We start from the raw sequence: 115,343 nt of genomic DNA, 5'->3' as shown, positions 1-115,343 counted from the left end.
TTTGCCTTTTTTTCTGCTTAGTAAATTTCTTAAACATTTGAACTAAGGTGAGCTGCACTTAAAAGCAGCTAAATTGCAGTGTTTAAGACTTAAAAAAACGCCAATACAGAAAATAGACAATGACCAGGGCCTCTTTTGCCTTTTTTTTCGTTTGGTAAATTTCTTAAATATTTATGGCTAAACGACAACCGTCATCCCGCTACGTGTTAGCGGCTAAGAGATACCGCGGCGGTATGACGGTCTGCGGCGGTATGGCGGTTCGCGGTGGCATGACGGTTCGTGGCGGTATATTCGTCATCCCGCTACGTGTTAGCGGCTAAGAGATACCGCGGCGGTATGACGTATTACTTATTATAGTTATAGTTCTACATGAATTACAAAAGTAATATTTACTAGATCTTAATATTTTAGATCTATATTTTAATAAATAATGAGCTGTAATTAGTATGAATGATCCATTTAAAAGTGAGAACTATAAAAAAAATCTTGACTCCTTGATAGAAGCTATAAAGCTGAAAAATATTGGTGAACAATATAATAAAACAGTGAGAGATTTATCCCAGACATTAGAGAGTTTTACAGATAAGGCAGAAGATGTAGCTAAGTTTGTTATATGTAGTGACTTGAATAATTATATAGAACCGGTGAACAAAAAGCCATCAGGTTTTTTTGGAATATTCAAGGAAACATTTAATAAAATCTTGGGAAAAGATGCTTCAATTCAGGATAACGATATAAGAAATTTTGCTAATGATAAATTGCCCAGTCTTGCTGAAAAAATAACATTCGAATACCTAAATGTTTTAAAGAAAATTTCAGATTTAGAGCAAAGTAAAAAAAATCAGGAGGAACATAGATTGTATAGAGTGAACTTAGAGGATAGAACAGCGTCAAAGCAAGAAGAAAATCCTTTATATGATCTACAAGCAGGAGATTCAGGCTATGGAAGTTCATTAAATGAAGAGCATGAATATGAAGACATATCACATTATCAAGAGAAAAAGCAAAAGGAAAATCCTTTATATGAGCAGAGAGAAGATTTAGGCTATGGAAGTTTATTAAATGAAGAGCATGAATATGAAGACATATCAAATTATCAAGAGAAGAAGAGTAAAATTTTAATAGAAAATTCGCAGAGTTCAAAATCGCCCAAAGAAGAGCCAATTTATGCAACAGTTTCTAAAGAACATATAGAGGCAAAAAGAAAACGTAAGCAGAAACAACAACCTCAATCCCTCGTACTACCAAAACCACCAAGAGCATCGCAAGTGCCAAAAAAAATGTTTACTACTGGTCAAGAAGTTAGACAAGAATCGAAAGTGGTAGTCAAAGATAAACCTGCAGTACCGCCAAAGCCTAAAAATCTAAGCCGTGCTGATCAAAAAGTAAGCACAGAGCCAAAAGTAGTAGAAGTAATTCTTAAAAAATCAGCTGAAAGTAAACCTACAGTACCACTAAAATCTGAAAATCAAGACAATAGGAAATCAGCACAAAAAGCTGCTGGTAAGGCGATACCAAAAGTAGCAGCAGCTACTATGAAAGGAGGAGCTAATCGCGAGATGGGCAGTAAAGTAAAGGCATTAAAAGAAAAATTTGAGCAAAATCAAGCAAAACTACCCCAGCAGCACAAGCGGATATCGGTGTGAAGAAAAAACAATCTCATTCATTTCTAACAGAGAATAAAAGATCTGCAACGAAACACATAACAGCAAAATCTGATCCAAAATCTCATGTCAGCAAAAATCCTCCTTCCACACAAGTAAGTGTTAAGGAAATGGTTGCACAAATTGAGAAAGGAAAAGGAGGAAGATAGTAACATTTGGGAAAAAAACATATGGTCAAGTCAAGAGATTGTGAGCAAACTTAGGAAGTTATAGCTAAACTGACTGTATCTGTTCAGAGGAGTGGCTAATGTGCAAATATTGAAGCAAAGTGCGTGACTCACAGCTGTACGAACATTGCAATATGGCACATAGTAAACGATGTCATCCCAGTGCCCAGACACTGGGATCCAGTTTTCCATATAATCTCATCGAAAATGTTGTAATCACTTTCTGTGCTAGTTTGCTTGTTCACAAGCAAACTTTTCTGGTTCCCAGTGTCAAGCACTGGGATGACATCATAGGGACACTGGGATCTAGGGAATGTTCAAAAAACTGTGTCAAATCAACTCATACACTTCATTACCAACTTCATGATGAAGTTCTGCAGTTGGATGGAAATAATCAAAAAAGAAATAATCCTTTAGTGTTTCTTCGCTACACCCAGGGTTATAGTGAACGTCAAGTTCCCCTTTAAATATCAACTTTAAGAGTATTTTTATATTTTCTTTAAATCTCCCAATTTGGTCTGCAATGTTCGATGTGCATGCATCTTGACAATTTAAACCTTTGCTCTTGTATTCGCTAAGCATACTTTTCATTTTAGAGTTAAGATCAAATGCTTTTATTTCAAGATTTGTACTTTTCTTCATATAATCTAAGCCATTAGCCAATTTTGCATTGAAACTCTCTGTGAGCTTCGTAGCTAGTTCCCTTGCTTCTTCATCTCTATTAAAAGCTGGTATTGAGCCAACTTCAGGTGCGTTTGCAACAACTACATGCTTAACACCATGTTCATTTAGAACCTTAAGTGCATTACATATTTCACTCACTGCTTGTTCCAACACTTCTTCCGCTTTAGTATCGTCATAAGCAGTGGCAACCATAACATCATTTCCGCCGATTATGATGCAAAATAAATCTTCTTTACCTATATCTGGATGATGTTTAATTACCGCATCTAGCTGGTTAGCTAAACGAAATTTATTGAAGAAATAATAAAAAATAGGGTCAAAAATTTCAGATGCTGTTGCACATGAAACTGCATAGTTTTGACCTTGCTGTTCGTGGCATTTCCCAAAAAATGAATAACTCCACCCAGGTTTAAATTCGTCTAAATCTAAATATTTTGCTACATATTCAACAGCAGTGGGGCCATTGCTAAAAGATCCTCCTTGATAAAAGGGTCATCAAACTTTACGCTTTTTGCAAAGGATAAGTTATTTAAAATTCCAATGATTGCGCCATTATCGGATAAACTATCACCCAGAACATAAAAATTTCTATACTTTGAATTAGAATTGTCATTTTTGTTTGTCATAATATTTACCGTAGATTAGCATGTTGTTTCATTAGATTCATAAAAAAAAATAGCGGTGCAACTTTTTTACAACCCCCATTTTAAACTTTATTGTGCATTTCCTTCATATCATACCTTTTTGAAAAAACGTTTTATTTTAAAAACGCTCTGACTTTTTCTCCACTTTTTCCGGGCAAAATCAGCTTCTTCTTAACTTGACACGTATACTTAAAAGAACCCTCTAAGTTTTCTAGCGCGGCTTGGATGTTTCAACTTGCGCAGTGCTTTTGCCTCTATTTGCCTAATTCTCTCACGTGTTACATTAAAAATTTTTCCTACTTCTTCTAAGGTATGCTCCTTCCCATCTTTACCAAGGCCAAAACGCATTCTTAGAATTCTTTCTTCCTTTGGTGTTAAAGTTGCAAGAACATTGGTTGTAATGCCACGCAAGTCAGCAAGTATTGCAGCATCCTCTGGTCTGGAGACTCGCTTATCTTCTATACAATCACCGAAGGTACTACTATCATCCTTTCCTGTTGGAGCTTCAAGACTTACTGGGTCCCTTGCTATTTTCATAACTTTGCGTATTCTTTCCAGTGGCATTGTCAGTTCTACACTTAATTCCTCTAACGTCGGCTCTCTTCCCATCTCATGAGTCATTTTTCTTAATGCTCTGTTGATTTTACTGATAACTTCTACCATATGAACTGGTATTCTAACTACTTTAGACTGCTCAGGTATTGCCCTAGTGATTGATTGTCTTACCCACCAAGTGCCATAAGTTGAAAATTTATATCCACGTTTGTAATCAAACTTATCCACGGCCTTCATAAGACCAATATTGCCTTCTTGTATCAAATCAAGCAGATCAAGGCCTCTTTTTGAATACTTCTTAGCAATGGAAACTACTAGCCTTAAGTTAGCCTTAATCATCTCTTGCTTTGCTTCAGAGACTTCTCGTTCGTGTTTTTGTATTCTCCTGATTAGCTCCTTAAATTCTTGCACGTTATCTTCCTGTATATGCTGCTTAATACCGTTCAAAGTACTAGCTATATGTTCAGAGTTATCGTCTATAAACCTTAAAAATTTGTTTTTTAATTCACCTGTAAAAGAGGACTGATTTTCATTGATCTTTAAAAGAATTATCTTTTTCAATTCGTGCTTTAAAAGCACGTCATCATAAACTTTATAGAAACTTTCTCTATCGATATCGTATTTTCTAGCCTCAGCAATAAGATTAGCCTCTTCAAGCGTGATGGATCTATTTATCTTATAAAGTTCTTGTGTAATTCTGGCAACAGCAGCATCACTTAACTTAATTTGTAATGCTATAGACCATATTTGACTATATAAATTCTCTAGTTCATCAGAGGAATCTTTAGAATTTTTTCTTAATACCAATGCTTCATTTGTTAAAGTAATTATCTCATCCAATGCAACTATGACCTTTGGCAATAAGTCACTTTCCATTTCAAGAATAGAAACATTTAAATTCGCTGAATTTATATCTTCATTATCACCGTCTTTCTCATCATCACTTTTTTTACTATCTTTCTCATCATCACTACAGTACTCAGCATCTTCAGAAACATCCTCAGAATCCTCAACATCTTCAGCACTTTCTTCACTCTCTTCTTTGGGTACCACATTAAAGTCAGAGTTATAAATTGCATCCAGATCTATAATTTCTCTCAGTAAGAGAGCTCCACTACTTAAATCATCACGCCATACTTTTATCACCTTTAATGTTACTGATGTTTCAATTATTGTACGTAACATGTTATGCTTTTCAGATTCAATTTTTTTTGCTATCTCGATTTCATCTGCCCTTGACAAAAGCTTTACAGAGCTCATGTCTTGTAAATAAATCCTCACTGGATCATCATTTTGTACTAAAGTTGCAGTAATATTTGGCGATATGTCATCATCATCAAGTTTACTATCATCACTGTTGGAAGGAATATCTTCTTCATCTTCGCTACTTTCAAGCACATTAATTCCGGAATCCTGCAATAAAGATATAGCATCATCTATAAAATCAGACGAAAAATTTTCATCTGATAATTTATCATTTATATCATCAAAGGTGACAAAACCACCTTTTTTTATACTTTTAGTTACAAGATCTCTGATAACTTTTTTCTTATCTTCTGCATCATTAATAGTTGACATCATTACCTTTATAGTTTATAATTTTATTTCTTATTAACAAATAAACTTACAACGAGCAAGTCTATAATTTTACTTTTAACTTGTGGCTATTCGTTACTTCATATAGTTTAAGATACTGTTAATTTATGTACACTTGTCTTGATCAATTGTTCCATACTTTTCTTCCATTTTTACTGCTATGGACAATCCAACTGAAAATGTTGCAATTCCAACCACTATAGCAGTAAGCATTAAAACATGAGGTATAGGATTGCTATATGAATAAAAATTTGAAACCAATATAGGAGGCAAAGAACTTTTTATATATCCTAGAGATATGTAAAACAACAAAACAGATGCTTGGAAGACGCTTACCCCTATCATTTTCTTGATTAAATTTTTATCGTTTATAATAATATATAAACCTAGCACCATTAATACAATAATAATCGTATAATTATATAAAGTCATTGTTTTTTCCTACGAGCAAAATTCATATATATAATTAACATAGAGGAGCAGACAGTAAATGCTACACCTAATTCCACCAAAAAAATACCCAATTTTTGACCGGTTCTATTATTGGCTGACAAGATATCATAAGATAAAAAATTTTGGCCAAGTAAAGTTGTTGCAACGCCCGTTCCTCCATAAATTAAAATACCTAACACGTTAGTCAATCTAATCACAGAATAAGGTATTGCTTTTAGAGTTGTAGATACACCAAATAGCATTGAATATAATATTATCCCGGAGGCAATAATTATTCCTGCTTGAAAACCTCCACCCGGAGTGTAATCACCGTGAAATTGTATGTATAAACCAAATAAAATGATAAAAGGTATCATCAAAAATGTTACTGCATTTAATATCGGATCTTTAATCATTGTCTTTTTCTTCTTTTAATATCAACGTTATACAAAGCGCAGCAGTAAAAACTACTATAGTTTCTCCAAACGTGTCATAACCACGAAAGCTTGCCAAAACAGCTGTCACTATATTAGGAATACCGGTAGCTTTTTCGGTATTTTCCACATAATAAGGAGCAACATGCAAGTGGATCGGAGCATTGTGGCTGCCAAAATCTGGCAATTGAATCATAAAATATGACAAACATACAGCCAGAAATAACATAAAAAAAAGCGTTATAGGGTTATGAGATAGATTTACTTTATGATTCTTTATCAAGGAGAGTGCTGCAAACGTAAAAATCGTACTGAGCCCTGCACCAACAGAAGCTTCAGTAATTGCAACATCAGGTGCATTCATAATTAAGTATATAAGCGCAATAAGTGAACTAAATACACACATTAGAACAGCACTTACGACTAAATGTCGCGAGAAGACTATAAAAACCGTAACTGTTAGTAACAACAAAAGTAGCACTACATTTAATATTTCTAACACCTTAACCTTCTTTAACAGTTTTTTTCTTAACTTTATAATAAGTGCGCGCTAAAATATAGCCATTAGTTGAGATAGCTACCCATATTATAAGAATTAATAATATTATTTTAACAGTATTGATTGAAAATCCATTCTGCAAAGCAAAACCAATTAACAATAGCGTTGCACCGCTAGAATCTGTAATACCTGCTGCATGTAACCTAGTATAGAAATCAGGAAATCTAATTACTCCCACACTTGAAATGATTACTGAACAAATGCCTAAAAATATAAGAACGGATCCTATCATAAATTATTAAAACAACATTAATCTCATTAGTGCTATAGTTGATATAAAGCTAACGCTAGCATACAACAATGCTATATCAATTAAAAAAAAATTATTCAGAATGATTGATATTGCTGTTATGAGTACAACTACTTGCGTTGAGAAATTATTGAACGCTAAAACCTTATTGTACACATCACTTGACTTAGACACTATGCGGCACAACATTATACTCATACAGAACAACAGTGTATAGATAGCAATGTGAAGCATTTAAAGACTATGTAACTTCAGTAGATTTCTAAACGGATACTTCTTCATCGCCATCTTGATCATTTATTTCACCATCCACTTCATAATCTTGGCTTTCTTGACTTGCATCAAGATCTGTGTTAAATTGACCATCAGAAAAATTTAATAAATTCGCTAGCTTACTTGTATTACTGCTGTAAACATTATTCATATTTCCTTTCATGTACTCCTTGCATCTACCTACCAAAAGGTTAAATAGCTCATGAGTATCCACCTGTTTTTCTGCTATTTCATATAAGGAAACTATGGTGTTTTTATGGTCTTTAAACTGAACTGTTTGAACTGGATTACTTGCTCCTGTATTTAAATCATGTGTTCTTTGACTTGCCAATAGAACCAATTTGAAACGGTTACTTACCTGTTCTGTACACTTTTCTACAATAGACTCAGCCATAAGATACTACCTTAATAAGTTTTATACTATATCACAAAAAACAAGTTGTCAACTTTGTATCTATTGCGATTCAACTTCATGTTTTACTTTTTCTGCCTCAGATTTTATTTCTTGGCTTTCTGTCATCGTGATTGTTATTTCATGATCAAGTTTTTTTAGAAATCCTAACAATCGCTCTAAAGAAAAACCATCTATTTTACCATTTTTAATTTGTGATACCTTTGGCTGATCAATACCAAATTTCTCAGCTGCAAAAGCCTGAGTCCAAGCATTTTTTTCTATAATTTTATTTATTATATAAAGCAACTTTGTTTTTATTGCTGCACTGTCTAAGTTATTTAACGATATTATTTCCATAATTCTTACACTCACATATCAATTAACTTTATTAAATATTACAGCATAATATTTAATATACCAAGATATTAATATCATATAACTTGTCAATAATTATATGATATCAAATTTAAAACTTTAAGTTGATTGTATATTAATATTTCAATCAAATTTCTAGTAATTTTAAATTACCATTTTACCATCAGCCTCTCTGAAAAAATCATTTACAGAAAGAACAAGCTAAAATTACAAAGCTTGAAATACAAAAATAATTATTTTATAAATTTATCTTACATAAGAAGTTTATATCTCTATATCTTAACATAGATATTTATTTAAATTTTTAAAATTTCTATTTTAACGAGAATTCTATATACTATATTTATAATATAACTTAAATATTTGTTGCTTTTTAGCTGGAACACTATTTAGTTAGTAAGTAAAATTGTGTTGAATATGACAAAAATAAAAAAAGATGTTGCTGTTATTATGGGAAGTGAGTCAGATTACACCACTATGGTCCATACCGTCGATATGCTAAAAGCATTAGAAGTTTCACATGACATATTCATAATATCTGCACATAGAACACCAGAAAGGCTCTTCAATTTTGCTAAATCTGCACAAGAAGAAGGTTTCAAGGTTATTATAGCTGGTGCAGGAGGTGCAGCTCATTTACCTGGTATGGTTGCGTCATTAACTTGTTTACCAGTTATCGGCGTTCCTGTGCATAGTAAACAATTAAATGGGCTGGACAGTCTACTCTCTATAGTTCAAATGCCAAAGGGTGTTCCAGTTGCAACCATGTCTATAGGAGAAAATGGAGCATATAATGCTGCCATTACCGCCGTATCTATATTGTCAATTTCCAACAGTGAAATTGCAGGTAGGTTAAAAAAGTGGAGAGAGAGACAGACCAAAGAAGTAAAAGAAAAACCAGTTTCATAATAAATCTATGGCAATAATCCTTCTAGACACAAAAACCATAAACCGTATAGCAGCGGGGGAGGTGATAGAAAGGCCAGCAAGTGTAGTAAAGGAATTAGTGGAAAATGCAATAGATGCTGGAAGTTTAGAAATAGAGATCAAAATAGAAAGTGGTGGGCGTAACCTTATTATTGTGACAGATGATGGTAACGGAGTAGAAAAAAACGATTTAGAACTTGCGTTTATGCGCCATGCTACTTCAAAATTGAGCGATAGTGAGTTGATAGAAATCAAGCATCTTGGCTTTAGAGGAGAAGCTCTGCCTTCAATAGCAGCAGTAAGTAGGATAAAATTATCGTCTAAAGCAAGCGGAGCAAGTGAAGCATGGTCTATAAGTTATGAGGGTGGAGAAAAGATGGGGGAGCTAACTCCTTACTCTTTATCACAAGGGACACATATTGAAGTACGAGATTTGTTTTTCGCTACCCCAAATAGACTAAAATTTCTAAAAACCGAAAGAGCAGAAACTCAAAGCATTGTTGATATTGTAAACAACCTAGCAATGGTTAACTACCATATAGGGTTTACTCTCACTTCAGGTAATAAAAAGCTCTTAAAATACGCTAAGCAGACTTCGTTATTTCATAGATTGTGTGAAGTAGAAGAAGAATTTCAGGGCAATTCTTTGGAGGTCAATGAAGAAGAAGACGGCATCAAACTTACGGGACACATCTGTAAGCCAACCGTCAATCGTGGTAAGTCAACTCAGATCTATACATTTGTTAATGGAAGGCCAATTAAAGATAATTTACTTATTGGTGCGGTTAGGTATGCATATCATGATTTTATTCCAAGCGATAGGTATCCTTTTGCAGCGTTACATTTAGAGATACCTTATGATCAAGTAGATGTAAATGTGCATCCAAATAAGTCAGAAGTAAGGTTTCAGAATAAGAAGCTCATATATGAGATAGTGACAAGAGGATTAATCAAAGCATTGTCAAGAAGGATAGGCACCTTTGATGTCATTCCAGCTAGTGACCAGAAAACTACTAATACAATAGAGGGTTTTTTGAAAGGTTCATTATCAGATCCTTTTGATAAATCTGATGTTCAAAATGAATTTTATGAAAGAAGGCCAAGTCCTTTTGAAAATCAACTAATAAAAGAATTTGCTTCTCCAAATGAAAAAGCAAAAGGCTTATCAGAACAGTCAAAATCGTTTGATTATACCGGCATACAGAAATCCCCATCACAAGCGGAAATTATGGTTCTAGAAAAAAAGGTGTTAGAGCAAGTTGATTTGATAGAGAGCCACCCGCTCGGGTTTGCACGCTGTCAGGTCTATAATACTTACATTATTGCCGAGGTAAGAGACAAATTGATTATAGTTGATCAGCATGCAGCCCACGAGAGATTAGTATATGAATGCCTAAAACAAAAATCAAGTATAAAAAGACAAAAACTACTTCTTCCTGAAACGGTTGAAATCAAAAATCAAGCTGGAATGGAGATGATTGAAATCTATAAAGATAAGTTATTTGAAATGGGTTTTGATATTGAAATCAAATCAGAGAATAAAGTGATAGTAAAAGAAATCCCTGCAATTTTGGGAGCAATAGATGTGAAAGAGATGCTAATTAATATAGTGGGTAGATTAACGGAAATAGAAGATACATTGCCAGTAGAAGACAAAGTGAACAAGATATTGGCTACTATCGCTTGTCATGGATCAATTAGAGCAGGCAGGAAAATGAGGTTAGAGGAGATGAATGAGCTGCTGAGACAAATGGAAAAAACTCCATATTCCGGGCAATGCAACCACGGAAGACCAACTTATATAGAAATGAAACTCAGTGATATTGAAAAACTGTTTGAGCGCAGGTAATGAGGTTGCCATAAATATGTAAGTGCTCTTTCCTCGTCATCCAAGTAGCTCATAGAAACGGATTAAACGAAAAACGACTTGACAAACTCCGCCAGCTCCCTTATCATGACAATAAGGGTATTTATGACTCAAAACTTGTTTTTGACCTGCAGGCTCAATGACAAAATTCAGTAAAAAACTTAGGGTATTTATTGGCGGATTACATAAAATTATAGCGGCTGCATGTCTTTTTTATTTTTTCTACATTCAGCCAAATCGCGCTTATTTTAAGCGTTAGCACATTATTACAGCGCCACTTACAGTAATATAGAGTCAAAACTCGCTACTCGGGGCTTCTTTTGCCTTTTTTTTTCATTTGGTAAATTTCTTAATGTTTATAGCTCAAAGAGAGGTGTCATTCCAGCACTTGATGCTGGAATCCAGGAATTTTATCAAGTATAAAAGTTATGTTAAAATGCACCATTTATGGAAAACTAGATCCCAGTGTCTGGGCACTGGGATGACATCATAGGGGCACTGGGATGACACCCTTTCCTAGATGGAGATAAATTACAATGTTTGTACAGTTATGGGATTGCGCAGTGGATGCAGTTTAACATAAAAAGCTTTGCTTTTTGAAATTTTGGGTTATACTAAACTTCAACACTATTAGCAGGGGTAATGATCATGAATAAAGAAGAAGCTTTAAAAATTTTGGAACTAACAGATAGCCATGACGTTATCTCTAAAGCCAGAAAGAAATTATTTGATAGTGAAAAAAACTCAGATGTATTAAAAACGCAGATCGAGGCATATAAATCGCTTACCGATAGTCAAGCAGAAGCTTTTTCGGATCTTGTAATATCAGCTATTAACAGTAATGAGCTAGATTTTCTGAAGTTGTTGCTGAAGACAGTAAAAAATGATGATAAATTTAACTATTTGAATACAGAAGGTACTGGTGGCAGTATACCATTGAACTTTGCATTAAGATATACAGGTTATAAGAATGAGTCAAGAGTTAAGATCATAGCTTTGCTTTTAGAGCATGGTGCTAATCCTAATACAAGAGATCGAGAAGGTAAATCATCATTACACTATGTTATTAATAATAGTGATGGCGTTTCTTGCCACAAAGTTACTGAATCACTTTTAAATAAAGGTGCTGACCCTAATGCAAAAGATAGTCAAGGTAAAACACTGTTGCATTACTCATTTGAAGATAAAAGTCACGATCGTGTTGAAATTGCAAAATTGCTGTTGAGGAAAGGCGCTAACCCAGACTTAAAAGATCATTACAATAAAAGACCAGTAGATTATGCTGAACACAACAGTAAAGTTGGGCAGCTATTTGGTGCCGTTGATCGTGATACGGTGTTACTATACTCTGGTGGTATAGTGATTTTTCGCTTTTTAGTATCTGCTGCGCACTTGAGGCTGCAGTTGGAGATTTCAGAAAAGCAGATAAAATCGGGTTTGCCATTTTTACAGTAAGTACTGCTGCTGTTGCATTATATTGCGCATACTGTGCAATAAAAACTGCGTTTTTTTCAAAACCCTCACCAGATTTTACCGAAGCTAGAGCAGAATTTCTTAATAGTCAATCACCAAATCCAGCAGGTGCAGCTTAATAATTATAGCTAAAGTAATCTAGGTTTACCGTCATTCCGCTACTTGTTAGCGGATGAGATACCGTGAATAAATCACGGTATGACGGTTCGCGGTGGTATAGTATAGCTCTTCTCATAATAGTCAGAATAAAAAAGCAGAATCAACAGCTTGACGGAAAGACTTAAAAATAGGGATATTTTTTCTAGCTCTATTCTTTATAGCAAACCAATTATGCTCAATTTCGTTAAAGTCTGGAGAATATGGAGGAAGATAAAGAATTTCAGCACCAACTCCTCTAGCAAGATTATCTATTTTTTTAGATTTATGGAATGTAGCGTTATCAAGAATTACAGTTTGGCCAGACCTTAAAATTGGAGTTAAAAACTGCTCAAACCAAGCCTCGAAAACATCCTTATTGCAGTATCCTTCAAAGGTCAATGGAGCAATGATCTTCCTTTTATTTAGAGCTGCAATCATACTGACACGCTGAGTTTTTTTACCTGATTTTAATGAATGAAACCTCTCTCCTTTTCTGCAATATCCGTATGGGTAGTCTTCTGTATTATCTATTCCAGATTCATCAATATATACAAGATTTTCATGACGTTTTGTTGCTATAACCTTTAAAAATTGAGCTCGCTTTCCTTCATTTCTTTCTTTATATCCGTAGGTCTTTTTTTCTTGTAAATCCAATATTTTTAAGTGCGCGGTGAATCGTTTGTCGACTGATATTACCCCAGAGTTTAGCCATCTCTGACTGAGTTTTGCCACCATGGTTTTTTGCAAATTTGGTAAAAACATTCCAGTCAGTAATTTTATGGTTATATCCTACGCTTCCAGGCTTTTTTGACTGAAAATCTCCCGTTTCCTTACGCCTTTTCTGCCACTCATATAGAGTCGTTTTTCCAATTTTAAATCTCTCTGCAACAGTTGCTCTACTTTCTCCTTCATCCAATGCCTCCATTGCTTTTTTCCTTAAATCGTAACTATACGCTGCTGGCATACAAACCCCACTACCATAAATCCATATCTTAACTTGTTTGGATTATTATGAGAAGAGCTATAATTCGTCATCCCGCTACTTGTTAGCGGGATCTATGCTAAGAGATACCACGGCGGTATGACGGTTCGCGGTGGTATAGTAATTCGTCATTCCGCTACTTGTTAGCGGGATCTATGCTAAGAGATACCGCGAATGAATCACGGTATGACTTAGATTGCTGATAAATCGTCATTCCGCTACTTGTTAGCGGATGAGATACCGTGAATAAATCACGGTATGACGTATAGAAACTAAAAAAGTTCTTTTTTAAAAAACTTAAGTTATACTTATAAGTATTTGATACTTTTTATAGTGATTATGTCGAATTTAAGCTGCCTTTATGGTGATAATGCAGAATTTGTGGAAGAAATGTATAGCCGTTATCTGCAGGGCGATAAATCAATCGGGGAAGATTGGTATAGAATTTTTTCAAGCAATTTAGAAGTTAATAAAGCAGAGCCCTGCAATGCAACTAAGGTAGATGATTCAGTTTCTAGTTTAGCAAATTTCTTCAGGTCCTATGGTCACTTTTTTGCAGACTTAAACCCATTGTCACCAAGTGAGAATCAATTAATAGATTACCAAAAATATTCAAATCTATCTCCGGCAAGTGACGCTGAAATCTATAGAGATATTTACTGCAAGAATATCGGTTTTGAATTTATGCATATCTCCTCTTATGAGGAGAGAATATGGCTGCAGGAAAAGATCGAAAATCAAACCTATACGCTGAGTTCACAAGATAAAAAGGAAATCCTGAGGCACTTGATCGAATCTGAGATGTTCGAGCAATTTCTCCATATGAAATTTCCTGGATATAAACGTTTTTCTATCGAAGGTGGGGAATCAGCTATCGTTGCTATTGAAAAAATTATTAGTGATTCTGCAGCTTTTAGTATTGAAGAAATAGTCCTTGGCATGGCTCACCGCGGACGGCTCAATGTTCTAACCAAAGTTATGGGCAAAGAATATGCGGCAATGCTATCTGAATTTCAAGGCAACCTTGCATACCCAAGTGGTCTTGAGGTGTCTGGTGATGTTAAATATCACCTTGGCTATTCTTCTGATCGAGCACTTACAGGTGGCAAAAAAATACATTTAAGTTTATGCCCTAACCCATCTCACCTTGAAGCGGTGAATCCGGTTTTGGCTGGAAGAATAAGAGCAAAACAGAATATAAGGTCTGTGCTTGGCATATCAATTCATGGTGATGCGGCTTTCATCGGTCAAGGTGTCGTTGCCGAGACCTTGAGCCTAAGCAACATTGAAGGTTATAAAGTGGGTGGTATTGTGCACATTGTTATAAACAATCAAGTTGGTTTTACTGCTAACCCATGCTGCGCACGATCCTCTTTTTATTGCACTGACATAGCAAAATCAATAGAAGCTCCGGTTTTCCATGTGAATGGAGATAACCCGGAAGCTGTGAGTTTTGCTGCAAGTCTGGCGATGGAATATAGGCAGAAATTTAAAAAGGACGTAGTGATTGATATAATATGCTACCGCAAATACGGCCATAATGAAGGCGATGAACCGAATTTCACTCAGCCACTTATGTATAAGCTGATATCAAAACATAAAACTCCTGGAACATTGTATGAAGAAAAATTGACTGCAGAGAAAGTATTAGATGGCGATGAAGTAAATAAATTGCGCAGTGAGTTCAGGGCAAAATTAGATAAAAGTCTTGCTGAATCAGTGACTTACACTCCAAAAAAAGCTGACTGGTTCGGTGGAGTGTGGTCAAAATTAAGAAGAGCAAAGCTGAACGATTTGAGCGAATACTACACGGATTCTGGTGTTCCGCCAGATGAGTTGAAAAAATTGGGTGTGCATATAAATAGCAATATTCCAAGTAGCTTTAACATTAACAATAAGGTTAGAAAAATACTCGATGGAAGAATAGACAGCATAAATTCTGGTAGCAATATAGACTGGGCAACTGCCGAAAGTCTTGCATTTGCGTCACTGCTTACAGAAGGAATAGGAGTGCGTTTATCAGGACAAGATTCTGGTCGTGGGACTTTCTCGCACCGTCATTCAAGGCTTGTTGATCAGGCAACAGAAGAAGCGTTTATTCCGCTAAACAATATAAATGAAAAGCAAGCTCACTTTGAGGTCATAGATAGCGCTTTATCAGAGTATGCTGTAATGGGCTTTGAATATGGATATAGTCTTGATTCTCCGTATTCACTGGTGCTCTGGGAAGGACAATTTGGTGATTTTGCAAATGGTGCACAAATTATGATCGACCAGTTTATCGCATCTGCAGAAACAAAGTGGTTGCGATCAAGCGGTCTAGTTCTATTGTTGCCCCACGGTTATGAAGGGCAAGGACCTGAGCATAGCTCCGCACGTATAGAGAGATTTTTGCAACTCTGCGCAGAGGATAATATGCAGGTAGTTAATTGTTCCACTCCGGCGAATTACTTCCATGTCTTACGCAGACAAATGCATAGAGACTTTCGTAAGCCTTTAGTAGTGTTTACACCTAAATCACTATTGCGTCATAAAAGAGCAGTTTCTAACCTATCTGACTTTGAAGGAAAATTCCTCACGGTAATTCCAGAATGTAGAACAGGTTTAGTTTCAAATAATGAAATACTTAAAGTTGTAATATGCAGTGGTAAAGTTTATTACGATATAATTGAAATGCTTGAAACACAAAAAATAAACGATATAGCAGTGATACGTTTAGAACAATTCTATCCGTTTCCAGCCGATAAATTAAGCAGCGAACTTGAAAAGTACAAGAACGCTGAAATTATATGGTGTCAAGAAGAACCAAAAAATATGGGGGGATGGTTTTTTGTCAACCCATTGATAGACGAGGTGTTATCTGACCTCAATATTCAAGCAAAAAGACCTAAGTGTATCGCAAGACCTGCTGCTGCATCTCCTGCATGTGGTTATGCTAGTGTTCACACTCAGCAACAGGAGGAAATTTTAAAGCAGCTTAATTAAACTTCACCTCTACTAGTGGAATGTTATTCCAGCTATTGCTTCCATAGTCATCAATAGAAGCGTTTAAGTAATCTGTATCAAAGCGCACGGGCACATCAAATTCGAAGCTCGCAGTGATTATCGCATCTTTTACTGGTGGCTTCATAAATGTTATTTCTCCCGTTGAATAATTTACTGAATATTCACTCTCTTCTTTACCATTTAAATAAATCTTTACTGTCCCATGTACTGGCTTTTTGATCATGCGTATATGCTTATCTTCCCCACTTACATAAGTTTTGATTAGCTGAAAAGTCGTTTTTTTGTTATCTCCTATACCAATCTTTTGATTAATGGCTATAAAATCTGACCAATCCTTAAAACGAAACCCTATTGCTTTACCTTTTCGTGCATGAAAAAATGTTATGAGTTCTGTTAGCTGCTCGTTTGATCTGACCCCGTAAGCTATGTTGTATCTAGTGCGTACATGAGACCAATTGATATTGCGCTGTTCACAACCGTTATGAGTTGTTACAACGTCAGTGGAAAATTCCGGTCCTCCAGTGGAACCATAAGATATATTTTCTGGAAATCTAATTTCTGTGAATGACATATGTCCTCCTATGAAAGTAAAATTGAGGTGGTGTAGTAAAACAGGAAAGATCTTAAATTTTTAAAGTTGCTTTATTAATAAGACCGTGCATTTTTAATCCTATTTCTTCTAGAAAAGTAAGGGTACTATTTTCTTCTAACTCACTTTTCAGTTCGTTAATGTTCTTATGACTCTGCGTTAATTGATATACACAAACACATCCAACGACTAAAGCAATTCCAGTAAGACATGCAAAAGGAATTGCTTGAGTAATGATAGCAGCTATAGCAGATGCTGTGAATACTATAGCAGCTATCACAGCAACTGTGCCATAAACAGCTTCTTTCTTGGGAGTATTAAATAAACTGTGTCAAACCGAAAAAAAAGTAATAAATTGATATAAAAAAATGGAGGTTTGACAATGAGTCAGAAAGTAGTAAACAGAACTACCGGTTTGGTAGATTATAAAGAATTAGAAACAAATATCCTGTCGTCTATACGAGAAGGAAGACCGTTGACAGGAAGAGATGGAGCATTAACACCGTTTATAAAAAAGTTGCTGGAGGTAAGCCTGGAAGGTGAAATAGAAAACCACTTGTCGGCTGAAAGCGAAGAGAATAATCGAAGAAATGGGAGGAATGCAAAGACTTTACGTACAAGCGCAGGGTCATTTGAGCTTTTGACGCCAAGAGATAGGGAAGGAAGTTTCGAACCACAAATAGTCAAAAAAAGGCAAACAAACTTACATCCAGAGCTTGAAACGAAGATTTTGAGCACATTTGCCAGTGGTATGGGCTATAGAGATATAGTGTCACATGTTGAGGAAATTTATGATCACAAAATATCGGCGGCAGAGATATCAAGTATTACTGACAAATTGCTACCAGTAATCAACGAATGGCGTAGTCGCCCGCTGCAGTCTGTATATCCGATAGTTTTCATGGTTTTTTAAAGTCAAAGAGGACGGGCATTGCGTAAGTAAATGCATGTATAACATATTAGGCATAGATCAAAATGGCAAAAAAGAAGTATTAGGTTTTTATTTGGCTGAAAGTGAAGGAGCTAACTTCTGGTTGGGAGTGCTAAATGACCTCAAAGAAAGAGGAGTAGAAGATATCCTTATTGCCTGCGTTGATGGGCTGAAAAGCTTTCCTGCAGCTATAAACAGTGTCTTTCCTAATGCGGAAGTGCAGATGTGTATAGTGCATCAGATACGCAACTCACTGAAGTATGTGGCCAGTAAAGATGCGAAGAGTTTTTTGAGCGATTTAAAGAAGGTATATCAAGCTTCAAGCAAGGAAATTGCCGAGAATTATCTGTTGGAATTGGATGAAAAATGGGGCACAAAGTACCCTATGGTTATAAAATCTTGGCAGAATAATTGGGAAAACTTGTCTGGTTATTTTAAGTATTCTGGTCCAGTTAGGAGGATAATCTACACCACCAATCCCATAGAGGGGCTACATAGGCAAATTAGGAAATTCACTAAGACCAAAGGCTCATTTACCAGCATAAATGCCTTGTATAAGCAGGTATATTGTGCTATAAAGAAGGCAGAGGAAAAGTGGACGATGCCTGTACATGATTGGGCATTAACTATCTCTCAACTTGATGTTTTCTTTCCTGGCAAATTGAAAATTGAGTTGAACTAAAAATGCGGTTTGACACAGTTTATTTAACACTCCCTCTTTCTTGTAATTATTAATTAATTTTTTTTGTATTTCTTTTTGTTGTGTTTTTTGTTCTTGCTGATGAGAGGAAGGGATTTCTTTATCTATGTGAATTTGTAAAACCGGCGCACTAGTACTGGTATTAATTATTTCTTGTTGTACTTTTTGCTCTGATTGATTAGAAGTAGGAATTTCTCTATCCGTATAAACAGTCGCACTAGCGCTGGCATTAATTCCTTCTTGTCGTGTTTTTTGCTCTAGTTGATGAGAAAAAGGGATTTCTTTATCCGTATAAACAGTCGCATTAGTGCTGGTATTAATTCTTTCTTGTTGTACTTCTTGCTCTGGTTGATTAGAAGGAGGAACTCTTTTATCTGTACTAAAAATTTCTTCACTAGAAACTTGTTGATCTTCTTTTATATCTTCAGAAATTCCACTAAGGAGTGGTACAAAATGTTGCATGTAATTCACTACTCCTACAGTTTTTTTACTATTATCTATCTTTAATTGATCAAGATTCACATCTTGTATAAAAACTTCTAGATCATCATCATGTGCTGTAATTTTAGTTACTGTAACTTTTTGACTATCTTCCTCTATTGAATAAATATAAAGCTCCACTTCATAATTATCACATATCATTCTCCCTTCAACCCCTGGGCGACCCCATATAGGTGGGCTAGCTTCTGTAGCCATACTTCTAATATCTTTTAAATATCTATCAAAAGATGCAATATTGTCTGGTATAATATTGTTCTGGTTATCTTTCATTACATTTCCGTTTGAACCTATCATAGGTACAGCATATCCTTCAGCAATATTTTTTGTTATTTCATTAAAAACCCATCGTGAGTCCTTTTTGTTTTCAGCATAATCTGCACAATCTTTTCTTAATGATTTTGCGGTAAAACGATAACCAGGTTTTATATTTAACTCATTCAACCCTTGAGCCACGGAGTCAAAAAAGCAATCTCCTGTCTTTATAGCAATTCCTATGTTTAGATTTTTGGGACAAGCATTTTTTAAATTATGCAGTAAATCACTTGATTTTTTCTTTTCTTTGATTTGTCGAAAAAGAGCAATTGGTTCTCTTGTATAATTAGGCTCTTTCATATTGTAACCTCAGAATGGTAGCTATATGTTAAGTTTAACACTTTTTAATGGATTAGTCAACCTTTGCAGGCTAAGGTTATGCTCGACTGTAGGCATCACCTGCTTTTCTTGAGCTACTGCGTATCTTATACGTACTGCTATTTATCACATTCATAATTAGATTCGTTTACGTTGTCAAGTAAAAAAATAAAATTTTATAGCAAATTAATCGCTGAAGCTAGTTTTTGCTTGCGACTTAATTCATCTACTTTTTTGCGTAATACATTCAAATCAGTTGCTCCTACAAACAGACTATCCCCAATTATTAAAAAGGTGTGCCCCCTACTCCCAAATCTCTTACTAGGAGCTTACTGCCATTTATCATTTGCTCAATTTTGTCCGCGTTATTTTTCATGGAATTATTAAAATCGTCCTCATCAATCCCTATGCTTTTCACTATATCCAATATGCTTTCGTCTGAAAATCCTCCTTTGTGACTTAAAGCAGAATAGTGAAAGTCGAAATATTTTTCTTTATCAATAAAATAAACAGCTAAAGCGCTTTTTGCTGCCCTTAAAGAGTCATTACCAAGTATTGGAGCATCCCTAAAGATATACTTAATTTTACCGTCGTTAATTAACTGTTTTATATCGTCTTTTATAGTCTTGCAATATCCACAAGAATAGTCAAAGAAACCTACAGCTATAACACTACTATTTTCATTTCCGGAGTAAGGATAAGTAAGGTCAAATATTTGATCCTTGTATTGTGAAATTTTACTTTTGGTCACATTATCTCGAGCAGCGTAACTACTTTTAATCGATTCCTCTTTGAGAGTTTTTACGATCTTATCAAAATTTCTACTTATATAATTATCTAATTTCTCACCTATATAATCATCGCTTAGCATTTGGCTGCGATTTGAAAGCCAATTGTTTATTACTGGTAAACTTGCTACTGCCAGTATAAGGATCAATAAAAACGATATTCTAGACATACAATTTATTTAAAAACCTACAACATAAAACTTTAGTACACATTTATCTGTATATTAAAAGAAGCATCTAATATTAATATATGAAAACATTTATATCAAGTGTATTTTATAACCAGTTTTGCCTCAAATGCAAACTTTACGTACAATGGAACTCAAGCACATTACTGAAAAGCTCATCAGAAGACTTGGTGATGCAAATGACCAAACCATCGCCAGAATAGCCAATTATGAGATGCTCTATCTTTTACCGCCGCGTATAACAACTGTAAACATGGTGGTGAAAAAAGTTGATCATCTTATAACCGCCGTGTATAATGCTAACAAATGCGGCGGTAAATTATATGAGCGAACCAATAATTGGTAGAGAAAAGGAAATAGCCATTCTAGAAAGTAAGCTTCTCTTTTCCCCATTTGCTGAGTTTATTGCAGTGTATGGTCGGCGTCGTGTGGGTAAGACGTACCTAATAAAACAATTTTTCAGTAAACATGCCGATGTTTTATTTGAACAAACAGGTCTTAATAATGGTACTATGCAGGAACAACTTGCAATTTTTACACAGTCGTTATCAAATACTTTTTATAAAGGTGCAAAAATTGCTTTGCCTGAAGTGTGGCTGGATGCATTACAACAATTAACACTTGCTATTGATAACACACATGAGAATGAACACATTGTCTTATTTTTTGATGAACTTCCATGGTTAGCTACAAGAAAGTCTCGTTTTCTAGAAACGTTAGAATATTTTTGGAATATACATTGGACAAACCGAAAGAAGCTTATCTTGGTTGTATGTGGTTCAGCAGCTTCTTGGATGTTGGAAAATATAATTTATACCAAAAGGGGGGTTGCATAACCGCATTACCGCAAGGATACCTTTGCAGCCTTTTAACTTACGTGAAACTAAAGAGTATCTAAGATATTTAGGAATCAACCTTAATCACCAGCAGATATTACAGATCTATATGGCTATTGGAGGAATACCACATTACCTTAAGGAAGTAAGTAAAGGATTATCAGCAGCACAAAACATTAATATGATCTGTTTTCAGAAGGGTGGTTTGTTATTTGATGAATTTGATATGTTGTTTCACTCCTTGTATGAAGAGCCAGAGACATATCTAAATATCATTCGTGCGATTGCAAAAAAGCCAAAAGGGATAAGCAGAAAAGAACTTATAAAAGCGACTAAAATCACTGAGGGTGGTCGCTTAACTGCTAAATTAAGGAGTTTAGAAGAAGCAGGATTTATTGGTGGTTTTTTACCATTGAACAAGGGAAAGAGAGGAGTATATTACAGGGTAATGGACGAATATGTATTATTTTATCTAACGTGGATTGAGCCGTTTAAGGAAGTAACAAAAAGGGCAATAATAAGTGATGCTCACTATTGGGAGTTAGCAATAAAGAAACCAGCTTGGCAAACATGGACAGGGCAAACATTTGAAGCAGTGTGTTTTAAACATGCCAATGTAATTAGAAAAAAATTAGATATAGAGCATATAGCAGTTATATGTGGAGATTGGCAATATCAACCAGAAAAATACAGTAAAGAGTCTGGTGCTCAAATAGATCTAGTTTTCGATCGAGAAGATGGATGTGTAATGCTCTGTGAGATAAAATATAGTGATAAACCTTATACAGTAACAAAGGAATTTGTCGAACAATTAAAAAGAAAAGAAGCAATTTATAGAGAAAAAACGAAATCAAAGAAGCAAATATTCTGGGTGTTAATTGCTGCAAATGGAGTTTCTGAGAACCAATATCTAAAAGATACGATACATCATGTGATTACACTAGAAGACTTGTTTTAAGTTATTTTAAATTTTAATATGTACACCAACTTACGCGACTTCATTAAAGCCTTAGAAGAAAAAAAAGATCTGATTAGGATTAAGGAGGAAGTTTCAACAGTTCTTGAAATGACAGAAATTCACCGTAGGGTTTTGTCAAATAAAGGACCAGCTATCATCTTTGAAAATGTTGTCACGGAAAACGGTAAAAATTCGATTCCAGTTTTGGTGAATTTATTTGGTACTATTAAGAGGATTGCATTGGGGTTGAACATAAACCCTGGTGAACTAAGAGATCTTGGTAAACTTTTAGCATTTTTGCGATCACCTGAGCCACCAAAAAACTTCAAAGATGCCGTGAAAATGTTTCCTTTACTAAAAGTTGTATTGTCGATGCGAAGTAAAGTTGTGAGCAAGGCTCCATGTCAAGAAGTGGTGCTAACTGGGGATGAGGTGGATCTTAGTTTGCTACCTATTCAAACATGCTGGCCAAATGAACCTGCACCACTTATCACCTGGCCAATTGTGGTGACAAAAGGCCCAACGGAAGACAAGCAAGATAATTTCAATCTTGGAATATATCGTATGCAGGTTATAGATAAAAAAACGACTCTAATGCGCTGGCTTGCACATCGTGGTGGTGCAGGTCACCACAAACGATGGAAAGAGAAGGAACAAAATATGAAATTTCCTGCTGCTGCTGTGATCGGTAGTGATCCTGCAACAATTATTGCTGCGGTAACTCCAGTGCCAGAAACATTGTCAGAATACCAATTTGCTGGGTTGCTGCGCAAAAAACCGCTTGAGCTTGTAAATTGTAAGACTATTCCGCTTCAAGTGCCAGCTCATGCAGAGATTGTTCTGGAAGGCTATGTAAGTTTGGATAGATATCAAGATGAAGGGCCATACGGAGATCACACCGGCTACTATAATTCTGTTGAGCAATTTCCAGAATTTAATATTACTGCAATTACTATGCGCAAAAATCCAATTTATCTCAGCACTTTCACTGGCAAGCCACCTGATGAACCATCAATTCTTGGTGAAGCGCTCAACGAAATCTTTGTGCCCATTCTTATCAATCAATTTCCAGAGATAGTGGATTTTTATCTACCACCAGAAGGTTGTTCATATAGAATAGCGGTGATATCGATAAAAAAGTCTTATCCAGGGCAGGCAAAAAGAATTGTTATGGGCATACTTTCCTTTCTAAAGCAATTTTTATACACGAAGTTTATTATCGTTGTTGATGATGATATAAATGTACGTGATTGGAAGGAAGTGATGTGGGCAATATCAACGAGAATGGACCCTGTGCGTGACACAATCACAATAGAGAACGCACCTATTGATTATTTAGATTTTGCTTCCCCTGAAAGTGGACTTGGAGGTAAAATGGGATTTGATGCAACAAATAAAATCCCGCCTGAAACCAAACGAGAATGGGGAGAGAAAATTAAAATGAGTGAGGAAATAGTAAGAAAAGTCATGGAGAAGTGGGAAGAATATGGATTGACAGGTGATTAAATTATGATGTAGCCTATCGCCGTATATCCGGGGGTGGGTTGTTGTGAGGCTTTTTCACTTTTTATTCTTGTTAATGTGTTTTTCTCTGTATTACTATGCGGGTTTTATATTTTCGCCCTGCCCAAAAGCTACGGTTTGCTTTTCACCTGGAGAAGATTGTGCTGTACCGATAATCAGCGTAATAGATCAGTCTAAAAAATCTATCTTAGTTCAAGAATATACATTTACTCTTGGAACAGTTGCAAAATCTTTGATTAATGCTAAAGAACGCGGTGTTGATGTTAAAGTCATCTTAGATAAATCGCAACTCTACTCAAAATATAGTGTTATAAATGAATTATTTTCAGGTGGAGTACCAATTTGGATCGATGATAAGCCAAAGATTGCTCATAATAAGATAATGATTGTTGACAATCAAAAAGTCATCACAGGGTCATTTAACCTTAGTAAGACAGCTAAAAAAGGAAATGCTGAAAATTTATTAATTATTACAGATTATCCTGAATTGATTCAGCAGTATGTGAAAAACTGGGAGGCACGAATGTCACAATCTTATAAATACGCTCCCAACTAATCGAGAGCGCTTGCTTAAAATCAGTTCTAAAAACAGCAAGAGAGAGCTTTTTTGATTGATTGACATAATGATTATGATATAATGAACTAAAAGTTTAAGGAATAAAGTAATGGATTATATAAATGATGCTGACGGTAGCTACACTGCCATTCATGATTTTTTTCAAAACAACGGTGTTGGAGATTACAAAGTTCAATGCAGTTATGGTGGGGTGCCGTATGCTACTGATGAGTACGTGCATTCTGGCGATAAATTTTGGAGTAATAATTTCATAGACTCACATTTTGGCAGGGAAATAAAAATGTATCCTCAAAGTGAACTTTTAGCTAAAGAATATGCTGGAAATACGTTGCCAGTTTCAATATCACTAGATAAGGATTTAATAAAAATGAAGGAATGTCAGAAAAAAACGAAATTTGTGGAACTAGAAAGGGAGTCAGGTGATTTAGTGTATGATAAGCAAAAGCATGTAAAGTGTTACACAACAAAGCTATCATATGATGATGTACATATTTACAATAACGATAAAGTTTCAACATTTAGCATAAAATACGACGTGCCAAATGATCCGAAATACAGTTTAAATATAACATTTACAAAGGTTAATGATAATAAACCAGGATTTTGGCAAAAATTTAAAAACATGTTTTAACCTGACCGTTCACTGGTTTTTACTCAATCAATCAATTACATTCTGTAATATTTGGGACGTCAAAAATTGACTTTATTTTTCTTGAGCTTTTTTTAATTTAAAATAAATACAGAAGCTTGTATCTTGAAATTTGCTGCAAGTGCAATTGCTTTCTAGCTATCTTTTATGGTATCTGTTCAGCTAAGCGGTGTGAGAGATAATATAGCTAAACTGACTTAGATTTACCGATAATTTGAAAAACAAAAATTCGTCATTCCGCTACTTGTTAGCGGAATCTATGCTGAGATACCGCGGCGGTATGACGTAGGAAAACCTTTCTTGGGTTAGCTATATCAGTTAATATTAAATTTTTATAATTAAAAAATATGCTATTTTTTAAAACTTTCATTCTCCTTGACTCTGTCAACTTCACAAAACAACTCTTGGACCAAATGTATCTGGCATAACACCTTTTGGTAACTTGCTACTTCTTTTTTTTCCGCATCTCCAACAATGGCCATTGATATTCCACTACATAAGGCTTAATTTTTGGTAGATCAACTTTTTTATGAATAATACTATGCTTCTCCTTAAATTGACCATTTCCCCTAAACGCTATTAGCTTCCTTAAAACTTACATTAATGCCTATTTTGCCTAAACTGAAGCGTCTTTTCCAATTTTTTCTAGCATCAACTCAGCAGCTTTTTGTTCAGCAATCTTTTTACTAGAAGCACATGCAGAAACTTTACCATAATCTTCTATGCAAACTGATATAGTAAATTCAGGATTGTGTGCTGGTCCAGTTTGTTTTACAAGCTCATACTCTGGTAAAGGCAATTTGTTTTTCTGAGTCCACTCTTGCAGTGAGGTTTTAGGATCTTGAGGGGGGTCAAGCATGCTTTTAGCTAGCTTTTCCCAATATTGGGTAATAAATTTTTCAACATTTTCAAGTCCGCCATCAATATAAATTGCACCTATTAGTGCTTCAAGCGAGTTTTCTAAATTTTTTAGGTTACATCTTCCTCCATTGCAGCGTTCACTATTATTCATGATGATAAAGCTGCCTAATTTTATTTCTTTAGCAACATTAGCAATGGTGTTGCCACAAACTAAATCCGTCTTTCTTTTTGCCAATGCTCCTTCTTTTTCTTCAGGAAATAGTTTAAACAGTATGGCAGATACGACCATATTCAAAACACTATCGCCCAAAAACTCTAGTCTTTCGTAGCTTACAATCTGGTTTTTGCTATTCCTTTTATTTACGCTTGGGTGAGTTAGTGCCTCTTCTAATATTGCATAATTTGTAAATTTATAATCAATGATCTTAGATATTGCATCATTCAAACTCTTCATACCCATTATTTAAAAGAAAAGCACTTTCTACCACCTTTATACCAGAGAATTAGTCTTATTTTATTAAAATAATACCACCAACTTCCAAAATTAATGTATACAACCCACCACCTCACTAATGTTACTAAATCCATCTCTCCTTATTAGTTCTGCAAGTTCTAGATTAATTTTGTTTACAACTTGAGGTCCGTGGTATATGAGAGCAGTGTACAACTGCACCAAAGAGGCTCCTGCCTTTATTTTTTTATATGCATCAGCACCACTTGAGATTCCTCCGCACCCTATCAATAATATTTTGCCCTTAGTAAATTTGTACATATCGCCCAATAACTCGGTTGAAAGTTTGAACAGTGGTTTGCCACTCAATCCGCCACTTTCGTTGTGGTGGGAATGCAGATTATCTCTACTTACCGTAGTGTTGCTTACTGTTAATCCGTCAATCTTATATTCCAACGCAAGCTCAGCGATATTTTCTTTCGTTTGCTGATCTATATCTGGTGAGATTTTTAATATTATTGGTATGGATTTAGAATTATCAATTGATTTCCGGATGGATTTCAACAATTTCGATAATTCTTGCTTATTGTGCAGATTGCGTAAATTAGGCATGTTTGGAGACGAGATGTTCAGCACTATATAATTGCTTTTTCCATATACCATCTTTATTAAATCAACATAATCACTAATTTGGTCTTTCGATGCACTATTTTTTCCTATATTTATGCCAAAAATGCAGTCATCAAGCTTGGTTTCATCTATTTGTTTAAGAAAATAGTCTATTCCTTTATTGTTAAATCCCAATCTGTTAATTACCCCTTGATCTTTAATTAACCGAAAAATTCTTGGTTTTTTGTTTCCATATTGTGGATTACGAGTTACAGTACCAGTTTCAATAAACCCAAAACCAAATGAAAGCATAGGCCTTATAACTTCTGCATTCTTGTCAAAACCTGCAGCCAGGCCCACGGGGCTTCTGAGCTTATTACCAAAAAAATTCACACTCAAAGATTCTGGTAGCTCTATAGGATTCTTATAAGGTATTTTCTTTAATGCCATGATTGCCAAAGAGTGAGCAACTTCAGGCGGCAGTAAAAACAATAAATTACGTAATATCATTTTGTAAAACACTTTGCTTATTTTTAGTTTATTTTTTACCATGAAACGCTATAAGAGTATAACCATAACTTGAAAAGAAATTGATTTTACTTATGAATAATGGACAAGCTTTCTCTATAGGTTACACACTTAAAGCTACTGTTGAATTGAGCAACTTTTACAAGATATAGAAAATGAAAGAGGCCAGGACCGGAATTGAACCGGTATAAAAGGATTTGCAGTCCTCCGCATAAGCCATTCTGCCACCCAGCCGTTTTTTATGTGTAGATATCCATTATATCTTTTAGCATAGATAAAGCTTCCTCCCTTTTGCGTTGAAAAGTGTTACGTCCAATGATTGAACCATTACCACCTCCCTGCTTAATTTCTTTCGCTTCATTGCATATGTCATCTACTTCCTTCGATTCGCCACCAGAAAAAACTACTATTCTTTTCCCTGCAAAGCAAGATTTTTTAATATATTCAATTCTTTTAGATAATGATTCAATATTTTCTGTTTCTATCTTTTCTTTTTCTAAATATCTAGTTGGAAGCTTTACTTTGATTATATTAGCGCCAAGTAAAGCTGCTATGTGCGCAGCATAGGCAATAACATCAACTGCTGTTTCACCTTCTTTGGAAATTCCTTCACCACGTGGATAAGACCATAGCACTACTGCAAGCCCATAAGATTTGGCTTCAGCTACGATTTCACGGGCTTCTTCCATCATATCAAAACACTTAGCAGAACCAGGATATATAGTAAATCCAACAGCCAAGCAGCCCAAACGCAGTGCATCTTTCACAGAAGAGGTTATTGCTTGATCAGAAGTCAGATTTTTTGAATGTAAGGAGTTGGAACTATTAAGTTTCAAAATAAGTGGGAGCATTCCAGCATAAGTTGAAGCACCAGCTTCAATCATACCAAGTGGAGCAGCATATGCACTTACTCCCGAATCAACTGCAAGCTGAAAATGATAATGTGGGTCATAAGCATCAGGGTTAACTTCAAAGCTTTTTATTGGCCCGTGCTCAAATCCTTGATCTACTGGCAGAATCACTAACTTGCCAGTACCGCCAAGCTTTCCATGCATGAGAATACGAGTAAGATTTGCTTTTACCCCGGGGTTTTCACTTTCGTAGTAGCTTAGGACTTGTTTTACTTTATCACTTATCACTATAATTCAAATTAAATTTAAGTTATAAATTGTAACAAAGATGAAGTTCAATACAAGGATTTTAAACTATATTAAAAGCAATTTTATTTTCTACTTTATTCATATAGATTCTTAATTTCTTTCCTTTTATTAATTTACGATTCAGTATTTCTTCCGCTAAGTAACTTTTTATCTCTTTTTCAATAAGTCTCTCTATCGGACGTGCTCCCATTTCCTTACTATAACCCATTTGTACAAGATAAGATTTCACTTCATCCTCTACCAAGCAGTTTATGCCTTTTTGCGTCAGTTGCTTTTTCAGTTCTAGAACAAATTTATCCACAATATGCAAAATCACATCCGTACTTAAGTCAGAAAAAGAAATAATCGCATCAAGACGATTACGAAATTCAGGGCTAAAAACCTGTTCTATTGCTTTTTCGCTATCACCAATGTTAAAATTTTTATGTCCAAAGCCAACAAAACTTTTGCTGCGTTCAACTGCTCCTGCATTAGTTGTCATAATTAAAATTATATTGGAAAAGTTAACTTTACGTCCGTAAGTGTCTGTAACACAACCATAATCCATAATTTGTAGCAATATATTATAGATATCGCTATGGGCCTTTTCAATTTCATCAAGCAGCACAACACTATATTGATTGTTAGATACAGACTCTGTGAGTAATCCACCCTGATCATAACCTACATATCCAGGAGGAGAACCAATCATCCTTGATATCGTATGAGATTCAATATATTCGGACATATCAAAGCGTATAAGATTCATGCCCATGCTTTCTGCTAATTGTTTTGCTAGCTCGGTTTTACCAACACCGGTTGGCCCTGCAAAAAGATAATTTGCTAAAGGCTTATTGTAATTTCTCAACCCAGATTTAGCAATTTTAATAGAATTAACAAGAGATTCTATTGCCTGCTCTTGGCCAAAAATCACCTTTTCTAGATTAGCTTTTAAAGACTTTACTTTCTGCAAATCATCAGATTCAGATCCGCAAGGCACATTTGTAATTCTAGTAATGGTATTCTTAATATCTCTACTATTTACAATTTTACCCCTGTTTCTTAGCAATTTACAATATGCCCCTGCCTCATCAATAACATCAACCGCTTTATCAGGTAATATTCGCCCAGTAATATACTTATGCGAAAGTTCAGCCGCAGACCTAATGGCATTCTTTGTATAATATACTCCATGATACCCTTCATAGTAGTGCTTTATACCATCTAGTATCTTTATCGTTTCATTAACAGAAGATTCTTTAACATTAATTTTTTGAAACCTTCTCGCTAGTGCTTTATCTTTTTCAAAACTAGTGCTGTATTCTCTATATGTAGTTGCACCTATACAACGCAGTGTACCTCTTGCAAGCGCAGGTTTGAGTAGGTTACCTGCATCAAGAAAGCTACCACTTGTAGAACCTGCTCCAATGATAGTGTGTATTTCGTCAATAAAAAGGATAGCACCTGGTTTTGCCTCAATCGCTTTTATTATAGATTTTATTCTCTCTTCAAAATCACCTCTGTAGCGTGTCCCTGCAAGGAGTGATCCTAAATCCAAAGCATAAATTATACTGGACCTGAGCGCACTCGGAACACTGCCTTCAATGATCTTGAGTACCAAACCCTCAACTATTGTTGTTTTGCCAACACCTGGGTCTCCAACATATAAAGGGTTGTTTTTTCTACGCTTCAATAATATTTCTATAGTGCGATTTAATTCATAATCACGACCAATAACATAATCTATTTTTTTGCTTCTTGCATAGTCATTTAAATTTTTACAATAACTTTGTAGAACTTCCTCATCTTTTAGTAGCTCACCTTTATTTACTGTAGTAGGAGCGTCATTATTTTTATCAAGTTTTACTTTATGATTGGTGGTGTATTCATCTATATCGCTCAAGTATTTCATATTAGATATATGGTAAATCAAATTGGAATCTTTCACACTTTGTTTCTGCAATAGATCTTCAACGTATAAATCTTGCCCAGACAAAATTTCTACTAGAACACTTGCTCCATTTATTTCTTTTTTTCCCAAGCTATGAGCCCGTATTATTGCTCTGTGTATTATGCATTGAAACATTGAGCTAGGTTTAACTCCACTGATAATCAATTCAGAACTGCTTTGTAAAAACCCTTTTATATTATTATTATAATCATTAGCCTTAATATTGCATCTTGATAGAATGTTATCCATATTGATGATTTCATCGGCTCTGATATTACATCTTGATAAAACGTAATTTACATCCACGTCTTTAGTTAACGCCAGCAATAAATGTTCTACTTTCGCATATTTTAGATTAAAATTAGAAGCAATGAGTAGCGCTCTATTCAAACTTGCCTCTAAGTTTTTGGAAATCATCTCCTATTCTCTTTAAAAGTGGGAACTCATATATAATGAATAGCACACAATTATTAAAAAAATTGAAATCCAGCAGTTCGCTGTAGCCAATTTGAATCCCCACTCTGGATCTACGTCATAGCACCGCGATATCTCAACATAGATTCCGCTAATGAGTAGCGGAATGACGAGTTTTACGCTTATCAAGTTGTAGGTAAATCCTATTTAATATGCTTTTTCTAGTACTCTGCTTTTCTTCTTAAATGCATTGATCTTTTTTCTACCGTATTTAGTCTTTAACGTACTTGGCCTTTTAAAGACCTTTTTGCTATTACGTTTTTTAAATTGCACACTACAATCAAAATTTGGCTCTCCTTCTTTGTCTGCCAATGCAGGTAGTCTTCTCTTATCTTGAGGTGTAACAAAAGATAGCGCATGCCCTTCAGCTCCAGCACGTGCAGTTCTGCCTATACGATGAATATAGTCAGCTTGCGATTGTGGTGCATCATAATTGATAACATGTTGAATGTGGGGAATATCAAGGCCGCGAGAAGCAACATCTGTTGCAACCATGATTTGATTGCGGCCACGACGAAAAGAATTAATGACCCTTTCGCGCTTGTGCTGCCTTAAATCACCATGAATTGCTAAAGCGCTATAGTCATCTTTGTGCAATCTGCTAGCTAGCTGATCCGCTCCTTGCTTTGTTTTGACAAAGATAATGATTGATCCTTCGCGCTGACATAGTTGTGTAACAAGCTTTTCATATTTTTCTGATTCTGATGCATAAACAATCTCTTGCTTAATTTTTACAGAAGTTGTAGTCTCACAATCAACAGAAATACGTTCTGGTCGATTAAGGTACTTCTCAGTAAGTTTAACTATATCACTAGGAAGAGTTGCAGAAAACATAAGAGTCTGCCGTATTTTTGGCAGATATTTCATGATCCCTTCAATTTGAATTCCAAAGCCCATATCAAACATACGATCCGTTTCATCAAGCACAAGAACGCTAACATTGCGAGTAATCAAAGTTTTACGCTCAATATGGTCTATAATACGACCAGGAGTACCTATTACAATTTGTGGTTTTTTCTGAAGCTGATTTAGCTGCCTAAAAATAGGCTCACCACCAATCAATAAAGCGACCCTTAGTGCAGAATTTTGAAATAAGAGTTTTCTTATCTCATTTGTTACCTGATGCGCAAGCTCCCTGGTTGGCACGATGACTAAAGCTGAACCAGTGTTAGGCTCATTCAGCAACTTAGCAACCAACGGAATAGCAAATGCCAAAGTTTTTCCAGTTCCCGTTTGAGCAGACCCAAGAATATCTTTACCTTGTAGCGCTAAGGGAATCGCTTGTATTTGAATCGGAGTTGGGACGAAAAGATTATTTTTATCTAGAGCTTGTGTAAGCGAAGCTGCGAGACCCATCTCATAAAAATTATTCACAATACGTTAACCCTATTAAAAGACTTCATAATAGATTAATCTTCCAATCTTAAATTGATTGCAGATTTTTTATCTTCTCCGTTTCTACCACGCTCCTCTTTAACCTCATAACTCACCCTTTCTCCTTTTATCCCCTTCTCTTTATTCTCTCCTTTAAGTGTCTCAGGCCTTATTCCTGAACGTTCCAACGTGCTAATATGTACAAAAACGTCACCCCCTTTACCTTCTGGCTTGATGAAACCATAGCCTTTTTCGGCATTAAACCATTTTACATTACCAAATTCCATTTAAACAACTCCTAAATTATTAATTAACATTACTAATGTGATGAAAAACTTTGAAATTACGATTGAGAATGCTTTAAGCTTAGCTATTGAAACTAAACCTTTATACTCCATAGTCTATTCTTAACATTACATGACAATAATACACAATTGTTGTACTTAATGCAAATAAATTTTTTAATCGTTAAGCGAACCTGCAACCGTCATTTCGCTAACTTTAATCGTTGGTGAATTAAATTGCCCACAAAAAGTTAGATCATCTGCAACGACTAAATTGCTAAACATATCCTTTAAATTGCTAGCAATGGTAATCTCATGTATTGGATACGTTATTTTTCCATTTTCTATAAAAAATCCGGAAGCGCCTTGGCTGTAATCGCCATTGATTAAATTAACACCAAAACCAAATAAATCAGTTACATATATTCCCTCTTTCACTTCCTGAATTAATTCTTCAAACGATACATTACCATTCTCAATGTAGAGGTTACTAGCTGCAGGAATAACTGCAGCATTACTTGCACGAGTTGCACTTCCGGTTGTTTCTGAGTCTAATTTTCTAGCCGAGTATAAGTCTAAAATCCAATTTTGTAATATTCCGTTTTTTACAAATATATTTTTCTTGCTAGTTATCCCTTCTCCATCAAATGGTCTCGATGCTATGCCTCTTGGCAACAATGGATCATCGACAATATTAATTCTATCGTTGAAAATCTGAGCGTTTAAACTACCCCTCAAGAAAGAACTGTTGCTTATAATACTGCTCCCATTTATAGCAGAAGCAAAACTTTTTACTAGCCCTTTTGCTGCTCTTTTTTCAAAAATAACTGGAAATTTACCAGTTTTAATTGTACGTGAATTCAATTGATCAACTGCTCTTTTTGCTGCTTCTTTTCCCATTAACTCTGGCAACTTTAAATCACTAAAATTACATGCTATATCATAATCGTAACCAACCTTCATTTCACTTTCTCTTCCAGCAACAACAGAGACCTGATTAGCAAAGGTTGATTTACTAAACGAGCCAATAAAACCAGAAACAGTCGATAATACTGTATTCACTAAAGCGTATGAAGAAGAGGCTCCTTCAGAATTAGTGATACTCTTATGTGCAAGGGCTGAATTTTCTGCAGCTTCAGCAATTTCTTTTAGGTTATCAACGGTTACAACATTATTATCTGAGATACTTAAATCTGCAGAAGAGATATAATTACTACCATTTACAGCAAAATTAATGCAAGGATCTTCTGGCGCATTCTTTGCCATTTCTACCACTTGGCTTACCGTATCACTAAGATTATTCAAATCGTTTGTAGAAATATACGCAGCTTTGTTTTTACCTGCTATAGCTCTGATTCCTACAGTGCAATTTTTAGATTGTGATATTTGCTCAATTTTTGATAGACGCTGAGAAACTGAAGTCTTATTAGTTTCATATATTGTAACTTCCGCATCTTGATTCTGCTTTTTTATTAATTTAGTGATATCTGCTGCAATATTTAATATATTCATTTTCTATTCCTTAGATTTTTATAAAGACTCTGCACCACCTATAACTTCAATTAAATCAGTTGTAATTGCTGCTTGACGAGAACGATTATAAAGCAATGCTAGTTTGTTCAGCATCTCTTTAGTGTTTCTGTTTGCTGATTCCATAGCAACCATTCTAGCACTATTCTCACTTGTTGCACTTTCAAGTAAAGCAGAGTAAAGAGCAATTACAACGTAATCCTGAATCAAAGATTTTAAAATAAATTCAATATTTTGTGGTTCATACTCATAGCCGTAATCTGTTGTTGGACCAGCCAGAGAGTTATCAATCAAGGATGAGTCTTTACTCCATGGTTTTATTGTTTCCAACATTGGTTTTTGCGTGAAGGTATTATAGAATTTACTATAAAAAACTTTAACTTTATCGTATTTACTTAGATCTATACCACCAACCAAAGCTTCTACGTGCTTTAACGTGATCCCCTTACTATTTTCAATTTTTAAGATACTTTTAGAGTCAAACCTATTTTTACCTACATCAAAAGCTTTTTTACCAAGAAATACAATATCTACTTTTTTGCCATTTGCGATTGACTTATTTACACGCTCTTGACTAAATTTGACAATAGAAGAGTTAAAGTTGCCGCACAAGCCACGATCAGATGCAACAATGAATACTAGGTAAGAACCGTCATTACTGATATTTAGAATTTTTGCCAGTAATTTTTGATCAGCTGATAGCATTAATGAAGAAATAATGCTATGCAGCTTAGATATATATAATTTTGAATTTGATAATTTCTTTTGGCTTTGTAATAACTTTGCTGCAGAAACCATTTGCATTATTTTCGTGGTTTTCTGTACAGACCTAATATTCTTAATTCTTAAGGATAATTCCTTTAAGCTCTTCATTTTGTATACAACCCTGATTTATTAAAATATATAATTGTTAGTGTCTAAAAGCAAGTTTTTTTGACATTAGAACCAAGTCTAACTAAAAAACTTGCAGGTTTATTATTTTGAAATAAGGGTTATATTAAGAGATCTACTCCAAAAATTGTTCAATAGAGGTCTTTGATGGTAATTTCCCATATATTATTATCATCACACTTTGTGGAACCTTATAATATATAATAAACGCAATTAAAACTATTGCAATTTGAACATTTATGATCCCATTGCTTTAGTTCTCTGTTACAATTTTTACACTTCCAGCCCGGATCAGGCAAAGCTTCTGAGCCCATCTTGTTTAGCCAATAAATTACCTTGTCGTGTTCTTGCAATGTAACCTTAAGTTGTATTACAATAAAGTAGATTGACATGTAATTAGCCTTTTTCATAGCAGTGTCTAAATATTGACTTGCAAGATCATATTTACCTGAACTCATTGAGGACAAAGCAAGTAAACAGTAACTAAAATAATAATCAGGGCGTAAGTTGTATAGTCTTTCAGCACCTTTACTATTTAAATTGATGTACATTTTAGCTGACTGAGGAGTAGGATTTACTGCATATTCTGCCTCTAGCACTGCAGAAGCTTTTCTGATTTTTCCAAGTTTAATATATAATTCTGCCTTTAAATAATTAATGGGCCGAAAAGTTGCATAATAACTTTGTGCTCTGAGTAAAGACTTTATAGCCCCTTTAAAATCCCCTTTACTTTCATATTGTTTTGCCAAAGCACAATAAAAAACTGCAAACATTTCTTTATGGTCAAAGGGAAGAAAAATATTGAACTTAACTGCTTCCCTCAACTTCAAAATTGCATTAATCCAATCTTCTTTCAATATGCAATGCTCTATTTGAAAGGGAATAGATAGCATTTTATCATTAATTGAACTAGAGCAATATTCTATAAATTTTTGAAAGACTACTTTTTCTTGTTTGAGGTGAACAATCAGCTTATTGGCCAGAAGTAGAGCTAAGTTACGATTTTTATTTGCAACGTTTGTTAAACCGTTACTGAAAAAGCTGTAATTTCCCGTCTTACCTGAGTTAAAGAGCTTTATTAAAGATAACTTATCACTCTTCTCATTTAGACTTTTAACTAGCTTTTCAGCATTCTCTATATTGTCTAAGTCTATGCTAAAAAAAGCTTCAAAGAGAAGCAATTCTTCCCTATCCCTTCTTCTATTTCTTATGTTGGCAAATGTTGATAAAATGGAGGAAAAAAAGCGTACAAGTGTAATTAATAAAAATAATAAAACTACACAAGTAAAAATAATGAAATATAGATCAATACTTATAGTGTAATTGCCTAATTCCAATTTTATTACTTCACCACTTACCTTGACCCATATGCCAAATAAAAACGAAAGAGCGAAAATTATAAAATAAATCATGAGATATATTGTAATAAGTGATGATATATTGTTGAAATATTCTTAGAAGCTACAATAAAACCATTCAATTTATTTAGCCATGGCTTGAATTCTGAATGCGTTAAATTGCTTACTGTAACAGTTATATTTTGCCAATCATTATCGTTTATTGACTCCTCAATTTCTGCGAATTTTGCCCTTAATGGGTCATTTTTATCTTGTATTCTAATCCAGTTTGAAATGATTTTTTTAGACAATGTACTTTTATTGTAGTTAATAACAGCAATGGTCTTCTCAAAAGATAACTTCAACTCACGTAAAGTATCTACCTCTTTCAAACTTTCCAATTCATTTACTGCATTTTCTATCTCTGGATCATCAAGCTCTGATATCAAAGGCTTTATTGAATTTATATGATTATCAAATTTTGCTTCTCGCAATAACGAATTCTTCATTTTAACTACAAGTAGCAGCAATCTTGCGAGGTTCTTATACCTTGAGCTACCATCACCTTGCTCACATTGAGTGTGCAGACCTCTCTTTAAGTCAAATATCTTTTTTTCTACCCTGGATTGATTAACTTCAAGTGACATTCTGAATTCATCTATTTTTTCCGTTAAAACATTTATATTGTCTTCGCTTTCTTGCTGACTTATTTTAAAAAAGATTATGTTATTTATTGTGATGTAACCGGTAAATAACAATACAATTAAGAACCAACCTATGTACTTTTGCTGAGTATCATTCATAACGTAGTATCTCCGCAGGATCTTGTGCAGCTGCCTGCAATGCAGGAGCAATTGTCGCTAAAAATGATAAGAGTAACGCAAGTGCAGAAATACTTACTACATCTTGAGGGACTAATATCACCGGTAAACTTGAAAAAAAGTATATCATAGGATCAAACAGCTTGACGTTAGTAATGTTTTCTAAAAACACTCTAATACTTTCGATATTGAGAGAAAAAACGACACCTATAATACAGCCAAGACAAGTTCCCGTAAAACCGATTAATAGACCACAAGCGCAAAATATGCGCATAATGCTTCCACTTGTTGCACCAAATGTACGCATAATTGCAATCGCGGATTTCTTTTCTTGCACTATCATCATTAAATTTGAGATAATATTAAACGCTGCTACAACTATAATCAAAGTAAGAATTAAAAACATCACATTTCTTTCAGTTTTTAAAGCACTAAAATAATGGCTTTGCTGTGATTGCCAACTTTCAGCTTTCATTCCTATTTCTTTTTCTATAGCATCTGCAAGCTTACCAGCTCTAGTAACGTCGTCTACAAGTACTTCTATATTTTTTATGCTATTTTCATAATTAAAAAAGGCTTGTGCTGATTTTAGAGGCATATATATCAAGGTATTATCATACTCAAACATACCCATATCAAATATTGCTATAACTTTATATTTTTTCATTCGCGGCATTTCACCAAGTAATGCATCAAATTCTTCAGATGATATAAACGTAATTTTGTCGCCATAGTCAACGTTCAAAGCTTCTGCCAATCGTGCTCCTATTATTATCCCTTCATCAAATTTTTTTACATCACCTATAATTACATTATTTGTAATGGTAGTACTATCAAGCAAATCTTTAGTTGACACACCTCGCACTACGCTACCTGCAATTTTACCATTTGCTACAATAATAACTTGATCATTGGTCATAGGAGTAGCTTTTAATATACCAGGAATTTTCTCAATCGATTTCGAAACTGTGCAGTAATCTGAATTTATGTTCCTATCAAAATAAACATTAATATGGCCATCAATGCCAAGTATTGAGTCAAGCAACTTTGCTCTGAATCCGTTCATCACAGACATCACCACTATTAGTGTTGCAACTCCAAGGGCAATGCCGATAATAGAGAACAAAGTCGTTATAGAGCAAAATCTGGCATTTTTCGCTCGCAAATAGCAAGCAGCCATAGTAATTTCAAAGGCAATGGACATTACAAAATATTTTGAGGTTAAACATTATATTCTTGAAACTTCGTATAATTGTAGACTTTTCTTTATTTGAAAACTAGATATTTTTACTCCTTTAAATTTAGCAGACTTATAGAGTATCTTTAACATTAGAATTTCAAAATCTTCCATATACATCATCCAACCTCACTATATCATTATCAGATAAATGCTCTCCTATCTGAAATTCAACTATTTCAAGTGGAGAGCTTGTGCTTCTATTTTCAATCCTATGGGAAACTTCCCTTGGGATTTCTATCATATGGTCTTTTACTATAGCATATTCTTTGTCGCCTAAACTAACATACCCAACTCCCGATAGTACTATATGGTATTCATCTCTATAGTGATGGAATTGCTTAGAAGTGCAGCTTAATGGATTTATAAAAAGATATTTTATAAGAAAATTTTCGCCTATTAAAATTATACTACAAAATCCCCATGGCTTGATTTCTCTTCTTATCGCTTTTGCTTTCTTAACCTTATTAATAAACGATATTAGGCTTTTGTTTGGTTGCTTATAAGCTCCACCCAATAAATTTTTATTACTTTCTGTCGTTGAAACTGGCTCTCTTTTTTTTGTTACATGTCGGAATGACGACGTAAACTTCTCACTCAATTCTAAAACTGAATTCCAAGTTCCAACATCCAGCCAATCGAAATTAGCTTCTATCATTGCAACGTTTTTTGCTTTTTCCATTACCAAGTAATCAATAGAGACGCCTTCAATTCCTGCAAAATCTCGTTGTTTTAAATACAGAAATCTCTCTTGCGGTGTGAAATGTTTCACACTTGCAAAACATAAATTATAAAGAGTCGGGGCAGATTTTTTGATCTCATCTATATAGCGTTTTGCTTTGAACACAAATATTCCAGAATTCCAATAATAATCATTACTTAATACATGCTCAGGTTTCTCTATGAAATCCTTTACTATATGATACTTTTCCTTATGATCATAAACTGCATTTATATAGCCGTATTCAGAATTGAATTCATGAGGCTTAACTCCAAACGTAACTATAGAGTTAGTTTCAGAAGCTAGCTGAGATGCTTTGTGAGCAGAAGCATAAAAATTATTCAAATCACCTATAAAATGGTCTGAAGGCAGAATTAACATTATCTCGTTTTCATTGCAGAGAAGCGCAGCAATTAATATCGCTGCTGCTGTTCCAATTTTCACTGGTTCGAAAATCACTTTATATTCTCGCAGCGCATGCAACTCCTTCTTCACTAACGACTCGTACTGTATATTTGTGGCAATTATGGGTGGCATATAACCACTTTTTAGCCTCAATAAAGTGTTCTGAAACATAGTGTTATGGCTAAATATTTTTTGAAATTGCTTTGGCTTCGATAAAGGCCAAAGTCTGCTGCCACTACCACCACATAGTATTACAGGGCGCATATAGTTAAGAAAATTAATTAAATAATTAACATCTTATGCTAATAGTAAAATGCATGCAAGTTTTTGTTGTGGAATAGTTAATAAAGAAAGTAAATGTTAATTTAAAGTAGTGGCCGGTTAGCGAGGAGGTAATTGAAATTTTTCGTCTTGAAATGAACTCCGTCTGCTTAGTACTTCATTAACATGAGGAGTATCACTCACTTTTTCAACATCTGCTTTTTTAGACGCAGCTATTTTCTCATTACTTTTGTTTTGCAACTTCTCCTTCTTTAAGCTTTTTCCAATATCTGGTTCTCTAGATTTATCTATACTTTCACTACTTTTATTTGACGGCTTCTCTAAGTCTTTTTCAATACCTGGCCTTCTAGCATTAAGCTCATCCCATGTGCCCACTATACTAAGTGGCTTATGATCCTTTTGCCCTGGCTTTAGCCTTTCTCCACCTTTAATAACATTAAAGTCACTTTTTGCTTCTTCCCAACATCCTTTCAATTGGTGTTTCCACATAGTGAAGTAAGCATCACCATACTTCTTCTTATCTGCTACAAATAATAAAATTGGAGCCTTAAGTATGGTAGCTCCCATATTCACTAAATTTTTTACTGCCATTGCAGGGGTGAACAAAAGATAGCCAAAAGACTTTGCAATTGGGTTTTGTTCGCTTATTAAATACTCCCCTAACTTTATAGGAAGAGAAGTCAACAATTTAGTACAAACTTTAGCCAAGCTTGCAACGAAAATAATAGGAACAGATATAAGACTTTTATCTAGCTCCAAGTTATTATTCTGATCTCTAATTTCTGAAAAATGGGTGCTTAGCTTCTTGTAATCACTAGTGTATAGTAATTTTCCATTTCTTCCTTTTTCATCTCTATCTTTCTCATCAACTTCTCCCGTGTCATCATTGATGAAGCAACCTTTTTTAGCAAGAAAAGAAGAATTAGTTAATCTAAGTAACTTAGTATCAACCTCAAAGACCGGCAAATGTTTTTCAAGATCTATTTTTGAAAACTTAAATGGCTTATAAAATTTACTATAATCATTAACCTCACGCCTACCTTTACTAACTAAAAAGTCAATAGTAAAGTAAGATTTTTTATCAATTTCCTTAACCAAGGCTAGATCAAATTCGTATTCATTATATATAAGCTGGTACTCTGGATTTCCGTCTTTATTTTTTACAAGCTTGTCATTTTTTTTTACAACTCTCCCAGAATCTACAATCTGATCATAATTTTTTGGATATTGACACTTTCGTCCATCCTCATATATCATTACCTTTCTAAGGTCTTTGACATAAACTTGAGACTCAGATGAACTAAATAGATCCTTCACCTTTAGCGTAAGGTCTATTCCCCACTTTTTCAATGTCTCTAACATATTGCTAAACCAAAATCACTATAGTTCAATGATAAAACTAGTACACTAATAATATATTAACACAGAATTGGCAATTTTACAAGAAAATATGCCTGTAGAAGACAAAGATTGTAAAAGCGAGGGTTATATAAGTAATGCTTGATAAGTACTTTATGCATGTAATTGTGAAAATCCTTAGAGATACGCTGTGTATATAATCTTCACACACTACCTGCATTCCAAGAACTGCGTGCCAAAAAATGCAAAACAACAATACAACAAAAAATAAAAGCTCTAGAGGGTGATTAATAAATTTTTCACTAAAAGACAAAGAGCTATCAGTATAAAATGCGCAAGAAAATGAATAGATAAACCAAGGAAACAGGAGCAGTAAAATTACTGCAGAAACACGCTGGACCCACCAATGATGTACTGAATTTCCAGATTGACTCATATAAACATAAATAAAAAAGCAATAGTAGAAAGAAGTAGCGTTACTGTCAGCAGTATAGCACTCCTTGAAACGCCAGTAATTTCTAAATTAAGCCCAACATCCCACAATAAATGACGAATACCATTAAGAAAATGATATACAAAACTTACAAAACATAAGACATAAGCTAATTTAGCAACAGGAGTGAATAATAATGCATTTAAGTACCTTACTATAAGTAACTCAGGAAAGTAAACATGTAATATGAAATACCAAGAAAGTATCATTAATAAAAGGAATAGCAAGATACCAGTCAATCTGTGCATAATAGAGAAAAAACTAGTAACTTGTACTTTATATATTTGTAAATGTGGAGAAAGAGGCCTATCACTCATAAAATTTCGTTATTGGGAAATTAAAATAAAGTAGAAGTAAAGACAGCAGTATAGCACATAACAACACCATCATTAAAAATGGTAAGTTATGCGCAAAGCCCAAGGAGGTAATCCAGCTGCAGATTCCCCTACTGCTACCTTGTTACGACTTCACCCCAGTCACCGATCCCACTTTAAATAACTCCCTCCTTGCGGTTAGGTCGTTAGCTTCGAGTGAAACCAATTCCCATGGCGTGACGGGCAGTGTGTACAAGACCCGAGAACGTATTCACCGTGGCATGCTGATCCACGATTACTAGCGATTCCAACTTCATGTACTCGAGTTGCAGAGTACAATCCGAACTGAGATGGCTTTTAAGGGATTAGCTTAGCCTCGCGACTTTGCAGCCCATTGTAGCCACCATTGTAGCACGTGTGTAGCCCACTCCATAAGGGCCATGATGACTTGACATCATCCCCACCTTCCTCCAGTTTATCACTGGCAGTTTCCTTAAAGTCCCCAGCATTACCTGATGGTAACTAAGGATGAGGGTTGCGCTCGTTGCGGGACTTAACCCAACATCTCACGACACGAGCTGACGACAGCCATGCAACACCTGTGTGAAATCCGGCCGAACCGACCCTATCCCTTCGAATAGGTATAATTTCCATGTCAAGGAGTGGTAAGGTTTTTCGCGTTGCATCGAATTAAACCACATGCTCCACCGCTTGTGCGGGTCCCCGTCAATTCCTTTGAGTTTTAATCTTGCGACCGTAGTCCCCAGGCGGAATGTTTAACGCGTTAGCTGTAATACAGAAAGTAAACTTCCCATATTTAACATTCATCGTTTACAGCGTGGACTACCAGGGTATCTAATCCTGTTTGCTCCCCACGCCTTCGCGCCTCAGCGTCAGATTTAAACCAGATAGACGCCTTCGCCACTGGTGTTCCTCCTAATATTTACGAATTTCACCTCTACACTAGGAATTCCTCTATCCTCTTTCAATCTCTAGGTTAGCAGTTTTAAAAGCAGTTCCAAGGTTAAGCCTCGGGATTTCACTTTTAACTTACTAACCAGCCTACGCGCCCTTTACGCCCAATAATTCCGAATAACGCTAGCCCTCTCCGTATTACCGCGGCTGCTGGCACGGAGTTAGCCAGGACTTCTTCTGTGAGTACCGTCATTATCTTCCTCACTAAAAGAGCTTTACAACCCAAAGGCCTTCTTCACTCATGCGGCATGGCTGGATCAGGCTTTCGCCCATTGTCCAATATTCCCCACTGCTGCCTCCCGTAGGAGTCTGGACCGTATCTCAGTTCCAGTGTGGCTGATCATCCTCTCAGATCAGCTATAGATCATTGCCTTGGTAGGCTATTACTCCACCAACTAGCTAATCTAATATAGGCTCATCTAATAGCAATAAATTTTTCCCCCGTAGGGCGTATACGGTATTAGTTGCCGTTTCCAACAATTATTCCGTACTACTAGGTAGATTCCTATATATTACTCACCCGTCTGCCACTAAGTTATACCATAGCAAGCTACAATATAACTCCGTTCGACTTGCATGTGTTAGGCCTGCCGCCAGCGTTCATTCTGAGCCAGGATCAAACTCTCAAATTTAGACTTCAACCTATAAAAGGTTGAGGGTACATCGGATAAATCCGACAAAAAATAATTTAGCTTAATACTGCTGTCTTTATTTCTACTTTAGAAATATTTTAATCTCCAACTATTCAAACAACTTTGAGAACATTATTATGTGATATAATCACTATGTCAATATGTTTTTGCAAATCAAAAGCATTAATGTATAAATATATAACTATTTGGAATATTACCATGAAAAAATACATCTTTCTGCTTGCACTCGCACCAATGTTAGTTGGCATCACATTATACTTATTGCGCAACATTGATAACACAAAACAATCTATAACTGCGGGTGACAAGTTTTACGAAGTATTATTCTTTAAAAAAGATAATAAGCCGCTGCTAGAAGAAATAGATTCAAATTGGGGGTATTTAGCAAATTTTGAACACGCATTCAATCATATCTCAGATTCAATGCCAACAAACACAGCATCTATTTATAATGATTTGGCAGATGATAAAGATGCTCCTAATGTTTTGCGTGAGTTAGCACAATACTTAGAGGTAATGAGCTTACTTCACTCCAACGGTGAAAAAATAAATAAAGATAAAATTGATAATTTAGAATCAAGTGCAGTGTATCCTTATTCAAGCCAAGAAGCTATCGCTGTAGTAAAGATACATAATAACGACATTAAAGGTGCAACTGAAATATTGCGTTCCCTATTAAATGACAGAAAATGCCCTATCCTAATCAAAGCTAATGCACAAGAACTACTCAGGATATATGGAAGTTAACTCATTAGACTTTTTGTATAGTTTTTGGCAACAACCGTTAGAAACGAAAAAACTTCCTTGACAAACTCCGCCATCCCCCTTATCATGATAGTGAAGGTATTCAGTTATCTTCATCTGTGCAGATTAAACAGCAAGAAAACAACGTAGTTGGCGTCTTATTTTTAATTTTTTGCACTATGTGCACCTTATTTCTTCACAACATTTCTGGGTTTTTACCTATATAAGCTGAAACGCGCTTATAAGTCGTTTAAGACAGTATAGTACGCCAATTTGCAGGATTAGAGAGTGACAACTAGCTAACACGGGGTTTCTTTTGCCTTTTTTTCTGCTTAGTAAATTTCTTAAACATTTGCAGCGTAGGTTAGTTGCAGTGTTTAAGACTTAAAAAACGCCAAATACTGAAAATAGACAATGACTAGGGCTTCTTTTGCCTTTTTTTTCGTTTGGTAAATTTCTTAAATATTTATAGCTAAACGATAATCTTCATCTCGCTGCTTGTTAGCGGGATCTATGTTAAGAGATACCGCGAATGAATCGCGGTATGACGTAGGACTGCTGTCATCCCAGTGCTTGACACTGGGATCCAGTTTTCCATATAATCTCATCGAAAATGTTGTAACCACTTTCTATGCTAGTTTGCTTGCTTACAAGCAAACTTTTCTGGATCCCAGTGTCGGGGCACTGGGATGACATCATTCTTTTTCCTGGATCCAAGTAGTCTGGGCACTGGGATGACAAAAAAAGGATGCTACTGGAATGACAGGAGAATGGGCTACTTGGATCCTAGAGGGAAGCGTTCGTGCAATTATTGTGCATGAATTTAAATGGCACAACTTATGACAATTATCTTCGCACCAAAACGTTTGTGAGACTCAGTGGTTAGATTTACTTCGCCTATTCAGCTAATTTTCATTACAATTATAACAAAATAATTTTGGCTTTGATGAAAACTGTATATGTATGTCAATCCTGTGGTCATAGCACTGGTAGGTGGGTAGGAAAGTGCATTGCATGTGACAATTGGGATACAGTTGTTGAAGAAATAGCAGTAAAAACGGGCAAAAGAAGTATATCTGCGCCAATTTTAATAAAGGCGTTATCGGGTAGCGAAATTATCACTCCAAGTCGTTTTCTAACAGGAGTAGAAGAATTAGATAGAGTTTTTGGTGGGGGTATCGTTCAAGGTGCTAGCATTCTAATTGGAGGCGAACCTGGTATTGGAAAATCTACCCTTTTGCTTAGAATTGCAGCTAATGTTGTGCAACTTTCCTCTTTTGAATGTCTTTATGTATCTGGCGAGGAATCTTTAGAGCAGGTGAGCCTCAGAGCAAAGCGTCTTAAGATAAATGAACCTAAAATTAAGCTTTTATCTACAGTGTCTTTAACTGATGTAGTAGCAACAATAAAGGAAAATAAAAGCATTAAATTTTTAGTAATTGACTCTATACAAACAATGTATGATAGCAGAATTACATCGGCACCAGGAACTGTAACTCAGGTTCGTACTTGTGCCCATGAATTAACCATTCTTGCAAAACAATATGGTGTTTCTCTTTTAATAGTTGGTCATATAACTAAGGATGGGCAAATAGCTGGACCTAAAACTTTGGAGCATATGGTAGATACGGTATTATATTTTGAAGGTGAAAATAGCAATCAATACCGTATTTTGCGTACTATTAAAAATAGATTTGGCCCTGCAAATGAAATTGGTGTTTTTGAGATGTCTGAAGCAGGACTTGTGCCTGTTGATAATCCATCATCATTGTTTCTGATGGCCCATGACAGAGAAGTAGTTGGCAGCGCCGTATTTGCAGGAATTGAAGGTTCAAGACCAATTTTAATGGAAGTTCAAGCGTTGATAGCAGGGACTAATATTGCAACCCCAAGAAGGGCAGTAGTTGGGTGGGATATTAATCGATTGGCTATGATCATCGCGGTGCTAAATGCTCGCTGTAAAATGTTTTTGCATGATAAAGAGGTATACCTAAACATTGCAGGGGGACTCAAAATACAGGAACCATCGGCTGATCTTGCTGTTGCTGCTTCCCTTATTTCAAGTGTAGTAAATTTACCGCTGCCAACTTCTTCAATAATCTGCGGTGAAGTTGCACTTTCAGGAGAAATTAGGAATGTCTCGCATGCTGATCTTAGACTAAAAGAAGCACAAAAGTTAGGATTCAAAAAAGCAATTATGCCTAAAAATGGTAATTACTCTTCTCATGATATTGAGATAATTAAGCTTGGTCACGTAAGGGAATTAAGAGAAGTCTTTAATTACAATTAAATAACGCTTCAGCAAACTCTTTACTAGTAAACTCCTTTAAGTCCTCTATACTTTCACCAATTCCTATAGCATGTAACTTTACCTTATAAGCTTCTGCAAGTCCAATTACTACTCCGCCCTTAGCGGTGCCATCTAGCTTTGTTATGATTAGCCCGGTAACACTAACCATCTTACTAAATGCCTCTAATTGGCTATAAGCATTTTGGCCGGTAGTTGCATCAAGAACTAAAATAACGTCATGAGGGGCAGTGTCATCCAATTTCTTTATCGTTCTATATATTTTTGATAACTCCTCCATAAGGTTCACATTATTTTGTAGCCTGCCTGCTGTGTCAATTAGAACAACATCAACGTTATCTTTTATAGCTTGACTCACAGCTCTATATGCCACACTTGCAGAGTCGCTACCATGCTCTCCAGTAACAATCAAGCAATCAGAACGTTCTGCCCAAATGTTTAATTGTTCACTAGCAGCAGCTCTAAATGTATCACATGCAACAAGCATAACGGACTTTCCCATCTCCTTATATTTATATGCGAGCTTACCTATAGTTGTGGTTTTACCATTACCATTTACTCCACATACCATTATTATATGTGGTTTTTTATTCAAAATTAACGGTTGCACAACTGGGCTCAATATAGCTTCTATTTCGTTCATTAACTGCTGCGAGATAATATTATACTCAACTTCCTTGTCAAATTTGATGCTTGTGAGCCTGTCAATAATCAACTTGGAAGTTTTATGACCAATATCCATGCTAATTAGCAATTCTTCTAGCTCATCTAAAAGCGACTGATCTAATTTTTTTTTGCCAGAAAAAATACTTTTCACCCCGTCGCTAAAGCGAGAAGAAGTTTTTAACAAGCCTTTATAAAGGTTACCAAATAAACTCAAGAGAATACTCCTTTTAAATTACAAACTTAATTACAATATAGAGAATGACATGCACTACGTGAATTTGTAAAGTAAATATACTCATTTTCGTAATATTTTGTAAGTAAAATATACACAAAACTAGTGTATTTCACTTTAGTTTTTAACCTAAATATGTTATAATGTAGAATAGCGGTTCACAGGTAATTTTATGAGTTATAATGAGAAAATTTTAGATCATTACGAAAATCCAAGGAATGTTGGCTCTCTGGATAAAAATGATCCAAATGTTGGTACTGGTTTAGTTGGTGCACCATCGTGCGGTGATGTAATGAAATTGCAGATAAAGGTCAATGACAAAGGTGTTATTGAAGATGCAAAATTTAAAACTTTTGGTTGTGGTTCTGCCATTGCTTCAAGTTCCTTGTTAACAGAGATGATAAAGGGAAGAACCATCAGTGACGTTACACAGATAAAGAATACTCAAATAGTGGAAGAGTTGTCTTTACCTCCAGTGAAGATACACTGCTCGGTGCTTGCTGAAGATGCTATAAAGGCTGCTATTCATGATTATCAAAGCAAACAAAGTAAAGGTGGACATTGAGAACTAAAGCATGAGTGAATATCAAGGAGTAAACGCTATAAAGAAAGATAAAAAACTTATTACTATAACTGCGAAAGCAGTAGAAAGGATAAGGTATTTATTGGACCAAAAGAAGCATACTAACCTTGAGAAACCGGAAGAAGCAATAGGAATAAGAGTGCTAATTAAACAAAAAGGATGTTCTGGTTTAAAATATGATATTGAATATGCATATGATACTCGTCCTTTAGAGTCGATAATTGAGGAAAACTGCAGTGATGACCAAAAAGTTAAAGTGTTGATCGATCCAAAATCTGTCATGTTTATTCTTGGCTCTGAAATGGATTATGTAGAAGAAAAATTTTCATCGGGTTTTGTTTTCAAAAATCCTAATGAGAAAGGAAAATGTGGTTGTGGAGAGAGTTTTCATGTCTAGCAGCTATTTTACATTGTTTGAAATTGAACCAACTTTCAACATCAGCTTTGATGAGTTAGAGAAAAAATATATTGAGCTAAGCAGGACTGATATAAACGAAGGACAATCTAAAAATATAATTAATATTAACAAAGCTTATCAGGTGCTAAAGTCACCTCTAAAACGTGCCGAGCATTTGTTGAATCTTTTTGGTGTGGAAAGCCCAAAGGATCATCCAAATTCTGAAATATTAAATGAATCAATGGAAATAAGAGAATATTTGCTGGACTGCGATGATCTACAATTTGCAAGTAGGATGGTTGATGAAAAAATAAAAGATTGCGTTAAAAACCTAATTAACACTTTTGCTGTAAAGAATTTTGATGGAGCTGCTACACAAGTCTTAAGATTGAAATATTTATATAAGTCATTTGAGGAGGTGAAAAAGAATGCAACCAATTCAAATTTCTGAACCAAATTCAAGTGAAGTAGTTTTTGGTATAGATCTTGGCACTACTAACTCTTTAATTGCTATGGTAAATAAAGCTGGCAACGTGGAGATATTTAAAGATGAGCAGGGAAGAGAGCTACTGCCTTCTGTTATTTCGTATGAAAATAATACATTGAAAACTGGCTGTGACGTCGGTCAAAATGCAATCTACTCAATAAAGCGTTTAATGGGTGAAAGTGTTGAAGAATTAAATAAAGAAGGCCTCAATTTTGAAATAGATAACGAAAGTGAAAAAGTTATTAGAGTAAAATGCTCAGAGGAAAAGTATCTTACTCCTGTTGAGATTTCTGCTGAGATATTAAAAGCTTTATGCGAGAGGGTGAAAAAGTCTACAGGAATGGAAGTAAAAAAAGCAGTGATCACTGTGCCAGCTTACTTTGACGATTCAGCACGTAACGCAACTAAATATGCAGCAAAATTAGCTGGCATAGAAGTTCTTCGTCTCGTTAATGAACCAACTGCTGCTGCACTTTCTTACTCCATTGAAAAGAACAACAGCAGCGGAATATATGCAGTTTACGACCTTGGTGGAGGAACATTTGATATTTCAATATTGAAATTACATCAAGGAGTGTTTCAAGTCCTTGCGGTTGGTGGTGATACCAAACTCGGCGGTGATGATTTTGATCATCTTCTGAGTTCAATTGTACTTGATAAGTATAGAGAAAAAGTAGGTTTAAACAAGGAGTCGACAACACACCTTAATGTCATTCCAACACATAACGCTGGAACCTGCAATATCCGTACCGCGAAAGAATACTTAAGTGAAAATGCATCAGGCACTTTTGGCTTTAACATTAACGGCAAGCCATTTGAATGTGAAATAACTAGAGAGAAGTTCGAACAGGCAATAAGTCCTTTAGTTAATAAGACTATCAATATAGTCACTCGTACTATAAGCGACATAGATCTTAAAATTGATGATATAAAAGGAGTAATTTTAGTTGGTGGTGCAACTAGAACACCATTGGTTCAAAATTCACTAGTCAAGCTCTTTGGAAATAAAGTACTGAATGACGTGGATCCAGATAAAGCAGTTGTCATGGGAGCAGCTCTGCAGGCTCATGATTTAACTTCGAGCTCAAAAGATAGGAATATTCTCCTGGATGTTTTACCTTTATCACTTGGCATAGAAACTATGGGAGACATAGTTGAAAAAATCATACCAAGAAATACACCACTACCAGTTTCAGAGATAAAAGAGTTTACAACTTATGTTGATGGGCAACCAGCAATGAAAATTCACGTTTGTCAGGGAGAACGTGAAATGATCGAGGATAACAAATCTCTAGCGCAGTTTGAACTAAAAGGTATACCGCCACTGCCTGCAGGTTCTGCAAGAGTTGAAATAGAATTTACAGTTAACGTTGACGGGATCTTGACTGTTACTGCAAGAGAAAAAACTACTGGAATTGAGCAGACAGTTAAAGTAAATTCAAGTTTTGGCTTGAGTAAAGCTGATGTTCAAAATATGGTTAACCAGTCAATAAACAGCTTTGATGAAGATATGAAGGCTCGTTCCCTTGCAGGTGCTAAAATTAATGGAAATAAACTCATACACTTGGTTGAAAACAATAATAACCTTTCCACTGATCAAAAGTTGAAAAACCTATTACAAAATGCAAAAAACGCTTTACAAGGCAATGACTTGAATGAAATTAACAACACTATCGCCGAGTTAGAAAATTCTTCTTTAGAGTTATGTGAATTAACAAATAGGTAGAAAAAGCTTACACAACCTTGTGCAATACCCTATTTAATCTCAAAGCAACAGGTAACCTGAAATTAAATGGTAACCAATCGACCTTCCCCAATTTAAACGATAAACCAACTATACTTACACGCCCAATGATATTTTCCATTGGTACAAAACCAACCTCAGGAAACCTGCTATCCAAAGAATTATTTCTATTGTCTCCCATAACAAAAAATTGATCGTTAGGTACATAATAAACCGTAGTGTTATATGATAGCTTATTAGAAATGTTATCTACCAAAATCTCATGCTCCTTGCCACTTAAAAGCGTTTCTATATATCTTGGTATGTTACGATTTGACTCATAATCAAAAAAACTTTCAATTTGCCTTCGCTCTACTTTCTGATCATTTAGGTATAATTCTCCCTCTATCATTTGCACTTTGTCGCCTGGTGTTCCTATTACTCGCTTAACAAATCGGATACTGTCGTTTCTTGTGGGTTTGAAAACTACTATGTCGCCACGCTTTGGAGGGGTATAAAAAATCCTGCCGCTAAAAATGTTTGGAGAAAATGGAAATGAGTGTTTACTGTAACCGTATGAATATTTACTAGTAAAAATGTAATCCCCTTCAAGTAGGGTGCTTTTCATTGAACCAGAAGGTATATGAAATGGCTCGAATAAAAAACTACGTATTGATAGCGCAATCAACAGTAAAAAAAACAATGAAGATAAAAATCTTCCCGTTCTTATCACCCAGTTTTTGCTTAGTTCTTCCAACTTTTCCAACTTTGTTTTTCTTATAGATTAAGCTTATTATAATACATAAATTAAAAAATGGTAATATGAAATTTTACTTGTGAATGTTATTCCTCTATTCAAAACAATTTTGAAAAGGCGGTTCATTTCTTTCAACGGTGTCATCCAAGTAGCGTGACACATAACTGTACGAACATTGCAATTTGCAGGTGGCAGATGAAAGTAGCTGACACTGAGATCCAGAAAAAAGAATGGTGTCATCCAAGTAGCTGACACTGGTTCCTGCAATCTCATCGAAAACGTTGTAACCACTTTCTATGCTAATTTGCTTGTAAGCAACCTGGATCCCAGTGTCGGCTACTTGGATGACACCATTATAGAGTGAACCAGTGTCAGCTACTTTCATGACACCATCTGGATGCAAATTTCCTTAAACGTTCGTAAACTTAAAACTTTACTTTAGGTCAAACTGCTGTATAGTGGCTTTATAGCTTTAGTTTTACAATGAATATACCTAGTATAGAAAATTGTGATCTTCACAATAAAACCGTCTTACTCAGAGTTGACTTAAATGTTCCTATAAAAGATGGAGAAATTCGTGACGTCACTCGTATTTTGAGAGCATTGCCTACTATTGAGTATTTAGTGAATGCAAGTGCAAAGATTATTATTATATCGCATTTCGGACGCCCAAAGGCCAGAGACAATAATCTGTCGCTAAAAAATGTAATTGACACTTTATCGCAGTTACTAAATAAAAAAGTGAAATTCATTGATGATTGCGTTGGTGAAAAAGTGCAAAAAGCAGTGAGTGCTATGGATGCAAGAGATATAATATTACTAGAGAATCTAAGATTTTATAAAGAGGAAGAGCAGAGTGACTCAAATTTTGCCAAACAACTAGCATCTCTAGCGGATATATATGTAAATGATGCATTTTCTTGCTCTCACAGAGCTCACGCTTCTATTTCACGCATTACAGAGTTTTTACCTTCCTACGCGGGATTTTGCTTACAAGATGAGCTAAAGTATCTTGAAAAAGCTGTATCGTTTAAAGCTAAACCTATTACTGCGATAGTTGGGGGAGCCAAAATGTCAACTAAGATAAAAATGCTTATAAAGCTAACAGAAAAGGTTGATTACCTAGTTCTCGGAGGTGCAATTGCTAATAATTTTTTGTTATTTAGCAAAGTAAATATAGGAAAATCTTTCTTTCAAAATGGTGTTGACGACCTTCTACATAATATTGTTGAAACAGCAAATAAAAACAATTGCAAAATAGTTGTGCCAGAAGACGTTCTGGTTGCAGTAAACTCTGATTACAGCACTAGTATTTCAAGAAGAACTGAGTCCATTTTGGACGGTGATATAATTTTGGATATCGGACCACAAACTTTGAGTACAATAAGCAGTATAATAGCAAGCAGTAAGACTCTGCTGTGGAATGGACCTATTGGTGTTTTTGAACATTCAGCTTTTGCAAGTGGTACAATAGGGGTAATGAAAGTCGTAAGTGACTTAACGCACAAAGGAAAGTTAACCAGCATAATAGGGGGAGGTGATAGTCTATCTGCAATAAGCGCTGCAGGCCTTACCGATAAGGATTTTACATATGTTTCCACTGGTGGAGGAGCGTTTTTAAGTTGGCTGGGTGGTGATGAAATGCCGGGAGTTGCTGCTCTGCAAAAATGATTAGATTAAAACTTTTTTAAATTGTTTCTTATAAGCTAGCTTTTTTGTGAACGTGATTATGTCGAAGACAGTTAAACTAATTTTGTGTTTAATAATACCAATAATAGGATTTATTTTTTATATTAAGGATCATTATTTTCACACCAGTTATGTAGAAGAAAATGTTAAGGTCAATTTTGAACCATTTTTCAGTTCACAACCAGGTTATATACCACCGTTTCCAGAATTAACTGACTTCGATAGAGGAGTGTTGAAAGTTTGTGGAGATTGGGGAGCACATCCAGATAAAGAAGATTTCAAAATTTTACTTAGTTGTCCGCAGCATCAAGAAGTAGTGAAAGGAATATATGATAAGCTTGATCATCAAGTGATTACGCCAGATGCGGATTTGGAGTTATTTAAAGATGAACTGGCTAACATTTGGTTTACAAATAGTGAAAGTGAAAAAGAAACTATAGGGTTTGGACATATTTTTTGTGGTGAGCCAAACGATAAATTAGCAGTTGTGTTAAAAGTCAATAGAGAAATGAAAAATACTGAAAAATAATTTTTACTTGGTGGGCTATAAAGCCAAAGATGCTTTTAACATATTTTACGTAATTTCGGAGGATTTATTGATGCAGGCAGCCAAGGCACGACAAAATATATAAACCTACAAAGCTAAAGCTATTCCGCGGACTATAGCAACTACAAATTCAGCGGAAAAAACAAAATTAATAACTTTATCAGCCAAAATTTCCAGGAGAAAAACATGTCTTGTATAACTGAACCAAATAATCTTGGTGACCTCTTAAAATATGAGGCATCAAATCTATACTCACGTGACCAAATTACTGTTGCTAAGGAACAAAACCTAAAGCTTGGAGCAGTGGTTAGCAAAAAGACAGATGATGGGGGCTTTATAAGAGCTCTAAATCCGCTAGGCACAGATGGTACTCAAACAGCAATAGGTGTGATTATAAACGATGTAAATAGTAAAGATGCAGATATTAAAGCAGTAATCATTACTCGCGTAGCTTTACTTGCTGATCATGCAATTGTCTGGCCAGCAAATATAACTGAAGAGCAAAAAACAGCAGCAATAAAACAACTTGAAGAGAGGGGTATTATTGTCCGTAAAGGAATCTGAATTTTATATTAATTTTTAATAGGAGCTAAACATTATGCAAAATCCACTTTCAAATCCAGCATTCAATATGACAGCATTAACTGGAGCTATTAATATTTTACCAATTAGTTTTGGTCGAACTGAAAGTTTAAAACTTTTTCCGAGTAAATCAGTAAGGTTTCGCCATATTGCCATTGAAGAACAAAACGGTTTTTTAGCACTACTTCCAACTCAAGTTCCAGGAGCACCAGCAACTGTTGGAAAAATAAGTTGTAATATTTGATTTAAATTCTTTTAAAAAGTGTGGATGTGGATAAGTGCTTTCAGTCTGTGTAAGCGCACTTATCCACATCCACACTAATCTGCTAGTGTTGGATCTAAGCAGACTTAGGGCTGTATTCCTCAGTAAAAACCCTGTCATCTCTTACTAAAGAGTTAGCAAGTAAAAGTAACTTTCTCATAGCAGCAGTGGAAGCAACTTTATATGGTTTTTTATATTGATTATGTAACCTATCAAAAAAAGTTTTTATGAAAGAATTCCATTTCCGCGCACTAAGAATACACATATACAAGACTGTTCTAATTTGTGACCTACCGCCTTGAATGCACCTTTTTCCTTTATTAAAACCACTGTCTCGATTAAAAGGTGCAACTCCGGCAATGCTAGATATTTGCTTTCTTTGAAGAGTTCCTAATTCTGGCAGATAACAAATAATAGTAATAGCTGTGATTTTACTTACACCTGGTATACTAGTTATTGATATGTATTTTTTTTTAAGCTCTTGACTTTGTTCAATCAACTCAATCATCTCATCTTCTAAAACTTGAATTTGATTCTGTAATATGACAAGTAGCTCTTCCATTTGTTTGATTATGGATATATCAGTTACTTGATGAGCTTGAGTTTTTTGTATTTTTGCCATTTCTACTAGTTGATTTCTACGAGATAGCTTTTGCCTCAAGAAGTCAACATTACTAACTTTTAAAGGAGTAACGCGCATATCTGTATTATTAATATAACGTGAGATAATGCTGCAGTCTATTTTATCAGTTTTAGTAGCAATACCAAGGCTTTTTGCATAGTCTCTCACCCATCTAGGTTGAATTACATATACTTCGAAACCATGGCTTAGTAAAGTATAAGCACATAATTTTTCGTACCCACCAGTTGCTTCAAGTCCAACTTTGATTACATTATGTAAATGCAAAAAGTCGAGTATTTGATCAATAGCTTGAACGTTATTTTCAAATACTTTATAATGTCCAAGTGGATGAATGTGGATATCTAGTTTATTTTTGCTAACATCAATACCAGCAATGATATTTGATAAATTCATAATTCCTCCATAGAATAACATGTAATACTGCATTTTCCACCCTTATATACGAGCCTAAAAGCTCAATCAGTTGTTCGGAACTTTTCAGTAAATAATCAGGGAAGAGAACCTTGCTAAATTACGGTCCTTTATGACCAAGGCGATCTACGGTTCCTCTTCTCTGCATGTTCTTAATATTACCACTTTGTAATATTTATGAACTTGTTTTTAACATACAAGGCGATCTTCTGAAATATGAAGTGTCCAACCTATATTCAAGAGATCAAATAACAGTAGCTAAAGGTCAAAATCTTAAGCTTGGTGCAGTAGTTGCCAAAAAGACGGAAGATGGTTTTATTAGAGTACTTAATCCTGTTGGAACAGATGGCACACAAACAGCAATAGGTGCAATAGTAAGTGATGTAAATGCGACAGAAAATGCCAAAGCAGTAATTATTACTCGTGGTGCAATACTAGCAGATCATGCAATTGTGTGGCCAGCAAATATCACTGAAGAGCAGAAAAATGCAGCAATAAAGCAACTTGAAGGACGAGGGATCATTATCCGCAAGGGAGTGTAACTTAAATTAATAAGGAGAAAAAGAATGCAAAATCCATTTACAAATACAGCATTTAGCATGACGGCACTAACAAATGCGATGAATATATTGCCGATAAATTATGGACGAGTTGAAAATCTAAATTTGTTTCCAAGTAGGTCAGTAAGATTTAGACATATTACCATAGAAGAACACAACGGAGTATTAAGTTTATTACCAACGCAGCTACCCGGAGCACCAGCAACAGTAGGAAAACGTGGCAAAAGAAAGGTAAGAACATTTACGATTCCGCATATTCCGCATGATGATGTAGTGCTGCCAGAAGAAGTACAAGGAATAAGGGCATTTGGATCAGAGAGTGAACTTAAAGCGCTTGCAGATGTAATAACTGATCATTTGCAGCTAATGAGAAACAAACATGCAATAACATTAGAGCATTTGCGAATGGGAGCGCTGAAGGGAATAATTTTAGATGCTGATGGGTCAGAATTATTAAATCTGTACAACGAATTTGAAATAACACCAAAAGTAGTAAATTTTGCACTGGGAACAGCAACAACAGATGTAAAACGTAAGTGTCTGGAAGTATTGCGGCATATAGAAGATAACCTAAGTGGTGAATATATGACTGGAATTCATGCCTTGGTAAGCCCTGAGTTTTTTGATGCACTAACTTCTCATGCAAAAGTAAAAGAAGCATATGAAAGATGGCAAGAAGGAGCAGCACTTCGAAATGATATGAGGTCAGGGTTTACATTTTGTGGCATAACGTTTGAGGAATATAGAGGGCAAGCAACTGACCCTGAAGGAACGGTTAGAAGATTTATTGAGAAAGATACAGGGCACTGTTTTCCACTAGGAACAGCAAGCACATTTACAACATATTTTGCACCAGCAGATTTTAATGAGACAGTAAATACTCTTGGACAGCCACTCTATGCAAAACAAGAGCCAAGAAGGTTTGATAGAGGAACTGATTTGCATACGCAGTCGAATCCATTGCCAATGTGCCATCGTCCGGCCGTTTTGGTAAAAATTAGTTCTAGTTGATGAATATAGGAAGATTATTAGAAGATTGTTTTGATCATCTAGGAGTGGAAGCCATATATTGTAATAAAAATAAGGAGGGCATTCGTAAAATAAAAGTGCTAATTAAACGTCCTGAGACTACGTACTCTTTAGGTGCAGGTGGAGAATTAACTCAGCAAATTGCTTCTATAGAAATACGTGATCAGGACGTTACTTCCTTTAGCATAGGTGATTATATCAAGATTGAAAAAAGGTTCTACAAGATTTTTGAACCACCGTTAAAAGATTCTTCAAGTAAAATATGGAAAATTGAGGCAATAGAAAGTGTTTGATTAGTAACAATATTAATGAAATAATCTCCAATATTGAAAGAAAAGAGCAGAAAATAAAACTGGCAGCTATAAAAGCGTTAAACAAAACGGCACTATGGTTAAAAGCGCAAGCAGCTAAGGAAATCAGTGAGGAAAAGAAGGTAAAATTAAGTTTGATAAGAAAGAGATTAAGAATTTTTAAGGCGAAAACTAGCAGATTAGACGTGTTGATTAGAGCAAATCTCTATGACATTAGAGCATCAACAATTGGTAAAATACAAAAAACAAGAAGAGGATCGAAAGTAGGAAAGCATGAGTTTATAGGAGGATTTGCAGCAGTTATGCCAAAAGGAAATAGCGGTATTTTTAAACGTGAAGGAAGAGCAGCATTGCCAATAAAGGAAGTTAAATTGTCACTGAAACCAGAGGCTTCAAGGATAATAGGGAATCTTGTTAATTATGAAGTTGAAAAGGTATTTGAAAAATATTTTATACATTACATGAGTTAAATTATATGCATGACAAAGTTCTGGAAAGATTTACATCAAGCAATTTGCAGCACACTGAAGGAAGAAATACCGTCTATACAGACATGTGAAATTTATCCAGCAATAAGAAAAGAATTATTAGCGCCAGCGGTATTTGTAGAGCTTGTGAGTTTAGAATCGGGAAAAGATCCTGGAACAGAGGAATTAGCCCTGAAAGCAAGATTTGAAGCGAGAATTGTAGTTGATGGAACAGTCGAGTATTCCTCGTTAGTTGTAAGGTCATTAGCAGCAGAAGTAGCAAGAGTAGTAAATAAAAATACTTGGAACGTAAAAAATATTTCTCCTGCTGAATTTCTCTCTGCAGAGCCTGATGGATTTAGACCCGAATTAGATGCATATTTGGTGTGGATGGTTGATTGGAGTCATCAGCTTCATTTAGGTAAATCGATATGGACAGAAAATAAGATTAAGCCACATACGATTATAATAGAAGAAAATGTTAGAGAGTAATTTTGCTATTTCAGAGCTGCAAAGAAAGTTAGCAAACATTGTACGAATAGGAGTTGTAAAAGAAGTAGATTATGAGAAAGCAAAAGTAAGAGTGAAGATAGGAGAACTTTTAACAGATTTTCTTCCATGGATAACTTCTAGAGCAGGAGAGGAAAGAAGCTGGCTACCACCAAGCATAAATGAACAGGTAGTAATATTGTCACCATTGGGAGAGTTATCATTAGGAGTAGTACTAGCTGGAATATATCAGCAAAATTATTCTGCTCCAGAGAATAGTGAAATGATTAACAGTTTAGTATTTCAAGATGGAACAAAGTTATTGTATGACAAAGAGAGCAAGAATCTTGAAATTTCTGTAGTGGATAAATTAAATTTCAAAGTAGGAAAATCAGAGATAGAAATGACAAAAAGTGGAATCAAACTGAAAGCAGAAAGGATCGACTTAAATTGAACAAAGGAATAGTGAGGTTAGGAGACTGCTGTGGAGAAGCTATACCACATTTCTGCATTAGCGGCAGTAACAATGTTTTTGTAAATGGTAAGCCAGTTTGCCGAAAAGGAGATAATTTTACAGAAGGTAGAGTATTAATTGAAGGATCAAAAAAAGTGTTTGCAAATGGCTATAGTATAGGAAGAGTTGGAGATTCAATATCTTGTGGTTCTAAAGTAATAAGTGGTAGTAGTAATGTTTTTTCAGGATAAAAATAAACCATCTGCTATACTTACCAAAAGTAAAGTTATGAATATGGATATAACTACTAGCCTATTAGGAGACATTAGTAATTTAATAGATAGAGCAAAGAATCATCTTTCTGTTCAATTCAATTCTACTCTAGTATTGTTAAACTGGGAAATTGGCTCCAGAATTGATCAAGATATTCTAAAGCACAAACGTGCAGATTATGGGAAGCAAATCATCTCCCAACTTGCAAAAGAACTTCAGATTAAATATGGACGTGGTTTTGATAGAGCGTCATTATTTCGTATGGTGCAATTTTCTAAATTCTTTTCTGATCAAGAAATTGTCGCGACACTGTCACAACAATTGAGTTGGTCACATTTTGTAGAAATTATTGCAATTTCTGATGAGCTGAAGCGTAATTATTATATAGAAATGTGTCGTATTGAAAGGTGGAGTGTTAGAGCACTACGTAGTAAAATCGATACTATGTTGTATGAACGTACAGCGCTAGCAAAAAAACCTGAAGAGTTTATAAGAAGGAGTATAAAAAATTTACGTGAAGAAAATATGTTAGCAACAGAATTCATTTTTCATGACCCATACTTCCTTAGCTTCATGGAATTGCCATCAAGTTATAGTGAGACTGATCTAGAAAATACAATCTTGGATGAATTGACAAAATTTTTACAAGAGTTTGGGAGTGATTTTTGTTTTGTAACACGTCAAAAAAGGATGAGTACTAAAACAACTGACAGGTATTTGGACCTGCTATTTTTTCACAGAGGATTAAAACGTCTTATAGCAATAGAACTAAAAATAGGTCGCTTTGAACCAGCTTATAAAGGACAGATGGAATGGTATTTAAATTGGTTAGATAAAAATGAACGAAAAGCAGGTGAAGAAAAACCGTTAGGGATTATTTTATGTGCTGATAAGGATCAAGAGGATATAGAATATCTTGAACTCGAAGGCTCTAATATTCATGTTGCACAGTATTTAACACAGCTTCCTTCTAAAGAAATTCTTGAAAAGAAGTTGAGAAAGGCTATTTCTATAGCACGTGAAAAACATGCAAGTATTAAGTCAGAGCCATGAAAAATATATGAGAGGAATGGATGCTAAAACAGGAAAAGCGTTAGAAGGAATAGAGCACTTAAAGCAATCGATAATTGATATACTGACCACTCCAGTAAACAGTAGAATAATGAGGAGAGATTATGGCTCAAGATTATTTGAATTGGTGGATAAGCCAATAAATAGAGATTTAACTTTGGAAATCTATGCAGCAACAGCAGAAGCACTGGGGAAATTTGAGAAGAGATTTAAGTTAGAAAAAGTAAAGATTGCTGAAGCTAAAGAAGGAAAAATGACTCTTGTACTTGAAGGTATGTATCTTTCAGAAGGCAAATTCATAGGTATTAGTGGAGTAGTTGTTTAGAAATGCAGACATCTAATATTATTGAAAAACTAAGCTATGAGGAAATCTTTTCCAGAATGAAGGAGGAGTTAGTGTGTAGAGATGAAACCTTTTCAGCGTTAGTAGAAAGTGACCCAGCGATGAAGGTATTAGAAGTAGCAGCATGGAGGGAATTGTTACTAAGACAAAGAATAAATGAATCAGTAAAGAGCAATTTACTAAAATTTGCGACAGGAGAAGATCTTGATAATTTAGCTGAGTTTTATGGAGTGGAGAGGCAAAAAGAAGAAGATGATGAACGATTTAGAAAAAGAATTAAAGCAAAGATAGCAGGTTGGTCAACAGGAGGAAGTAAGGAATATTATAAATATCATGCACTGTCAGCAGATAGTAGAGTAAAAGATGCACTAGTAGAATCACCTATACCAGGGAAAGTACAAATTTCAATCTTATCAACAGAATTATCCATAACTGGCATAGTGTTAGAAGAGCTACTTAAAATTGTAAGAAAGCAAGTTAATAGAGATGATATAAGGGTTTTAACAGATACAGTAACAGTAATTGGTTGCAATATTACGGAAATAGATATTGACAGCAGAATGAGCATAAGTTCTGTAATATCAAAGGAGGAAATTAAGGAACAGTTCATCAAGAAGTTTGAAGCAAGTAGAAGGCTGGGATGGAATGTTACAAGATCATGGATAATAGCGAATTTATTTGTAGATGGTGTAGAAAACGTAGAATTAATCGAGCCAAAAGAGGATGTTGTGGTTCTGGGAAATGAATGTGCAAATTTGAGAAATTTAAAGATTGAGTTGAATTAATGTTACTGCCACCAAATGCAACAAGGCAGGAAAGAGCGCTAGTAGATGCGATAGATTATAAAGTAGATCCAAACTGTATCAGAGGATTTAAGTTTAGTCTTAAAGAAGAAACATTGCCGTGGATAATAGAAGAATATGGTTTAGAAGAGATACTGCGTTGGGTAAAAGATAGAAGAAAAGCCGTAGTAGAAGGAGTAAAATTTCAAAGACTGAGAGGAACTCCAGCATCACTAAAAATAGCACTAAAATGGGCAAATATAGAAGATATTACAATTATTGAGGAGCCACCTGGCAAGCACTTTTTTGAATTACAGATAGGAATAAAAGATGTTCCAAATGACTTTTTTGTGGATGCAGTAGTAGAACTTGCAAAACTATCGTTACCAGCAAGATCGCGGCTAATGAGGATTTTCAATGATCACTATAACGTTGATAGGTTTATTTTAGATGAAAGTTTATTCGGCAGCTTATTGTCAGACTATTCAGGTAGAAAAGTTGAAAAAGATGGACCAGTGTTGTCATTTGGTAGAAAGAACGCATTTGAGCTAAAAATCTTAAATCCAAGTTTTAAGTTTAGTACTTTTCGTGTTCATTATGAGCAAGCATTTAGTAATGATGTATATCGGTTAGATGTGGCAGTACTTGGAGAAACAGAGCCTCACATAAAGGATTACCAAGGCATTTATGAAAGAAGTCATCAGTGGTATAACTTAAAAGCCCTGTATCCTCTAACTCAAAGCTTATTACCATCGATTAAATTTGCTAAAGCGCAGATAGTATTATCGGACAGTTGGAACTTAGGAGAAACAAATGCGTGCTTTCCGGTTGGTAGCATAGAAGAAGAAGGAAATAAATTTGTATTGGGAAACGATAAACTTTCATGGCAACGTTGGAATTTAAAACACAAACCAATTTTAGAAAGATTCAGCATTATCCATCGTTACAAATTAGAAAATTATACAGATCAGAAGGTCAGAAAATATGTTTTAGCAGAACACAACGTTTACTATAAAAATGATTTGGATTCAGAGCAAAAAGACTCAATACACGAATTAGAAAAGCACATTTTAGTATTTTATCCAGGAGTACTGAAGTGGCACGAACATCGACATTTGCACAGAAGTTGGAAAAATAGTCAAGTAATATGTATAATAAGCTAAGTACTTATATTTAGATCCTCATATATTATATTAATAATAGGTAAAAGTGTATGAAATAAAAAGAAAAAGACTTGCTTTCTTATGCTAAAACGGACATGACTTGAATAGCGGCAGGTAAATATAAGAAATTTGTCTGGCGCTAGAAAAGCTAATTTTGTGAGGTATGAAATGGTGCGCCAAGAAGTGCTTGGAGAACAGTTGGTGAAAATCCAACACAAACAAAGTCTAGCCAACAGTTTGGAACAGACCACTATGTTGCATGAGGTAACGAGTGTAATAGAGCTAGTGGGATGGACAATGCAGGGTACAACGAAAGTGAAGGGATTGAGTTCCGAAATACCTGAAGACATAGAGGTCGACATTTTCATGGCCATGGAAGACAGCATGAAGGATAACGTAAAGGCAAGTTATCACTCACTCTATCGGGATCTGAGACCGTGCCATGTATTGAAATGGACTTCAAGTGAACTTGGGAGATCCTATGCATTCCTACAAAGGTACGCTGGAACAAGTCAACAAAGGCAAGAACTAGCGGAAGATGCAGGGGAAGTCGGACTGATTGATAGTACTCAGAATGTGGGAAAGCCACGTACAAGGGGAAGCGATCAGCAATATAGTAACTGGAATAGGGATTGCTAGGCCAATACAACGGAGGTTGGAATAACATGCAAAATAAACTAAACCAGATAGCAGTAAGAGCAAAGCAAGATAAGCGACTAAAATTCACATCGTTAGTCCATCTGATAAATACAGAGAATCTTGCGAGATGTTATAAAGAACTGAAGCGTAACAAGGCTTGTGGAGTAGACCAGATAACAGTGGAATCATACGGAGAAAATCTGAATGAGAAACTCGAAGTGCTAGTAGAAAGTATGAAGAGGAAGCAATATCAACCACAACCAGTAAAGAGGGTATATATACCGAAAGCTGGAAGTAAAGAGAAACGCGGACTCGGAATACCATCGACCGAGGATAAATTAGTACAGATTATGCTGAAGAAGATACTAGAAAATATTTACGAGGCAAACTTTCTGGACAGCTCATATGGATTTCGACCTGGAAGAAACTGTCATCAAGCGGTAAATGCACTAGATAAAGCAGTTATGTACAAGCCAATAAACTACATTGTAGAAGTGGATATCAAGAAGTTCTACGATAATATACAGCATAAATGGCTAATGAGATGTCTAAGGGAACGAATAACTGACCCAAATTTGCGGTGGTTAGTAAAGCGGTTTCTCAAGGCAGGGATAGTCGAAGCTGGAAATTATGAAGCAACAAAACAAGGTACACCCCAAGGTGGTATAGTAAGTCCTGTATTAGCAAATATATACTTACATTATGTGTTGGATTTATGGATAGAAAAGAAATTTAAACCAAGATCCAGAGGATATATACAACTAATAAGGTTTTGCGACGATTTTGTGGTTTGTTGCGAAAGTAAGGTAGACGCGGAAGAATTTCTGGAATTACTGAAACAAAGGCTAAATAAATTTGGGTTGGAAGTATCTGAAAACAAGACCAGAGTAGTAAAGTTTGGCAAGAGGGAGTGGCAACAAGCGATAAGAGAGAAACGAAGGACGGAAAGTTTCAATTTTCTGGGGTTTACGAACTATGGTGCAAAAAGTCGTCGTGGTAGATTAATAATGGGACATAAAACCTCAAAGTTAAATCTAGCCAGAAAACTAAAAGAAATCAAGGAGTGGTTGAAAATAGTCCGCGGAGGTATTCGACTTAAAGATTGGTGGCAAGTACTGAAGGCTAAATTAACAGGACACTATAACTACTTTGGTATTAGCGGAAATTATTGGTGTTTGAAACAATTTTACACATCAGTAAGAAAGCTAGCATTTAAATGGATAAATCGGCGTAGTCAGAAAAAGAGTATGACCTGGGAACAGTTTGTACACTACGTAGAAGTAAATCCATTACCAAAGCCAAAAATACATTTTTCTTTATATGCATAAGAGGGACGACTGTGAAAACTAATATTGATGAGCCGTGTGCGGGAAATCTGCAAGCACGGTTCTTTAGGGGGAGTTGTAGTAATAAAACTCAAACGAGAGGAGTAAAGCTACAGCTTCTACCGAACAGTTTTAGCAAGAGTAAGTTTTTTAAAGAAGTATCAAGTAACGGATTTAAAGATATTAATAAAAGAAATGAAGAAGGAGAGACGATATTGCACCAAGCAGTAGAAATCTCTGATTACAAAACAGTAAGGTTATTAATAAATAAAGGAGCAGAGATCAATGCAAGAGATAAAAATGGTTATACACCACTATACTGTGCAGTATTTGCGAAAAGCTTAGAAAATATAAAAGTGCTGCTAAGATCGGGAGCAGAAGTAAATGCCACTCAATATGTCACTGGATGTACGCCACTGCACTCTGCGTGCAAAATAGGAGGAGCAGGAGTTGAAATAATAAAAGAGCTAGTAAAGGCCGGAGCTGAAGTTAATCAACTGAATAAATATGGTGCAACACCAATGTACTATATCTGGGAAAGTGAAAAGTATTGTCTATGTGATAGCAAAGAGAGTGAAAAGGCAAGTAAATTTTTAAGAGAAAAAGGAGGAGTAACAAAAAGTAGAGAACTGACGTGCTATGGAATAGAGGGGCTAGTGGGAGAAATAGCAGACATGTTGAATGGAAGCTACATGCCGGAGCTAAAAATAATAGAGATAGGAGAAATAAGGAAGAGAGACAAATCGCTAATAAAGAAAGAATGTCAAAATTTAGCAAGCAAGATAATGAGCAAAGTGAACGAAATGATAGATGAGGGGGTGAGAAGGAAGGCTTAGGGATTTAAATTTAAAGAAAAAGTGGGGTAAGTTATGGTAAAGCTGGGTAAAAAAGAGGAGTCACTATTAGAGAACTCATATAAAAATATTTATGCAAGAGACGAGAATGGAAGAACAGCTCTGCATTATGCAATAGACGCAAAAACAGTGAGGTTACTAGTCGAAAAAGGAGCGAATGTGAATGCTAAAGATATAGAAGGATATACAGCACTGCATCTAGCGGTAACGGAAAAACGTCTAGAAACCGTGAGAGAATTGATAAAGTCAGGAGCAAATGTAAATGCTGAAGAGTATGGCAATAAATGCACTCCATTGCACCTTGCATGTATGGTGGGAAAAGTGGAAATAGTAAAAGAGTTAGTGGAAGCAGGAGCAGAAATAGAGCAAGAAGATAAGTTCGGAATGACAGCAATGGATTATGCGAAAAATAGTAAAGAGATAACCGAGGTATTAAAGAAAGAAACAGACAGAATTGAAAAGTTATTTATGAAAGGCTAAAAATATGGAGAAAGAAGTAGAAAAGAAAGTAATGAATTTAGAGAGAAAACCTTTGGATGAGCTGAGAAAAACGTGGAAGAAGGTATTTGGGAAAGAAGCGCCTAGATACTCAAAGAAATATCTGATACCAAGATTAGCTTATAGAATGCAGGAAAAAGCGTATGGAGAAATGTCAAGAAAAGGAGCAAAAAGACTGGAGTATCTGGCAGATCGGCTAGAGAAGGGAAAAAGAATAAGTAGTGACAAACTTCCAGTAGCAGGAACAGAGCTAATATTAGAGAGAGGAGAAGAGACGCATGCGGTAATGGTAACAGATAAGGGTTTAATCTACAGAGAAGAGTTTTACACGTCATTGTCAGCAGTAGCCGGAAAAATAATGGGAATGAGTTACAATGGGCCGCTTCTATTTGGAATGAGAGATAAGGAGAAAGAATGCTGAAAGAGGTAAGATGTGCGATATATACTAGGAAGTCAAATGAAGATGGTCTAGAACAAAAATTTAATAGTCTTGATGCGCAACGTGTAGCATGTGAAAAATATATAAAAAGCCGAGAAGGATGGGTAGCATTGGTAAAAAGGTACGATGATGGTGGATATTCAGGGAAAAATTTAGAAAGACCAGCAATAAAGGAATTATTTGAAGATGTAAAAACAGGAGAAGTAGATTGTGTAGTAGTATATACGCTAGATAGGCTATCAAGAGAAACAAAAGACAGCATTGAAGTAACGTCATTTTTTAGAAGGCACCGAGTAAATTTTGTAGCAGTAACACAAATATTTGATAATAATACGCCAATGGGAAAATTTGTACAAACGGTATTGTCAGGAGCAGCACAACTAGAAAGAGAAATGATTGTAGAAAGAGTAAAAAATAAAATAGCAACATCAAAGGAGCAGGGGTTATGGATGGGTGGAACTTTACCGCTTGGATATGATGTAAAAGATAAAGAATTAATAATAAATGAAAAAGAAGCGAAAATAGTAGGGCACATATTTGAAAGATATTTGGAGCTAAAATCAATGGCAGAATTGGCAAGGGAGCTAAATAGTCAAGGTTACAGAACAAAATCAGATATCTTTAAAAAAGCGACAGTGAGAAGAATAATAACAAATCCAATATATATGGGAAAAATACGGCATTATGAGAAAGAGTATGAGGGAAAGCATGAAGCAATAATAAAAGAGGAAAAATGGCAAAAAGCGCAGGAATTGATAAAGAATCAACCATATAGAAAGGCGAAATACGAGGAAGCGTTGCTAAAGGGAATAATTAAGTGCAAGAGCTGTGGTGTAAATATGACACTAACGTATGCAAAAAAAGAAAATAAAAGGTACCGATATTACGTGTGCAATAACCATTTAAGGGGAAAAGGTTGTGAATCAATAAACAGAACTATAGTAGCGGGAGAGGTGGAAAAAGAAGTGATGAGAAAGACAGAGCAGCTATATGAAAAACGGGGAGAAAAGACCGAAGAAAAATGGAAAAATTTAAGTTTTGGAAAGCAGAAAGAAGTAGTGAAAAAGTTAATAAAGGGAGTAATGGTTAAGGAAGATGGAATAGAAGTGAGTTCTGAATCAGAGGAAAAGTTTATACCAATAAAGAAGAAAGGAAACAAATGCACAGTAGTAGAGCCAGAAGGAAAAACAAATAATGCGCTACTGAAAGCAGTGGTAAGAGCCCATTCCTGGAAACGTCAGCTAGAAGAGGGGAAATATGGAAGTGTGAAGGAACTGAGTGCCAAAATTAATATAGGTACAAGACGCATACAACAAATTTTAAGATTAAATTATTTAGCTCCGAAGATTAAAGAAGACATAGTGAATGGGAGACAGCCAAGAGATTTGAAATTAGTTGATTTGAGAGAAATACCGATGCTGTGGAGTGAGCAATTGGAGAAATTCTACGGTCTTGATTTATAAAAGCAACAGAAAAGGGCCATGCCAAAAGATGTTGAGATTGATATAGAAAAGTAAATCAATGTTACAGAATCAATTATATGAAAATATCAATGTAAATGATGAAGATTTTAGCATATCAGATGCAATAGTGATAAAAAATGTATCCAATTTTAGCTGCATATTTTAATGGTAGATTTGGAGGAAAATTCTGTAAACATCAAAAAAAGCAATACTCTAAACCACAGCACACAACTCCAGAAAGTAGTACATGTTGAGCAATCTATAGCCCCTTTTGAATCCTTACTACTACCCACAAATAAAAACATAGTATTGTATTTACTCAAATAATTTAATTTTATTAACCTGAAAGCTTATTAGATTAAAATTATTAAACTAAGAGTTATAATTTTAGCAACTAAAAGCTGTAAATTGCACCATATAAACAGTTATTTCAAGCAAAAGTTATGCCATTAAGAGCTATGCAACAAACATTTATATTTGTGGGTAATAGTAAGTTTTGAATCTGAGAGTGTACTTGAAAATCCATAAACATTAAGTAAACTTTTTAAATAAAATAGTTTCTTTTTCAACTTACTAAATAAACTTCTCCCATCATTGCTGTGTAACAAATCATATACAAAGCTATGGTCTACTTACAAGCAGTGCCTTCTGTTGATGAGATGCTTTTTCTATCTTTAACTCATCCATACTACAGCTTGGCAAGCTTGAATAGCATAAGGAATCTTTTTGTTCTTGCGTTTGTTTTGCCAAGGCCTTATTTCTATAAAGTAGGGGTTGAAAATGATCATGGCCTCCATTTACCATATGTAAGACACTATTGTGACTATAATCTATCTTACCTGCTTTTGATCCTGAGCTATCTATTAACTGATGCAAGAACGGATCTTGTTGCTTATCAATAGTGTGCAATGGGTTACTTTCTGCAACATGCAATTTCACACCATACTTATCACAAAGTACTCTGCCCTCGATATCGGAACGTCCCCAAAATTCATTCTTTCCAATGCTATTGATATATTGGTTACACGTAATTCCACGATTTACGAACTCACCTTCAACCTCATCAAAGTCATTGCCAATTTTACTTATAAACCACTCTGGAGGATTGTCTTGCGCAAATCTCTTACACTCATTCCTTAACTGCTCTACAGTAACTTTGATTCCCTTCTGTTGTTCCAGACTTTGCCTGAATGAATCAAAAAAACAGCTTCCATTATTGATTGCGTGCCCTAAATAGAAGTCATCAGGTATGTTTGATTTTTGCTCTTTATCACCTTGTTTTTCTGCCTTTTCAATAATTTCTTCCTCTAAACCAAAAATCTTACTCCAGTTGTATTTACCTTCTAACCCCAATTTTTTACTTTCCTTTTCTGCTGCTTTAGCTAAGTCTGTTTTAGAAATATCCCCTTTTTCTTCATAGAACCTAGATAAAATTTTAAAGATATCTATCAGGTAAGTTTTTACGTCAAAATTCTTCTCCTTTTTCACAATATTAGACTCAATATTGCGTAAATCTTGTAATAACTTATGCCTTCTAGCAACTTCCTCCATAGAATCCTTTCTTAACTCTTCACGTTCTGTCCATTTGTTGTTAGACTCGCTTATTACTTCAGGATGTATTAATTTTCCAGACCTTTCAAAATATCCCTGTTCAATAGCATAGTAGATATCATAATCACCAAGTGCACAATCCTCGCCTAATTCTTCTTCATGACCTTTGAATTTTTCCAATACTTCCTCTTTATTACTCACTTTTACTATAATTTTGCTTTTATCTTGTACGTCAGGATACAGTCTAACGTCTATATTTCCCAAACTGGTATAGAAAGTTAATACTATATCGCTGCCTTCTGCAAGATTTGTGTAATTCCTTATGCCATCTTGGGTTATAATTTCCACCTCACTTTTGCCAATTTTTATTACACTCCTTCCATATCCTTTTTCTCCTTGAGGTATTCCTAAATTCCTTGTTCTATCTGTGATTTTTGCAACATCTATTATACTATCCTCTGAGTATTCTAAGTAAGATACACTGTTATCGATTTTTCCATCACACAGTTGACCACTGGTAGCATCCTTTGCAACTCTAAAAAATTCTTCAGCATAATTAATGTACTCTACATGAGACTTGATTACATTAGCTTTATGATCTTTAAACTCTCGTTCTATTGTATCAATGACTTTTAAACTATCTGAGTTTTTTAACTTTGCTCCTCTCGATATTAATGCACATACTATATCACTGGCAATTCCATAGCTTCCTTCTAGCTGAGCAATTTTTTCTAGTACGTGATCTGCAAAGTAATAATCTTTGTCTTTAGCAAAATTTAATCTCATTCCAGAAGCTATAATCTCATTTACAACTTCCTGTAGTTCAATCATGCTTTTAGCTTTTACTACCTTACTCAAAAACTTATTTAGCTTAGCAAGTTGATTTGTTTGATACATCTCTGATAAGAGACTATCACATTTTTCACAATTATCTTGCTTATTACCTACAAAGTCAGTTGCTCCTGCTTTTAAGAGTAAAGCTTTTACATCAGGAAATTGACAAAACGGCCAAATTGAACTATCACCCTTAACATTTAAAACTATCTTTAAATCTTGGTTATTTTTATGTTTATCTAAAAATTTTTTCAGATCTTCAACACCTGGACCATAAGGATTATCCCAATCTTCATCAGAATCTGTAGCTTTAACCATTTTACGTAGTTGGTCTCTTAACTTTTTTTGGTTGTCAGTTAAAAAACACTCTATAATATTGTTGCTATCAATTGCAATTTGCAGTGGGGTTTTTCCATTGTTATTTTTTATGTTTAAATCAGCTCCTTTGCTTATGAGTAAATCCATAACCTTTCTGCTATAATCATTACAATTAGCAGCATAATAGTGTAAAGGTGTATTACCTTTTTTATCTTGTATATTTGGATCAGTTTTTGCATCTAAGAGATACTTTAGACCTTCATACTCACTGGAATAAATAGCAGTATCATGCAAAAGTGTTTTACCTTTATTATCCTTCATATTTAGATCAGCACCAGCTTTGAGAAGAGGATGAATGGCTTCATCGTGTGCAACAAACACATTCAATACTGTTGTTCCTAGATGCCCTCTTTTTAGATTAAGAACGTACTTCAGGTCTTTATTTTTCTCGTTACTTTCTAAAAACTGCTTAAGATTTGAAAATGAGTCATAATTCCCCATATTAAAATCTTTTATAATACTATTGAGTAATTTTTGATTTAACTTTTTTTGACTCTCTTCCAGTTTTAAGTTAGGTGCATGAATAAGCCACTCATCTATTAAATCCTCTAAGTATTTTTTATCATCTATCAAACTTCTATCAGCCCAAAATAAATCTCGCTTAATGAATTCATAATAACTATCTACTGGTAATTCAGTTGCTTCTGTTTTTGGGCTACCTATTTCTGAACACTCTTGTCCAGCACTTAGGTCACACTTCAGTTTTTGCTCATCAGTGTGTTTGCTTTGTTCACTGATAGGTTCTGCAATATATTTTACTGACCCTGTACCCATATTACCTGCTAGCTCTAGATATAGAATATATTATATAGAATGTGTAGTATGTGTCAAGCTAATTTCAACATAATCTTTTTACTACTCATATTTTTGTTAAGTTTTTATGGTGAGTACTGCTAGGTTAAAAGTTGTTTATTACTGGAAGTTTTAGCCAATTTTACTATAGATCAACAAAACTGAGAACACCAGCTATATTTAATATATAGGAATATGATGCTTTAAAGGAGTACGGAAACTGCTGAAGTTTTTACAGCAAACCTGTATGGAGCAACTTCAGCAGAATAAACAAATACATGCCAGTATTAGTAGAGAATTATTTATAAGTCAACTAACTTTTTCAAAAAATACTTTAGTAAAAGTACCATGCTAGCTAGTGTTATAAAGAATTCAATTGTTTACTCCCTCAAAAAAGATCGTATATTTTTGAGAACAAGTTGCGTAAAAATGGAGTTACGAAAATAGAATTTTGAAATCTTTGCAACAAAGTTAGGCAAAATAGTTCGTATGTAGATATGGATGAAATGGGCTAATACGGCTAGTTTTAGCGTATAATGAAATCATCATATAAAAAAGTTCGTATGTATCACTTGGTAGCTCACAGAAATGCAAAACTTACTTGACAAACTCCGTCAGCCCCCTTATCATGAAACTGAAGGTATTTAGTTATCTTCATCTGTGCAGATTAAACAGCAAAAAAACAACGTAGTTGGCGTCTTATTTTTAATTTTTTGCACTATGTGCACCTTATGTCTTCACAACATTTCTGGGTTTTTACCCACACAAGCTGAAACGCGCTTATAAGTCGTTTAAGACAGTATAGTACGCCAATTTGCAGGATTAGAGAGTGACAACTAGCTAACACGGGATTTCTTTTGCCTTTTTTTCTGCTTAGTAAATTTCTTAAACATTTGAACTAAGGTGAGTTGCACTTAAAAGCAGCTAAATTGCAGTGTTTAAGACTTAAAAAAACGCCAATACAGAAAATAGACAATGACCAGGGCTTCTTTTGCCTTTTTTTTCGTTTAGTAAATTTCTTAACGTTTGTAGCTAAACGACAATCGTCATCCCGCTGCTTGTTAGCGGGATCTCTTGTTAGCGGCTGAGATACCGCGAATGAATCGCGGTATGACGGTTAAGTAGGGTGTCATTCCAGTCTGGGATCCAGTCTTTATTATGCAGCCACTTGGTTAAAATTAAGTTTTCTGGATCCCAGTGTCAGCTACTCGGATGACAGGAGATACCGTCTTGTTAGTCAACAAAAAAATTATAAAAATTTCCCAAGTTGCATCATAAAATCAAAAAATACTTCCAATTGTGTAACAGTACACAGATTATAGTTAGTGGATATGTTGATAAGTAAATTAGTTTTATACGCACAAAACAGATGAAGTTTACTTATCAACATATCCACTAACCAACAACATTCAATAAATTTGTGTAAGATACCACTTTACATAAGATAGATAGGAAGCATTTTTGATTTTAAAGTACTAAACCTTCAGTCAACCTCCTAGCCCTGTAGTTTTTGATATGGTTAGGATCAAAAGCACTTTTGGATGTCAGAATACCGAAAATGATATGGAGTAGCTTACGCATTGCAGCACCAACGATGGCCATATTATGCTTACCCTTTTCCTTTAATCTTTGGCAAAAGCTCATAATGATAGGATTGTGATTCTTAGCTACTATGGCAGGAAAGAAAAGTGCCTTACGTAATGTTTGTGAACCGGATTTACTTAATCTGGGTTTGGCATATACAGAGGAACCTGACGTCATATTTCGTGGTATAACTCCTGTATATGCTGCCAATTGCCTGGCATCTCTAAAAACCTCTATATCAGAAACTTCAGCTAAAATAGCTATTGCTGATTCTTCTCCTATGCCTGGAATAGTCAATAGAAGTTGAAAATTTTCCAACAATTCTTTGTGTTGATTTAATAGTTCACGTACGGAGTTTTTTATTGTTTCTATTTTTTGAGCTATATTCATTGCAAGGTCTTCCCAAGCATTTGCAACTTCTTTAGGCAGTCTCTCTTTTTTTTCTAAGTGGTTATTTACTAATGTTAACTCATCTTTTAACGCAACTGAGCAACGATAAAGATGTTTTAATTTTTTCATTTCAGGAGAAGGTGGTGTCCAACTAGAAGGTTCCTGTCTTTGGCAATAATCAGCAATAACTTCTGCATCGGTCTGATCATTCTTTTGTCGTATCAGCTTACTCCTTGCATAAGATTTTATGCAATAAGGATTTACAACACTTACAAAATGTCCAGCATTGTGTAGAAATTCAGCCAGTGCTTCGCTATAACAACCAGTAGATTCCATGCAGGTTTTTACTTTTTCTACATTATGTTTGTGTAGAAAATTCAGTAGACTTTGAAACCATCGTTCTTAAAGCTTCTTTTTCTAGTTTCACGCTTTCCTTTTTTGCTTATAAATGAGAGAAAAACATCAAAGCGATCTTTTGATATATCTATGCCCAAAAAGTTGTTGATCATATATAACCCCATACGTTACCATTAAAAATGAAAAGTAAGGCTAGTCTTGTGAATACAGAATTAGAACCATTCAGGTCTTTCTACGATACCTTCCAGCCTATACTTTTGAGAAGGGAATTCTTATCTCCTCTACAGATTTTATATCTAAGAAGAAGCACAGAGTTCCTCCCTTCTCCACCTAATGCTTAAGCTTAAAACATTAGATGCTTTTGACAAGATACAAGTAGAAGATATCCTTATTGCCTGCGTTGATGGGCTGAAAAGCTTTCCTGCAGCTATAAACAGTGTCTTTCCTAATGCGGAAGTGCAGATGTGTATAGTGCATCAGATACGCAACTCACTGAAGTATGTGGCCAGTAAAGATGCGAAGAGTTTTTTGAGCGATTTAAAGAAGGTATATCAAGCTTCAAGCAAGGAAATTGCCGAGAATTATCTGTTGGAATTGGATGAAAAATGGGGCACAAAGTACCCTATGGTTATAAAATCTTGGCAGAATAATTGGGAAAACTTGTCTGGTTATTTTAAGTATTCTGGTCCAGTTAGGAGGATAATCTACACCACCAATCCCATAGAGGGGCTACATAGGCAAATTAGGAAATTCACTAAGACCAAAGGCTCATTTACCAGCATAAATGCCTTGTATAAGCAGGTATATTGTGCTATAAAGAAGGCAGAGGAAAAGTGGACGATGCCTGTACATGATTGGGCATTAACTATCTCTCAACTTGGTGTTTTCTTTCCTGGCAGATTGAAAATTGAGTTGAACTAAAAATGCGGTTTGACACAGTTTATTTAACACTCCCCTTCAATCTCACTAATAGAAAGGCCTGTAAACTTGACAATAGTGTTGACATCAACATTATTAGCCAGCATTGCTTTTGCGACTTCAATTTTCCCTTCAATTTTCCCTTTCTCTATACCTTTTTGTATACCTTTCTCTTCAGCAAGATCAAGTCTGTATTCAAGAATGGCTTCTTCTTTCCGTAGATCCATTATTCTTTCTTCGTAAGCTACTAAATCTTTTTCGTTCCAACGAAACTTGTCTAATTCATCATATGCTAGCTTTATTATTGGCGCTTTTTCTGCTATCTCTTTTAAGTCCTCTTCTGTTGTTTCTTCTGCGTATTTAAAAAAGAAACACCACCTTTCTACTATACTTTCTAACTGCTCTACTTTACTTTTTGAAAATTTGGGCAATTCTATAAAGATAAATTGAAAATCTTTTAAGTAATGGCCGTTAGTTTTTATATCACGTATATTGTGAGTAGAAATATAATCAACTTCTTCAGGAAGTAAGTTACAATTTGATATAGCAATAAAGAAGACTTTCTTTAAATCAATGTAGTTGCCAGATTTATCTAATTGTCTTGAGTAGGCTTTAGCGGCATATAATTGAGCGCGTTTTTCGAAGCCCTTGTCTCTAGCAAGCTGCATTTCTGCTATATATCTATTTCCGTGAGAATCCTTGCAGAGAACATCAACAATACTTTGTTTATCAGAGGCAACTTCGGGATCCATAATAGTGCTAAGAAACTCAACTTCTTGTATTGCATTTATCTCAGTAAACCCTAAAATATCGTTCAAAAAGTGGATCAGGATATTCTTATTTTTTTCCGTTCCAAAGATTTTTTTGAAACACAAATCATTGCGAGGATCGAGAAATTTTGAAAGAGCCATGGCAAAAATGCTTGAAAATATTAATAATTATACACTATTATTAACAATTATTCAACCATATTTTTGAAGATAGCTATAGCTATGCTGCCGCGGTATCTCTTAGCACAGATCCCGCTAACAAGTAGCGGGATGACGAGGATGCCGCCGCGAACCGTCATAGCGCCGCGGCGCTAACTAGTAGCGGAATGACGGTTTTTCAAATTGTCGGTAAATCTAAGTCAGTTTAGCTATAGGCAGCAATTTTCTGTATTTATTTTAAATTGAAGAAAGCTCAAATGAAAGATCATGTTTTGCTAAAAATCACAGAATGCAGTCTGGTTACACATATAGTTGAAGTAATTCAGATTTGTAAGATATGTTTATCTGCAGTTATAGCTTCAACAGTAGGCGTTACTCTTGATTACCTCAACATTTTCTCTTGGCAATTCTTTAATGAACCGAGAAGTGCGCATCGGTTGCCACTGGTTGTTAATTTCCCTCCTATCTGCACATGAAATGATTAACCTTTCTTTGGCTCTGGTTATGCCAACATATGCGAGTCTCCTTTCTTCTTCTAAAGCTTTACCACTTTTATCTTCAAAAGATCTTTGATGAGGAAATAATCCCTCTTCCCAACCAGGTAGAAACACGCACGGGAATTCAAGTCCTTTGGCTGCATGAAGAGTCATAACATATACGGTGTCATCGTTATTCATATTATCCACTTCCATCACTAGACTTATATGCTCCAAGAAAGTTGTGGCATTATCGAAATTTTTTAAAGATGAGATGAGCTCCTTGACATTTTCTATTCGTGCTAAGCCTGTTACTTCCTCATTTTCAAGCATTTCAATATACCCTGATTGGTTTGCTACGATTTTAACGAATTCATGCAGTGGTTTTACGCTTACTATTTCTTCCCAAGCTTTAATTTTATTTAAAAAATCATTTAGTGAGAGTTTAATTCTTTCGGTTACTTGATTACTATTAACTAATATTTTTGCTGCCTCAAAAAAAGAAATTTTGTTATCCTGAGCAGTCGTGTATATTTTCTTTAGAGTTGTAGCTCCTATGCTTCTTTTTGGCCGATTTACGATCCTTTCGAAAGCTAAGTCATCGTTATTGTTTGTAACGAGTCTTAAATATGCAATTATATCCCTGACTTCCTGACGTTCGTAGAATTTTACGCCACTTATAATCTTGTAGGGAATTGAATATTTTATAAAATACTCTTCGAGAACTCTAGTTTGAAAAGTGGCCCTTACCAGCACTGCAATGTCACTAAATCTGTATTTATTGAGCTTTAATATCTGTTCGCTTATGAACCTTGCTTCAGCTTTTCCGTCCCATAATTTTATTAGATTTACCTTTTCCCCTTCAACGTTTGTTGTCCACAATTTTTTTTCTAGCCGAGTTTTATTGTGATTGATAACATATGACGCAGTTGCAAGTATGTGAGATGTTGATCTATAGTTACACTCTAGTTTGACAGTTTTTGCATTTTTAAAATCATCAGAAAATTTTAAAATGTTTTCAACTTCTGCACCACGCCAACTGTATATTGACTGATCGTCATCTCCCACACAGCAAATATTTGAGTGCTTTTTTGCAAGGTATTTTAGCCAAAGATATTGTATTGCATTTGTATCTTGATACTCATCTACCATGACATACTTAAACTTGTTTTGGTAGTAGGACAGAACTTCGGTCTTTTGATTAAAGAGTTGTATGTTATATAGCAATAAGTCACCAAAATCGACAGAGTTAAGGAATTTTAACCTTTCCTGATACTGGTGATAGACTTTGAGTGCAATCACGTATACTGATCTAAATGATTGAACGTCTTCCACTTCAGATGGCAACAAACACTTCTCTTTCCATTGCTGAATAATATTCATAATGGTCTTACATTTTTCTGATAGGTAATCAGGGCTGATTTCATTCATGATGTTTTTTATTACCTGTAATTGGTCATCCACACCAATAATTGTAAAATTGGAATTTAGCCCCACGACTTCAGCATGATGACGTAGAATTTTTGCTGCAATTGCATGGAAAGTGCCAAGCCATGGTATGTTTGTGCCTGTTAGCTCAAGTACCCTTGATACCATCTCATTTGCTGCTTTGTTTGTGAATGTCACTGCTAATATCTCATCAGAGTAAGCGTGACCGTTCCTAATTATGTGCGCTATTCTTGAAGTGATCGTTCTTGTTTTTCCGGTTCCGGCTCCTGCCAATATTAAAACCGGTCCATCTATGTTAGTTACAGCTAATTGTTGTTCTGGATTTAGCAGTGAGAGATAATCGTTCATTTGCAGCTCTATAGATTATAACTTCGTAAAGTTAAACCTATGATCGAAATATTGTAAAGGTTTTATTGAATAGAACAGTTAAAGAATGTCCTAGGTGTATGGTCCCACCATACCAATTTATTGTACTAATTCTAGTATAACCTGCCGGGACAATCTATTTCAGTTCCAATACCTTACATTATAAGGATACAAGTCAATAATTGACAATCACTGAGATACAGGCTAAAATGTTTATATGATAATTCTTGTGAGGAGGAAAAATGGATTTTGACAAATATATTAAAGGCAATGCACTTTTTATACATGGATGTGTTGCTGTAGATATAGTGGTTAAAGAGCTAGTAAGGTTTTTACAAAATGAAACACACATTACAGAACTTGGTCTAGAATGGTGTAAAATTGATGATGAAGATGCAAAAGAGTTAGCTAAGCTTACACATCTTACTTCACTTGATTTATCCATGAACAACATTAGTGATAAAGGTGCAAAAGCTTTAGCTAGTCTTACCAGTCTGACTAGACTTAACTTATTGAGTAACAATATTAGTGTTGAAGGTGCAAAAGCTTTAGCCAATGGCAAGCTTAAAAATCTCAAGCAGCTTAACTTAGAAAACAACAATATTGGTGATGAAGGTGCAAAAGCTTTAGCCAATGGTAAGCTTGAAAATCTCAAGCAGCTTAATTTAAAAAACAACAATATTGGTGATGAAGGTGCAAAAGCTCTAGCTAACGGTAATCTTACAAGTCTTGAATGGCTTAAATTATCATGTAACAAAATTGGTGGTAAAGGTGCAAAAGCTTTAGCTAATGGTAAGCTTGAAAATCTTAAATATCTTGATTTAACGCAAAATAATATTGGTGCTTCTGAAGGTGCAAAAGGGTTGGCTGAAGGTAATCTTATCAATCTTGTTCAACTTAATTTAACCCGGAATAAGATTGGTAAAAAGGGCGCAAAAGTTTTAGCCAATGGTAAGTTTGAAAATCTCGAGCAGCTTAACTTAGAAAACAACAATATTGGTGATGAAGGTGCAAAAGCTTTAGCTAATAACAATCTTACAAAGCTTGAATACCTTAGTTTAAAAGACAACTACATTCGTAATGAAGGTGCAAAAGCTTTAGCTAATGGTAACTTTACAAAGCTTCAACATCTTATCTTAACCGAAGGTGTTGGTGATGAAGTTAGAAAAGAGCTAGAAGCTAAGCTTACAAATTGTACTGTTGTTGTACATTACCATAATCAAAATCTACCATTCAGTCCTGAAAACAATAGCAAATATTATGCTGGCTACAGTACAGCAATTGGCTTATTTTTAGGTTTGAGCATAGCATATCTTGCAGGAGCTGCTGCTTTAACTCCTGTTGTTGCTGTTGCAGTATTTATTGCAGCCACTGTTGTTGGTGCACTGGTGGGTTATGGTATTGGAAAATTTTGTGAAAAGGTCAGTGAAGAGAAGCAAAATGATCCTGATATGAGTATGTGTACTGCAATTAAGAATGTCCTTATCCCTGAGTGTTTAATCCATAAGGTAGGCATTTAGTATTGACTTTACAACGATAGTCACTTTAAATTAGTAATTGTTGTTGCAGTTAAAGTATCGATGCCTTTTTTCTTTTATTTTTTCGCAATTCTTAGCATTTTATCTGCTGTTTGTGTAATTAGTGTAAGAAATCCTGTGCATGCAGTATTATTTTTAATTTTCACCTTCGTTAATTCTGCAGTTCTTTTTATTCTCCTTGGAGCTGAATTCATTGCTATGATGGTGCTGATAGTATATATCGGTGCGGTTGCAGTGTTATTCCTTTTTGTAGTTATGATGCTCGATATTGACTACATAAGGTTGCGCCAGGGTTTTGCGAAGCATTTCACTCCTGGTGCTATATTATGTGTTGTGTTTTTTCTGATTATCAGTTTTGTAATCCGCAGCTCAACGCTGAATATAAGTAATGTTATAAACTATAATGCCAATAACGTGAAAGCTATCGGTAATTTGCTCTACACTGACTACATGTACGCTTTTCATCTTTCTGGTATTCTGCTGCTTGTTGCAATTGTCGGTGCAATTGCTCTTACTTTGCAGGACAAGAAAAAAGGAGTTAAAAAACAGAATGTATTAAAGCAATTGACACAATCTTCATCTGTAAAATTGGTTAAGGCTAAATTTGGAAAAGGAGTAGAATGGAAATAGGATTAAATCATTTTTTGATAGTTGCTGCTATTTTGTTCACTATTGGGGTGTGCGGTATTTTCATTAACCGTAAGAGCATAATCAATATACTGTTATCAATAGAAATATTATTGCTGGCGATTAACATCAATTTAGTTGCTTTTTCTGCCTTTATGAATGATATAGTTGGGCAAATTTTTGTGATGTTTGTGTTGACTGTTGCGGCAGCAGAGTCAGGAGTTGGGCTTGCAATATTGGTTGTATATTATAGAAGTCGTGGCAATATAGATGTTGAACAAGCGAACTTAATGAAAGAATGAAAGTATGATGGATATACTGAAATTAATAGTATTTTTGCCACTCTTTGGTTCGCTATTTGCAGCACTTTTTAGAAAAAGTCAGTTAGTTACAACGGCAGGGATTGGAATATCTGCAGTTTTATCTTGGTATGTTTTTCTCACCTTCTCTGAAAACTATCATTTAGTTTTATTTCCTTTGTTTTCATTAAGTGTATTAAAAGTAAATTGGGCAATTAGTGTGGATGCTCTCTCATCCTTAATGCTTATTGTTATTACCACCGTTTCACTAGTAGTCCACCTCTATTCTATCGGTTATATGGAGCATGATAAAGGGAAGTCGAGGTTTTTTTCTTACCTATCGCTATTTACGTTTTGCATGATTGTGCTGGTTGTAAGCGATAATTTCGTGCAGCTTTTTTTTGGCTGGGAAGGGGTTGGCCTATGTTCTTATTTACTCATAGGATTTTGGTTCCAAAAATATTCTGCAAATAATGCAGCAATTAAAGCATTTGTTGTAAATAGGGTAGGAGACTTTGCACTATTAATTGGAATCTTTCTTATTTATTATACATTTCACTCTTTGAAATTTACTGAAGTTTTTGACACAGCTGATCTTCTTGGCGCACAGAACATTAGGGCATTCTGCTGTGAATTTAAAATAATTCATATAATATGCATATTACTTTTTATTGGCTGTATGGGTAAATCTGCACAGCTTGGTTTACATGTTTGGTTGCCAGATGCAATGGAAGGGCCAACCCCTGTTTCTGCACTCATTCACGCAGCAACGATGGTAACAGCAGGTATATTTTTAGTAGCAAAATGTTCTCCATTGTTTGAGCTATCAAATGTGGCACGAGAATTAATAGTTATTGTTGGGGCACTTACTGCTTTTTTTGCAGCTACGGTTGCGATTACTCAGAACGATATAAAAAAAATAATTGCTTATTCAACCTGCAGCCAACTTGGTTATATGTTCATGGCATGTGGGCTTTCTGCTTACAATGTTGCTATTTTTCATTTAATGACACACGCTTTTTTTAAAGCTCTACTATTTCTTGGTGCTGGCAATGTAATTCATGCAATGCATCATGAGCAAAACATTCAGAAAATGGGAAATTGCTGGAAGAAAATCCCTTGCACTTACACTCTCATGTGGATTGGGTCTCTTGCGCTTTCTGGAATATTTCCATTTGCAGGTTTTTACTCAAAGGATTTGATAATTGAACATGCTTATAGCACGGATAGCTTTGCTTTTGTAATAAGCTTAGTTGTTCCATTCTTCACAGCGTTTTACTCTTGGAGGTTATTGCTTCTTGTGTTCCATAGCCAAAAACAAAGTAAAATTAATATACATGAAGCACCGAAGATTATGCTTATACCATTACTGATACTTGCTTTTGGATCGGTATTTTCTGGAGTGTGGGGAGCAAATATTTTGAACATAACTAGTAATGCGTTTTGGAAATCAAGTTTAATGGTGATTGATGAGCATGGAGTTCATAATTTCTTTATAAAACTACTACCAACCTTGGCAAGCCTAAGTGGAATAGCTCTTGCGTACCTGATTTACCAATATCAAGTAATTAGGCAAATTAAGAGTAAATTTTTACTTAAGTTTTTGCAGAATAAATGGTACTTTGATGAGGTGTATGAGTTTGTTATAATTGCACCGATAAGGTTTATATCTAGGCTTCTATGGAAGTTTGATGTTAAGGCTATTGATTCATTTGGACCAAATGGTGTTGTAAGGTTGGTTAACGAATGTTCAAAAAGTTCTATAAAGTTACAAACTGGTTATATATTTGATTATGCATTTATTATGTTTGTTACTTTAATAATCGGTGCTTTATATATTATTGGAATTAAATAGAAGGTGTTGTTACTTAGTATATTCTTGCTTCCACTGATAGGAGCGTTGATTTTATCCTCGATCAGGATTAATCATCAATCTATACACTTAAGATTCCTTGCCCTATTTTTTGCTGTACTTCCATTTTTGCTTAGCATTGTAGCTTGTATAGAATTTGATTATAACAATGCGGACTTTCAGTTTGTCAGCTATCCAGTAAGAGATATTGGAATAGGGGTGGATGGAATATCGTTGCTTTTCCTTCTACTTACGACCTTCTTGTTTGTTATTTGTATGCTCTATAATTGCAAAATGAGTTATACGACCCTAAAAGCCTATATGGCATTATTTCTACTGCTTGAGAGTTTTGTAGTCGGTTTTTTCGTTTCACTGAATGCTATAAGCTTTTATGTGTTTTTTGAAGCTGTCTTAATACCAATGTTCTTTATTATTGGCATTTGGGGAGGGAAGCAAAGGATATATGCGACGTTTAAGTTATTTCTTTATACATTAACTGGCTCATTATTATTTCTACTTGGGTTGGTATACATCTATAGTGTTTTTGGAACGTTTAGTATACAAAAATTAGCTACATTAGTGCCAAGCCTTGATCTTGAAGTGCAGTCATTGCTGTGGATTGCATTTTTTATTTCTTTTGCAATAAAAGTACCTATGTTTCCATTTCACACTTGGCTTCCTGATGCGCATGTGCAATCACCAACTTCTGGGTCTGTGATTTTAGCTGGCTTGCTTATTAAAATGGGGGGATATGGATTTTTAAGGTTTTCTATTCCAATGCTTCCTCAGGCAAGTTTGTATTTTTCAAATTTCGTTGTTGTGCTGAGCATTATTGCGGTGATATATGCTTCTCTAGTTGCGTTTGCTCAAGATGATATAAAGAAGTTAATAGCTTATTCTTCAATAGCACATATGGGAATCGTTACCGCTGGCCTCTTTTCATTTTGTGAGGAAGGAGTACTGGGTAGCATATTTCAAATGATTAGTCATGGCCTTATTTCTGCTGCTTTATTTTTGTGTGTTGGAATGCTATATACTCGAACTGGAACTTTGGAGATTGCAAAGTACTTTGGCATAGTAAATACAATGCCAAAATTTGGTTTTATGTTCATTTTGTTTTCAATGGCTTCAATAGGGCTACCTGGAACATCTGGGTTCATAGGTGAGTTTTTGGCTATGGTTGGAATGTTTAAGAGCATAGGTTTTTTTACAGGATTTATCGCACTTGGCACTATTTTAAGCGCAGTTTATATGCTGAATTTATGTAAGCAAATAATATGGGGGGTTAGCTATTCTAAATTATTAAATAATCGCTTGGATAGCATAGAATTTTCTGTCTTAATTCTGCTTGCAGTGTTTGTTATTTTGCTTGGATTCTACCCAACCCTTGCACTGAATTATTTGAAGCCATGTATGGCAAATTTGTTAGTCAAATATAATGCGCTATGAATTATATACAGATATTGCCGGAAACGTTCTCTATTATCTCCTCGTTAGTGTTGCTACTGCTTGGAATTATATTTAACCGCCGAACTATCAACTTATTAGCACTTGGCTGCACATTGGTAACTTTGATTATTTTAATTATTTCGGCAGAAAACAATGAAATTTTTCTCTTTAATTCGTTGTTAAAACTCAATTTATACATCAGGTCAGCCCAAGGGTTAATTCTCAGCACAGGAATTTTAATACTTTTGATGCTGAATTTATCAAAATATGACTATAAATATGAATTTTCAATACTGATTCTTTTTGCGCTATTTGGCATGATAACTTTGGTTTCAGCAAATAGTCTGATTTCTTTTTACTTAGCTTTTGAGTTGATGAGTATATCTTTATATGTTCTTGCGAGCTTTAATAAAGATTCAGCTTATTCATGTGAAGCAGGAGTGAAATATTTTACACTTAGTGCACTATCTTCCTGCATTATGCTATATGGAATGTCGCTGCTTTATGGATATACAGGACAAGTCAATTTCTCTGAGCTCTGTTCATTCTTGCAAAACCATCAGATAACTTATGGAATAGTTTTTGGGTTAGTTTTTATCCTTATTGGTTTGTGTTTCAAGCTTGCTATTGCTCCTTTTCATATGTGGGCTCCAGATGTCTATCAAGGTGCACCTACCATAGTAACTGCGTTTTTTTCTACGGCCCCAAAAGCTGCACTTGTAACATTTTTAATTCGATTGATGAATGAAGAGTTAGTAAATGTAAAAAGTTATGTTCAGCCTATTTTCTTATACGTTTCAGCATTGTCTGTGCTTATCTCAGCTTTTGGGGCCTTGCGTCAGCAAAACTTAAAAAGGCTGCTTGCTTACAGTTCAATTGGTCACATTGGTTTTATATTTGCTTCACTTTCTATTTTTACACAAGCAGGAACAGATAGTGCCTTAATGTATTTGGTGATATATATCATCACAAGCATAGGACTATTCTCATATCTCGTACAAATTGACGATGACGATTGTGATATTGCAAATTTATCTGGTATAGGGAAGAAACACCCAATTGTAGCATTTCATCTTTCTGTACTGTTACTCTCGATGTCGGGAATACCTCCACTTGCAGGTTTTATCGCTAAATTTTTTATATTCAAAAGTTTAATAAATTCTGGCTTTATCAGCCTGTCTTTGATCCTTGTAATAGCGAGTGTGATATCATGCTACTATTATTTAAATATCATGAAAGTTATGTATTTTGATAAAGCTAGTGGTAATAAGGTTGCTTATTCTAAGGGTCTATTCATTATCACTTCAGTGGCTTCACTTATCAACCTCGTTCTTTTCTTATACGTTTTACTCACTCATTGAACTAAAGGGCTGACAAGGTGATCCCTAAGGGCTTTCATATTCATCATTACAAAGAAGTTTCAAGCACTAACGAAGAAGCGTTAGATTTAATTGATAAAGGAATATCAAATGAAACTGTCATTATTGCTGATAAACAAACAGAAGGTAGGGGACGCACTGGAAAAAGCTGGATTTCTCCAGAGGGTAATCTCTATGCGAGTTTGATAATTAACCAAGAAACGGATGTCAGCAAATTGACAGAATTGACTTTTGTTACTGCTCTTGCTGTTGGCAACACGTTACTATCATTTATAAGTGACAGTAACGTTCAACATAAATGGCCAAATGACATTCTAATCGATGGCAAGAAAATAAGTGGAATATTGCTTGAAAAAAGATCCAATTCGAATTGGCTCATTATAGGAATTGGAATTAATGTCAATCATGCACCACTTCCAGGAACAACGTGCATTAGCAATTACGGTGAATCTGTGTCTAACATGGATCTGTTAAAGGAATTAATAATAAATTTTAATAAGCTAAGAAAGCAATGGCTATTTGATGGGTTTTATGCTATAAGAGAAATGTGGTTAAAAAAAGCATTCAAAATGAATGAGCAAATCAGTGTAAAGTTAGCTGACAAATTGTATGAAGGAATTTTTGCTGATATAGATAAAAGTGGTAAATTGGTGTTGCAGCAAAAGGATGGAAGCTTAATTTATTTTGATGCAGGTGAGTTATTTATTGATAATGCATTATGAATACATATGTAATTTTTGCTTACCTTATTAGTTTCACGCTGATTGCTGGAGAGCTAATTTTTACCATTTCTTGCTATATTAAAAGTAAAAAAATCTTAGAAAGCCTTAAAAGTAATAATGAAGAAGAAACATAAGCGATTACTTATAACTTCAGGAATTTTCTGCTTTTTAAGTTGTGCAGTTTTTTTTATTTTAACAACGCTCAAAGAAAATATCTCATTTTTCTATACAGTAAGTGAGGCAATAGTTTTACCAAATAATCAAAAGCCAATCCGTGTTGGTGGAATGGTTGTTGAAAATAGTGTGATACGGAGCGAAAGCGAAGTGATTTTTCAAATAACAGATTTTAATAAGAGCGTTATGGTGAAATATCAGGGAATACTTCCACCAATGTTTTCAGAAAAAAGTGGTGTTGTTGTGCAAGGTAAAATGTTTGATAATAGTACTTTTCTTGCAGATACAGTGTTTGCAAAACATGATGAGAACTATATGCCGAAAGTTTTAAAATAGATTCCCTAATTCAGCTGTATTGAAACGATATGTAGAGAGAGTAACAGCCTGCTAGCAAGCTGTTACTTTCCTAACTACTATAATATATCAGAGTGAGTTGGCGCTTCCCATTCATCTATGTTATCACCACCAGTTGTTCCTGTTTTTAATTTTCCAACCTCTTCATTTAGGTTGTCAAAGTTTTCTTTCAAAAATTTAAGATCCTTCTTATTATCCATAACTAGCTCTTCAACCCTATTTGAATTATCATACAATTCATCCATATAATCTTGATGACCTTTCAACACGTCATTCAATTTAGGAACAAATGTGTCATTTAAATCTTTGACTAGTTTATCTAGAATTTTGTGGACGTAATCGACCGACGCATTCTTTTCTTTATTGCCTTCAAAAGATTTAGGCTTAATTTTGACCTCTATGTCATTTATTATTCTACGATTGGTACCGCTCATTCTGCTTGTTACTCCAAAGTTGCTTTCGCTTTCTTTTACACTGTAATTACTCATATTAACTCCTATAAAAAATTAGAATTTAAAACTAACTAGTTACCTTGAAATGGTATGTGAAAAAAGTAATAGCCCACTGGGCTATTACTTTTTCTTATTTTTGCTAATTATTAGCTATTTTCTATCCTAGTGGATTTAACTCTGGAGAAAAAAAGGTGTTGGGATTTGTTATGTCAGAATCCGTGAATGAATCTACTTCATCTCTCAATTTATCGATTTTCCCAATTAAACCTGAATCTTTATCACCAATTTCCTTCTTTATTGTAGATAAGTGCTGTGTGGTTTGGCTTACTACATTATTGATATGTTTTATTATGGGATTGACTGATTCTACAAATGTGTCAGCTTTTACCATCCCTTTAGTTCCTGTTATCTCTTTTAATGGTGCCTCAATTAACTCCACATTAAATTTTTTATCTTCTGTTGAATTATTCATGTTTATTAACTCCTTAAATAATAATATTAAAAATAATGTTATTCATTATCTTCTGTAATCTGCTAAACAGATATGGAGTAATCCTGAACAGTATAAGCATCATTACTGTTAAGGTAATACTCTTCATTTACTACAGAAGAATGTTGATAGCTAAATTGATTGGGGTTAACTATATCATCACCTTCCAGCAATTCCTTAAGTTCTTCAAGTTTTTCTTTCATTTCCTCTTGTTTCTTGTTTTGTTCATCAAACTTCTCTTTTAATGCATCAATAATAGCTTTAGACTGATCTTGATTGCTGAGATCACCAATCACAGCTGTCACTTTCTCATAAGGCAGTTTGTGAATGATGTCTTTAAGCTCTTCTGCGCCTATGTTATCCAAAAGTTCTTTAAACTGCTCATTAGACATATTGCGAGCAAAAGCTTGAAGTTTGTCTGGGTTATCAACTAAAGACTTAATGATAATCTGAATCTTATTAGGATCAGTTAAATCTCGAGCTACTATTGCAAGTTTCTTGTGGTCTAGCTTATTAATTAAATCATGTAATCTATCTCCTTCTAAATTGTGTACTAGGGCTGGAAGTCGATTTTTCAACGTTTCGTCCAAAATAGTGTTTATACTTTTCTCATCTGCATCTTTTATTAGTTCTACAAACTGATCATTGCTTATTGTCTTGATAGCCTCCAGAAACTGATTCATTTTAAGGTGAGGGAAAATTTCTTTTACTTGGTCTAGATTTAAGTCTTTCACTAGGTTTGTAAGCTGATTTTTATCTAAAAGAGGAACAATTATTTGTAACTTTTCTGGATTTAGTTCCTGAGCAAGGGTTTTTAGCTGGTGATTGGTTAGATGATCCACTAAAGCTTGGAGTTGTTCATCCATTAAGTTCTCTGCTAAGACCTGCAACTGGTTTGAATTTAGTTCAGGAATTATTTTTTGCAGCTGCTCATTCGTTAAATTCTGTGCTAAAATCTGGAGTTGATTTGAATTCAGTTCAAAAATTATTTTTTGCAGTTGAATAGGTATATCAAGTAACATATTATTCACTATTTCCTTTATTTCCCCTGCATTACAAGGTGCTACGTTTTTTTGCAGCGCTGTATTGTAAGGTGAATCGATAATATTTCCTTTTTTATCTGAGAAATAGTATTTACCACTTTCGTCTCGCGTTACGTATTGATACGATACAGCTTGTGCAAGAAAATCCACACTACTGTATCTTTCACTGTTATCTCCTACACTAGTTACTACGTTTACTAGCTGATCATTAAGGTATATAAGAGAATTATTAGTGGCATCTCGGTTATACCAGTTATTAGCGTTCAGACTTTGTCCCGATTCATTAAGACAAGTATACATTCCGTTATGAAATTGACAGAAGTTTACGTTTAGTGTTAGCACCTCTTCACTTTTATCATTCAGCGGTATAAAAGCAAGTTTAGCAATTTTGTATGGTCTACTCACATCAGCATTATCTCTGCCAGAAAAAGAGGTTCCTAAACAAACATTTTTGCCTGGATAGCATGTCATTCCTTCGCTTATCACAAGAGACTTTTCAGGTACCATCTTAAAAACATGCTTTTTTCCACTCATAGGCATTACCAATAAATTAACTGTTAGTATTCTAACATTTATTGATTAATTTATTATTAAATTGGTATATATTAGAATTATAATAAAAAACATTACTTGCATAAAGAAAAGTTACAGAAAGAGGGATTTTTTAGGGAACTAGTATAAAATACTAATGGGCTAAAATAAGCTGACTTTATGATATGCTAGAACCTATATTGGTGGAGGCAAGCGGGATCGAACCGCTGACCTTCTGCGTGCAAAACAGATGCTCTACCAGCTGAGCTATGCCCCCAATTCTTGCTTAAAGCATAAATCACTCAGGCTGAAATGCAAGAAATATTTATCTGTTATAGCTAAACTGACTTAGATTTACTGACAATTTGAAAAACCGTCATTCCGCTGCGTGTTAGCGGAATCTATCTGCAGCAGTGTGACGTGTTAGCTATAGGCTATTGCTAAGCATTATAATAGTGCACAAATTCTGCAGGGTATATACAGTTTTCTATTTTTCTTATCTCCTTAGCGTTATACTTCACACCATCCAAATAAATCTGTGAACTGAAAATTAACAAGAAGTTTTCCTTTAAAAATTTTTTAAATTATCCATAGATTTTTTAACTAAATTATCACTAACGCAGTATATTATATAATTTATTTAACCACACATGAAAATTTTAGTTTGATTAAAACGGATAAAAACTGTATTGATGTTTAGTATAGCTGAAAAATGAAATGATCCCGTAGCTCAGCCGGTAGAGCAACTGACTTTTAATCAGTGGGTCACGCGTTCGAATCGCGTCGGGATCACTCACAAATTTTGAAAAACATGCTAAAAGAACAAGACAAAATATTCACCAACCTAAATGGTAAAGAAACTCCACTACTTAAGGGTGCAAAAAAACGTGGTAGCTGGCAAAAAACAAAGGAGTTACTAGATTTAGGATCAGAAAAGATCATTGATGAAGTAAAGAAATCTGGTTTGAGAGGTCGAGGGGGTGCAGGATTTTCCACCGGCCTTAAGTGGAGCTTTATGCCCAAAAATCTCCCAAAAGCATATTTAGTAGTCAATGCAGATGAGTCAGAACCTGGTACATGTAAAGATAGAGATATATTGCGATATGAGCCACATAAGTTACTTGAGGGAATTCTCCTAGCCGGCAAAGCGATCAGCGCATCAGTTGCGTATATTTATATCAGGGGTGAATTTTATAATGAATATTTAGTTCTAAAAAAAGCACTTGAGGAAGCCTATAAAGAAAACTTAATTGGAAAAAATGCCTGCAAATCAGGTTATGATCTTGATGTGTTTATCCATAGGGGTGCAGGAGCTTACATATGTGGGGAAGAAACAGCTCAACTCGAATCAATTGAAGGAAAAAAGGGCTTTCCTCGCATGAAACCTCCATTTCCCGCAGGTGTTGGACTTTTTGGCTGTCCAACCACAATAAACAACGTTGAAACTATAGCCATGGTTCCAGATATTCTAAATCGCGGAGGAGAATGGTTTGCATCTCTTGGTAAACCAAATAATACTGGTACTAAGATTTTTTGTATTTCAGGACATGTAAACAACCCGTGTAATGTTGAAGAAGAGCTCGGAATTCCACTACGTGAATTGATTGAAAAATACGCAGGTGGAGTGCGAGGGGGTTGGGATAATTTACTTGCTGTAATACCTGGTGGGTCTTCAGTGCCATTAATTCCAAAATCTATATGCGATACTATTGAAATGGATTTTGATTCATTAAGAACCGCACAATCAGGGCTTGGTACTGCTGCTGTAATAGTGATGGATAAATCAACTGATATAATAGCTGCAATAGAGAGGTTATCACACTTTTACATGCATGAGTCCTGTGGACAATGCACACCATGCCGTGAAGGTACTGGATGGATGTGGAGGATTATGAAGAGGATGGTGGCAGGAGATATTAAGCCTGATGAAATAGATAAGCTGCTTGACCTTACAACTCAAATAGAAGGACATACAATTTGCGCGCTTGGTGATGCTGCAGCTTGGCCGATTCAAGGATTAATAAGACATTTTCGCCATGTTATCAAAGAGAGAGCGATAATTTAACTCTACTTATACTTCTTAAGCCGTTTTGCTACTTAGCAACCAAAGTTAAAAAATATTGATTTCCTTCTCTTTTAGGTGCTAATTCTACCTTTGCAATATCTTCAGTGTCTCTAATTAGCCGTTCTAATTTTTCCAGTCCAACTTCAGTGTTTATAAGCTCTCTCCCTCTAAATCTCATTGTAACTTTAATTTTATGTCCATGCACAAGAAAATCCATTGTTTGACGCAATTTTGTTTCGTAGTCGTGATCACCAATATTGGGACCCAGTTTAACTTCTTTTATAGTTAATGCTTTTTGTTTCTTTTTTGCTTCACTTGCCTTCTTTTTTGCATCATATTTTTGTCTGCTGTAATCCAGAACTTTACATACTGGAGGAGTTGAATCAGGTGCAATTTCCACCAAGTCTAAACCGACATTCTGAGCAGATGCCAAAGCTTGTTCTATTGGCACAATTCCGACCATTTCACCACTGTGATCAACTAAGAGTACCTCCTTAGCTGTGATGAGTTCATTAATTCTATTTTTATTGTTCTTTTTTATTTGCAAACTTTAACTCCCTTAATTCAAATTAACACTTTTTAACAGCGATTCAGTAGCCTTTTCCAAAGAAAAAGACTCCTGTCTTTCTGATCCTAAATTTCTCACTGACACAGTTTTACTTGTAACTTCATTTTTGCCTATAATCCATAATATAGGAACCTTGTTTGAACTATGCAAACGTATCTTATAACTAATTTTTTCATTGGTCAAATCAGTCTTGACTCTCACACCTTGTTCTTTTAAAATATTGCTAATTTCTGTGGCGTAACCGTCAGCTTCATTTGTAATGGTCAGAATAGCAAGTTGCGTTGGAGCAAGCCAAACTGGAAATTTTCCTGCATAATTTTCTATCAAAATTCCGATAAAACGCTCAAAAGTCCCAAGAATTGCCCTATGTAACATGACAGGGTGATGCTTGTGCCCATCTGCCCCTATATAAAAAGCTCCCAGACGTTCTGGTAAAATGAAATCAACTTGTAATGTTCCACATTGCCAATTTCTGCCTATTGCGTCTTTCAAAACGAACTCTAACTTTGGACCATAAAATGCACCTTCACCAGGGCTCAGTTCATAACTCAAGCCCGCTTCTTTAACGGCTTCAAGCAGCGCTTTTTCAGCTCTATCCCACACTTCATCATTACCGGCTCTAATATCTGGACGGTCTGAAAATTTCACAGAAATTTCATTGAATCCAAGCTCTGAATATACTTCTTTTAAAAGGTCACAAAACTTTACAGTTTCAGAATTTACTTGTTCTTCCATACAAAAAATGTGTGCATCGTCTTGCGTAAAACCACGCACTCGCATCAGTCCGTGCAATGAGCCTGAGCTTTCATTTCTATGGCATGTACCAAACTCTGCCATACGTATTGGTAGATCACGATAGCTTCTCGTGTGAGAATTAAAAATCTGCACATGACAAGGACAATTCATAGGTTTTATTGCTAGCTTTTTGCTTTCAGATTCATCAACAATGAACATATTTTCACGAAATTTATCCCAATGTCCCGACTTTTCCCACAGTTCTTTACTTACCAAAATAGGAGTTTTTACTTCAAAATAGCCATTATTTATCAATTTCTTTCTTATATAAGACTCAAGAACATTATATAGAGTATATCCTTGTTCATGCCAAAAAACCTGCCCGACAGCTTCCTCTTGGATGTGAAATAAATCCATATCCTTAGCAATTTTGCGGTGATCACGTTTTTCTGCTTCTTTGAGACACTCAAGGTAAGCGTTTAATTCATCCTTATTTCTCCATGCGGTGCCATATATTCGCTGTAACATTGGACCCTTAGAATCACCACGCCAGTATGCTCCTGCAACTTTCATAAGCTTAAACGCTTTGACTCTGCCAGTTGAAGGAGAATGTGGACCGCGGCATAAGTCAACAAAATCGCCTTGTCTATAAACAGTTAGGTTTTCACTCTCTGGTATAGAGGATATAATTTCAACCTTATATTTTTCGCCTATACCACTAAAGAAATCAACTGCCTGCTTGCGAGTCCAAACCTCTCGAACAAATCTGTGATTACTTTTTACAATCTCTTTCATTTTCTTTTCTATTGCAGCAAGATCATCCGTAGTGAAGGTACGATCTGTAGCAAAATCATAGTAAAAACCGTCCTGAATTGTTGGGCCAATAGTAATCTGAGTATTAGGAAATAGCTCTTTCACTGCCTGCGCCATTATATGAGCAGCATCGTGCCTTATTATGTCCAAACCCACTTCGTCACTCAGTTGTATCACCTCTATCTCTGTATCAGATTCAATTTCACGTGAGAGATCATACAACTCACCGTTTACTTTCAATGCAACTGCTTCTTTCAAAGCATCCAGTTGTAATATATCAAAGCCAGTGACTTTATCGTCATATTCTTCTATTCTTTTTTCAGCTGGAAAAGTAATTTTAATCATTTATCGACCCTTTTGTCTAACCCTCTCTTTGTCATCCCAGTGCGTGACACTGGGATCCATCTTATTTTTATAATGGAAATTAGTTTAACGTATGCTCCTAAAATCTGTTGTCCATTGCACAATTTACAAATATTTTTATACCTGGATCCCAGTGTCACGCACTGGGATGACAAAAAAAGGAACACTGAAATGACAGAAAAACAGCACCTGGGTAACAGAGGAATGATTTGAAAGCTATAAATTTTTAACATCAGTAGTACGGTCTATTCTTTTTTAACCTGAGTGCAATTGCGTCTTCCCAAACTTCACCATTACGCAATAACTTTTCTTTATTGTACATTAGCTCCTCTCTTGTTTCAGTAGCAAATTCAAAGTTAGGACCCTCCACAATTGCATCAACTGGACATGCCTCTTGGCAAAGTCCGCAGTATATGCATTTTGTCATATCAATATCATAGCGCGTGGTGCGACGACTACCGTCTTCTCTTTCCTCTGCTTCAATAACTATTGCTTGAGCAGGGCAGATAACTTCGCATAATTTACAAGCTATGCATCGTTCTTCACCGTTTGGATACCTACGCAACGCATGCTCACCACGAAACCTTGGACTTAAAGGGCCCTTCTCCATAGGATACCTCAAAGTAACCTTTGGCTTAAACATATATTTTAATGTAATAACAAACCCTTTAATTAACTCTATAAAAGACCAATACCAAGCTAATTTCTTGAGCATAAAATATTTAAAACCTATGTTGATAATTATAAATCATATTATCAGTTTTCAAAATAAATATTTTCACCTGAGTGACCTTTGCAGTTTTTTATATAATGTATTTATTAACATGATATTACTATAAACTAGCAAGATAGATAAAAATTTTGAATATTTTCAAATTAGGTATTTTGGTTTCTTAAGTGTAATATTGCTAAGTAGTTTATATAAATAATGACAAACACAAATGAAACTATTTTCGCTTTATCGACCGTATTGGGTAAGTCAGGAGTTGCAGTAATCAGAATTTCAGGCAACTACGCGCTTAAAGCTTTAAATCATTTTCATATTAAGAAAGAAATTAAACCAAGATTTGCTACTTTAGTTGATCTATATGATGATTCCAATCAATTGATAGATAATGGAATAATCATCTATTTCCCTGCTCCAAACAGTTTCACTGGCGAGAACGTTATAGAGTTACAAGTGCATGGAAGCAAGGCAGTCATAAAAATCATCTTAGAGGAATTATCAAAAATTTTCGTTATGGCCAAGCCTGGAGAATTCTCACTTAGGGCTTTTCTAAATAGTAAATTTGACTTAACGCAAATAGAAGGGATTGCAGACTTAATTGATGCTGAGACGAAAATGCAAGCTAAACAAGCGATTAAGCAGATATCGGGAGAATTGGAGAGACTATACAGCAATTGGAGGCAAAGATTAATAACGATACAATCCAAAATCGAAGCATATATAGACTTTCCAGAGGACATTTGGGCAGAAAAAAGTGAATTGAAAAAAATTAATAATGAAGTGCAATCTCTCGTGCAGTTGATACAAGAGCATTTAAATGATAATAGACGGGGCGAAAGGTTGCGTGAGGGTTTACATATTGTAATAACTGGTGAACCAAATGTCGGTAAATCAACTCTATTTAATTTCTTAGCCAAGCGTGATATTGCTATTGTTTCTGAATATGCAGGCACAACAAGAGACGTGCTTGAAGCTCATATTGACATTGGCGGATACCCAATCATTCTCTCTGATACTGCTGGAATTCGTGAGAGTTCAGACCCGATAGAATCAGAAGGCATAAGTCGAGCAAAAAAGAGGTCTTTTGAAGCTGATCTAAGAATAGAACTATTTCCTTTTGAACAACGTTATAATATCAATTGCAACGTTGTAAATAGCGATACTATTTATGTATTGAGCAAAGCTGACGATGCAATTAATGACAGAAATATACTGATTGGCGATGTAGATTTTCTACCTATTTCTATTTTAAAGGGAATAGGTACAAACAAGTTGATCTCTCTCATAAAAAAGAAGGCAGAGGAAAAATTTGGGCATGATAGAGACACTCCTGTGATTACTCGGCAAAGACATAGGAGTCACATGCAGAAAGCACTGGAACATTTACAACGTTTTAATATCGATAATCCAATTGAGTTGATATCTGAAGATTTGAGGCTTGCTGCATTTGAACTTGGTGCGGTGATTGGAATTATTAATGTTGAGGAAATATTGAGTAGTGTGTTTAGCAACTTTTGCGTGGGCAAGTAAAGCTTTTATAGATTGCTTAAAATCAAATGTTGTGATAGAAAAGAAATGGACGGATGGCCGAGCGGTTTAAGGCACCAGTCTTGAAAACTGACGTACGTGATGAGCGTACCATGGGTTCGAATCCCATTCCGTCCGCACAGCATCCCGCGATGTTAGCTGATTTTTAGAGCTTATTTGGACTATGTGGTTCATAACGCTGGAAATCTTATCTAATCTAGCCACATCTTTTAAAAATACATCCCTTTGTAAATTGACCTTATTAGCGAAGAAAGCTAATATCTATAAATAGATTACCATCTGAATATGAAAACCGATATAGTAATAATAGGTGCAGGGCCTATTGGAATATTCACTGCTTTTCAAGCGGGAATGCTTGATATGAGATGTCATATAATAGATGTTTTGGATCAAGCAGGAGGACAATGCACAGCTCTTTACCCAGAAAAGCCAATATATGATATACCTGGTTATCCTGTAATTACTGCCCAAAAATTAATTGAGCAATTAATGGAGCAAGCTTCACCATTTGAGCCTGTTTACCATTTAAGTCAAAAAGTGGAAAAGATTTCGAATAACTGTGATCAAAGCTTTACTATCATAACTAACACAGGTACAGAGGTAAAATGTAAGGCTGTTATTGTTGCTGCAGGTAACGGAATGTTTGAACCTAACCGTCCACCCTTAAGTGGTATATTAAAATATGAAAATCAATCTGTATTTTACAGTGTAAATAAAATTTCTGATTTTCAGGACAAAACTATAGTCATTGCAGGGGGGGGTGATTCTGCAGCTGATTGGACTGTAGAACTTTCTAAAGTTGCAAAGAAAATTTATGTGATACATAGAAGAAAGGAATTTCGCTGCACTCCTGAAACTAGAAATAAATTAGAATCACTTGAAAATGATGGAAAGATAGAACTGGTAGTGCCATATCAATTACACGAACTAGCAGGAGGTAATGGGCAGTTGAGCGCAGTGATAGTAAAAAACATTGCCTCTAAGGAAGAAAAAGAAATATCCGCTGATTCTTTGCTGCCATTTTTTGGATTGTCAATGAATCTTGGTCCAATAAACAGTTGGGGTATAGAGTTAGAACATGGCCGCATAATTGTCGACCCAGCTACACTTAGAACCAGTAGAGATAGAATATATGCAATCGGAGATATAGCTACTTATCCAGGCAAACTCAAGTTGATACTAAGTGGTTTTGCCGAGAGTGCCATGGCTTGTTATGACATATACAAAGTAATCCACAACTCTCCAGTCAATTTTCAATACTCGACTTCAAAGGGAATTCACGGAAAAGAAAAACTTACTTGACACCCTTCGCCAGCCCCCTTATCATGAAACTGAAGGTATTCAGTTATCTTCATCTGTGCAGATTAAACAGCAAGAAAACAACGTAGTTGGCGTCTTATTTTTAATTTTTTGCACTATGTGCACCTTATGTCTTCACAATATTTCTAGGTTTTTACCTATATAAGCTGAAACGCGCTTATAAGTCGTTTAAGACAGTATAGTACGCCAATTTGCAGGATTAGGGAGTGAACACTAATTACCACGGGGTTTCTTTTGCCTTTTTTTCTGCTTAGTAAATTTCTTAAACATTTAAACTAAGGTTAGTTGCATTTAAAAGCAGCTAAATTGCAGTGTTTAAGGCTTAAAAAACGCCAATACTGAAAATAGACAATGACTAGGGCTTCTTTTGCCTTTTTTTTCGTTTAGTAAATTTCTTAACGTTTGTAGCTAAACGACAACCGTCATCCCGCTGCTTGTTAGCGGCCAAGAGATACCGTGACGATATGATGTAGGACTGCTGTCATCCCGCTACGTGTTAGCGAGATACCGCGAATGAATCGCGGTATGACGGTGTAGATGATGGTTAAGTATCCCGCTACTTGTTAGCGGCTAAGAGATACCGCGACGGTATATTCGTCATCCCGCTACGTGTTAGCGGGATCTCTTGTTAGCGGCTGAGATACCGAGGCGGTATGACGGTGTAGACGATGGTTAAGTATCCCGCTACGTGTTAGCGGGATCTCTTGTTAGCGGCTGAGATACCGCGGCGGTATGACGGTTAATTATTCTGCGGCGGTATGACGTAGGGTTGCACTAGCTATATCATGCATTTTATTAACCGACACTATAAACAACATCCTTACAATTATGAGATTGGACTACAACTTGCTCAAGCGTTAAGCTGCTGCGTTTAGCATCTTTACTGTGGTTTTCTCCAAGAACCTCTGTTCTTTCTTGTTTTATTTCTTCAATGAATTTCTTGTTAACGCTTTCAGTGTTAATCTTTTCCTGAGAATATATAAGGTTAGTGCAATTTGTTTTGTTATAATAATGCACGCCAAAACATACAACTAATAATGCAAGTACACCTGAGCCTATAAGCAATGATAACCCTATGTTATTAGTCAAAGGGTTTTGGTAAAATTTTTGTACGTTATTAACACCGCCTTCCGCGTACAGCAATAAAGGAAGTGCTATATTTGCAGCAACTACACCGGTCAGTAATGCAGTAAATAGTGGCCTATTGTTAATTACTGATTCTATTTTATTAGTTCTACTAATTACTTTTTCATCAATGTTAATGAAGTCGTTTTTAGATTCCCAAGCATTAAATATAAAATTTGAATGAGTGTTGTTGTTATACTCTAATCTTACAGATTTTATAGCTTTATTTTCTGGCTGATGCTTTAACACCTCATCTAAAATTCCATCCGCATTTTTTTCTTGAGTTTTATGCTCTGCAGTATCTCTAAATTGCCTTATTGCAAAAAGTATTGGACTAATTGCAAGCAACGCAGCAAGTGCGATAACTGGTATAGTGATATATTTTGGGCTGTTTGTAAAAAATGCAATAAATTTTGCTTTATCTTGTAAGTATAATAAAGCTGCAGATGTGCCAAGTATAATAGCACTTGCACCAAAAATTATAAAGCCCTTCTGCTGCATGGCATATTTTGCTCTTGGCCAGGATCTGTTTGTTTTTTTATTTGTTGTGCTACCTATATCAGAATTTAGTGACAAAGACTCTTCAGAGTCATCTTTGCTTTTATACGATGGTGGAGGAGTTGGAAACGTACCTGGACTTTTAATATCCTGAGGATTCGGTATAGGTTCTCCAATCCATTTTTCTACTTTGCCTAAATAACCATCATCCGCTGCTCCTTCTGTTCCTGTTGTTGGCTCACTAGATACATTAATCCCTTTAAATGCAATATTGTTTATTTCCTCTTCCCTGATATCAACTTCCGCTATTTCTTGATCTATATTTTCTAAGAGACCCTTCATATCTTTTTCTAATAATCCTTCCTTGATGCTTTTATAAAAGTCATCAGCAGGATTAATGCCCCGCTGATTACCATCAACTAACATGACTTTTTGCGGTAACATACCTTTGTCTTTCTTATATGCTTTTAAAAGAGATAAAACACATAGATGTTTTCCAATTTGTGGATCTTGAGGCTCATTCATTCTTTTAGCTACTTCTGCTGAATTTAGTGGATCTTGACGCTTAGTCGTTCCTCCAACTACTTTAATACCTTGTGCCTGCTCTTCTGTTAAGCCTAAATGATTTTTCACTACATACTCTACTGCTTTTATGTATTTTGCAGACGATACAATAGCAACTTCTACTCCGCTTGAAAGTGCAGAATCTAATACAGACCTTAGCTTTTCTTTATTTTTGATTCCCGAGCCTTCCTTTTGTAAAAATTCTTCTATTTTTTCTTTAATTACTGCTTTTTCTTTGCCAGAATCATAATCATCATATCCCTTGGATGTAAAGAAATTGCACATAGACTTATTTGTAATTGTTTGATCAAAGTCAAATATTAATAGTGCATTCTCTTCAGACGATGGTAGATTCGTTACTGGTCCCATATTTACTCCAAAATTAATTACTATGTTGTGTTGATTACGCTATAGTTATTAAGATGTAGTAAATACCAGTTTACGGATAATTATGAAAAATTTAGTATAGAAATTGCCTATCAAAGATTCTTTCATTGAGTGAGTCGTCTTTGTCAAAAAGCAGAGTGATTGTGTTCTCATGGTCTTTTTGTATTTTTATCTGTGATATATTATGAAACTCTTTGTAATCTGATACTACAAGCGCTGGACGATTTTTTGTGTCGTTAATGTCAATTTGTACGATCGTATCATTTGAGATTAGTGCTCCATTCCAATGCCTTGGGTAATAGCTATTGATGGAGGTCAGTGCAAGTAAGTTTGAATTTAGTGGCAAGATTGGGCCACCGGCAGAGAAGTTATATGCAGTGCTGCCTGTGGGAGTAGATAATATTACTCCATCCCCTCTAAATTTTTCTACTTTTAGTTTATCATTAATAGTAATATTCATCTCTACTATTTGGTTTGCTTTCCTAAAAACATATACTTCGTTTACCGCTATATAGTGGTATTTCTTGCCACTTGTGTCTGTTGCTTCCATTTTTAGTAAAGTTAACTGAGTTGAAGTTGCGTGCTCTATATGATCAATTAAATCTTCACTGCGGCTAAAGCATTTATTCATCAAAAACCCAACATTGCCAGTGTTTACTCCGTATACGTGTGTGTTTTTGTTTTCTATAACGTAATTATGCAAGGTGCGTAGCATAAAGCCATCACCGCCAACAACTATCAATAGATCGATTTCGGACTTATTTTCTTCTGTTATATTGATAAAATTAAGTTTCTTTAATAGTTTAGATACTTCCTGCGATTTTGGTGACTCAGAAGCGATATAGCCTATATTTTTGTATTTATGCATGCTTCACTCTGAAAAAGAAGCGAAAAACTAGAAAATATCCCCATATTTATCGTTAAACTTAGCTAATTTGCTAGTTTTACTTGCTGACCCGCTTGTCAAACTTCCAGTCCATGCAGGGTGAGTGAGAGGATCCCTATCAAGTTTTATCTTATCACCTTCCTTTCCATAAGTGGAACGAGTTTCAAACTCTTGACCATCTGTCATGACTATAGTAACCTTATGATAATCAATTTCTGCCATTGTTGCTTATAAACTTTTAGTCAGTTAATATTCTAGTGAACTTAATTCACTAAGTCAATCATTATTCTAAAATATTGACAAAAAATAAATAAAATGTTATACTTAATAAGGAATAAATAATAGTTATCATGATTTTTGCTTTCCCTGGTCAGGGCTCTCAGTTTGTAGGAATGGGAAAGAGCTTATATAGTGAGTTTTCCGTTGCAAGACAAGTATTTAATGAAGTGGATAGCATATTGGGTAGAAAGCTGTCTCATTTAATCTTCAACGGTCCTATTGAAGAATTAACCATTACAGAAAACGCTCAGCCAGCTATAATGGCAGTGTCAATCGCGACGCTACGCGTTATCGAGCATGTGTTTGGTGAATCTCTTTTTTCTAATTATGGAATTAAATATGTTTGTGGACATTCAGTCGGTGAATATACAGCGCTATGTGCTGCAGGGGCATTGACTCTTGAGTCTGCAATCAAGCTGCTGAAAGTTCGCAGCGAAGCAATGCATGAAGCTTCTTTGAAATGTGAAGGGGGAATGGTTGCGTTGCTTGGAGCAGAGATAAATGAAGTGGAAGATATATTGAAATCAGTTCAAATTGACGGAATTTGTGAAATTGCAAACGATAACGGTGGCGGACAAGTGGTTATAAGTGGTACTAGAGAGGGTCTTGAAATATTACCCGATTTGCTCAAGAACTTGAACATCAAGAGATTAGTTAAGTTACAGGTTAGTGGACCTTTTCACTCATCTCTTATGAAACCTGCTGATGAAAAAGTTTTGGAATTTTTGGAGGGTATTAAAATAACCCGTCCTATAGTTCCTTTGATATCAAATGTTACAGCTAAAGAGGAGAGTGATCCCAAAGTTATAAAAGCTTTACTTGCTAAACAAGTCATAAGCAGAGTGAAATGGAGAGAAATGGTTTTGTATATGGCAAGCCGTGGCATTAACAAATTTGTTGAAATTGGCCCTAATAAAGTTTTATCTAATTTAGTCAAAAGGATTGACCAATCTATCAGTACAAAAAGTATAGGTAATATTGGTGATATAGACAGCTTCTTTAATGAATCATTAGTACTAACAGCGAAAAATTTAAAAGTTGGGTTAAGTTAAAACACATCTATTTGCCAGCGCATGACGCTGCCTAGCTGGAATGACAGAGGGTAATGCAAGAAATCAACGAACTGCCTGTCATTTCATCCGGTTTCTTAATTCCAAGTAGCTGTAAAATAGTGGGAGCGATATCAGATAATCTTCCGTCTCTTAGTTTTAGATTATCGCAAGACACAATAAATGGCACTTTATTTAGAGTGTGCGCTGTATGAGGTGTATTATTTTCTTCATCGAACATACATTCCACATTACCATGGTCTGCAGTAACAATTAATGCAGTGTTGCTTGACTTTTTAACAGCACTCAGCACTTTCGCAAGACAATCATCTACAGCTAGCACAGCTTTCTCGGCTGCTTTTATATTACCTGTATGCCCTACCATATCAGGATTAGCGTAATTTACAACTATCAGTGCGAATTCTTGGGAGTGAATTTTTTCTACAAGCTTTTCTGTGAGCTCAAAGGCTGACATTTCGGGCTGCAAATCATAAGTTTGAACTTTTGGTGAGGGAATGAGTATTCTTTCTTCACCAGAGAAAGGTTCTTCTTTTCCACAATTGAAAAAGAAAGTCACATGAGCGTATTTTTCGGTTTCGGCGATGCGTAATTGTTGCAATTTATTGTCTTCTATTGTTTGTCCTAAAGTGTTAGCAAAAGATATAGGAGGAAAAATATAAGGAATTTTAAGATCTTCTTTATACTTCATCATACTTAGAATTAAAGAAAATGGTTTTCGTTTACGACCTTCTGTCGTACGAGTAGTTTGACCATAGATTCCAGCGTCACGCGCTGGAATGACACCTGATTGGTTTAGTAAAATACTTGCTAATTGTATCATTCGATCAGCACGAAAGTTAGCCAACAGCACTCCATCTTCTGGTTTTATACCTTGATAGTCACCTATTACTGCGGGCCTGACAAACTCATCAGTTATGTTATTTTGATAATTTTCATCAATCAACGATACTGCATTATCATGACGAGGTGCCTTTGCAAATGCGATAGCCTCATAAGCTTCAATTGTTCTCTCCCACCTGTTATCACGGTCCATAGCATAGTAACGCCCAGAAACAGTAGCAATTCTTATGTCATTTCCCTTTATACTCTTTATAAATTCTTGAATGCATTTTTTTCCTGAATTTGGTAATGTGTCTCTGCCATCTAAAAATGCATGTATCACCACTTTGATTCCATGCTGTGATATTTTATTTGCTAAAGTCGAAATATGCTTTTGATGCGAATGAACACCGCCATCTGACACTAATCCCACCAGATGGCATACTCCATTCTTACTTTTTAGATTACTAATAAAGCTTTGTAGATTTGCATTGTTTTCTATTGTTCCAATTTCTTGATTAATGCGCTGAAGGCTTTGCATTACTACTCTACCACTGCCAATATTCATATGGCCAACTTCTGAATTACCTATTTGACCACCAGGTAACCCAACATCAGTTCCACAGGCGGACAAACTGCATTTTGGATAATTAGAGCTAATATATTGCCAACAGGGTGGATTTGCGTTGCTAATAGCATTATATTTACTGCTTTCTACTCCATTTCCCCAGCCATCTAGTATACATAAGACAACTGATTTAATGCCCATATAAGATTAACACTAGAATTTCACAGAGAAGAGCTCCCCGGGCTGGATTCGAACCAGCGACCAATTGGTTAACAGCCAACTGCTCTACCACTGAGCTACCGAGGAATAAACCGTCTTTAATTTATCACGTTGAACGTTGATTGTAAACGTTTTTTGTATACTTTGTAAGAGCCTGTTCAAATTCACTTCGCTTTATTACTTCAACAGTTGCACCAATAATATCTTTTATTTGAGTTGCAAAATTCTCTCCTGTATAGCCCGCATCAACCAGTATATTTTTAACTCCAGAAAGGTTTTCTTTTGCATTGTTGACCATTCTCACAGCACTAGTTGTTCCTGCAGTTGCTACATAAATTGCATGTCTTGAGTATCAACTGCGATATGGCCCTGAGATTTTTTTACCAGCGTCATAGCCTTTTTCTTCAGCAGTATCTGCGTTCTTTACACTCTGAGCATCAATTATGTACAGGTTCTTAGCTATATTTCTAGCTGTAACTATAAATGTATGGATTTTTTATCGTGCCATGTTATAATTAACGTCTTGCTAAAAATTAAATATTGATGAATGAACTAAAAAAGTTAAGTATTACACAAATGCATGACGGGCTCAAAAAAAGGAGTTTTTCCGCTGTTGAACTCGTGGAGGCGCACATCAGTGCGGTTGAAAATGAGAAATTAAATGCATTTATAACAAAAACCCCAGAGATAGCAATGAAAGCTGCTAAAGCTACAGATGAACATTTCTCTAGGCAAAAGGATGATTTAATCTCGCCGCTCATGGGTATACCAGTTGGCATCAAAGATCTATTCTGTACAAAAGGAATAAAAACAACAGCATGCTCAAAAATGCTGGAAAATTTCGTTCCGACTTACGAATCTACGGTGTCTGACTTGCTTTTAAAAAGTGGAGCAGCCATGCTCGGTAAGCTTAATATGGATGAATTTGCTATGGGTTCTGCGAACACAAACAGCTATTTTGGCCCTGTTGAAAATGTGTGGATTAGAAAAAGTGATGGGGAAAAAGTTGTTCCTGGTGGATCATCTGGTGGATCTGCAGCATCGGTTGCTGGATTTTTATGCGCTGGAGCGTTAGGAAGCGACACCGGTGGATCTGTACGCCAACCAGCAGCTTATTGTGGAGTAGTTGGAATAAAGCCAACTTATGGAAGATGCTCGCGTTTTGGTATGATTGCATTTGCGAGTTCTCTGGATCAAGCAGGAGTCATTACTCGTTCTGTCTCTGATTCAGCATTAATGCTGGAAGCAATTTGTGGCTATGATAAAAAAGATTCAATATCGAGCGAAAAGCCAGTGCCTAAATTTTCTAGCTTTATAAATGGTGATGTCAAGGGTAAGTGTATTGGTATACCAAAAGAATATAGGATGGATGGAATTTCAGAGGAAATAGTTCATAATTGGGAAAGAGTTGCTTCCTATTTAAAAGAAAATGGCGCTGAAGTTGTTGACATTACTCTGCCATATACTAAATATGCAATACCGGTCTATTATTTAATCTGTTCTGCTGAAACTTCATCCAATCTTGCTCGTTACGATGGTGTGCGTTATGGATTAAGGTTTGATGCTGATACCCTTGAAGAAATGTATTCACTAACAAGAGCAGAAGGTTTTGGTAAAGAGGTGAAAAGAAGAATTTTAATTGGCGCTTATGCGCTTTCTTCAGGTCATTATAATGAATATTACGAAAAAGCGCAGTGCATTAGAGCATTAATCAGAAATGATTTTATAAAAGCGTTTGAAAAAATAGATTACATACTTGTGCCATCTGCTCCAACAGAAGCTTTTGGCTTAAATGAAAAGCCAGATCCGCTAATTATGTGCATCAATGATGTGTTTACCGTGCCAGCAAGTCTTGCAGGATTGCCTGCTATTTCTGTTCCTGTTGGGCTTTCCAATGAGGGTTTACCACTTGCCTTGCAAGTGATTGGAAATTATTATGACGAAGCTGGAATATTAAATGTGGCAAGTTTGATAGAGCAAAATTGCGGCAGAATAATTAGACCTCTTGCGTAATCTATTTTCTGATAGTAATTTTTGCATTAAAATTTGCTTATGCTCATCAACGTACTCTATGGCTCCATTTTTAGATGAATAGCAAAAACAGGGCATATTAATCTGTTTACAAAATTTTCGTGTAACAGTTCACACTTAATTAAACAGACTAAATTCTGTAATTTTGGGATGTTGAAAAATTCACCTTACGTTGTCATTCCAGCGCATAACGCATAACTGTACGAACATTGTGATTTGGGCCTACCAGAAGGGCAATGCCTCTTATCCAAGTACCCTCTTCTTGTCATTCCAGTGCTTGACACTGGAATCCAGTTTTCCATATAATCTCATCAAAAATGTTTATTTTCTAGCTACTTTTATACTTATCAACTCAGTATGCTTACTTACAATTAAAATTCCTGGATCCCAGTGTCAAGCACTGGGATGACACCCTCCTGATGGGCCAAAATCACAACGTTCGTACAGTTGTGCACGTGACGCTGGAATCTAGTCTTTATTATGCAGCCACTTATTTAAAGTTAAGTTTTCTGGATCCAAGTAGTCAAGCTACTCGGATGACACCCTCTTGGATAGAAACCAGTGTCAGCTACTTTCATGACACCATGACAACCGTCATCCCGCTGCTTGTTAGCGGGATCTATGCTAAGAGATACCGCGAATGAATCGCGGTATGACGATCTGCGGCAGTATGACGGTTCGCGGCGGCATGACGTAGGACTGCTGTCATCCCGCTACGTGTTAGCGGATGAGATACCGCGAATGAATCGCGGTATGACGATCTACGGCAGTATGACGGTTCGCGGCGGCATGTGACGATAACCTCGTCATCCCGCTGCTTGTTAGCGGGATCTAGAGATACCGTTACGGTATGACGAGGGAGAACAGTTGCTACTTGTTAGCGGCTAAGAGATACCGCGGCGGTATGATGTAGAGTGCTTAGAAGCGGTTATTTTGCTATAAATGGCTGTAATGGCATCATCTATTTTATTGCTATCACAGCCTGTTTGTGCAAGTTCAGCATTCCCACCACAGTTCTTTTCAACTGCTATTGATATTAGTTCTTTTGCACTAATCTTATTGATTAAGTCTTTACTTACTTTAATAATCAAGACTGTTTTATCTTTTTCTGTTGCCGTGAAAGCTATTACCGTTTTTGGTTTTTGTTGCTGCAAAACAAACTCTCTTATCACATTTGCTGGAATATCAGTGAAAGTGTGGCTTATAAAATTTATTCCATTTATTTCAGTGCTTTTTATATTCTCTGCACTCACAAGCTTTTTATATAGGTTTCTTATTTTGGTTTCGGATTTTTTGTGTTCTTGACTTAAAACACTTAATCTGCTTGTTATTTCACTTACTGGCACTTTTACGAATTCTGCAACTTTTTTTAAGTTAATTTCATTATCACGTACATAATTGATTGCTTCCTGACCAGTTAAAGCTTCAATTCTCCTCACTCCAAAAGCAACAGAACTTTCTGTTACTATCTTAAATAAACCGATTTCTCCAGTATGTTCAACGTGCGTGCCACCACATAGCTCTTTCGAATCTCCAATATTTACAACTCTAACCTGATCACCATATTTTTCACCAAACAACGCCATGGCTCCTTCGTCTATTGCCTGATTCATGCTTTGAATTTTTGTAGATGCAGAAAGATTTTCTCTGATTAGAGAGTTTACCATATCCTCTACCCAGAATAACTGATCTTGAGTCACTTGAGTGTTATGGCTGAAGTCGAATCTCAGTCTATCTGGTGCAACTAGGGAACCTTTTTGAGTGACATGATCACCCAAGATTTTCCTCAATGCAAAGTGCAGAAGATGCGTAGCCGAATGATTTCTTCTTAAGGTTTGCCTTCTTTCCTTGTCGATGCTTGCTGTAACTACATCACCTTTACAAATTGAGCCGAATTTAACTATGCATCTGTGCAAACATAGGTCATTAACCTTATGGGTATTCTCGACTATAATAATACTTCTACCAGGTTTGATCAGACTGCCAGTATCCCCCACCTGTCCACCTGACTCGCCATAAAAAGGTGTTTTATCAAGTATAATGATTATCTTTTCTCCCTCCTTTGCAGAATCAATTACTTCATTTTTAGAGGAAACTATAGCTAGTATTTTCGCATCACTTACTTCATTGAACTCATAACCAACAAATTTTGTTTTGCCAAATTTATTGATCAAATCAAACCATACTTGCTCAACAGATTTTTCACCAGATCCAGCCCATTTAGCACGTGCTCTCTCTTTTTGTTCTCCCATTGCATTATCAAAACCCTTCTGGTCAAAATTTATTTTTTTCTCTTTTAAAACATCAAGTGTAATATCCAAAGGAAACCCATAGGTGTCATATAGCTTAAATGCTGATTCTCCAGGTAAAGTATCGCCCGATTTTAAATCTGTAGTGAATTTCTCCAGAAGATTGATACCTTTCATCAAAGTGTCTTTAAAGTTTTCTTCCTCTGATTTTAACGTCGTTTCTATTAAGCTTTTGGCTCTGACTAATTCAGGATAAACATCTCCCATATAAGCCGAACTCGTGCTATCTATCAGCGCCGGAAAAATGCGATGGAGTAGAGAATCATTATATCCAAGCAGGTGGATATAACGCGCGGCTCTCCTAATTAATCTGCGTAATACGTAATTCCTGCCCTCATTTCCAGGAAGCACTCCTTCTGCGATGAGAAATGCAGCCGCGCGAAGATGATCTGCTACGATCTTATGCGCTATTTTATTTTCCGTTCTTCCACAGTACTCTTGAGATTTATTGATCAGAGCAGAAAATAGATCAATATCATAGTTATCATGGACATTTTGCATTACAGTAGCTATTCTCTCAAGACCCATTCCAGTATCGATGCATTTTTTTGGCAATTTGTGTAAATTACCTTCTTCATCTTTGTTAAACTCCATGAATACCAGATTCCAGATTTCAACAATTCTATCGTCGTCTTGTAAATTAGGACTCCCATGATCATAAAAAATTTCAGAACATGGACCGCATGGACCAGTGCTTCCCATACTCCAAAAGTTATCGTCCGTTGCAATTCTTATGATTTTATCACTTGAAAAGCCACTTATCTTACGCCAAATCTCGTACGCCTCATCATCAGTATGGTAGACGGTTATGGATAGTCTGTTTTTATCAAGAGATAACTCCTTAGTGATAAATTTCCACGCAAATTCTATCGCAGTTTCCTTAAAGTAATCACCAAAGCTAAAATTTCCGAGCATTTCAAAAAATGTGTGATGCCGAGTTGTATAGCCAACATTTTCAAGATCGTTGTGTTTACCGCCTGCTCTTAGGCACTTTTGACTTGAGACAGCACGTTTCATTTCAGTTTTTTGAGCACCAGTAAAAATATTTTTAAACTGCACCATACCAGCATTTGTAAACATGAGTGTTGGGTCATGTTCTGGAATCAAAGGAGAAGAAGAAACCTGTTCGTGGCCATTACTTATAAAAAATTTTATAAATCTTTCTCTGATTTCACTTAACTTCATTATTTTTATTGAGATTATTCATGAATAATAAGCTGCAATGGAAATAAAATCAATTACAATACCACCACTCTCTAGATCTCAGAACTTCTAGTGATATGCACCTTGTGGTAAGGAAAAATCAATATATTCACGATAAATTTACCTCATATCTGTGTTTTATATGTGGAAATTGGAATGGAAATTTATGTAGGCAAAGAAAAAAGAATAGCAAATGTGGTAACTGAGCACTGGAGTGACATAAAAGGACCAGACAGAGATTGGCCAGAAAGGCACGAAATAGACACTGCAGAAATAATGGAGTCATGGCAGCATTGTTTTATCATTGAAGTCAAGGATCAAGGTTATATTTGTGAAAATGCAGGAGAAAAGGCTGTTGAATTCTATGGTTTTGAGAAAAAGACGCGCATTGATAATAAGTATGCAATTGATGCACCATTTTTGCGACTATATAAAATAGATGCAGTTATTGATAAACTTGATGCTGTAATAGAGAGTAAATGCCCAATCAATGAAGAGGAAGAAAGTGAAAGTGTTAAAATGAGGCAAGTATTGTTGCCACTTGGGAATAAAGAAGGTATAACACACATATTGGGCGTAATTACTTTTAAACTCTTTTAATATACAATTTTAATTTGATTCTTTAATAAAATTATTTATACTAATGCTTAATTACTATTAAAGAACTCAATAGTAGTGTTTGTAAATTTATTTGGAATATGAAGAGAATAAAATTAAAAACCAAATCTTCTGTTAAAAAGCGCTTTCACCTTACAGCTAAGGGTAAAGTCATTTCTACTCAGTCAGGCAAAAGGCATGGCATGGTAAAGAGAAGTAAATCTAATATTCGTAATCAGCGCGGTACAACGATTCTTGGTAAATCTGACTCGCGTATAGTTAAGCTTTATATGCCTTATGATATTTAACAAAATGGAGGTAAAATAAAATGGCTCGGGTAAAACGTGGAGTCACTACTCACGCTCGTCATAAAAAAATATTGAAACTGGCAAAGGGTTATAGAGGACGTGCAAAAAGCTGTTATAGAATTGCATTACAAAGAGTTGAAAAAGCATTGCAATATGCTTACAGAGACAGAAGAACCCGTAAACGTGATTTCCGTAGCTTATGGATAATACGTATTAATGCAGCAGCAAGAGAGCATGGGCTTACTTATGGTAGGTTTATGCATGGTCTTACACTTGCCGGCATTGATTTAAATAGAAAAATTCTTGCTGAGATGGCCGTTAATTATAAGGATGATTTTGCCAAATTAGTAGAAGCTGTAAGTGGTAAATTAGCGGAGAATTCTTAAAGCAAAAACACTTGAAAGCGTGAGAATTATTTTCATGGGGTCACCGGAATTCGCTGTTAGTACGCTAAACTTACTATTGAAATCACAGAATGAAATAGTAGCAGTATACACCAAGGCTCCAAAACCTTCAGGACGTGGACAGAAGCCAACGAAATCTCCAGTACATGTTATCGCTGAAGAAAGTAACATAGAGGTATGTACTCCTATCTCTCTAAAGTTTTTGGCAGAGCAAGAAAAATTTAGAAATTTCAAACCAGACGTTGCAGTTGTTGCTGCGTATGGATTGATACTTCCAAGAAAAATTTTGAATATTCCTAAATATAGTTGTATTAATATTCATCCTTCATTACTACCAAGGTGGCGTGGTGCAGCTCCGATACAGCACACAATTTTAGCAGGAGATCAAGAAACCGGGGTTAGCATTATGCAATTGGATGAAGGATTAGATTCCGGCCCTATTTTAAAACAGGAAAAATTTCTTATCGAAAAGAACGATAACTACAAGACATTGCATGATAAATTGTCTGAATTAGGCAGTGATTTACTGCTGAAAGTGCTAAACGAAATTGAAAAACAGGTTCCCTTAAAACAGAACGATAATGATGCATGTTACGCTGACAAAGTGGAAGACTATAAAATTTATGCAAGTGATGCTTGTGAGGTTGCTTATAGAAAGGTTAAAGCGTTTTACCCAAAAGCGTTCATCAAGATAGAGAATAAACGTATCAGGATACTTGATGCTGACTTTGAAGCTCTCGCTTCAGAACAAGGTAAGATTGTTAACGATAATATGCACATAAGTTTAAAAGGTGGCACTTTAATTCCTAAAGTTGTACAAATGGAAGGGAGAAATCCTTGCAGTATTGAAGATTTTATTCGTGGCTTGAAATCAAGCATGGTAAAAAAATTTATAGAATAGACTGCTTTAAATTAGTGTAGAAATGTAATAGCTAAATTTCCTTTTCTTAGATATAATCTTAAAAAACTTTCCGTACAAAAATGAAAATAAAAAGAGCTTTAATATCAGTATACGACAAAACGAATATAATTGATCTTGCATCGTTTTTAATGCAGCAACAAATAGAAATTCTCTCAACGGGAAATACTTATAAAGCACTATCTGATGCCGGAATAAAAACACAAGAGGTCTCAGATTACACACAATTTCCAGAGATACTGGGTGGTAGAGTAAAAACTTTACACCCTAAAATTCATGGAGGAATACTTTGCAATAGAGAAAAGCACAAAACGGAAATGCAAAATCTAGGTGTTGAGCCAATAGACCTGCTTATAACTAACCTATACCCATTTTGGGAGACAGTAAGTAGCGGCTCAAATGAAGATCAAATTATAGAACAAATTGATATCGGCGGAGTGGCGTTAATTAGAGCTGCAGCAAAAAACTTTTGTTTTACTTCAGTTATTTCTAGCATTCAAGACTATGAAGCACTAAAAGCTGAGATGATAAAAAATAACAATGAAACAACATTGGAATATAGAAAACATTTAGCAACCAAAGCATTTGCTCTCACTGCACACTATGATTCTAATATTCACAGTTGGTTTTTATCCCAGAGTAAAAATAATGAGTTGCCAGAGTTTTTTGCACTATATGGACATAAAGTACAAGAACTCAGGTATGGTGAAAATCCCCATCAAAAAGCTGCATTTTATAGTAATCAATTTACCAAATATCCGCTAGAAAAAATACATGGGAAAGAGTTGAGTTATAATAATATAGTAGATATAGAGTCCGCACTTAACATAATTTCTGAGTTTAAAGAGCCTGCAGCAGTGATAATAAAGCACAATAACCCATGTGGCACTGCTGTTAGTGATAATGCTTTGGAGGCATATGAAAAGGCCCTATCGTGTGATGAAGTAAGCAGTTTTGGTGGTATAGTAGCTTTAAATCGGGAGATAGATTTAAAGCTAGCAGAAAAATTAAACGAGATATTTTTGGAAGTAGTGATAGCACCTTCAGTCAGCAATGAAGCACTAAAAATTTTGCAAAGAAAGAAAAATTTAAGAGTGATTATTCATAAATCTTTCCAACAAAATGTGAAATACCAAACTAAAAATGTTGTTGGTGGGTTTTTGGTGCAAGAAAATAATGACCACACAATAAAAGCAGAACAAGTAACAGAATGCACTACAACAGAAAAAGAAAAGGAAGATCTTATTTTTGCCTGGAAAATATGTAAACATGTGAAATCCAACGCAATAGTTATAGCAAAAGATGGTTGTGCTATTGGCATCGGTGCAGGGCAAACAAGCAGAATAGATAGTGTGAACATTGCAGTAAAAAAAGCAGGTGAAAAATGTAAAGGTGCAGTGCTTGCTTCAGATGCATTTTTTCCATTCCCAGATAGCATAGTAGAAAGTGCAAAACATGGAATTACAGCTATAATTCAGCCTGGTGGCTCGCTGAAAGATCAAGATGTGATAAAAGCTGCAAATGAAAATAAAATTGCTATGTTTTTCACTGGCGTTCGCAGTTTTTTCCATTAGGCTTTGTGTCTTATGGCTAGAGATTTTTCCATATCATACCACCATAACTGTACGAACGTTGTGATTTGAGTCCACAAGGTAGGATGTCATTCAAGTAGCCTCCTTCCCCTGTCATCCCAGTGCCCTGACTACTTGGATCCAGATTGGACACTGAGCTGGTGAGTATAAAAGTATAGCTTCTACGTCATACCGTGATTTATTCACGGTATCTCACATAGATCCCGCTAACAAGTAGCGGGATGACGATTCTTCAAATCGTCAAGGTGTCATCCGAGTAGCTTGACTACTTGGATCCAGATTGGACACTGAGCTGGTGAGTATAAAAGTATAGCTTCTACGTCATACCGTGATTTATTCACGGTATCTCACATAGATCCCGCTAACAAGTAGCGGGATGACGATTCTTCAAATCGTCAAGGTGTCATCCGAGTAGCTTGACTACTTGGATCCAGGAAACTTAACTTTAAATAAGTGGCTGCATAATAAAGACTAGATTCCAGCGTCACGCGCTGGAATGACAAGTTCGCGGCGGCATCCTCGTCATCCCGCCACGGTATCTCTAGATCCCGCTAACAAGCAGCGGGATGACGGTTGTCAGGCTAGCTGTCATCCCAGTGCTCCTTTTTTTGTCATCCGAGTAGCCCCTTTTTTGTCATCCCAGTGCTTGACACTGGGATGACACCCTACTTAACCATCATACTGCCGCGGTATCTCTTAGCCGCTAACACATAGCGGAATGACGAAGTTATCGTCATTCCACCGCGAACCGTCATACCGCGATTCATTCGCGGTATCTCATCCGCTAACAAGAGATCCCGCTAACACGTAGCGGGATGACGGTTGTCGTTTAGCTACAAACGTTAAGAAATTTACCAAACGAAAAAAAGGCAAAAGAAGCCCCGTGGTGCGAGTTTTGACTCTATATTACTGTAAGTGGCGCTGTAATAATGTGCTAACGCTTAAAATAAGCGCGATTTGGCTGAATGTAGAAAAAATAAAAAAGACATGCAGCCGCTATAATTTTATGTAATCCGCCAATAAATACCCTGAGTTTTTTACTGAATTTTGTCATTGAGCCTGCAGGTCAAAAACAAGTTTTGAGTCATAAATACCCTTATTGTCATAATAAGGGGGCTGGCGGAGTTTGTCAAGAAATTTTCTTATTTCATTTAAATTGCTTGTAACCTTCTTATACACTCGTCTTTACCAAGAATCACCATGATATCGATGATTCCAGGTGCATCCATTACTCCAGTTATAGGGGCACGTAATGAGTGGTATACACTGCTTATTTTCATATCATGTGATTTTGCACATTCCTTGATCTGAGAAGATAAAAAACCCTTATTCCAATTTTCATCACCGATCTTTGACAGAAATGATGCGAGTAACTTAATTATATTGAGGTTAGATTTGACAATTTGACAAGCTTCTTCACTTAAATCAAGTGGCGGATCTTGAATATAAAATTTTGCTAAATCCAATAATTCGGTCAGGTAGTTTGCTCTTTTTTTCAGCTCTGTCAGTCCCTGCAGTAAATAGCCCTTTTTTTTGTCAGTTAGAGTATTTTCTCTAAGCATTAGAGTCAGAATATCTTCATTGCTCATATTACTAATATAGTGGTTATTCAAATGCTCCAGTTTTTTGAAATCGAGCCGTGCAGGTGAACGACCAATACTTTCTAAATTAAACCACTCTATTGCTTGCTCATCGCTAATAATCTCATCGTTGCCGTGACTCCAGCCAAGTCTCAGCAAGTAATTACGCATCGCTTTTGGCAATATTCCCATCTTTTCATAATCGCAAACGCTTGTGGCACCATGCCTTTTGGATAGCTTATTCCCATCTTCCCCATGGATAAGCGGTACGTGTGCAAAACGTGGAACATCAAAATCAAGAGCCTGGTATATTAGCAATTGCTTAAAAGTATTAGTGAGATGGTCAGAACCGCGTATTATATCAGTTATTCCAGCATCATGATCGTCAACTACCACGGCGAAAATATATGTTGGAGTGTTATCAGAGCGTAAGATCACTATATCATCAAGCTGGTCGCTATTTACTTCGATTTGGCCGTATATTTTATCATCAACGACGATCTCTTGCGAGTCTGGCACTTTGAAACGGATAACTGACCTCACACCCGATGTCATTCCAGCGCGTGACCACATATTTTTTTCTGGATCCCAGTGTCGAGCACTGGGATGACAAGAAGGAGGTTTTGTAGTACATTTATGCTTGTATATCTTGCCCTCTTCTCTTGCTTTTATTTTCTTTTCTGCAACTTCATCTTCAGGGCAGTAACAGTGATACGCCCTACCCTTCTCAACTAAAAGGTT

110 protein-coding genes, 5 tRNA genes, 1 rRNA gene and 8 pseudogenes (1 of these 124 running past the window's edge) are annotated in these 115,343 nt (G+C 35.4%); 63 read left to right on the top strand and 61 right to left on the bottom strand.

Annotation, left to right across the window (positions count from 1 at the left end; genetic code table 11):
* Window positions 1-446: 446 nt before the first annotated feature.
* Both ACFZP3_RS07550 and ACFZP3_RS07545 read left to right on the top strand, forming a co-directional pair.
* Complete coding sequence (locus tag ACFZP3_RS07550) at window positions 447-1,646, top strand: hypothetical protein (RefSeq protein WP_386086937.1); 1,200 nt, start codon at window positions 447-449, stop codon at window positions 1,644-1,646.
* Window positions 1,643-1,813 carry a hypothetical protein gene (locus tag ACFZP3_RS07545; protein ID WP_353286839.1) on the top strand — a complete coding sequence of 57 codons (171 nt, stop codon included), beginning with the start codon at window positions 1,643-1,645 and terminating at the stop codon, window positions 1,811-1,813. The genes ACFZP3_RS07550 and ACFZP3_RS07545 overlap by 4 nt, the downstream gene beginning before the upstream one ends.
* A gap of 128 nt (window positions 1,814-1,941) precedes the next feature.
* Here the strand turns inward: ACFZP3_RS07545 and ACFZP3_RS07540 are convergent, their stop codons facing one another.
* The 11 genes and pseudogenes from ACFZP3_RS07540 to ACFZP3_RS07490 form a co-directional block, all read right to left on the bottom strand.
* Entirely contained in the window at window positions 1,942-2,109 is a 168-nt protein-coding gene (locus tag ACFZP3_RS07540; protein ID WP_265017346.1) for a hypothetical protein, read from the bottom strand.
* A 52-nt stretch (window positions 2,110-2,161) separates the two neighbouring features.
* Window positions 2,162-2,935 (bottom strand): annotated as a pseudogene (locus tag ACFZP3_RS07535) (SGNH/GDSL hydrolase family protein); the annotation flags it as partial.
* A gap of 17 nt (window positions 2,936-2,952) precedes the next feature.
* Window positions 2,953-3,141: a hypothetical protein gene (locus ACFZP3_RS07530; RefSeq protein ID WP_386086938.1), complete on the bottom strand. Its 189-nt coding sequence runs from the start codon at window positions 3,139-3,141 to the stop codon at window positions 2,953-2,955.
* A gap of 207 nt (window positions 3,142-3,348) precedes the next feature.
* Entirely contained in the window at window positions 3,349-5,292 is a 1,944-nt protein-coding gene (gene rpoD, locus ACFZP3_RS07525; protein ID WP_386086939.1) for an RNA polymerase sigma factor RpoD, read from the bottom strand.
* 123 nt (window positions 5,293-5,415) lie between these two features.
* A complete protein-coding gene (locus ACFZP3_RS07520) occupies window positions 5,416-5,742 on the bottom strand; it encodes a cation:proton antiporter subunit C (protein ID WP_253307288.1) in 327 nt (108 codons plus the stop codon).
* Window positions 5,739-6,158 (bottom strand): Na(+)/H(+) antiporter subunit B, encoded by a 420-nt coding sequence (locus ACFZP3_RS07515; RefSeq protein WP_164224942.1) that lies wholly within the window; start codon window positions 6,156-6,158, stop codon window positions 5,739-5,741. The genes ACFZP3_RS07520 and ACFZP3_RS07515 overlap by 4 nt, the downstream gene beginning before the upstream one ends.
* The gene (locus ACFZP3_RS07510) at window positions 6,151-6,678 is read right to left on the bottom strand and encodes a DUF4040 domain-containing protein (RefSeq protein WP_264688399.1); all 528 of its coding nucleotides are present in this window, start codon (window positions 6,676-6,678) and stop codon (window positions 6,151-6,153) included. Before ACFZP3_RS07510 ends, ACFZP3_RS07515 begins: the two co-directional genes overlap by 8 nt.
* A gap of 1 nt (window position 6,679) precedes the next feature.
* Entirely contained in the window at window positions 6,680-6,967 is a 288-nt protein-coding gene (mnhG, locus tag ACFZP3_RS07505) for a monovalent cation/H(+) antiporter subunit G (RefSeq protein ID WP_386086940.1), read from the bottom strand.
* 6 nt (window positions 6,968-6,973) lie between these two features.
* Window positions 6,974-7,219, bottom strand: coding sequence for a monovalent cation/H+ antiporter complex subunit F (locus ACFZP3_RS07500; protein WP_082860906.1), 246 nt, complete (start codon window positions 7,217-7,219; stop codon window positions 6,974-6,976).
* A gap of 28 nt (window positions 7,220-7,247) precedes the next feature.
* A complete protein-coding gene (gene rpoZ, locus ACFZP3_RS07495) occupies window positions 7,248-7,652 on the bottom strand; it encodes a DNA-directed RNA polymerase subunit omega (RefSeq protein WP_386086941.1) in 405 nt (134 codons plus the stop codon).
* A 60-nt stretch (window positions 7,653-7,712) separates the two neighbouring features.
* Window positions 7,713-8,009, bottom strand: a complete 297-nt coding sequence (locus ACFZP3_RS07490) for a helix-turn-helix domain-containing protein (RefSeq protein WP_386086942.1) — start codon at window positions 8,007-8,009, stop codon at window positions 7,713-7,715.
* Between the two features lie 435 nt (window positions 8,010-8,444).
* Here ACFZP3_RS07490 and purE point away from each other — a divergent pair, with 435 nt between their 5' ends.
* The 4 genes from purE (at window position 8,445) to ACFZP3_RS07470 (ending at window position 12,276) form a co-directional block, all read left to right on the top strand.
* Window positions 8,445-8,936 carry a 5-(carboxyamino)imidazole ribonucleotide mutase gene (gene purE / locus ACFZP3_RS07485; protein ID WP_253307285.1) on the top strand — a complete coding sequence of 164 codons (492 nt, stop codon included), beginning with the start codon at window positions 8,445-8,447 and terminating at the stop codon, window positions 8,934-8,936.
* 7 nt (window positions 8,937-8,943) lie between these two features.
* Entirely contained in the window at window positions 8,944-10,803 is a 1,860-nt protein-coding gene (gene mutL / locus ACFZP3_RS07480; RefSeq protein ID WP_265017345.1) for a DNA mismatch repair endonuclease MutL, read from the top strand.
* A 370-nt stretch (window positions 10,804-11,173) separates the two neighbouring features.
* Complete coding sequence (locus ACFZP3_RS07475; protein ID WP_264736007.1) at window positions 11,174-11,314, top strand: hypothetical protein; 141 nt, start codon at window positions 11,174-11,176, stop codon at window positions 11,312-11,314.
* Window positions 11,315-11,463: 149 nt separating this feature from the next.
* Complete coding sequence (locus tag ACFZP3_RS07470; protein WP_386086943.1) at window positions 11,464-12,276, top strand: ankyrin repeat domain-containing protein; 813 nt, start codon at window positions 11,464-11,466, stop codon at window positions 12,274-12,276.
* 258 nt (window positions 12,277-12,534) lie between these two features.
* On the opposite strand, the gene ACFZP3_RS07465 is transcribed toward ACFZP3_RS07470, so the two are convergent.
* Window positions 12,535-13,396, bottom strand: a protein-coding gene (locus tag ACFZP3_RS07465) for an IS630 family transposase (RefSeq protein WP_386086489.1) whose coding sequence is annotated in 2 segments (ribosomal slippage) — window positions 12,535-13,072 and window positions 13,071-13,396 — 864 coding nt in all. Because the reading frame shifts where the segments join, the coding sequence is not laid out codon by codon here.
* Window positions 13,397-13,753: 357 nt separating this feature from the next.
* Here ACFZP3_RS07465 and ACFZP3_RS07460 point away from each other — a divergent pair.
* Complete coding sequence (locus ACFZP3_RS07460; RefSeq protein WP_386086944.1) at window positions 13,754-16,399, top strand: 2-oxoglutarate dehydrogenase E1 component; 2,646 nt, start codon at window positions 13,754-13,756, stop codon at window positions 16,397-16,399.
* On the opposite strand, the gene ACFZP3_RS07455 is transcribed toward ACFZP3_RS07460, so the two are convergent.
* Window positions 16,392-16,991, bottom strand: a complete 600-nt coding sequence (locus tag ACFZP3_RS07455; protein WP_386086945.1) for a TIGR02217 family protein — start codon at window positions 16,989-16,991, stop codon at window positions 16,392-16,394. The genes ACFZP3_RS07460 and ACFZP3_RS07455 overlap by 8 nt on opposite strands.
* A 52-nt stretch (window positions 16,992-17,043) precedes the next feature.
* Window positions 17,044-17,289 carry a hypothetical protein gene (locus ACFZP3_RS07450; protein WP_253307281.1) on the bottom strand — a complete coding sequence of 82 codons (246 nt, stop codon included), beginning with the start codon at window positions 17,287-17,289 and terminating at the stop codon, window positions 17,044-17,046.
* A gap of 102 nt (window positions 17,290-17,391) precedes the next feature.
* Between ACFZP3_RS07450 and ACFZP3_RS07445 the strand changes: the two are divergent.
* Window positions 17,392-18,622 (top strand): annotated as a pseudogene (locus ACFZP3_RS07445) (IS256-like element ISWpi15 family transposase).
* Here the strand turns inward: ACFZP3_RS07445 and ACFZP3_RS07440 are convergent.
* Window positions 18,563-19,753, bottom strand: coding sequence for a hypothetical protein (locus ACFZP3_RS07440; RefSeq protein ID WP_386086946.1), 1,191 nt, complete (start codon window positions 19,751-19,753; stop codon window positions 18,563-18,565). The pseudogene ACFZP3_RS07445 and the gene ACFZP3_RS07440 overlap by 60 nt on opposite strands.
* A 194-nt stretch (window positions 19,754-19,947) precedes the next feature.
* A pseudogene (locus ACFZP3_RS07435) lies at window positions 19,948-20,729 on the bottom strand (DsbA family protein).
* Between the two features lie 127 nt (window positions 20,730-20,856).
* On the opposite strand from ACFZP3_RS07435, the gene ACFZP3_RS07430 reads away from it, so the two are divergent.
* The 6 genes from ACFZP3_RS07430 (at window position 20,857) to ACFZP3_RS07405 (ending at window position 25,273) form a co-directional block, all read left to right on the top strand.
* Entirely contained in the window at window positions 20,857-21,093 is a 237-nt protein-coding gene (locus ACFZP3_RS07430; RefSeq protein ID WP_386086947.1) for a hypothetical protein, read from the top strand.
* Entirely contained in the window at window positions 21,071-21,583 is a 513-nt protein-coding gene (locus ACFZP3_RS07425) for an AAA family ATPase (RefSeq protein WP_386086948.1), read from the top strand. The genes ACFZP3_RS07430 and ACFZP3_RS07425 overlap by 23 nt, the downstream gene beginning before the upstream one ends.
* A 109-nt stretch (window positions 21,584-21,692) precedes the next feature.
* Window positions 21,693-22,541, top strand: coding sequence for an AAA family ATPase (locus tag ACFZP3_RS07420; RefSeq protein ID WP_265016485.1), 849 nt, complete (start codon window positions 21,693-21,695; stop codon window positions 22,539-22,541).
* An 18-nt stretch (window positions 22,542-22,559) separates the two neighbouring features.
* Entirely contained in the window at window positions 22,560-24,047 is a 1,488-nt protein-coding gene (locus ACFZP3_RS07415) for a UbiD family decarboxylase (protein ID WP_353282264.1), read from the top strand.
* 43 nt (window positions 24,048-24,090) lie between these two features.
* A complete protein-coding gene (locus ACFZP3_RS07410) occupies window positions 24,091-24,621 on the top strand; it encodes a phospholipase D family protein (RefSeq protein ID WP_253309843.1) in 531 nt (176 codons plus the stop codon).
* 109 nt (window positions 24,622-24,730) lie between these two features.
* Window positions 24,731-25,273 carry a hypothetical protein gene (locus tag ACFZP3_RS07405; protein WP_253309844.1) on the top strand — a complete coding sequence of 181 codons (543 nt, stop codon included), beginning with the start codon at window positions 24,731-24,733 and terminating at the stop codon, window positions 25,271-25,273.
* A gap of 417 nt (window positions 25,274-25,690) precedes the next feature.
* Here the strand turns inward: ACFZP3_RS07405 and ACFZP3_RS07400 are convergent.
* The 18 genes and pseudogenes from ACFZP3_RS07400 to ACFZP3_RS07315 all read right to left on the bottom strand — a co-directional run.
* Window positions 25,691-25,826, bottom strand: a pseudogene (locus ACFZP3_RS07400) (IS66 family transposase); the annotation flags it as partial.
* Window positions 25,827-25,907: 81 nt separating this feature from the next.
* Window positions 25,908-26,606: a ribonuclease III gene (rnc, locus tag ACFZP3_RS07395; RefSeq protein WP_253309845.1), complete on the bottom strand. Its 699-nt coding sequence runs from the start codon at window positions 26,604-26,606 to the stop codon at window positions 25,908-25,910.
* Window positions 26,607-26,696: 90 nt separating this feature from the next.
* The gene (locus tag ACFZP3_RS07390) at window positions 26,697-27,764 is read right to left on the bottom strand and encodes a quinone-dependent dihydroorotate dehydrogenase (RefSeq protein ID WP_386086949.1); all 1,068 of its coding nucleotides are present in this window, start codon (window positions 27,762-27,764) and stop codon (window positions 26,697-26,699) included.
* Between the two features lie 138 nt (window positions 27,765-27,902).
* A tRNA-Cys gene (locus ACFZP3_RS07385) sits at window positions 27,903-27,974 on the bottom strand.
* Between the two features lie 5 nt (window positions 27,975-27,979).
* Window positions 27,980-28,876 carry a class I fructose-bisphosphate aldolase gene (locus ACFZP3_RS07380; RefSeq protein WP_253309992.1) on the bottom strand — a complete coding sequence of 299 codons (897 nt, stop codon included), beginning with the start codon at window positions 28,874-28,876 and terminating at the stop codon, window positions 27,980-27,982.
* A gap of 64 nt (window positions 28,877-28,940) precedes the next feature.
* Window positions 28,941-31,247 (bottom strand): AAA family ATPase, encoded by a 2,307-nt coding sequence (locus ACFZP3_RS07375; RefSeq protein WP_386086950.1) that lies wholly within the window; start codon window positions 31,245-31,247, stop codon window positions 28,941-28,943.
* Window positions 31,248-31,451: 204 nt separating this feature from the next.
* On the bottom strand, window positions 31,452-32,678 hold the full coding sequence (locus tag ACFZP3_RS07370; protein WP_386086951.1) for a DEAD/DEAH box helicase: 1,227 nt from the start codon (window positions 32,676-32,678) through the stop codon (window positions 31,452-31,454).
* 35 nt (window positions 32,679-32,713) lie between these two features.
* Window positions 32,714-32,965: a cold-shock protein gene (locus ACFZP3_RS07365; RefSeq protein ID WP_064124857.1), complete on the bottom strand. Its 252-nt coding sequence runs from the start codon at window positions 32,963-32,965 to the stop codon at window positions 32,714-32,716.
* Window positions 32,966-33,139: 174 nt separating this feature from the next.
* Complete coding sequence (locus ACFZP3_RS07360; protein WP_253309849.1) at window positions 33,140-34,474, bottom strand: TldD/PmbA family protein; 1,335 nt, start codon at window positions 34,472-34,474, stop codon at window positions 33,140-33,142.
* Between the two features lie 18 nt (window positions 34,475-34,492).
* Window positions 34,493-35,365, bottom strand: coding sequence for an ATP synthase F1 subunit gamma (gene atpG, locus ACFZP3_RS07355; RefSeq protein WP_386086952.1), 873 nt, complete (start codon window positions 35,363-35,365; stop codon window positions 34,493-34,495).
* 209 nt (window positions 35,366-35,574) lie between these two features.
* Window positions 35,575-36,795 (bottom strand): heme biosynthesis protein HemY, encoded by a 1,221-nt coding sequence (locus ACFZP3_RS07350; protein WP_253309851.1) that lies wholly within the window; start codon window positions 36,793-36,795, stop codon window positions 35,575-35,577.
* Window positions 36,792-37,523, bottom strand: a complete 732-nt coding sequence (locus ACFZP3_RS07345; RefSeq protein WP_253309852.1) for a hypothetical protein — start codon at window positions 37,521-37,523, stop codon at window positions 36,792-36,794. The genes ACFZP3_RS07350 and ACFZP3_RS07345 overlap by 4 nt, the downstream gene beginning before the upstream one ends.
* Window positions 37,516-38,745 carry a lipoprotein-releasing ABC transporter permease subunit gene (locus tag ACFZP3_RS07340; RefSeq protein ID WP_265017656.1) on the bottom strand — a complete coding sequence of 410 codons (1,230 nt, stop codon included), beginning with the start codon at window positions 38,743-38,745 and terminating at the stop codon, window positions 37,516-37,518. Before ACFZP3_RS07340 ends, ACFZP3_RS07345 begins: the two co-directional genes overlap by 8 nt.
* A gap of 133 nt (window positions 38,746-38,878) precedes the next feature.
* Entirely contained in the window at window positions 38,879-40,168 is a 1,290-nt protein-coding gene (locus ACFZP3_RS07335) for a sugar phosphate nucleotidyltransferase (protein WP_265016488.1), read from the bottom strand.
* A 117-nt stretch (window positions 40,169-40,285) separates the two neighbouring features.
* On the bottom strand, window positions 40,286-41,548 hold the full coding sequence (locus tag ACFZP3_RS07330) for a hypothetical protein (protein ID WP_386086953.1): 1,263 nt from the start codon (window positions 41,546-41,548) through the stop codon (window positions 40,286-40,288).
* A 76-nt stretch (window positions 41,549-41,624) separates the two neighbouring features.
* Window positions 41,625-41,981 carry a succinate dehydrogenase, hydrophobic membrane anchor protein gene (sdhD, locus tag ACFZP3_RS07325; protein ID WP_253309857.1) on the bottom strand — a complete coding sequence of 119 codons (357 nt, stop codon included), beginning with the start codon at window positions 41,979-41,981 and terminating at the stop codon, window positions 41,625-41,627.
* Window positions 41,978-42,355 (bottom strand): succinate dehydrogenase, cytochrome b556 subunit, encoded by a 378-nt coding sequence (sdhC, locus tag ACFZP3_RS07320; RefSeq protein WP_253309858.1) that lies wholly within the window; start codon window positions 42,353-42,355, stop codon window positions 41,978-41,980. Before sdhC ends, sdhD begins: the two co-directional genes overlap by 4 nt.
* 100 nt (window positions 42,356-42,455) lie before the next feature.
* Window positions 42,456-43,959 (bottom strand): 16S ribosomal RNA (locus ACFZP3_RS07315).
* A 153-nt stretch (window positions 43,960-44,112) separates the two neighbouring features.
* On the opposite strand from ACFZP3_RS07315, the gene ACFZP3_RS07310 reads away from it, so the two are divergent.
* Window positions 44,113-44,727, top strand: a complete 615-nt coding sequence (locus tag ACFZP3_RS07310) for a hypothetical protein (protein ID WP_253309859.1) — start codon at window positions 44,113-44,115, stop codon at window positions 44,725-44,727.
* A gap of 558 nt (window positions 44,728-45,285) precedes the next feature.
* Here the strand turns inward: ACFZP3_RS07310 and ACFZP3_RS07305 are convergent.
* Entirely contained in the window at window positions 45,286-45,465 is a 180-nt protein-coding gene (locus ACFZP3_RS07305) for a hypothetical protein (protein WP_265016489.1), read from the bottom strand.
* 205 nt (window positions 45,466-45,670) lie between these two features.
* Between ACFZP3_RS07305 and radA the strand changes: the two genes are divergently transcribed.
* Window positions 45,671-47,014 (top strand): DNA repair protein RadA, encoded by a 1,344-nt coding sequence (gene radA / locus ACFZP3_RS07300; protein WP_386086954.1) that lies wholly within the window; start codon window positions 45,671-45,673, stop codon window positions 47,012-47,014.
* Here the strand turns inward: radA and ftsY are convergent.
* A complete protein-coding gene (ftsY, locus tag ACFZP3_RS07295; protein WP_253309540.1) occupies window positions 47,001-47,912 on the bottom strand; it encodes a signal recognition particle-docking protein FtsY in 912 nt (303 codons plus the stop codon). The two genes, radA and ftsY, sit on opposite strands and share 14 nt — an antisense overlap.
* Window positions 47,913-48,102: 190 nt before the next feature.
* On the opposite strand from ftsY, the gene iscU reads away from it, so the two are divergent.
* The 4 genes from iscU to hscA are packed head-to-tail and all read left to right on the top strand — an operon-like array spanning window position 48,103 to window position 51,123.
* The gene (gene iscU, locus ACFZP3_RS07290) at window positions 48,103-48,495 is read left to right on the top strand and encodes a Fe-S cluster assembly scaffold IscU (RefSeq protein ID WP_114516867.1); all 393 of its coding nucleotides are present in this window, start codon (window positions 48,103-48,105) and stop codon (window positions 48,493-48,495) included.
* Window positions 48,496-48,505: 10 nt separating this feature from the next.
* Window positions 48,506-48,910, top strand: coding sequence for a HesB/IscA family protein (locus ACFZP3_RS07285; RefSeq protein WP_264328899.1), 405 nt, complete (start codon window positions 48,506-48,508; stop codon window positions 48,908-48,910).
* Window positions 48,903-49,361 (top strand): iron-sulfur cluster co-chaperone HscB C-terminal domain-containing protein, encoded by a 459-nt coding sequence (locus tag ACFZP3_RS07280; RefSeq protein ID WP_253309542.1) that lies wholly within the window; start codon window positions 48,903-48,905, stop codon window positions 49,359-49,361. Before ACFZP3_RS07285 ends, ACFZP3_RS07280 begins: the two co-directional genes overlap by 8 nt.
* A complete protein-coding gene (gene hscA, locus ACFZP3_RS07275) occupies window positions 49,339-51,123 on the top strand; it encodes a Fe-S protein assembly chaperone HscA (RefSeq protein WP_386086955.1) in 1,785 nt (594 codons plus the stop codon). Before ACFZP3_RS07280 ends, hscA begins: the two co-directional genes overlap by 23 nt.
* 7 nt (window positions 51,124-51,130) lie before the next feature.
* On the opposite strand, the gene lepB is transcribed toward hscA, so the two are convergent.
* A complete protein-coding gene (gene lepB, locus ACFZP3_RS07270) occupies window positions 51,131-51,877 on the bottom strand; it encodes a signal peptidase I (protein ID WP_253309972.1) in 747 nt (248 codons plus the stop codon).
* Between the two features lie 94 nt (window positions 51,878-51,971).
* Entirely contained in the window at window positions 51,972-52,280 is a 309-nt protein-coding gene (locus tag ACFZP3_RS07265) for a hypothetical protein (protein ID WP_264688372.1), read from the bottom strand.
* A gap of 80 nt (window positions 52,281-52,360) precedes the next feature.
* Between ACFZP3_RS07265 and ACFZP3_RS07260 the strand changes: the two genes are divergently transcribed.
* The 4 genes and pseudogenes from ACFZP3_RS07260 to ACFZP3_RS07245 form a co-directional block, all read left to right on the top strand.
* The gene (locus ACFZP3_RS07260; RefSeq protein ID WP_386086956.1) at window positions 52,361-53,548 is read left to right on the top strand and encodes a phosphoglycerate kinase; all 1,188 of its coding nucleotides are present in this window, start codon (window positions 52,361-52,363) and stop codon (window positions 53,546-53,548) included.
* 58 nt (window positions 53,549-53,606) lie between these two features.
* Window positions 53,607-54,095 carry a hypothetical protein gene (locus tag ACFZP3_RS07255; RefSeq protein WP_386086957.1) on the top strand — a complete coding sequence of 163 codons (489 nt, stop codon included), beginning with the start codon at window positions 53,607-53,609 and terminating at the stop codon, window positions 54,093-54,095.
* A 204-nt stretch (window positions 54,096-54,299) separates the two neighbouring features.
* The gene (locus tag ACFZP3_RS07250; RefSeq protein ID WP_386086958.1) at window positions 54,300-54,677 is read left to right on the top strand and encodes a head decoration protein; all 378 of its coding nucleotides are present in this window, start codon (window positions 54,300-54,302) and stop codon (window positions 54,675-54,677) included.
* A gap of 34 nt (window positions 54,678-54,711) precedes the next feature.
* Window positions 54,712-54,921: pseudogene (locus tag ACFZP3_RS07245) on the top strand (major capsid protein); the annotation flags it as partial.
* A 112-nt stretch (window positions 54,922-55,033) separates the two neighbouring features.
* On the opposite strand, the gene ACFZP3_RS07240 reads toward ACFZP3_RS07245, so the two are convergent.
* The gene (locus ACFZP3_RS07240) at window positions 55,034-55,993 is read right to left on the bottom strand and encodes an IS110 family transposase (protein ID WP_253308968.1); all 960 of its coding nucleotides are present in this window, start codon (window positions 55,991-55,993) and stop codon (window positions 55,034-55,036) included.
* Between the two features lie 164 nt (window positions 55,994-56,157).
* On the opposite strand from ACFZP3_RS07240, the gene ACFZP3_RS07235 reads away from it, so the two are divergent.
* From ACFZP3_RS07235 to ACFZP3_RS07155, 17 genes are all read left to right on the top strand, one after another.
* Window positions 56,158-56,553, top strand: coding sequence for a head decoration protein (locus ACFZP3_RS07235; protein WP_386086959.1), 396 nt, complete (start codon window positions 56,158-56,160; stop codon window positions 56,551-56,553).
* 24 nt (window positions 56,554-56,577) lie between these two features.
* Window positions 56,578-57,582 (top strand): major capsid protein, encoded by a 1,005-nt coding sequence (locus ACFZP3_RS07230; RefSeq protein ID WP_386086960.1) that lies wholly within the window; start codon window positions 56,578-56,580, stop codon window positions 57,580-57,582.
* On the top strand, window positions 57,582-57,893 hold the full coding sequence (locus ACFZP3_RS07225) for a hypothetical protein (protein WP_264378242.1): 312 nt from the start codon (window positions 57,582-57,584) through the stop codon (window positions 57,891-57,893). The genes ACFZP3_RS07230 and ACFZP3_RS07225 overlap by 1 nt, the downstream gene beginning before the upstream one ends.
* Window positions 57,890-58,381, top strand: a complete 492-nt coding sequence (locus tag ACFZP3_RS07220) for a phage tail protein (protein ID WP_386086961.1) — start codon at window positions 57,890-57,892, stop codon at window positions 58,379-58,381. The genes ACFZP3_RS07225 and ACFZP3_RS07220 overlap by 4 nt, the downstream gene beginning before the upstream one ends.
* A 9-nt stretch (window positions 58,382-58,390) precedes the next feature.
* The gene (locus tag ACFZP3_RS07215) at window positions 58,391-58,870 is read left to right on the top strand and encodes a hypothetical protein (protein WP_386086962.1); all 480 of its coding nucleotides are present in this window, start codon (window positions 58,391-58,393) and stop codon (window positions 58,868-58,870) included.
* Window positions 58,857-59,321: a phage baseplate assembly protein V gene (locus ACFZP3_RS07210; RefSeq protein ID WP_047759504.1), complete on the top strand. Its 465-nt coding sequence runs from the start codon at window positions 58,857-58,859 to the stop codon at window positions 59,319-59,321. The genes ACFZP3_RS07215 and ACFZP3_RS07210 overlap by 14 nt, the downstream gene beginning before the upstream one ends.
* Window positions 59,318-59,572 carry a PAAR domain-containing protein gene (locus ACFZP3_RS07205; protein WP_226080738.1) on the top strand — a complete coding sequence of 85 codons (255 nt, stop codon included), beginning with the start codon at window positions 59,318-59,320 and terminating at the stop codon, window positions 59,570-59,572. Before ACFZP3_RS07210 ends, ACFZP3_RS07205 begins: the two co-directional genes overlap by 4 nt.
* A complete protein-coding gene (locus ACFZP3_RS07200; RefSeq protein ID WP_264735442.1) occupies window positions 59,556-60,647 on the top strand; it encodes a YhcG family protein in 1,092 nt (363 codons plus the stop codon). The genes ACFZP3_RS07205 and ACFZP3_RS07200 overlap by 17 nt, the downstream gene beginning before the upstream one ends.
* 7 nt (window positions 60,648-60,654) lie before the next feature.
* Window positions 60,655-60,990, top strand: coding sequence for a GPW/gp25 family protein (locus ACFZP3_RS07195; protein ID WP_264735441.1), 336 nt, complete (start codon window positions 60,655-60,657; stop codon window positions 60,988-60,990).
* 2 nt (window positions 60,991-60,992) lie between these two features.
* Window positions 60,993-61,793, top strand: coding sequence for a baseplate J/gp47 family protein (locus tag ACFZP3_RS07190; protein ID WP_386086963.1), 801 nt, complete (start codon window positions 60,993-60,995; stop codon window positions 61,791-61,793).
* Window positions 61,793-62,953 (top strand): phage tail protein, encoded by a 1,161-nt coding sequence (locus tag ACFZP3_RS07185; RefSeq protein ID WP_386086964.1) that lies wholly within the window; start codon window positions 61,793-61,795, stop codon window positions 62,951-62,953. The genes ACFZP3_RS07190 and ACFZP3_RS07185 overlap by 1 nt, the downstream gene beginning before the upstream one ends.
* A 168-nt stretch (window positions 62,954-63,121) precedes the next feature.
* Entirely contained in the window at window positions 63,122-63,592 is a 471-nt protein-coding gene (locus ACFZP3_RS07180) for a hypothetical protein (protein ID WP_386086775.1), read from the top strand.
* Window positions 63,593-63,618: 26 nt separating this feature from the next.
* A complete protein-coding gene (gene ltrA, locus ACFZP3_RS07175) occupies window positions 63,619-64,920 on the top strand; it encodes a group II intron reverse transcriptase/maturase (RefSeq protein ID WP_386086776.1) in 1,302 nt (433 codons plus the stop codon).
* A gap of 179 nt (window positions 64,921-65,099) precedes the next feature.
* The gene (locus ACFZP3_RS07170; RefSeq protein ID WP_386087114.1) at window positions 65,100-65,753 is read left to right on the top strand and encodes an ankyrin repeat domain-containing protein; all 654 of its coding nucleotides are present in this window, start codon (window positions 65,100-65,102) and stop codon (window positions 65,751-65,753) included.
* Window positions 65,754-65,786: 33 nt separating this feature from the next.
* Window positions 65,787-66,251, top strand: coding sequence for an ankyrin repeat domain-containing protein (locus ACFZP3_RS07165; RefSeq protein WP_386086965.1), 465 nt, complete (start codon window positions 65,787-65,789; stop codon window positions 66,249-66,251).
* A 4-nt stretch (window positions 66,252-66,255) separates the two neighbouring features.
* Complete coding sequence (locus ACFZP3_RS07160; protein ID WP_386086966.1) at window positions 66,256-66,690, top strand: DUF2924 domain-containing protein; 435 nt, start codon at window positions 66,256-66,258, stop codon at window positions 66,688-66,690.
* Window positions 66,684-68,171 (top strand): recombinase family protein, encoded by a 1,488-nt coding sequence (locus ACFZP3_RS07155; protein ID WP_264706140.1) that lies wholly within the window; start codon window positions 66,684-66,686, stop codon window positions 68,169-68,171. The genes ACFZP3_RS07160 and ACFZP3_RS07155 overlap by 7 nt, the downstream gene beginning before the upstream one ends.
* Before the next feature lie 621 nt (window positions 68,172-68,792).
* Here the strand turns inward: ACFZP3_RS07155 and ACFZP3_RS07150 are convergent.
* A complete protein-coding gene (locus tag ACFZP3_RS07150) occupies window positions 68,793-71,708 on the bottom strand; it encodes an ankyrin repeat domain-containing protein (protein ID WP_386086967.1) in 2,916 nt (971 codons plus the stop codon).
* 1,485 nt (window positions 71,709-73,193) lie between these two features.
* Window positions 73,194-74,209: pseudogene (locus ACFZP3_RS07145) on the bottom strand (IS110 family transposase).
* Between the two features lie 223 nt (window positions 74,210-74,432).
* Between ACFZP3_RS07145 and ACFZP3_RS07140 the strand changes: the two are divergent.
* Window positions 74,433-74,978, top strand: a pseudogene (locus ACFZP3_RS07140) (IS256-like element ISWpi15 family transposase); the annotation flags it as partial.
* 23 nt (window positions 74,979-75,001) lie between these two features.
* Here the strand turns inward: ACFZP3_RS07140 and ACFZP3_RS07135 are convergent.
* Window positions 75,002-75,886, bottom strand: coding sequence for an Rpn family recombination-promoting nuclease/putative transposase (locus ACFZP3_RS07135; RefSeq protein WP_264688444.1), 885 nt, complete (start codon window positions 75,884-75,886; stop codon window positions 75,002-75,004).
* A 377-nt stretch (window positions 75,887-76,263) separates the two neighbouring features.
* A complete protein-coding gene (locus ACFZP3_RS07130) occupies window positions 76,264-78,177 on the bottom strand; it encodes an ATP-dependent helicase (RefSeq protein ID WP_265016508.1) in 1,914 nt (637 codons plus the stop codon).
* Between the two features lie 260 nt (window positions 78,178-78,437).
* Here ACFZP3_RS07130 and ACFZP3_RS07125 point away from each other — a divergent pair, with 260 nt between their 5' ends.
* The 9 genes from ACFZP3_RS07125 to ccmE are packed head-to-tail and all read left to right on the top strand — an operon-like array spanning window position 78,438 to window position 86,571.
* Entirely contained in the window at window positions 78,438-79,715 is a 1,278-nt protein-coding gene (locus ACFZP3_RS07125; RefSeq protein WP_265016509.1) for a hypothetical protein, read from the top strand.
* A 60-nt stretch (window positions 79,716-79,775) separates the two neighbouring features.
* The gene (locus tag ACFZP3_RS07120) at window positions 79,776-80,363 is read left to right on the top strand and encodes an NADH-quinone oxidoreductase subunit J (RefSeq protein ID WP_253309432.1); all 588 of its coding nucleotides are present in this window, start codon (window positions 79,776-79,778) and stop codon (window positions 80,361-80,363) included.
* A complete protein-coding gene (gene nuoK, locus ACFZP3_RS07115; protein WP_019236815.1) occupies window positions 80,354-80,662 on the top strand; it encodes an NADH-quinone oxidoreductase subunit NuoK in 309 nt (102 codons plus the stop codon). Before ACFZP3_RS07120 ends, nuoK begins: the two co-directional genes overlap by 10 nt.
* A gap of 4 nt (window positions 80,663-80,666) precedes the next feature.
* The gene (gene nuoL, locus ACFZP3_RS07110; protein WP_386086968.1) at window positions 80,667-82,514 is read left to right on the top strand and encodes an NADH-quinone oxidoreductase subunit L; all 1,848 of its coding nucleotides are present in this window, start codon (window positions 80,667-80,669) and stop codon (window positions 82,512-82,514) included.
* Between the two features lie 3 nt (window positions 82,515-82,517).
* The gene (locus ACFZP3_RS07105; protein WP_253309434.1) at window positions 82,518-83,960 is read left to right on the top strand and encodes a NuoM family protein; all 1,443 of its coding nucleotides are present in this window, start codon (window positions 82,518-82,520) and stop codon (window positions 83,958-83,960) included.
* Window positions 83,957-85,321 carry an NADH-quinone oxidoreductase subunit N gene (locus tag ACFZP3_RS07100; RefSeq protein ID WP_386086969.1) on the top strand — a complete coding sequence of 455 codons (1,365 nt, stop codon included), beginning with the start codon at window positions 83,957-83,959 and terminating at the stop codon, window positions 85,319-85,321. The genes ACFZP3_RS07105 and ACFZP3_RS07100 overlap by 4 nt, the downstream gene beginning before the upstream one ends.
* A 17-nt stretch (window positions 85,322-85,338) precedes the next feature.
* Window positions 85,339-86,061: a biotin--[acetyl-CoA-carboxylase] ligase gene (locus tag ACFZP3_RS07095; RefSeq protein WP_253309436.1), complete on the top strand. Its 723-nt coding sequence runs from the start codon at window positions 85,339-85,341 to the stop codon at window positions 86,059-86,061.
* On the top strand, window positions 86,058-86,195 hold the full coding sequence (locus ACFZP3_RS07090; RefSeq protein WP_253309437.1) for a hypothetical protein: 138 nt from the start codon (window positions 86,058-86,060) through the stop codon (window positions 86,193-86,195). Before ACFZP3_RS07095 ends, ACFZP3_RS07090 begins: the two co-directional genes overlap by 4 nt.
* Window positions 86,179-86,571, top strand: a complete 393-nt coding sequence (gene ccmE / locus ACFZP3_RS07085; RefSeq protein WP_386086970.1) for a cytochrome c maturation protein CcmE — start codon at window positions 86,179-86,181, stop codon at window positions 86,569-86,571. The genes ACFZP3_RS07090 and ccmE overlap by 17 nt, the downstream gene beginning before the upstream one ends.
* Before the next feature lie 77 nt (window positions 86,572-86,648).
* On the opposite strand, the gene ACFZP3_RS07080 is transcribed toward ccmE, so the two are convergent.
* From ACFZP3_RS07080 to ACFZP3_RS07065, 4 genes are all read right to left on the bottom strand, one after another.
* A complete protein-coding gene (locus ACFZP3_RS07080; RefSeq protein ID WP_253309439.1) occupies window positions 86,649-87,077 on the bottom strand; it encodes a hypothetical protein in 429 nt (142 codons plus the stop codon).
* A 121-nt stretch (window positions 87,078-87,198) separates the two neighbouring features.
* Window positions 87,199-87,513, bottom strand: a complete 315-nt coding sequence (locus ACFZP3_RS07075; protein WP_253309440.1) for a hypothetical protein — start codon at window positions 87,511-87,513, stop codon at window positions 87,199-87,201.
* Between the two features lie 62 nt (window positions 87,514-87,575).
* A complete protein-coding gene (locus ACFZP3_RS07070) occupies window positions 87,576-89,114 on the bottom strand; it encodes an MgtE intracellular N domain protein (RefSeq protein WP_386086971.1) in 1,539 nt (512 codons plus the stop codon).
* A gap of 192 nt (window positions 89,115-89,306) precedes the next feature.
* Window positions 89,307-89,382 (bottom strand) — tRNA-Ala (locus ACFZP3_RS07065).
* Between the two features lie 442 nt (window positions 89,383-89,824).
* On the opposite strand from ACFZP3_RS07065, the gene ACFZP3_RS07060 reads away from it, so the two are divergent.
* A tRNA-Lys gene (locus ACFZP3_RS07060) sits at window positions 89,825-89,897 on the top strand.
* A gap of 19 nt (window positions 89,898-89,916) precedes the next feature.
* On the top strand, window positions 89,917-91,170 hold the full coding sequence (gene nuoF / locus ACFZP3_RS07055; RefSeq protein WP_253309962.1) for an NADH-quinone oxidoreductase subunit NuoF: 1,254 nt from the start codon (window positions 89,917-89,919) through the stop codon (window positions 91,168-91,170).
* Between the two features lie 28 nt (window positions 91,171-91,198).
* On the opposite strand, the gene infC is transcribed toward nuoF, so the two are convergent.
* The 4 genes from infC to nuoI form a co-directional block, all read right to left on the bottom strand.
* Window positions 91,199-91,717, bottom strand: coding sequence for a translation initiation factor IF-3 (gene infC, locus ACFZP3_RS07050; protein ID WP_386086972.1), 519 nt, complete (start codon window positions 91,715-91,717; stop codon window positions 91,199-91,201).
* A 12-nt stretch (window positions 91,718-91,729) separates the two neighbouring features.
* Entirely contained in the window at window positions 91,730-93,631 is a 1,902-nt protein-coding gene (thrS, locus tag ACFZP3_RS07045) for a threonine--tRNA ligase (protein WP_253309443.1), read from the bottom strand.
* A complete protein-coding gene (locus tag ACFZP3_RS07040; protein ID WP_187297136.1) occupies window positions 93,628-93,816 on the bottom strand; it encodes a hypothetical protein in 189 nt (62 codons plus the stop codon). The genes thrS and ACFZP3_RS07040 overlap by 4 nt, the downstream gene beginning before the upstream one ends.
* 65 nt (window positions 93,817-93,881) lie before the next feature.
* A complete protein-coding gene (nuoI, locus tag ACFZP3_RS07035; protein ID WP_386086973.1) occupies window positions 93,882-94,364 on the bottom strand; it encodes an NADH-quinone oxidoreductase subunit NuoI in 483 nt (160 codons plus the stop codon).
* Between the two features lie 213 nt (window positions 94,365-94,577).
* Between nuoI and mnmE the strand changes: the two genes are divergently transcribed.
* From mnmE to ACFZP3_RS07020, 3 genes are all read left to right on the top strand, one after another.
* Complete coding sequence (gene mnmE / locus ACFZP3_RS07030; RefSeq protein ID WP_264688437.1) at window positions 94,578-95,906, top strand: tRNA uridine-5-carboxymethylaminomethyl(34) synthesis GTPase MnmE; 1,329 nt, start codon at window positions 94,578-94,580, stop codon at window positions 95,904-95,906.
* Between the two features lie 47 nt (window positions 95,907-95,953).
* Window positions 95,954-96,041 (top strand) — tRNA-Ser (locus ACFZP3_RS07025).
* A gap of 168 nt (window positions 96,042-96,209) precedes the next feature.
* Entirely contained in the window at window positions 96,210-97,226 is a 1,017-nt protein-coding gene (locus tag ACFZP3_RS07020) for an NAD(P)/FAD-dependent oxidoreductase (protein ID WP_386086974.1), read from the top strand.
* 813 nt (window positions 97,227-98,039) lie between these two features.
* Here ACFZP3_RS07020 and ACFZP3_RS07015 read toward each other — a convergent pair.
* From ACFZP3_RS07015 to rpmE, 3 genes are all read right to left on the bottom strand, one after another.
* Window positions 98,040-99,800, bottom strand: a complete 1,761-nt coding sequence (locus ACFZP3_RS07015) for a hypothetical protein (RefSeq protein ID WP_386086975.1) — start codon at window positions 99,798-99,800, stop codon at window positions 98,040-98,042.
* A 91-nt stretch (window positions 99,801-99,891) separates the two neighbouring features.
* On the bottom strand, window positions 99,892-100,686 hold the full coding sequence (locus ACFZP3_RS07010) for an NAD kinase (protein ID WP_264688435.1): 795 nt from the start codon (window positions 100,684-100,686) through the stop codon (window positions 99,892-99,894).
* Window positions 100,687-100,713: 27 nt separating this feature from the next.
* The gene (rpmE, locus tag ACFZP3_RS07005; RefSeq protein ID WP_253309449.1) at window positions 100,714-100,926 is read right to left on the bottom strand and encodes a 50S ribosomal protein L31; all 213 of its coding nucleotides are present in this window, start codon (window positions 100,924-100,926) and stop codon (window positions 100,714-100,716) included.
* A 128-nt stretch (window positions 100,927-101,054) separates the two neighbouring features.
* Between rpmE and fabD the strand changes: the two genes are divergently transcribed.
* Window positions 101,055-102,035 (top strand): ACP S-malonyltransferase, encoded by a 981-nt coding sequence (gene fabD / locus ACFZP3_RS07000; protein ID WP_253309450.1) that lies wholly within the window; start codon window positions 101,055-101,057, stop codon window positions 102,033-102,035.
* A gap of 31 nt (window positions 102,036-102,066) precedes the next feature.
* Here fabD and gpmI read toward each other — a convergent pair whose 3' ends face one another.
* The 4 genes and pseudogenes from gpmI to ACFZP3_RS06980 form a co-directional block, all read right to left on the bottom strand.
* Window positions 102,067-103,641 carry a 2,3-bisphosphoglycerate-independent phosphoglycerate mutase gene (gene gpmI, locus ACFZP3_RS06995; RefSeq protein ID WP_386086976.1) on the bottom strand — a complete coding sequence of 525 codons (1,575 nt, stop codon included), beginning with the start codon at window positions 103,639-103,641 and terminating at the stop codon, window positions 102,067-102,069.
* A gap of 33 nt (window positions 103,642-103,674) precedes the next feature.
* A tRNA-Asn gene (locus ACFZP3_RS06990) sits at window positions 103,675-103,746 on the bottom strand.
* Window positions 103,747-103,765: 19 nt separating this feature from the next.
* Window positions 103,766-103,957, bottom strand: coding sequence for a hypothetical protein (locus tag ACFZP3_RS06985; RefSeq protein WP_253309452.1), 192 nt, complete (start codon window positions 103,955-103,957; stop codon window positions 103,766-103,768).
* Window positions 103,958-103,992: 35 nt separating this feature from the next.
* Window positions 103,993-104,104: pseudogene (locus tag ACFZP3_RS06980) on the bottom strand (IS5/IS1182 family transposase); the annotation flags it as partial.
* A gap of 98 nt (window positions 104,105-104,202) precedes the next feature.
* Between ACFZP3_RS06980 and gatA the strand changes: the two are divergent.
* Window positions 104,203-105,672, top strand: coding sequence for an Asp-tRNA(Asn)/Glu-tRNA(Gln) amidotransferase subunit GatA (gene gatA / locus ACFZP3_RS06975; RefSeq protein WP_386086977.1), 1,470 nt, complete (start codon window positions 104,203-104,205; stop codon window positions 105,670-105,672).
* Between the two features lie 902 nt (window positions 105,673-106,574).
* Here the strand turns inward: gatA and alaS are convergent.
* Window positions 106,575-109,184, bottom strand: coding sequence for an alanine--tRNA ligase (gene alaS, locus ACFZP3_RS06970; RefSeq protein ID WP_253309454.1), 2,610 nt, complete (start codon window positions 109,182-109,184; stop codon window positions 106,575-106,577).
* 174 nt (window positions 109,185-109,358) lie between these two features.
* Between alaS and ACFZP3_RS06965 the strand changes: the two genes are divergently transcribed.
* From ACFZP3_RS06965 to purH, 5 genes are all read left to right on the top strand, one after another.
* Window positions 109,359-109,802 carry a PAS domain-containing protein gene (locus tag ACFZP3_RS06965; RefSeq protein WP_386087088.1) on the top strand — a complete coding sequence of 148 codons (444 nt, stop codon included), beginning with the start codon at window positions 109,359-109,361 and terminating at the stop codon, window positions 109,800-109,802.
* A 98-nt stretch (window positions 109,803-109,900) separates the two neighbouring features.
* The gene (rpmI, locus tag ACFZP3_RS06960) at window positions 109,901-110,107 is read left to right on the top strand and encodes a 50S ribosomal protein L35 (RefSeq protein WP_253309456.1); all 207 of its coding nucleotides are present in this window, start codon (window positions 109,901-109,903) and stop codon (window positions 110,105-110,107) included.
* Between the two features lie 20 nt (window positions 110,108-110,127).
* The gene (gene rplT, locus ACFZP3_RS06955; protein ID WP_064125369.1) at window positions 110,128-110,493 is read left to right on the top strand and encodes a 50S ribosomal protein L20; all 366 of its coding nucleotides are present in this window, start codon (window positions 110,128-110,130) and stop codon (window positions 110,491-110,493) included.
* 19 nt (window positions 110,494-110,512) lie between these two features.
* A complete protein-coding gene (gene fmt, locus ACFZP3_RS06950; protein ID WP_386087087.1) occupies window positions 110,513-111,412 on the top strand; it encodes a methionyl-tRNA formyltransferase in 900 nt (299 codons plus the stop codon).
* Between the two features lie 80 nt (window positions 111,413-111,492).
* On the top strand, window positions 111,493-113,004 hold the full coding sequence (purH, locus tag ACFZP3_RS06945; RefSeq protein WP_253309458.1) for a bifunctional phosphoribosylaminoimidazolecarboxamide formyltransferase/IMP cyclohydrolase: 1,512 nt from the start codon (window positions 111,493-111,495) through the stop codon (window positions 113,002-113,004).
* Between the two features lie 16 nt (window positions 113,005-113,020).
* Here purH and ACFZP3_RS06940 read toward each other — a convergent pair whose 3' ends face one another.
* Complete coding sequence (locus ACFZP3_RS06940; RefSeq protein ID WP_264730966.1) at window positions 113,021-113,155, bottom strand: hypothetical protein; 135 nt, start codon at window positions 113,153-113,155, stop codon at window positions 113,021-113,023.
* A gap of 1,018 nt (window positions 113,156-114,173) precedes the next feature.
* Window positions 114,174-115,343 carry the 3' portion of a glutamate--tRNA ligase gene (gltX, locus tag ACFZP3_RS06935; protein WP_386086978.1) on the bottom strand. The gene runs 261 nt beyond the window's last position, so the window shows 1,170 of its 1,431 coding nt (coding positions 262-1,431); its start codon lies beyond the right edge, outside the window — the gene reads right to left on this strand; it ends in the stop codon at window positions 114,174-114,176.

Source organism: Wolbachia endosymbiont (group A) of Norellia spinipes (genome assembly GCF_964273535.1).
The sequence above is the reverse complement of the archived record's forward strand: the minus strand, read 5'-3'. Positions and strand labels throughout refer to the sequence as shown.

Coding starts and splice junctions, on each gene's coding strand:
- ACFZP3_RS07550 (WP_386086937.1), top strand. CDS start 447: ATGAATGATCCATTTAAAAGTGAGAACTATAAAAAAAATCTTGACTCC.
- ACFZP3_RS07530 (WP_386086938.1), bottom strand. CDS start 3,141: ATGACAAACAAAAATGACAATTCTAATTCAAAGTATAGAAATTTTTAT.
- rpoD (WP_386086939.1), bottom strand. CDS start 5,292: ATGTCAACTATTAATGATGCAGAAGATAAGAAAAAAGTTATCAGAGAT.
- ACFZP3_RS07520 (WP_253307288.1), bottom strand. CDS start 5,742: ATGACTTTATATAATTATACGATTATTATTGTATTAATGGTGCTAGGT.
- ACFZP3_RS07515 (WP_164224942.1), bottom strand. CDS start 6,158: ATGATTAAAGATCCGATATTAAATGCAGTAACATTTTTGATGATACCT.
- mnhG (WP_386086940.1), bottom strand. CDS start 6,967: ATGATAGGATCCGTTCTTATATTTTTAGGCATTTGTTCAGTAATCATT.
- ACFZP3_RS07500 (WP_082860906.1), bottom strand. CDS start 7,219: ATGCTTCACATTGCTATCTATACACTGTTGTTCTGTATGAGTATAATG.
- rpoZ (WP_386086941.1), bottom strand. CDS start 7,652: ATGGCTGAGTCTATTGTAGAAAAGTGTACAGAACAGGTAAGTAACCGT.
- ACFZP3_RS07490 (WP_386086942.1), bottom strand. CDS start 8,009: ATGGAAATAATATCGTTAAATAACTTAGACAGTGCAGCAATAAAAACA.
- purE (WP_253307285.1), top strand. CDS start 8,445: ATGACAAAAATAAAAAAAGATGTTGCTGTTATTATGGGAAGTGAGTCA.
- mutL (WP_265017345.1), top strand. CDS start 8,944: ATGGCAATAATCCTTCTAGACACAAAAACCATAAACCGTATAGCAGCG.
- ACFZP3_RS07475 (WP_264736007.1), top strand. CDS start 11,174: ATGTTTATAGCTCAAAGAGAGGTGTCATTCCAGCACTTGATGCTGGAA.
- ACFZP3_RS07470 (WP_386086943.1), top strand. CDS start 11,464: ATGATCATGAATAAAGAAGAAGCTTTAAAAATTTTGGAACTAACAGAT.
- ACFZP3_RS07460 (WP_386086944.1), top strand. CDS start 13,754: ATGTCGAATTTAAGCTGCCTTTATGGTGATAATGCAGAATTTGTGGAA.
- ACFZP3_RS07455 (WP_386086945.1), bottom strand. CDS start 16,991: ATGTCATTCACAGAAATTAGATTTCCAGAAAATATATCTTATGGTTCC.
- ACFZP3_RS07440 (WP_386086946.1), bottom strand. CDS start 19,753: ATGAAAGAGCCTAATTATACAAGAGAACCAATTGCTCTTTTTCGACAA.
- ACFZP3_RS07430 (WP_386086947.1), top strand. CDS start 20,857: ATGCAAACTTTACGTACAATGGAACTCAAGCACATTACTGAAAAGCTC.
- ACFZP3_RS07425 (WP_386086948.1), top strand. CDS start 21,071: ATGAGCGAACCAATAATTGGTAGAGAAAAGGAAATAGCCATTCTAGAA.
- ACFZP3_RS07420 (WP_265016485.1), top strand. CDS start 21,693: ATGGCTATTGGAGGAATACCACATTACCTTAAGGAAGTAAGTAAAGGA.
- ACFZP3_RS07415 (WP_353282264.1), top strand. CDS start 22,560: ATGTACACCAACTTACGCGACTTCATTAAAGCCTTAGAAGAAAAAAAA.
- ACFZP3_RS07405 (WP_253309844.1), top strand. CDS start 24,731: ATGGATTATATAAATGATGCTGACGGTAGCTACACTGCCATTCATGAT.
- rnc (WP_253309845.1), bottom strand. CDS start 26,606: ATGAAGAGTTTGAATGATGCAATATCTAAGATCATTGATTATAAATTT.
- ACFZP3_RS07390 (WP_386086949.1), bottom strand. CDS start 27,764: ATGGTAAAAAATAAACTAAAAATAAGCAAAGTGTTTTACAAAATGATA.
- ACFZP3_RS07375 (WP_386086950.1), bottom strand. CDS start 31,247: ATGATTTCCAAAAACTTAGAGGCAAGTTTGAATAGAGCGCTACTCATT.
- ACFZP3_RS07365 (WP_064124857.1), bottom strand. CDS start 32,965: ATGGAATTTGGTAATGTAAAATGGTTTAATGCCGAAAAAGGCTATGGT.
- ACFZP3_RS07360 (WP_253309849.1), bottom strand. CDS start 34,474: ATGAATATATTAAATATTGCAGCAGATATCACTAAATTAATAAAAAAG.
- atpG (WP_386086952.1), bottom strand. CDS start 35,365: ATGAAGAGCTTAAAGGAATTATCCTTAAGAATTAAGAATATTAGGTCT.
- ACFZP3_RS07350 (WP_253309851.1), bottom strand. CDS start 36,795: ATGATTTATTTTATAATTTTCGCTCTTTCGTTTTTATTTGGCATATGG.
- ACFZP3_RS07345 (WP_253309852.1), bottom strand. CDS start 37,523: ATGAATGATACTCAGCAAAAGTACATAGGTTGGTTCTTAATTGTATTG.
- ACFZP3_RS07340 (WP_265017656.1), bottom strand. CDS start 38,745: ATGTCCATTGCCTTTGAAATTACTATGGCTGCTTGCTATTTGCGAGCG.
- ACFZP3_RS07335 (WP_265016488.1), bottom strand. CDS start 40,168: ATGCGCCCTGTAATACTATGTGGTGGTAGTGGCAGCAGACTTTGGCCT.
- ACFZP3_RS07330 (WP_386086953.1), bottom strand. CDS start 41,548: ATGTTAGAGACATTGAAAAAGTGGGGAATAGACCTTACGCTAAAGGTG.
- sdhD (WP_253309857.1), bottom strand. CDS start 41,981: ATGAGTCAATCTGGAAATTCAGTACATCATTGGTGGGTCCAGCGTGTT.
- sdhC (WP_253309858.1), bottom strand. CDS start 42,355: ATGAGTGATAGGCCTCTTTCTCCACATTTACAAATATATAAAGTACAA.
- ACFZP3_RS07310 (WP_253309859.1), top strand. CDS start 44,113: ATGTCAATATGTTTTTGCAAATCAAAAGCATTAATGTATAAATATATA.
- radA (WP_386086954.1), top strand. CDS start 45,671: ATGAAAACTGTATATGTATGTCAATCCTGTGGTCATAGCACTGGTAGG.
- iscU (WP_114516867.1), top strand. CDS start 48,103: ATGAGTTATAATGAGAAAATTTTAGATCATTACGAAAATCCAAGGAAT.
- ACFZP3_RS07285 (WP_264328899.1), top strand. CDS start 48,506: ATGAGTGAATATCAAGGAGTAAACGCTATAAAGAAAGATAAAAAACTT.
- ACFZP3_RS07280 (WP_253309542.1), top strand. CDS start 48,903: ATGTCTAGCAGCTATTTTACATTGTTTGAAATTGAACCAACTTTCAAC.
- hscA (WP_386086955.1), top strand. CDS start 49,339: ATGCAACCAATTCAAATTTCTGAACCAAATTCAAGTGAAGTAGTTTTT.
- ACFZP3_RS07260 (WP_386086956.1), top strand. CDS start 52,361: ATGAATATACCTAGTATAGAAAATTGTGATCTTCACAATAAAACCGTC.
- ACFZP3_RS07255 (WP_386086957.1), top strand. CDS start 53,607: ATGTCGAAGACAGTTAAACTAATTTTGTGTTTAATAATACCAATAATA.
- ACFZP3_RS07250 (WP_386086958.1), top strand. CDS start 54,300: ATGTCTTGTATAACTGAACCAAATAATCTTGGTGACCTCTTAAAATAT.
- ACFZP3_RS07240 (WP_253308968.1), bottom strand. CDS start 55,993: ATGAATTTATCAAATATCATTGCTGGTATTGATGTTAGCAAAAATAAA.
- ACFZP3_RS07235 (WP_386086959.1), top strand. CDS start 56,158: ATGTTCTTAATATTACCACTTTGTAATATTTATGAACTTGTTTTTAAC.
- ACFZP3_RS07230 (WP_386086960.1), top strand. CDS start 56,578: ATGCAAAATCCATTTACAAATACAGCATTTAGCATGACGGCACTAACA.
- ACFZP3_RS07225 (WP_264378242.1), top strand. CDS start 57,582: ATGAATATAGGAAGATTATTAGAAGATTGTTTTGATCATCTAGGAGTG.
- ACFZP3_RS07215 (WP_386086962.1), top strand. CDS start 58,391: ATGACAAAGTTCTGGAAAGATTTACATCAAGCAATTTGCAGCACACTG.
- ACFZP3_RS07210 (WP_047759504.1), top strand. CDS start 58,857: ATGTTAGAGAGTAATTTTGCTATTTCAGAGCTGCAAAGAAAGTTAGCA.
- ACFZP3_RS07200 (WP_264735442.1), top strand. CDS start 59,556: ATGTTTTTTCAGGATAAAAATAAACCATCTGCTATACTTACCAAAAGT.
- ACFZP3_RS07195 (WP_264735441.1), top strand. CDS start 60,655: ATGAGAGGAATGGATGCTAAAACAGGAAAAGCGTTAGAAGGAATAGAG.
- ACFZP3_RS07190 (WP_386086963.1), top strand. CDS start 60,993: ATGCAGACATCTAATATTATTGAAAAACTAAGCTATGAGGAAATCTTT.
- ACFZP3_RS07185 (WP_386086964.1), top strand. CDS start 61,793: ATGTTACTGCCACCAAATGCAACAAGGCAGGAAAGAGCGCTAGTAGAT.
- ACFZP3_RS07180 (WP_386086775.1), top strand. CDS start 63,122: ATGGTGCGCCAAGAAGTGCTTGGAGAACAGTTGGTGAAAATCCAACAC.
- ltrA (WP_386086776.1), top strand. CDS start 63,619: ATGCAAAATAAACTAAACCAGATAGCAGTAAGAGCAAAGCAAGATAAG.
- ACFZP3_RS07165 (WP_386086965.1), top strand. CDS start 65,787: ATGGTAAAGCTGGGTAAAAAAGAGGAGTCACTATTAGAGAACTCATAT.
- ACFZP3_RS07160 (WP_386086966.1), top strand. CDS start 66,256: ATGGAGAAAGAAGTAGAAAAGAAAGTAATGAATTTAGAGAGAAAACCT.
- ACFZP3_RS07155 (WP_264706140.1), top strand. CDS start 66,684: ATGCTGAAAGAGGTAAGATGTGCGATATATACTAGGAAGTCAAATGAA.
- ACFZP3_RS07150 (WP_386086967.1), bottom strand. CDS start 71,708: ATGGGTACAGGGTCAGTAAAATATATTGCAGAACCTATCAGTGAACAA.
- ACFZP3_RS07135 (WP_264688444.1), bottom strand. CDS start 75,886: ATGGCTCTTTCAAAATTTCTCGATCCTCGCAATGATTTGTGTTTCAAA.
- ACFZP3_RS07130 (WP_265016508.1), bottom strand. CDS start 78,177: ATGAACGATTATCTCTCACTGCTAAATCCAGAACAACAATTAGCTGTA.
- ACFZP3_RS07125 (WP_265016509.1), top strand. CDS start 78,438: ATGGATTTTGACAAATATATTAAAGGCAATGCACTTTTTATACATGGA.
- ACFZP3_RS07120 (WP_253309432.1), top strand. CDS start 79,776: ATGCCTTTTTTCTTTTATTTTTTCGCAATTCTTAGCATTTTATCTGCT.
- nuoK (WP_019236815.1), top strand. CDS start 80,354: ATGGAAATAGGATTAAATCATTTTTTGATAGTTGCTGCTATTTTGTTC.
- nuoL (WP_386086968.1), top strand. CDS start 80,667: ATGATGGATATACTGAAATTAATAGTATTTTTGCCACTCTTTGGTTCG.
- ACFZP3_RS07100 (WP_386086969.1), top strand. CDS start 83,957: ATGAATTATATACAGATATTGCCGGAAACGTTCTCTATTATCTCCTCG.
- ACFZP3_RS07090 (WP_253309437.1), top strand. CDS start 86,058: ATGAATACATATGTAATTTTTGCTTACCTTATTAGTTTCACGCTGATT.
- ccmE (WP_386086970.1), top strand. CDS start 86,179: ATGAAGAAGAAACATAAGCGATTACTTATAACTTCAGGAATTTTCTGC.
- ACFZP3_RS07080 (WP_253309439.1), bottom strand. CDS start 87,077: ATGAGTAATTACAGTGTAAAAGAAAGCGAAAGCAACTTTGGAGTAACA.
- ACFZP3_RS07075 (WP_253309440.1), bottom strand. CDS start 87,513: ATGAATAATTCAACAGAAGATAAAAAATTTAATGTGGAGTTAATTGAG.
- ACFZP3_RS07070 (WP_386086971.1), bottom strand. CDS start 89,114: ATGCCTATGAGTGGAAAAAAGCATGTTTTTAAGATGGTACCTGAAAAG.
- nuoF (WP_253309962.1), top strand. CDS start 89,917: ATGCTAAAAGAACAAGACAAAATATTCACCAACCTAAATGGTAAAGAA.
- thrS (WP_253309443.1), bottom strand. CDS start 93,631: ATGATTAAAATTACTTTTCCAGCTGAAAAAAGAATAGAAGAATATGAC.
- nuoI (WP_386086973.1), bottom strand. CDS start 94,364: ATGCTCAAGAAATTAGCTTGGTATTGGTCTTTTATAGAGTTAATTAAA.
- mnmE (WP_264688437.1), top strand. CDS start 94,578: ATGACAAACACAAATGAAACTATTTTCGCTTTATCGACCGTATTGGGT.
- ACFZP3_RS07020 (WP_386086974.1), top strand. CDS start 96,210: ATGAAAACCGATATAGTAATAATAGGTGCAGGGCCTATTGGAATATTC.
- ACFZP3_RS07015 (WP_386086975.1), bottom strand. CDS start 99,800: ATGGGACCAGTAACGAATCTACCATCGTCTGAAGAGAATGCACTATTA.
- ACFZP3_RS07010 (WP_264688435.1), bottom strand. CDS start 100,686: ATGCATAAATACAAAAATATAGGCTATATCGCTTCTGAGTCACCAAAA.
- rpmE (WP_253309449.1), bottom strand. CDS start 100,926: ATGGCAGAAATTGATTATCATAAGGTTACTATAGTCATGACAGATGGT.
- fabD (WP_253309450.1), top strand. CDS start 101,055: ATGATTTTTGCTTTCCCTGGTCAGGGCTCTCAGTTTGTAGGAATGGGA.
- gpmI (WP_386086976.1), bottom strand. CDS start 103,641: ATGGGCATTAAATCAGTTGTCTTATGTATACTAGATGGCTGGGGAAAT.
- ACFZP3_RS06985 (WP_253309452.1), bottom strand. CDS start 103,957: ATGGTCAACAATGCAAAAGAAAACCTTTCTGGAGTTAAAAATATACTG.
- gatA (WP_386086977.1), top strand. CDS start 104,203: ATGAATGAACTAAAAAAGTTAAGTATTACACAAATGCATGACGGGCTC.
- alaS (WP_253309454.1), bottom strand. CDS start 109,184: ATGAAGTTAAGTGAAATCAGAGAAAGATTTATAAAATTTTTTATAAGT.
- ACFZP3_RS06965 (WP_386087088.1), top strand. CDS start 109,359: ATGGAAATTTATGTAGGCAAAGAAAAAAGAATAGCAAATGTGGTAACT.
- rpmI (WP_253309456.1), top strand. CDS start 109,901: ATGAAGAGAATAAAATTAAAAACCAAATCTTCTGTTAAAAAGCGCTTT.
- rplT (WP_064125369.1), top strand. CDS start 110,128: ATGGCTCGGGTAAAACGTGGAGTCACTACTCACGCTCGTCATAAAAAA.
- purH (WP_253309458.1), top strand. CDS start 111,493: ATGAAAATAAAAAGAGCTTTAATATCAGTATACGACAAAACGAATATA.